Origin of the sequence: Rhodococcus sp. SG20037 (genome assembly GCF_031763325.1) — a bacterium.
Taxonomy (GTDB): Bacteria; Actinomycetota; Actinomycetes; order Mycobacteriales; family Mycobacteriaceae; genus Rhodococcus_F; species Rhodococcus_F qingshengii.
Genome location: NZ_CP134497.1, coordinates 1,598,772 through 1,714,114 on the forward strand (window position 1 = coordinate 1,598,772; position 115,343 = coordinate 1,714,114).

General features: G+C 63.0%; 111 protein-coding genes and 1 riboswitch (2 of these 112 cut by a window edge). Of the genes, 59 read left to right on the forward strand and 52 right to left on the reverse strand.

The genetic code is table 11. The features are described from left to right. The 5 genes in view from RHP72_RS07480 to RHP72_RS07500 are tightly spaced (at most 28 nt apart) and all read left to right on the forward strand, a layout consistent with a single transcriptional unit that may run on beyond the window. Positions 1-858: the 3' portion of an LLM class flavin-dependent oxidoreductase gene (locus RHP72_RS07480; RefSeq protein ID WP_054186920.1), read on the forward strand. The gene continues 261 nt to the left of window position 1, outside the view; the window shows 858 of its 1,119 coding nt (coding positions 262-1,119); its start codon lies off the left edge, out of view; the stop codon is at positions 856-858. Positions 859-882: 24 nt separating this feature from the next. After that, the gene (locus RHP72_RS07485; protein ID WP_058228022.1) at positions 883-2,253 is read left to right on the forward strand and encodes an NtaA/DmoA family FMN-dependent monooxygenase; all 1,371 of its coding nucleotides are present in this window, start codon (positions 883-885) and stop codon (positions 2,251-2,253) included. Beyond that, on the forward strand, positions 2,250-3,074 hold the full coding sequence (locus tag RHP72_RS07490) for a DUF1684 domain-containing protein (RefSeq protein WP_042925888.1): 825 nt from the start codon (positions 2,250-2,252) through the stop codon (positions 3,072-3,074). The genes RHP72_RS07485 and RHP72_RS07490 overlap by 4 nt, the downstream gene beginning before the upstream one ends. Then, entirely contained in the window at positions 3,071-4,213 is a 1,143-nt protein-coding gene (locus RHP72_RS07495; protein ID WP_042452126.1) for an LLM class flavin-dependent oxidoreductase, read from the forward strand. The genes RHP72_RS07490 and RHP72_RS07495 overlap by 4 nt, the downstream gene beginning before the upstream one ends. A gap of 28 nt (positions 4,214-4,241) precedes the next feature. Further along, on the forward strand, positions 4,242-4,607 hold the full coding sequence (locus RHP72_RS07500) for a nucleoside deaminase (protein WP_256933184.1): 366 nt from the start codon (positions 4,242-4,244) through the stop codon (positions 4,605-4,607). 30 nt (positions 4,608-4,637) lie between these two features. Here RHP72_RS07500 and RHP72_RS07505 read toward each other — a convergent pair whose 3' ends face one another. Continuing rightward, on the reverse strand, positions 4,638-5,579 hold the full coding sequence (locus RHP72_RS07505; RefSeq protein WP_311094530.1) for an alpha/beta hydrolase family protein: 942 nt from the start codon (positions 5,577-5,579) through the stop codon (positions 4,638-4,640). Between the two features lie 115 nt (positions 5,580-5,694). Between RHP72_RS07505 and RHP72_RS07510 the strand changes: the two genes are divergently transcribed. The 6 genes from RHP72_RS07510 to RHP72_RS07535 all read left to right on the forward strand — a co-directional run bounded on the left by RHP72_RS07510 (position 5,695) and on the right by RHP72_RS07535 (position 11,797). Next, positions 5,695-6,444, forward strand: coding sequence for a hypothetical protein (locus tag RHP72_RS07510; protein ID WP_042452124.1), 750 nt, complete (start codon positions 5,695-5,697; stop codon positions 6,442-6,444). Next, positions 6,444-6,917 carry an RDD family protein gene (locus RHP72_RS07515; protein ID WP_003944375.1) on the forward strand — a complete coding sequence of 158 codons (474 nt, stop codon included), beginning with the start codon at positions 6,444-6,446 and terminating at the stop codon, positions 6,915-6,917. The genes RHP72_RS07510 and RHP72_RS07515 overlap by 1 nt, the downstream gene beginning before the upstream one ends. Next, positions 6,914-7,261, forward strand: coding sequence for a YidH family protein (locus tag RHP72_RS07520; RefSeq protein ID WP_003944317.1), 348 nt, complete (start codon positions 6,914-6,916; stop codon positions 7,259-7,261). The genes RHP72_RS07515 and RHP72_RS07520 overlap by 4 nt, the downstream gene beginning before the upstream one ends. 95 nt (positions 7,262-7,356) lie before the next feature. Then, entirely contained in the window at positions 7,357-8,370 is a 1,014-nt protein-coding gene (fgd, locus tag RHP72_RS07525; protein ID WP_003944371.1) for a glucose-6-phosphate dehydrogenase (coenzyme-F420), read from the forward strand. Positions 8,371-8,516: 146 nt separating this feature from the next. Beyond that, positions 8,517-10,601: a phosphate acetyltransferase gene (gene pta / locus RHP72_RS07530; protein ID WP_042452123.1), complete on the forward strand. Its 2,085-nt coding sequence runs from the start codon at positions 8,517-8,519 to the stop codon at positions 10,599-10,601. Further along, positions 10,598-11,797, forward strand: coding sequence for an acetate kinase (locus tag RHP72_RS07535; RefSeq protein ID WP_007726849.1), 1,200 nt, complete (start codon positions 10,598-10,600; stop codon positions 11,795-11,797). The genes pta and RHP72_RS07535 overlap by 4 nt, the downstream gene beginning before the upstream one ends. A 33-nt stretch (positions 11,798-11,830) precedes the next feature. On the opposite strand, the gene RHP72_RS07540 is transcribed toward RHP72_RS07535, so the two are convergent. The 3 genes from RHP72_RS07540 to RHP72_RS07550 are packed head-to-tail and all read right to left on the reverse strand — an operon-like array spanning position 11,831 to position 16,528. Then, positions 11,831-14,158, reverse strand: a complete 2,328-nt coding sequence (locus tag RHP72_RS07540) for a serine/threonine-protein kinase (protein ID WP_058228018.1) — start codon at positions 14,156-14,158, stop codon at positions 11,831-11,833. 7 nt (positions 14,159-14,165) lie between these two features. Continuing rightward, entirely contained in the window at positions 14,166-15,152 is a 987-nt protein-coding gene (locus RHP72_RS07545; protein ID WP_063315129.1) for a glutamate ABC transporter substrate-binding protein, read from the reverse strand. 14 nt (positions 15,153-15,166) lie between these two features. Beyond that, positions 15,167-16,528, reverse strand: coding sequence for a hypothetical protein (locus RHP72_RS07550; RefSeq protein WP_042452116.1), 1,362 nt, complete (start codon positions 16,526-16,528; stop codon positions 15,167-15,169). Positions 16,529-16,686: 158 nt separating this feature from the next. Between RHP72_RS07550 and RHP72_RS07555 the strand changes: the two genes are divergently transcribed. Then, positions 16,687-17,301: an NUDIX hydrolase gene (locus tag RHP72_RS07555; protein WP_063314811.1), complete on the forward strand. Its 615-nt coding sequence runs from the start codon at positions 16,687-16,689 to the stop codon at positions 17,299-17,301. Between the two features lie 92 nt (positions 17,302-17,393). Here the strand turns inward: RHP72_RS07555 and RHP72_RS07560 are convergent, their stop codons facing one another. Continuing rightward, complete coding sequence (locus RHP72_RS07560; protein ID WP_003944354.1) at positions 17,394-17,525, reverse strand: hypothetical protein; 132 nt, start codon at positions 17,523-17,525, stop codon at positions 17,394-17,396. Positions 17,526-17,773: 248 nt separating this feature from the next. Next, positions 17,774-18,469, reverse strand: coding sequence for a thiamine phosphate synthase (gene thiE, locus RHP72_RS07565; protein ID WP_007726855.1), 696 nt, complete (start codon positions 18,467-18,469; stop codon positions 17,774-17,776). A 26-nt stretch (positions 18,470-18,495) separates the two neighbouring features. Beyond that, a riboswitch (TPP riboswitch) is annotated at positions 18,496-18,641 on the forward strand. On the opposite strand from thiE, the gene thiO reads away from it, so the two are divergent. The 7 genes from thiO to RHP72_RS07600 all read left to right on the forward strand — a co-directional run bounded on the left by thiO (position 18,641) and on the right by RHP72_RS07600 (position 25,115). Further along, on the forward strand, positions 18,641-19,720 hold the full coding sequence (gene thiO / locus RHP72_RS07570; protein WP_003944311.1) for a glycine oxidase ThiO: 1,080 nt from the start codon (positions 18,641-18,643) through the stop codon (positions 19,718-19,720). It overlaps the preceding riboswitch by 1 nt. Further along, entirely contained in the window at positions 19,717-19,932 is a 216-nt protein-coding gene (thiS, locus tag RHP72_RS07575; protein WP_003944402.1) for a sulfur carrier protein ThiS, read from the forward strand. Before thiO ends, thiS begins: the two co-directional genes overlap by 4 nt. Further along, positions 19,925-20,677 carry a thiazole synthase gene (locus RHP72_RS07580; protein WP_007726857.1) on the forward strand — a complete coding sequence of 251 codons (753 nt, stop codon included), beginning with the start codon at positions 19,925-19,927 and terminating at the stop codon, positions 20,675-20,677. Before thiS ends, RHP72_RS07580 begins: the two co-directional genes overlap by 8 nt. Positions 20,678-20,806: 129 nt before the next feature. After that, positions 20,807-21,796, forward strand: coding sequence for an ABC transporter ATP-binding protein (locus RHP72_RS07585; RefSeq protein WP_058038516.1), 990 nt, complete (start codon positions 20,807-20,809; stop codon positions 21,794-21,796). Continuing rightward, positions 21,796-22,566 (forward strand): ABC transporter permease, encoded by a 771-nt coding sequence (locus tag RHP72_RS07590; protein ID WP_047268852.1) that lies wholly within the window; start codon positions 21,796-21,798, stop codon positions 22,564-22,566. The genes RHP72_RS07585 and RHP72_RS07590 overlap by 1 nt, the downstream gene beginning before the upstream one ends. 132 nt (positions 22,567-22,698) lie before the next feature. Then, entirely contained in the window at positions 22,699-24,150 is a 1,452-nt protein-coding gene (locus RHP72_RS07595; protein WP_172827075.1) for a M20/M25/M40 family metallo-hydrolase, read from the forward strand. A gap of 113 nt (positions 24,151-24,263) precedes the next feature. Further along, positions 24,264-25,115, forward strand: coding sequence for an adenylate/guanylate cyclase domain-containing protein (locus tag RHP72_RS07600; protein WP_007730127.1), 852 nt, complete (start codon positions 24,264-24,266; stop codon positions 25,113-25,115). Between the two features lie 4 nt (positions 25,116-25,119). On the opposite strand, the gene thiD is transcribed toward RHP72_RS07600, so the two are convergent. Then, positions 25,120-25,962, reverse strand: a complete 843-nt coding sequence (gene thiD / locus RHP72_RS07605) for a bifunctional hydroxymethylpyrimidine kinase/phosphomethylpyrimidine kinase (protein WP_003945044.1) — start codon at positions 25,960-25,962, stop codon at positions 25,120-25,122. Positions 25,963-26,199: 237 nt separating this feature from the next. Here thiD and RHP72_RS07610 point away from each other — a divergent pair, with 237 nt between their 5' ends. Then, complete coding sequence (locus RHP72_RS07610) at positions 26,200-26,550, forward strand: GNAT family N-acetyltransferase (RefSeq protein WP_003945052.1); 351 nt, start codon at positions 26,200-26,202, stop codon at positions 26,548-26,550. A 44-nt stretch (positions 26,551-26,594) separates the two neighbouring features. Here RHP72_RS07610 and RHP72_RS07615 read toward each other — a convergent pair whose 3' ends face one another. From RHP72_RS07615 to RHP72_RS07625, 3 genes are read right to left on the reverse strand one after another with little or no spacing between them, the layout of a single operon-like run. After that, complete coding sequence (locus RHP72_RS07615; RefSeq protein ID WP_003945060.1) at positions 26,595-27,395, reverse strand: exodeoxyribonuclease III; 801 nt, start codon at positions 27,393-27,395, stop codon at positions 26,595-26,597. A 16-nt stretch (positions 27,396-27,411) separates the two neighbouring features. Beyond that, positions 27,412-28,323 (reverse strand): N-acetyltransferase, encoded by a 912-nt coding sequence (locus RHP72_RS07620; RefSeq protein WP_082661430.1) that lies wholly within the window; start codon positions 28,321-28,323, stop codon positions 27,412-27,414. A 40-nt stretch (positions 28,324-28,363) separates the two neighbouring features. Further along, on the reverse strand, positions 28,364-28,963 hold the full coding sequence (locus RHP72_RS07625; RefSeq protein ID WP_003945053.1) for a peptide deformylase: 600 nt from the start codon (positions 28,961-28,963) through the stop codon (positions 28,364-28,366). A 244-nt stretch (positions 28,964-29,207) separates the two neighbouring features. Here RHP72_RS07625 and RHP72_RS07630 point away from each other — a divergent pair, with 244 nt between their 5' ends. The 5 genes from RHP72_RS07630 to RHP72_RS07650 all read left to right on the forward strand — a co-directional run bounded on the left by RHP72_RS07630 (position 29,208) and on the right by RHP72_RS07650 (position 33,689). Then, complete coding sequence (locus RHP72_RS07630) at positions 29,208-29,558, forward strand: DUF3263 domain-containing protein (RefSeq protein WP_311094532.1); 351 nt, start codon at positions 29,208-29,210, stop codon at positions 29,556-29,558. Between the two features lie 53 nt (positions 29,559-29,611). Continuing rightward, positions 29,612-30,202 carry a LytR C-terminal domain-containing protein gene (locus RHP72_RS07635; protein ID WP_042926201.1) on the forward strand — a complete coding sequence of 197 codons (591 nt, stop codon included), beginning with the start codon at positions 29,612-29,614 and terminating at the stop codon, positions 30,200-30,202. A gap of 95 nt (positions 30,203-30,297) precedes the next feature. Continuing rightward, entirely contained in the window at positions 30,298-30,999 is a 702-nt protein-coding gene (sodC, locus tag RHP72_RS07640; protein WP_007730117.1) for a superoxide dismutase[Cu-Zn], read from the forward strand. A gap of 90 nt (positions 31,000-31,089) precedes the next feature. Beyond that, positions 31,090-32,214, forward strand: coding sequence for a glutamate--cysteine ligase (locus RHP72_RS07645; RefSeq protein ID WP_003945034.1), 1,125 nt, complete (start codon positions 31,090-31,092; stop codon positions 32,212-32,214). Between the two features lie 107 nt (positions 32,215-32,321). Further along, entirely contained in the window at positions 32,322-33,689 is a 1,368-nt protein-coding gene (locus RHP72_RS07650) for a DUF5933 domain-containing protein (protein WP_311094533.1), read from the forward strand. Here RHP72_RS07650 and mnhG read toward each other — a convergent pair. Genes mnhG through RHP72_RS07680 form a run of 6 tightly spaced genes read right to left on the reverse strand, consistent with a single transcriptional unit; the run spans position 33,655 to position 39,994 of the window. Next, on the reverse strand, positions 33,655-33,999 hold the full coding sequence (gene mnhG / locus RHP72_RS07655) for a monovalent cation/H(+) antiporter subunit G (RefSeq protein WP_003945045.1): 345 nt from the start codon (positions 33,997-33,999) through the stop codon (positions 33,655-33,657). The genes RHP72_RS07650 and mnhG overlap by 35 nt on opposite strands. Continuing rightward, entirely contained in the window at positions 33,996-34,265 is a 270-nt protein-coding gene (locus RHP72_RS07660) for a monovalent cation/H+ antiporter complex subunit F (protein WP_003945061.1), read from the reverse strand. The genes mnhG and RHP72_RS07660 overlap by 4 nt, the downstream gene beginning before the upstream one ends. Next, entirely contained in the window at positions 34,262-34,834 is a 573-nt protein-coding gene (locus RHP72_RS07665; protein WP_003945063.1) for a Na+/H+ antiporter subunit E, read from the reverse strand. The genes RHP72_RS07660 and RHP72_RS07665 overlap by 4 nt, the downstream gene beginning before the upstream one ends. Beyond that, the gene (locus tag RHP72_RS07670; protein ID WP_003945059.1) at positions 34,831-36,531 is read right to left on the reverse strand and encodes a Na+/H+ antiporter subunit D; all 1,701 of its coding nucleotides are present in this window, start codon (positions 36,529-36,531) and stop codon (positions 34,831-34,833) included. The genes RHP72_RS07665 and RHP72_RS07670 overlap by 4 nt, the downstream gene beginning before the upstream one ends. After that, complete coding sequence (locus RHP72_RS07675; RefSeq protein WP_003945054.1) at positions 36,528-37,160, reverse strand: Na(+)/H(+) antiporter subunit C; 633 nt, start codon at positions 37,158-37,160, stop codon at positions 36,528-36,530. Before RHP72_RS07675 ends, RHP72_RS07670 begins: the two co-directional genes overlap by 4 nt. Next, the gene (locus RHP72_RS07680) at positions 37,157-39,994 is read right to left on the reverse strand and encodes a Na+/H+ antiporter subunit A (protein ID WP_007730104.1); all 2,838 of its coding nucleotides are present in this window, start codon (positions 39,992-39,994) and stop codon (positions 37,157-37,159) included. Before RHP72_RS07680 ends, RHP72_RS07675 begins: the two co-directional genes overlap by 4 nt. Before the next feature lie 190 nt (positions 39,995-40,184). On the opposite strand from RHP72_RS07680, the gene RHP72_RS07685 reads away from it, so the two are divergent. Continuing rightward, positions 40,185-40,610, forward strand: a complete 426-nt coding sequence (locus RHP72_RS07685) for an NUDIX domain-containing protein (protein WP_031331804.1) — start codon at positions 40,185-40,187, stop codon at positions 40,608-40,610. Here RHP72_RS07685 and RHP72_RS07690 read toward each other — a convergent pair. From RHP72_RS07690 to RHP72_RS07700, 3 genes are all read right to left on the reverse strand, one after another. Continuing rightward, on the reverse strand, positions 40,567-41,946 hold the full coding sequence (locus RHP72_RS07690) for a hypothetical protein (protein ID WP_253741402.1): 1,380 nt from the start codon (positions 41,944-41,946) through the stop codon (positions 40,567-40,569). The genes RHP72_RS07685 and RHP72_RS07690 overlap by 44 nt on opposite strands. A 67-nt stretch (positions 41,947-42,013) precedes the next feature. After that, positions 42,014-43,441, reverse strand: a complete 1,428-nt coding sequence (locus RHP72_RS07695) for a hypothetical protein (RefSeq protein ID WP_311094534.1) — start codon at positions 43,439-43,441, stop codon at positions 42,014-42,016. 9 nt (positions 43,442-43,450) lie between these two features. Continuing rightward, entirely contained in the window at positions 43,451-44,086 is a 636-nt protein-coding gene (locus tag RHP72_RS07700) for a TetR/AcrR family transcriptional regulator (RefSeq protein WP_042926208.1), read from the reverse strand. Between the two features lie 128 nt (positions 44,087-44,214). Between RHP72_RS07700 and RHP72_RS07705 the strand changes: the two genes are divergently transcribed. Genes RHP72_RS07705 through RHP72_RS07715 form a run of 3 tightly spaced genes read left to right on the forward strand, consistent with a single transcriptional unit; the run spans position 44,215 to position 47,304 of the window. After that, positions 44,215-45,483, forward strand: a complete 1,269-nt coding sequence (locus tag RHP72_RS07705; RefSeq protein ID WP_003945041.1) for a cytochrome P450 — start codon at positions 44,215-44,217, stop codon at positions 45,481-45,483. A gap of 46 nt (positions 45,484-45,529) precedes the next feature. After that, positions 45,530-46,282: an isocitrate lyase/phosphoenolpyruvate mutase family protein gene (locus RHP72_RS07710; RefSeq protein ID WP_007730096.1), complete on the forward strand. Its 753-nt coding sequence runs from the start codon at positions 45,530-45,532 to the stop codon at positions 46,280-46,282. Positions 46,283-46,284: 2 nt separating this feature from the next. Beyond that, a complete protein-coding gene (locus tag RHP72_RS07715; RefSeq protein WP_042926211.1) occupies positions 46,285-47,304 on the forward strand; it encodes a DUF2804 domain-containing protein in 1,020 nt (339 codons plus the stop codon). 88 nt (positions 47,305-47,392) lie between these two features. Here RHP72_RS07715 and RHP72_RS07720 read toward each other — a convergent pair whose 3' ends face one another. Continuing rightward, the gene (locus RHP72_RS07720) at positions 47,393-48,631 is read right to left on the reverse strand and encodes a DUF222 domain-containing protein (protein ID WP_311094535.1); all 1,239 of its coding nucleotides are present in this window, start codon (positions 48,629-48,631) and stop codon (positions 47,393-47,395) included. A 198-nt stretch (positions 48,632-48,829) separates the two neighbouring features. Here RHP72_RS07720 and RHP72_RS07725 point away from each other — a divergent pair, with 198 nt between their 5' ends. Beyond that, positions 48,830-48,982 carry a hypothetical protein gene (locus RHP72_RS07725; RefSeq protein ID WP_047268844.1) on the forward strand — a complete coding sequence of 51 codons (153 nt, stop codon included), beginning with the start codon at positions 48,830-48,832 and terminating at the stop codon, positions 48,980-48,982. A gap of 90 nt (positions 48,983-49,072) precedes the next feature. Here RHP72_RS07725 and RHP72_RS07730 read toward each other — a convergent pair whose 3' ends face one another. The 7 genes from RHP72_RS07730 to RHP72_RS07760 all read right to left on the reverse strand — a co-directional run bounded on the left by RHP72_RS07730 (position 49,073) and on the right by RHP72_RS07760 (position 56,546). Further along, on the reverse strand, positions 49,073-50,695 hold the full coding sequence (locus tag RHP72_RS07730; protein WP_311094536.1) for an amidohydrolase: 1,623 nt from the start codon (positions 50,693-50,695) through the stop codon (positions 49,073-49,075). 9 nt (positions 50,696-50,704) lie between these two features. Further along, on the reverse strand, positions 50,705-52,882 hold the full coding sequence (locus RHP72_RS07735; protein WP_311094537.1) for an AAA family ATPase: 2,178 nt from the start codon (positions 52,880-52,882) through the stop codon (positions 50,705-50,707). A gap of 21 nt (positions 52,883-52,903) precedes the next feature. Beyond that, on the reverse strand, positions 52,904-53,734 hold the full coding sequence (locus tag RHP72_RS07740) for a phosphatidylcholine/phosphatidylserine synthase (protein ID WP_029254795.1): 831 nt from the start codon (positions 53,732-53,734) through the stop codon (positions 52,904-52,906). A gap of 59 nt (positions 53,735-53,793) precedes the next feature. Continuing rightward, entirely contained in the window at positions 53,794-54,507 is a 714-nt protein-coding gene (locus RHP72_RS07745; protein ID WP_003941540.1) for a phosphatidylserine decarboxylase, read from the reverse strand. A 72-nt stretch (positions 54,508-54,579) separates the two neighbouring features. Beyond that, positions 54,580-55,599: a MerR family DNA-binding transcriptional regulator gene (locus RHP72_RS07750; RefSeq protein ID WP_042450437.1), complete on the reverse strand. Its 1,020-nt coding sequence runs from the start codon at positions 55,597-55,599 to the stop codon at positions 54,580-54,582. Further along, a complete protein-coding gene (locus RHP72_RS07755) occupies positions 55,589-56,041 on the reverse strand; it encodes a hypothetical protein (protein ID WP_007733713.1) in 453 nt (150 codons plus the stop codon). The genes RHP72_RS07750 and RHP72_RS07755 overlap by 11 nt, the downstream gene beginning before the upstream one ends. Before the next feature lie 34 nt (positions 56,042-56,075). Then, positions 56,076-56,546, reverse strand: coding sequence for an SRPBCC family protein (locus RHP72_RS07760; protein WP_003941500.1), 471 nt, complete (start codon positions 56,544-56,546; stop codon positions 56,076-56,078). A 189-nt stretch (positions 56,547-56,735) separates the two neighbouring features. Between RHP72_RS07760 and RHP72_RS07765 the strand changes: the two genes are divergently transcribed. Further along, a complete protein-coding gene (locus RHP72_RS07765; protein WP_165639224.1) occupies positions 56,736-58,127 on the forward strand; it encodes an amino acid permease in 1,392 nt (463 codons plus the stop codon). Here RHP72_RS07765 and RHP72_RS07770 read toward each other — a convergent pair. Then, positions 58,099-59,352: an FAD-dependent oxidoreductase gene (locus RHP72_RS07770; protein WP_311094538.1), complete on the reverse strand. Its 1,254-nt coding sequence runs from the start codon at positions 59,350-59,352 to the stop codon at positions 58,099-58,101. The two genes, RHP72_RS07765 and RHP72_RS07770, sit on opposite strands and share 29 nt — an antisense overlap. 156 nt (positions 59,353-59,508) lie before the next feature. Next, positions 59,509-60,654: a CdaR family transcriptional regulator gene (locus tag RHP72_RS07775; protein ID WP_003941492.1), complete on the reverse strand. Its 1,146-nt coding sequence runs from the start codon at positions 60,652-60,654 to the stop codon at positions 59,509-59,511. An 82-nt stretch (positions 60,655-60,736) separates the two neighbouring features. Here RHP72_RS07775 and RHP72_RS07780 point away from each other — a divergent pair, with 82 nt between their 5' ends. From RHP72_RS07780 to groL, 3 genes are all read left to right on the forward strand, one after another. Next, a complete protein-coding gene (locus RHP72_RS07780) occupies positions 60,737-61,522 on the forward strand; it encodes an HAD-IIA family hydrolase (RefSeq protein WP_020906711.1) in 786 nt (261 codons plus the stop codon). Between the two features lie 81 nt (positions 61,523-61,603). Further along, entirely contained in the window at positions 61,604-62,161 is a 558-nt protein-coding gene (locus RHP72_RS07785) for a DUF6764 family protein (RefSeq protein ID WP_019744475.1), read from the forward strand. A 273-nt stretch (positions 62,162-62,434) separates the two neighbouring features. Further along, complete coding sequence (groL, locus tag RHP72_RS07790; RefSeq protein WP_003941476.1) at positions 62,435-64,060, forward strand: chaperonin GroEL; 1,626 nt, start codon at positions 62,435-62,437, stop codon at positions 64,058-64,060. A 154-nt stretch (positions 64,061-64,214) separates the two neighbouring features. Here the strand turns inward: groL and RHP72_RS07795 are convergent, their stop codons facing one another. Beyond that, on the reverse strand, positions 64,215-65,051 hold the full coding sequence (locus RHP72_RS07795; RefSeq protein ID WP_054781533.1) for a DUF559 domain-containing protein: 837 nt from the start codon (positions 65,049-65,051) through the stop codon (positions 64,215-64,217). 565 nt (positions 65,052-65,616) lie between these two features. On the opposite strand from RHP72_RS07795, the gene RHP72_RS07800 reads away from it, so the two are divergent. The 5 genes from RHP72_RS07800 (at position 65,617) to RHP72_RS07820 (ending at position 69,701) form a co-directional block, all read left to right on the forward strand. After that, complete coding sequence (locus RHP72_RS07800; RefSeq protein WP_153212751.1) at positions 65,617-65,760, forward strand: hypothetical protein; 144 nt, start codon at positions 65,617-65,619, stop codon at positions 65,758-65,760. A 46-nt stretch (positions 65,761-65,806) separates the two neighbouring features. Continuing rightward, on the forward strand, positions 65,807-65,941 hold the full coding sequence (locus RHP72_RS07805) for a hypothetical protein (RefSeq protein ID WP_257232983.1): 135 nt from the start codon (positions 65,807-65,809) through the stop codon (positions 65,939-65,941). Positions 65,942-65,996: 55 nt separating this feature from the next. Further along, positions 65,997-66,191 (forward strand): hypothetical protein, encoded by a 195-nt coding sequence (locus RHP72_RS07810; protein ID WP_031331808.1) that lies wholly within the window; start codon positions 65,997-65,999, stop codon positions 66,189-66,191. A 467-nt stretch (positions 66,192-66,658) separates the two neighbouring features. Further along, complete coding sequence (locus RHP72_RS07815; protein ID WP_311094539.1) at positions 66,659-68,119, forward strand: wax ester/triacylglycerol synthase domain-containing protein; 1,461 nt, start codon at positions 66,659-66,661, stop codon at positions 68,117-68,119. Positions 68,120-68,255: 136 nt separating this feature from the next. Continuing rightward, positions 68,256-69,701 (forward strand): wax ester/triacylglycerol synthase domain-containing protein, encoded by a 1,446-nt coding sequence (locus RHP72_RS07820; protein ID WP_311094540.1) that lies wholly within the window; start codon positions 68,256-68,258, stop codon positions 69,699-69,701. 271 nt (positions 69,702-69,972) lie between these two features. Here RHP72_RS07820 and RHP72_RS07825 read toward each other — a convergent pair whose 3' ends face one another. Next, positions 69,973-70,176 (reverse strand): PspC domain-containing protein, encoded by a 204-nt coding sequence (locus RHP72_RS07825; protein WP_003941534.1) that lies wholly within the window; start codon positions 70,174-70,176, stop codon positions 69,973-69,975. A gap of 145 nt (positions 70,177-70,321) precedes the next feature. On the opposite strand from RHP72_RS07825, the gene ppk2 reads away from it, so the two are divergent. Together ppk2 and RHP72_RS07835 are read left to right on the forward strand one after the other, a co-directional pair. Further along, entirely contained in the window at positions 70,322-71,236 is a 915-nt protein-coding gene (gene ppk2, locus RHP72_RS07830) for a polyphosphate kinase 2 (RefSeq protein ID WP_037129644.1), read from the forward strand. Positions 71,237-71,287: 51 nt separating this feature from the next. Then, positions 71,288-72,121 carry an alpha/beta fold hydrolase gene (locus RHP72_RS07835; RefSeq protein ID WP_020906717.1) on the forward strand — a complete coding sequence of 278 codons (834 nt, stop codon included), beginning with the start codon at positions 71,288-71,290 and terminating at the stop codon, positions 72,119-72,121. A gap of 4 nt (positions 72,122-72,125) precedes the next feature. Here RHP72_RS07835 and RHP72_RS07840 read toward each other — a convergent pair whose 3' ends face one another. The 3 genes from RHP72_RS07840 to RHP72_RS07850 form a co-directional block, all read right to left on the reverse strand. Further along, positions 72,126-74,177: a prolyl oligopeptidase family protein gene (locus tag RHP72_RS07840; protein ID WP_075832594.1), complete on the reverse strand. Its 2,052-nt coding sequence runs from the start codon at positions 74,175-74,177 to the stop codon at positions 72,126-72,128. Between the two features lie 84 nt (positions 74,178-74,261). Continuing rightward, positions 74,262-75,278: an alpha/beta hydrolase family protein gene (locus RHP72_RS07845; RefSeq protein ID WP_003941485.1), complete on the reverse strand. Its 1,017-nt coding sequence runs from the start codon at positions 75,276-75,278 to the stop codon at positions 74,262-74,264. 255 nt (positions 75,279-75,533) lie between these two features. Continuing rightward, positions 75,534-76,583, reverse strand: coding sequence for an alpha/beta hydrolase family protein (locus RHP72_RS07850; RefSeq protein ID WP_021343370.1), 1,050 nt, complete (start codon positions 76,581-76,583; stop codon positions 75,534-75,536). Positions 76,584-76,816: 233 nt separating this feature from the next. Between RHP72_RS07850 and RHP72_RS07855 the strand changes: the two genes are divergently transcribed. From RHP72_RS07855 to RHP72_RS07865, 3 genes are all read left to right on the forward strand, one after another. After that, positions 76,817-77,803 carry a dipeptidase gene (locus RHP72_RS07855; RefSeq protein ID WP_058038501.1) on the forward strand — a complete coding sequence of 329 codons (987 nt, stop codon included), beginning with the start codon at positions 76,817-76,819 and terminating at the stop codon, positions 77,801-77,803. A gap of 49 nt (positions 77,804-77,852) precedes the next feature. After that, a complete protein-coding gene (lpdA, locus tag RHP72_RS07860) occupies positions 77,853-79,256 on the forward strand; it encodes a dihydrolipoyl dehydrogenase (RefSeq protein WP_003941477.1) in 1,404 nt (467 codons plus the stop codon). Positions 79,257-79,439: 183 nt separating this feature from the next. Beyond that, positions 79,440-80,432, forward strand: coding sequence for an iron-siderophore ABC transporter substrate-binding protein (locus tag RHP72_RS07865; protein WP_063314797.1), 993 nt, complete (start codon positions 79,440-79,442; stop codon positions 80,430-80,432). On the opposite strand, the gene RHP72_RS07870 is transcribed toward RHP72_RS07865, so the two are convergent. Next, entirely contained in the window at positions 80,408-80,857 is a 450-nt protein-coding gene (locus RHP72_RS07870) for a helix-turn-helix domain-containing protein (protein WP_007735410.1), read from the reverse strand. The two genes, RHP72_RS07865 and RHP72_RS07870, sit on opposite strands and share 25 nt — an antisense overlap. Positions 80,858-80,975: 118 nt before the next feature. On the opposite strand from RHP72_RS07870, the gene RHP72_RS07875 reads away from it, so the two are divergent. Continuing rightward, complete coding sequence (locus tag RHP72_RS07875) at positions 80,976-81,827, forward strand: SDR family oxidoreductase (RefSeq protein WP_193595509.1); 852 nt, start codon at positions 80,976-80,978, stop codon at positions 81,825-81,827. Between the two features lie 52 nt (positions 81,828-81,879). Here the strand turns inward: RHP72_RS07875 and RHP72_RS07880 are convergent, their stop codons facing one another. Further along, positions 81,880-83,481, reverse strand: a complete 1,602-nt coding sequence (locus RHP72_RS07880; protein ID WP_064074219.1) for an MFS transporter — start codon at positions 83,479-83,481, stop codon at positions 81,880-81,882. Positions 83,482-83,549: 68 nt separating this feature from the next. On the opposite strand from RHP72_RS07880, the gene RHP72_RS07885 reads away from it, so the two are divergent. Continuing rightward, positions 83,550-84,125, forward strand: a complete 576-nt coding sequence (locus RHP72_RS07885) for a TetR family transcriptional regulator (RefSeq protein WP_063314795.1) — start codon at positions 83,550-83,552, stop codon at positions 84,123-84,125. A 3-nt stretch (positions 84,126-84,128) separates the two neighbouring features. On the opposite strand, the gene atzF is transcribed toward RHP72_RS07885, so the two are convergent. From atzF to urtA, 12 genes are all read right to left on the reverse strand, one after another. Next, a complete protein-coding gene (gene atzF / locus RHP72_RS07890) occupies positions 84,129-85,838 on the reverse strand; it encodes an allophanate hydrolase (protein ID WP_311094541.1) in 1,710 nt (569 codons plus the stop codon). A 17-nt stretch (positions 85,839-85,855) separates the two neighbouring features. Next, the gene (locus RHP72_RS07895) at positions 85,856-86,557 is read right to left on the reverse strand and encodes a GntR family transcriptional regulator (protein ID WP_019744458.1); all 702 of its coding nucleotides are present in this window, start codon (positions 86,555-86,557) and stop codon (positions 85,856-85,858) included. A 76-nt stretch (positions 86,558-86,633) separates the two neighbouring features. Further along, on the reverse strand, positions 86,634-87,167 hold the full coding sequence (locus RHP72_RS07900) for a carboxymuconolactone decarboxylase family protein (RefSeq protein ID WP_003941526.1): 534 nt from the start codon (positions 87,165-87,167) through the stop codon (positions 86,634-86,636). After that, a complete protein-coding gene (locus tag RHP72_RS07905; protein ID WP_042923321.1) occupies positions 87,164-87,970 on the reverse strand; it encodes an SDR family NAD(P)-dependent oxidoreductase in 807 nt (268 codons plus the stop codon). The genes RHP72_RS07900 and RHP72_RS07905 overlap by 4 nt, the downstream gene beginning before the upstream one ends. Before the next feature lie 96 nt (positions 87,971-88,066). Continuing rightward, positions 88,067-89,287, reverse strand: coding sequence for an MFS transporter (locus RHP72_RS07910; protein WP_311094542.1), 1,221 nt, complete (start codon positions 89,285-89,287; stop codon positions 88,067-88,069). Between the two features lie 9 nt (positions 89,288-89,296). After that, a complete protein-coding gene (locus RHP72_RS07915) occupies positions 89,297-90,286 on the reverse strand; it encodes an LLM class flavin-dependent oxidoreductase (protein WP_039973481.1) in 990 nt (329 codons plus the stop codon). A 136-nt stretch (positions 90,287-90,422) separates the two neighbouring features. Next, positions 90,423-91,112 (reverse strand): GntR family transcriptional regulator, encoded by a 690-nt coding sequence (locus RHP72_RS07920; RefSeq protein WP_042923309.1) that lies wholly within the window; start codon positions 91,110-91,112, stop codon positions 90,423-90,425. A gap of 1 nt (position 91,113) precedes the next feature. Then, positions 91,114-91,806, reverse strand: coding sequence for an urea ABC transporter ATP-binding subunit UrtE (gene urtE / locus RHP72_RS07925; protein WP_003941544.1), 693 nt, complete (start codon positions 91,804-91,806; stop codon positions 91,114-91,116). A gap of 3 nt (positions 91,807-91,809) precedes the next feature. After that, positions 91,810-92,646, reverse strand: a complete 837-nt coding sequence (urtD, locus tag RHP72_RS07930) for an urea ABC transporter ATP-binding protein UrtD (RefSeq protein ID WP_007735393.1) — start codon at positions 92,644-92,646, stop codon at positions 91,810-91,812. After that, positions 92,643-93,749 carry an urea ABC transporter permease subunit UrtC gene (gene urtC / locus RHP72_RS07935; protein ID WP_007735392.1) on the reverse strand — a complete coding sequence of 369 codons (1,107 nt, stop codon included), beginning with the start codon at positions 93,747-93,749 and terminating at the stop codon, positions 92,643-92,645. Before urtC ends, urtD begins: the two co-directional genes overlap by 4 nt. Continuing rightward, positions 93,746-94,630, reverse strand: a complete 885-nt coding sequence (gene urtB / locus RHP72_RS07940) for an urea ABC transporter permease subunit UrtB (RefSeq protein ID WP_003941514.1) — start codon at positions 94,628-94,630, stop codon at positions 93,746-93,748. Before urtB ends, urtC begins: the two co-directional genes overlap by 4 nt. 54 nt (positions 94,631-94,684) lie before the next feature. Next, positions 94,685-95,941 carry an urea ABC transporter substrate-binding protein gene (urtA, locus tag RHP72_RS07945; RefSeq protein WP_007735391.1) on the reverse strand — a complete coding sequence of 419 codons (1,257 nt, stop codon included), beginning with the start codon at positions 95,939-95,941 and terminating at the stop codon, positions 94,685-94,687. A gap of 267 nt (positions 95,942-96,208) precedes the next feature. On the opposite strand from urtA, the gene RHP72_RS07950 reads away from it, so the two are divergent. The 9 genes from RHP72_RS07950 to RHP72_RS07990 all read left to right on the forward strand — a co-directional run bounded on the left by RHP72_RS07950 (position 96,209) and on the right by RHP72_RS07990 (position 105,547). Further along, positions 96,209-96,949: a TetR/AcrR family transcriptional regulator gene (locus tag RHP72_RS07950; protein ID WP_003941474.1), complete on the forward strand. Its 741-nt coding sequence runs from the start codon at positions 96,209-96,211 to the stop codon at positions 96,947-96,949. 126 nt (positions 96,950-97,075) lie between these two features. Beyond that, positions 97,076-98,260: an ABC transporter substrate-binding protein gene (locus tag RHP72_RS07955; RefSeq protein WP_070162648.1), complete on the forward strand. Its 1,185-nt coding sequence runs from the start codon at positions 97,076-97,078 to the stop codon at positions 98,258-98,260. A 15-nt stretch (positions 98,261-98,275) separates the two neighbouring features. After that, positions 98,276-99,151 carry a branched-chain amino acid ABC transporter permease gene (locus RHP72_RS07960; RefSeq protein ID WP_311094545.1) on the forward strand — a complete coding sequence of 292 codons (876 nt, stop codon included), beginning with the start codon at positions 98,276-98,278 and terminating at the stop codon, positions 99,149-99,151. Next, complete coding sequence (locus tag RHP72_RS07965; RefSeq protein ID WP_047268869.1) at positions 99,151-100,179, forward strand: branched-chain amino acid ABC transporter permease; 1,029 nt, start codon at positions 99,151-99,153, stop codon at positions 100,177-100,179. The genes RHP72_RS07960 and RHP72_RS07965 overlap by 1 nt, the downstream gene beginning before the upstream one ends. Then, positions 100,176-100,949, forward strand: coding sequence for an ABC transporter ATP-binding protein (locus tag RHP72_RS07970; RefSeq protein ID WP_064443299.1), 774 nt, complete (start codon positions 100,176-100,178; stop codon positions 100,947-100,949). Before RHP72_RS07965 ends, RHP72_RS07970 begins: the two co-directional genes overlap by 4 nt. 1 nt (position 100,950) lies before the next feature. Continuing rightward, a complete protein-coding gene (locus tag RHP72_RS07975) occupies positions 100,951-101,655 on the forward strand; it encodes an ABC transporter ATP-binding protein (RefSeq protein ID WP_020906733.1) in 705 nt (234 codons plus the stop codon). Positions 101,656-101,664: 9 nt separating this feature from the next. Then, positions 101,665-103,305: a class I adenylate-forming enzyme family protein gene (locus RHP72_RS07980; RefSeq protein ID WP_311094546.1), complete on the forward strand. Its 1,641-nt coding sequence runs from the start codon at positions 101,665-101,667 to the stop codon at positions 103,303-103,305. Positions 103,306-103,373: 68 nt separating this feature from the next. Continuing rightward, positions 103,374-104,393 (forward strand): alpha/beta hydrolase, encoded by a 1,020-nt coding sequence (locus RHP72_RS07985; protein ID WP_311094547.1) that lies wholly within the window; start codon positions 103,374-103,376, stop codon positions 104,391-104,393. A gap of 131 nt (positions 104,394-104,524) precedes the next feature. Next, the gene (locus tag RHP72_RS07990; RefSeq protein ID WP_311094548.1) at positions 104,525-105,547 is read left to right on the forward strand and encodes an alpha/beta hydrolase; all 1,023 of its coding nucleotides are present in this window, start codon (positions 104,525-104,527) and stop codon (positions 105,545-105,547) included. A gap of 5 nt (positions 105,548-105,552) precedes the next feature. On the opposite strand, the gene ramB is transcribed toward RHP72_RS07990, so the two are convergent. The 4 genes from ramB to RHP72_RS08010 form a co-directional block, all read right to left on the reverse strand. Next, a complete protein-coding gene (ramB, locus tag RHP72_RS07995) occupies positions 105,553-106,965 on the reverse strand; it encodes an acetate metabolism transcriptional regulator RamB (RefSeq protein WP_003941547.1) in 1,413 nt (470 codons plus the stop codon). Positions 106,966-107,090: 125 nt separating this feature from the next. Continuing rightward, entirely contained in the window at positions 107,091-108,350 is a 1,260-nt protein-coding gene (gene fmdA / locus RHP72_RS08000) for a formamidase (RefSeq protein WP_042923284.1), read from the reverse strand. 94 nt (positions 108,351-108,444) lie between these two features. Then, positions 108,445-108,732 carry an FmdB family zinc ribbon protein gene (locus tag RHP72_RS08005; protein ID WP_037129638.1) on the reverse strand — a complete coding sequence of 96 codons (288 nt, stop codon included), beginning with the start codon at positions 108,730-108,732 and terminating at the stop codon, positions 108,445-108,447. Between the two features lie 79 nt (positions 108,733-108,811). Further along, on the reverse strand, positions 108,812-109,435 hold the full coding sequence (locus tag RHP72_RS08010; RefSeq protein ID WP_311094549.1) for a serine/threonine protein kinase: 624 nt from the start codon (positions 109,433-109,435) through the stop codon (positions 108,812-108,814). Between the two features lie 503 nt (positions 109,436-109,938). Between RHP72_RS08010 and aceA the strand changes: the two genes are divergently transcribed. The 4 genes from aceA to RHP72_RS08030 form a co-directional block, all read left to right on the forward strand. Next, entirely contained in the window at positions 109,939-111,228 is a 1,290-nt protein-coding gene (gene aceA / locus RHP72_RS08015) for an isocitrate lyase (RefSeq protein ID WP_003941533.1), read from the forward strand. 184 nt (positions 111,229-111,412) lie between these two features. After that, the gene (locus tag RHP72_RS08020) at positions 111,413-112,309 is read left to right on the forward strand and encodes a 3-hydroxybutyryl-CoA dehydrogenase (RefSeq protein WP_003941541.1); all 897 of its coding nucleotides are present in this window, start codon (positions 111,413-111,415) and stop codon (positions 112,307-112,309) included. A 91-nt stretch (positions 112,310-112,400) separates the two neighbouring features. Continuing rightward, complete coding sequence (metE, locus tag RHP72_RS08025; RefSeq protein WP_003941510.1) at positions 112,401-114,707, forward strand: 5-methyltetrahydropteroyltriglutamate--homocysteine S-methyltransferase; 2,307 nt, start codon at positions 112,401-112,403, stop codon at positions 114,705-114,707. A 72-nt stretch (positions 114,708-114,779) separates the two neighbouring features. Then, positions 114,780-115,343: the 5' portion of an NAD(P)-dependent alcohol dehydrogenase gene (locus tag RHP72_RS08030; RefSeq protein ID WP_311094550.1), read on the forward strand. The gene runs 477 nt beyond the window's last position; the window shows 564 of its 1,041 coding nt (coding positions 1-564); its start codon is at positions 114,780-114,782; its stop codon lies off the right edge, out of view.

Consider the following 115,343-nt stretch of genomic DNA (forward strand, 5'->3'; position numbering starts at 1 on the left):
GTGACCTCGCGTATCGGCCTGATCCCCACTGCGACAGTCACGCACACCGAGCCGTTCCACATCTCCAAGGCCGTCGCGAGTATCGACTACTCGTCAGCGGGGCGGGCCGGCTGGCAGGTCGCGGTGTCCGACACCGCTGAGCAGGCGTCGTTGTTCGGCCGAAAGGCAGTGCAGGGCCCTGAGTCCGCGTGGGAGGAAGCGTCCGAGGCTGTCGAGGTGGTCAGTCGGCTGTGGGACAGCTGGGAGGACGACGCCGAGATACGGGACGCTGCGAGCGGACGATTCATCGATCGAGACAAGCTGCACTACATCGACTTCGAGGGAAAGAACTTTTCCGTCAAAGGGCCGTCCATCACGCCGCGCTCCCCGCAGGGGCAGCCGCTGATCGCCGTCGACGCGAGCAGGCCGGAGGCACGCGAACTCGCGGTTGCGCGCGGAGATCTGATTCGGATCTCGGCAACCGATCTCGCCGAGGCCAAAACTACGGCCAAGCTGGTCCACGCGAGTGCCGCCGCCCTCGGGCGCAGCGTCAGGGTTCTCCTCGACGTCGACGTGCTTCTCGGCGCTGATCGCGGAGCCGCCGACGACGCTCTGGCCGAACTCGAGGAATGGGCGGGAGCGCCGTACGCCCCGCACTCGCTGTTCTATCGCGGTGACAGTGCCGGCCTGACTGTCCTCCTTCGCGAGATCGGTGGGCTGGCCGGGGTCGACGGTGTTGTCCTGCGTCCCTTGGCTTTGGCTGCCGCAGTGGAGAAGATCGCGGCGGACGTGGTGCCGAATCTCAATCCGCGACCGACTACCGGCCCGACGCTGCGCGAGCGGTTGGGTTTCGAGTTGCCCGTCAATCAGTTCGCGTAGCGCGAGCAGAGAACAGGAACACCGATGACACAGAACAGGATTCGCAAGCAAGTTCATCTGGGCGCTCACTTCCCCGGCGTGAACAACACCACGGTGTGGACCGATCCGGCGTCCAAGAGCCAGATCGAGTTCAGCTCGTTCGAGCATCTCGCCCGCAGTGCCGAACGCGGATTGTTCGACTTCTTCTTCCTCGCAGAGGGTTTGCGCCTACGCGAGCATCAGGGCAAAATTCACGACCTCGACGTAGTCGGTCGCCCGGACACCTTCAGCATTCTCAATGCGGTTGCCGGTGTGACAACGCATCTCGGCCTGGCCGGGACGATCAACACCACGTTCAACGAACCGTACGAGTTGGCCAAGCAGTTCTCGACGCTCGATCATCTCTCCGACGGCCGCGCCGCCTGGAACCTGGTCACCTCCTCGGACGCCTTCACCGGCGAAAACTTCCGCCGCGGTGGCTATCTGGAGCATTCCGAGCGGTATGCACGCGCCAACGAGTTGGTCGACGCAGTACGGACGCTGTGGGACAGCTGGAGCATCGATCGTCCGATCGTCGACCGTGAGCGCGGTGTTTTCGCCACCGACCAGCAGGTCGGCCAGTTCCAGCACTCCGGTAAGCAGTTCGACATCGCCGGACGCTTCGAAGTTCCACGGAGTCCGCAGGGGCACCCAGTTCTGTTGCAGGCCGGTGACTCCGACGAAGGACGCGAGTTCGGCGCGGCCAAGGCCGATGCCATCTTCACCGGGCACGGAACGCTCGAAGCAGGCAAGGCGTTCTACGCCGACGTGAAGGGACGCTTGGCCAAGTACGGACGCACGCACGCAGACCTCAAGATTCTCCCCGCCGCCACCTTCGTCCTCGGTGACAACGCCGCGGACGCACAGGAGAAGGCATATCACATCCGGCGGCAGCAGGTCGGACCCCAGACTGCCATCGCTTTTCTCGAACAGGTTTGGGGCAGAGACCTTTCCCAGTACGACGCCGACGGCCCGTTGCCGAAGGAAGATCCGTCGGACGACGTCAACATCACCCGTGGACGCGTCCGCCACGTCAAGGATCCACGAGCGGTCGCAGATCAGTGGCGTGCCAAGGCCGAGGCCGAAAACCTCAGCATCCGTGAACTCATCATCGAAGTGACTGCCCGCCAACAGTTCGTGGGTAGCGCCGCCGAGGTCGCTGCCGAGATCGACAGCTACGTCCAGGGCGACGCAAGCGACGGATTCATCCTCGTTCCCCACATCACCCCCGCGGGCCTCGACGAGTTCATCGACACCGTCGTACCGGAACTTCAGGACCGCGGCAGTTTCCGGACCGAGTACTCAGGAACCACCCTGCGCAGCCATCTCGGGCTGCGCCACCCGCACGAGCAGGCTGAAGGAGTCCGCGCATCATGACCGTTACCGACACTTCCACCAGTACCTTCACCGGCGATTGGAATGCCTGGCACGCCTCGCGCGACGCCACCTTCGGCGAACCCCTCGGCTGGCTGAGCCTGACTGCGTTGCATTGGCTGGTGGACACCGATTCCACCTTCGCGGACCTGCCCGGTGCATGGCGCGCCGACGCGAATGCCGTTGTCGTCACCGCGACGCCCGCAGACGACTTGTCGATCGACGGCGTCGCCGTGGACGGTTCGGCCACTCTGAATCCGATCGAGGGGGCGCCGGGACTGATCGTCAAGCAGGGCGCACGGTTGGTCGAGGTCATCCGCCGCACCGGCGAGGTGGCTCTGCGGATCCACGATTCGTCGGCCCCGGCATTGGCGCAGTTCAGTGGTATCCCGACCTTCGAGCCGAACCCGCAGTGGCGCATCGAGGGTGTCTTCACAGCTTTCGAGGAGGCTCGCACGGTGACGACGGGCGCGGTCGTCGAGCGCCTCGAGCATCATCACGACGCCCTAGGAACCATCAGCTTCGAACACGACGGTGCAACGTATACGCTGATTGCGTTCGCGGGCAAGGACAACGGCTTTCACATCCTGTTCACCGACGCGACCAGTGGTGTGTCCACCTACCCGGCCGCACGCTCGCTGCACGTGAGCGCACCTGAACCCGGTGGCGCGGTAGTCCTCGATTTCAATCGGGCGTCGAACCTGCCCTGCGCGTTCACCGATTACGCGACGTGCCCGGTGGCCCCCGCCGAGAACCGCCTGGCGTTCGCGGTGGAAGCCGGCGAGAAGACACCGGACACCCGCTCCGAAAGCGGACCGAGGTGAGCGCGCCGCTGTCCGTACTCGACCTCTCGCCGATCAGTGAGGGCGGAACGGCCCGCCAGGCTTTGCGGAACTCGCTGGACCTCGCTCGTTCTGCCGAAGCGTGGGGATACAAGCGTTACTGGGTCGCCGAACACCACTTCGTCGGTGTTGCCTCTTCGTCGCCAGCAGTGCTTGTCGGGCTGATCGCGGCCGCCACCAACACCATTCGCGTCGGCTCGGCCGCCGTGCTGCTGGGCAACAACACGGCGGCTCAGGTGGTCGAGGCCTTCGGTACCGTCGAAGCGTTGTATCCGGGTCGTATCGATCTCGGCATCGGGCGCAGCGGACAGCGTCGGGTGGAGGCACTTCGCGCGGTCGCTGCCGGAACGCCTGCGCCGGCAGAATCGAAGCGAGAGAACGTCGTACGCGACGGCGTCGTGATCCCGGCGCCCTTCGATCCAACCGGTCTTCTCACGTCACCGCGATTGCAGGCGTCGTTCGAGGCATTGGCGTTTCCGGGCGCGCAGGCGCCCGATTTCGAGCAGCAGGTCGACGACATACGCTCGCTCCTGAACGGTACCTACAGAACCCGCGACGGCATCGAATTGCACGCCAGTCCCGGCGAGAATGCCGACGTCGAACTGTGGGTGTTCGGAAGCAGTGCGGGCCCCAGTGCCGAGCTCGCCGGACGACTCGGATTGCCGTTCGGTGCGAATTACCATGTGGCGCCGTCGAGTACGCTCGATGCCGTCGAGGCATACCGCACAGCATTCCGTCCGTCGGACGTCCTGTCGGAGCCGTATGTCGTCGTGTCCGCGGATGTTGTTGCTGCGGAAGACGATGCGACGGCGAGAGAGTTGGCGTCTACGTTCGGGCACTGGACGCACAGCATTCGCAGCGGGCACGGCGCCATCCCGTACCCCGATCCCGCGACAGCGCTCCCACTTTCCGACGCCGACGAAGCAGTGGTGGAGGATCGGCTGATCACGCAGTTCGTCGGTTCACCGTCTACCGTCGCCGACAGGCTCGACAGTTTGCAGAAGCTCACCGGAGCGGACGAATTGGTAATCACCGGGGTGACCCATCGGCACGAGGATCGTCTGCGCTCGTACGAGCTGCTTGCCAAGGAATGGGGACTACCCGCACTACTGGCAGCGTGAGTTTGCCTTGGTCCATTAGTGTCGAGTGATGTTTTCACCTCGAGATGCCCTTGCGGTTGCTCTTGACGTAGCGCGTGAGGGCATGGAGCTCGGGGAGATGCCGATCGGCGCAGTCGTGTTCGACGACGACCGTGTGCTCGGGCGGGCGTATACGCAAGAACGGGCACTCGGCCGACGGGTAGTCCATGCGGACCTTCAAGCGCTCTTGCAGGCCGACGAGGCTCTCGGAATTACTCGAGCGTCCGGTGAATTGACATTGGCGGTCAATCTCGAACCATGTCTCATGTGTATGGGTGCCGCGATCACGCTCGGTGTGACCCGGGTGTGGTTCGCTGAATACGCCACCGGCACTGGCCCCGCCGGGATGCGGGACTGGGCGCGCAGTCTCACCTGACGCCATGGCTTGTAAGGAGGGCCGTGAGGCTCACGCCCCGATAGCGCCCGCGATCATCGGCCACGACGCGCGCATGTCGGCTTCGAAGAGCCCCCAGGTGTGGGTGCCTTCGGGTCGGAAGCTGAACGTCGCGGGAATGCCGAGCTGACCGAATCGCCCCTGCAGGGCAGCGGTGCACATGTTGGTGATGCCTTCGAGGACCGCGCCGGGAACGACGCCGGCGGCCATCGCCAGCGAGTTGATTCCGTCCACCGGGCCGGGGAGGCCGTTGCCGGTCGAGATGAACAGCGCTGTGCCACGCAGTTTCTCGGCGTTGATCAACGGGTCGTGCGCCGCCCACTGCGGGCTACCCCATGGCCCCCACATGTTGGCCGCGTTGCCGCCGCCGAGTATCTCGACCATCGAGCGCACCGCTGCCTGGCCGAGCGGGTCGCCGGCGCGCGGACAGCCGCTGTACGAGCCGACTGCGCGGTAGGCGCCCGGCGACTGGATCGCGAGGTCCAGAACCGGTCCGCCGGCCATCGACACACCACCGAGTGCGTTGACACCGGTCGTGTTGTACCGAGCGTTGACCGCCGCCGGTAGTTCCTTGGTGAGGTACGTCTGCCACTTGTTACGGCCCAGCACCGGATCGTCGGCGTTCCAGTCGGTGTACATGCTGAACTTGCCGCCGACCGGCATGACCACGTTGACGTGTTTGTCGTCGAAGAAGTCACGAACTCCGGTGTTGTTGAACCACGAGATCCCGTCCTCGCCGCCGCCGACACCGGTCAACAGATAGAAGGTCGGGGCCGGGCCTCCTCCGGCCGGCGAAATCACGTCGTTGGCGATCCAGCGGTCCATCGAGGGGGAGTAGACGTCGATGCGACTGACCACGGAATCCGCGCTCGCGGTCGGCGCGCTGAGGCCGAGAAAGCCGGCGGCCATGGCCACCGCCATCGTCAGCCGAACCGTGAAACGACGTGTCTTCATATTTCCCCCCAGGCGCAAGCCGGACAGCGTATTTGTGCCTTCCAACAGTGGCACAATGCGAAGAGGAGTGACGAATGTCCGGGTAACAGTCGTATAAGAAGATGGAGACAATTGCGTGGGATCGCAGTCGCACCACCCCGAATCCGACGTGATTCGGCTGGCCTTCGGGCTGGCCGCGATCACGGCTGGTGCGGCGCGCAGAACCGCTGGTCTCGCACTTGATTCCGTGCAGCGGATCCCTGTCGTCGGTGACGCACTCGACGGCGCGATCACCCAGGTCACCACTCGCGGCACGGAAGCGATGCACTCGACCGTGGAGTTCGCCGACTCGACCTTGCGGACGGTGATCAAAGCTGTCGTCGACGCTGCTCTGTCCGAAGTCGACATCACCAAGATCGTCGTCGACCACGTGGACATCGACAAGATCGCCGAGAACATCGACGTGGACAAGATTGCCGAACGGGTCTCGCTCGAACCGATCATCGACCGGGTCGACGTGGATGAGATCGCAAGCCGCCTCGACGTCAAAGCGGTGATCGATCGCCTCGATCTCGACGGGATAGTCGACACGGTCGACCTCGAACGCCAGGTCAACCGCATCGACCTCGTCAAGATCGCCGACCAGGTCATCGAGGGCGTCGACCTGCCCCAGATGATTCGTGAATCGACCGGTTCACTCTCCACGGAAGCCGTGCACGGAGCTCGAGTGCAGGGCATGCAGGCGGACGACGCTGTCGCCGGCTTCGTCGGGCGACTCTTCGGCCGCGACAACGCACCGTCATCAGATAAACCTTCATCAGATAAACCGTCACCAGAAAAACCGTCGACAGAGACCGATCCGAAGACGAACGCAGGCGAACGCTAGTGGCCCAGGAGAGTTCCGGCCCAGCCGGCATCGTCACCCGTGGACTCGCCGGACTGATCGACCTGGGCGTCGTCCTGCTCCTGATGGGTTCCGTGTACGTGGGCTTCGCCTTCGTCCGACTGCTCTTCTCGCCACAGAGTTTCACTTTCTCGGAACCGGGAATCTTCCTGTCCACGACGGCATTTCTCGGTGTCTCGGTGGCGTATCTGACCGCCTGCTGGGCGACCACCGGTCGGACCGTCGGGTCCCTCGTGATGGGGCTGCGGGTGATCACGTCCGGGCATCGCCTCGTGCGCTGGCCGTTGGCCTTCATCCGTGCGGTGCTCTGCGTGCTCTTCGCCTTCGGATTGCTGTGGTCGGCGGTCGATCGACGACGACGTTCGTTGCAGGACATCGTTCTGCGCACCGAGGTCGTCTACGACTGGCGTCAGGACCCGGATCTGGTGGCACCGCACGGAGGTGAGCACGCATGAGTGAACCGAACCGCCCGGACGAGCGCTTCACCCTTGCCAGCGAGCGCACCTTCCTCGCCTGGATGCGTAGCTCACTCGCCCTGCTGGCCGGAGGCATCGCCGTCGTCCAGTTGGTACCGGAATGGAGTACCGGGTGGGTTCGCACGACTCTCGGTCTGACCCTTATCGCACTCGCGGCGGCAGCCGCACTGGTAGGTATGCGACGCTGGCTACAGGTGAAGAAGGCGCTCGAGGACGGAGCGGCGATGCCGGAACCGCACGCATTGTGGCTGTTTGCACTGGCACTGGCCGGGGTTGCCGTCGCAGCCGGCGTGGCAACGGTGGTCACCAGCCTCGCTCGCTGAGATACGCAGAGAAGTCCGAGCGGTGTCTGGATAGTCTGCACAGAACGTGAAGCATGTCAGAGAAGTAAACGAAACAGACGACAAGGGAGTGCACGGTGGCGCAGGAACTCAAGCTCGGATACAAGGCATCGGCTGAGCAATTCGGCCCTCGCGAACTGGTAGAGCTGGCAGTTCTGGCAGAGCAGCACGGCATGGATTCCGTTGCGGTGAGCGATCATTTCCAGCCGTGGCGCCACAACGGTGGCCACGCACCGTTCTCGCTCGCCTGGATGACCGCCGTCGGTGAGCGCACCGAGCGCGTGCAGATCGGCACGTCCGTGATGACGCCGACGTTCCGCTACAACCCGGCAGTCATCGCTCAGGCGTTCGCGACGATGGGATGTCTCTACCCGGGACGCATCATGCTCGGCGTCGGCAGTGGTGAGGCTCTCAACGAGATCGCCACCGGCTTCCAGGGCGAGTGGCCCGAGTTCAAAGAACGCTTCGCGCGGCTGCGTGAGTCCGTGCGGTTGATGCGTGAGCTGTGGCTGGGGGATCGTGTCGACTTCGAAGGCGAGTACTTCACCACTCGTGGCGCGTCGATCTACGACGTTCCCGAGGGTGGCATTCCCGTGTACATCGCGGCCGGCGGACCCGTTGTCGCCCGATACGCGGGACGTGCCGGTGACGGCTTCATCTGCACCTCCGGAAAGGGCATGGAGCTCTACACCGAGAAGCTGCTTCCAGCCGTTGCCGAGGGCGCAGCCAAGGCCGAGCGCGACGTCGCCGACATCGACAAGATGATCGAGATCAAGATCAGCTACGACACCGATCCGGAGGCTGCACTCGAGAACACCCGCTTCTGGGCTCCGCTGTCCCTGACGCCGGAGCAGAAGCACAGCATCGAAGATCCGATCGAAATGGAAGCCGCTGCCGACGCTCTGCCCATCGAGCAGGTGGCCAAGCGTTGGATCGTCGCTTCCGATCCGGACGACGCCGTCGAGCAGGTCAAGGCCTACGTCGATGCCGGTCTCAATCACCTGGTGTTCCACGCACCGGGCCATGATCAGCGCCGGTTCCTCGAACTGTTCGAGCGTGACCTCGCGCCTCGCTTGCGTGCTCTGGGCTGATCCTCGAGATCAACTGAACGGTGTCTGCCACTCGACGTGTGGCAGGCACCGTTCGTCTTTCTCGTAGCCGCCGGTTGTCGGCACGAGCGTGAGCGTGACCACGATCAGTGGCAAGGTGGGCGGCGGCCCACACTAGGCTGTTGGGCATGCCAGAAGCGCCCGCTGCCGTGTCGAGTGTCTACGTTGCCTCTCCTGAAGGTGACACCGGAAAATCCACCATCGCGCTTGGCGTGCTGCAGATGCTGTGCGCGACCGTCGCCCGGGTCGGTGTCTTCCGCCCGATCGCCCGCTCTACCGAGGAAACCGACTACATCCTCGAACTGCTGCTCGAGCACACCACCGCCGATCTCTCCTACGCCGACGCACTCGGCGTCACCTACGAGCAGGTTCACGCCGATCCTGAAGCCGCGCTGGCCGACATCGTCGCGAAGTACCACACCGTGGCCGAGCAGTGCGACGCCGTCGTCATCATCGGAAGTGACTACACCGACGTAGCAAGCCCGAGCGAGCTGAGCTTCAACGCCCGCATCGCCGTGAACCTCGGCGCGCCGGTTCTGCTGGCGGTTCGAGGCGCTCGGCGCAGTGTCGAGGAGGTCGCCCAGCTCGCGCATCTATGCGCCGCCGAGTTGGCCGCCAACCACGCTCATCTGCTCGCGGTCGTCGCCAATCGTTGCGATCCCGACAAGCTCGACGAGGTCACCGCAGCGCTGTCCGACATCGGAGTTCCGACGTGGAGCCTGCCGGAGATTCCGTTGCTCGTCTCGCCCACGATGGCCGAGTTGATGGAGGCCACCGGCGGCGAGTTGTATTCGGGTGACCCGGAACTGCTGCACCGCGAAGCGCTCAAGGTGATGGTGGGCGGCATGACCGCGGAGCACATCCTCGAGCGTCTGGTCGAGGGCATGGTCGTCATCGCACCGGGCGATCGCTCGGACGTACTGCTCGCATTGCTCAATGCACATGAGGCGGAAGGATTTCCGTCGCTCGCGGGCATCATCATGAACGGCGGAATCACACCGCACCCAGCCATCGCAGCGTTGATGGCCGGCCTCAAACAGCGTCTTCCGATCCTGACGACAACCCTCGGTACCTTCGACACCGCAAGCGCCGCAGCCCAAACCCGCGGACGCGTGGCAGTCGGTTCGCAGCGCAAGGTGGACACCGCGTTGAGCTTGATGGAACAGCGCGTCGACGCCGACGTCCTGATGGACCGACTGGCACTGCCGATCCCGTCCGTCGTGACCCCACAGATGTTCGAGTACAAGCTGATCGACCGCGCTCGACGCGATCGCAAGCACATCGTCCTGCCTGAGGGTGACGACGACCGGATCCTGCGCGCGGCCGGCCGGTTGCTGCAGCGCCAGGTTGCCGACCTGACGATCCTCGGTGACGAACCCAGTGTGCGTCGACGCGCAGCGGAACTCGGCGTCGACATCAGTGGCGCGCAGGTACTCGCACCCGCGCAGTCCGAGTACACCGAGCGCTTCGCACAGGAATACACCGCGCTGCGTGCTCACAAGGGCATGACCATCGAGCGGGCCCGCGAGGTGATCGCCGACATCTCGTACTTCGGAACGATGATGGTGCACTTGGGAATTGCCGACGGCATGGTGTCCGGCGCTGCACACACCACCGCTCACACGATTCGACCCTCGTTCGAGATCATCAAGACTGCCCCCGGTGTCTCGACGGTCTCGAGCATCTTCCTGATGTGCCTGGCCGACCGCGTTCTCTCCTACGGTGACTGCGCCGTGGTTCCGGACCCGACGTCGGAGCAGTTGGCGGACATCGCGATCTCGTCCGCACAGACGGCGTCGCAGTTCGGGATCGATCCGCGCATCGCGATGCTCTCTTACTCCACCGGGGATTCGGGCAGCGGAGCCGACGTCGACAAGGTTCGCACCGCGACCGCTTTGGTGCGCGAGCGTCGACCGGATCTGTTGGTGGAAGGGCCCATTCAGTACGACGCCGCCGTCGAGCAGAGTGTCGCCGACAAGAAGATGCCGGATTCGCTGGTGGCGGGCAAAGCAACGGTGTTCGTGTTCCCGGACCTGAACACCGGCAACAACACGTACAAGGCAGTGCAGCGTAGCGCCGGTGCTATCGCCGTCGGGCCGGTTCTGCAGGGACTGAACAAGCCGGTCAACGACCTCTCGCGTGGAGCGTTGGTCCAGGACATCGTCAACACCGTGGCTATCACGGCAATACAGGCACAGGGAGCGCAAGCGTGAGCGACGGCACCGTACTGGTCATCAATTCCGGCTCGTCATCCATCAAATTTCAACTCGTGCATCCGGATACGGCGGAATCGGTGGCGCACGGTCTCATCGAGCGCATCGGTGAGCCCGACGGCCACATCGTCTACAACCACCGCACCGGAGTCGAAGACCGGAGCCTTCCGATCGCCGATCACCGCGCAGGTCTGAAGATGGTGCTCGACATCGTCGCCGAGGTCGGGCGGCCGCTGAGTGAGGCCGGAATCATCGCAGTCGGTCACCGAGTCGTGCACGGTGGTGACATCTTCTATTCGCCGACTCTCATCGACGACGGCGTCGTGAAAGCCATCGCGGATTTGTCGAACCTTGCGCCGCTGCACAATCCGGCCAACGTGATCGGTATCGAGGTGGCGCGCGAGGAACTGCCCGACGTTCCGCACGTCGCAGTGTTCGACACTGCCTTCTTTCACACACTGCCCGCGGCGGCGTCCACCTATGCGATCGATCGGGATGTGGCCAAGGCCAACCAGATTCGCCGGTACGGCTTCCACGGGACCTCACACGAATACGTGTCTGGACGGGTCGCGGAGTTCCTCGGCAAGGATCCCGCCGAGCTGAATCAGATAGTCCTGCACCTCGGAAACGGCGCTTCGGCCTCGGCAATCAAGGGCGGCAAGGCCATCGACACCACGATGGGCCTCACCCCGCTCGAGGGTCTTGTCATGGGCACCCGCAGCGGCGACATCGACCCAGGCATCATCTTGCACCTCAATCGCAACTCGGGAATGAAGGTCGACGAGATCGACGACCTCCTCAACCGGCGCTCCGGTTTGAAGGGACTGTCGGGAGTCAACGATTTCCGTGCCCTGCTCGCACTGATCGAGGGCGGCGACCAAGACGCACAACTTGCGTACGACGTTTACGTACACATGCTCCGTAAGTACATCGGCGCCTTCATCGTTCAACTCGGTGGCGTCGACGTCATCACCTTCACCGGCGGTGTTGGCGAGAACAACATCGACGTACGACGCGACAGCCTGGCCGGGCTTTCCCGTCTCGGTATCGAGGTCGATCCGGCTCTCAACGAGGCGAAGAGTCGCGACGAGCGTCGTATCTCCGCATCCTCGTCGGCCGTCGAGGTGCTGGTGGTCCCCACCAACGAGGAGTTGGCGATCGCCCGCGCGGCGAAGGCTTTGGTGGCCGCACTGTAGGTTTCTGCAGCACTGTAAACCTCGGGGCGTCCGTCAGAAATTGCTGCGCGGACGCACCGCATTCGCCCGGTCCACGAGGGCGTAGCGGTGCGTGCGGGAGGTCGTGGCGCGAGCGAGGGCGCGAAGGCAGGCTTCGGCTCCGGTGCGCAGACCTTGCTCGGTGAAGGGCAGGTCGAGGATGGGTTCGAGTTCGGTGTGCGAGCGATTGCCGTAGCGAATCCAATCGAGTGCCGTGCCCAACACCAGGGTTCGCATCTGCAGGCTTCGGCTCTCTTCAGCAGGCAGCGCCCGAACACGACGGGCGGCTTCCCGCAGAGTCGATTCGTCGAGTTCGGCGATCGGAACGCCGGACAGCATCGTCAGAGCGCTGGACATCCGTGCGACGTTGTAGTGCCGGGAAGACGTGGGTACTTCGTCGAGGGCGGCGATGGCTGCCTTCTTGTTGCCGTGATCGGCGAGTTGTCGGGCGAGCCCGAATGCTGCGCTGACGTAGTTCCGTTCGGTCCGCCAGACGGTGCGGTAGTACTTCTCGGAGAAGCGGCACCATTGGTCCGGGTCGTCGCTCTCCCAGTGCTGGAGGATCAGTTCTGCCGTCGCTGCCAACGCCAGCTTGGGGGCAGCCTCGCCGGGCAGTGCGGTGAGAACTGTCTCGAAGTGACTGAAAGCGGGCTCGAATCGGTCCAGTTGTAACGCCGCAAGTCCTCGATACCACTCGATCTTCCAGTGGTCCCCGATGTTCTGCTGGAGTTCGCCCAGAACTGTCAGTGCGGTTTCCGGATCACCGAGATCGAGATGAGCTTTGGCCTCGGCCAGTCGAACTTCGCCCGAGACGGCGGCCGCCGGTGTGCCTGACGTTCGGTCGATTCCGTTCTCGCGGGCATGCTTGAGAGCATCGAGAGTCTGAGACGGTTCGCTGTGCACCGCCGCTGCCAGCAACGGCGCGCTGGGATCGGTGGGGTCGACCAACGGAATGGGAAGTGCGTGCGCAACTTCGCGCGGATCGAGAGCGGCGTCGTGGCTGACACCGTCCACGTACACATCGGTTTGCCCGACCAATTCATCGGTGCCGAAAGACGTTCGCTGCCTGCTGAACACGAGCGAGAGTCCGGGATTCTCCTGCCCGGTCTGCTCGGCGAGGATTTCTCGCAGAACGCCGGTGAGTTGTCCCGCGATTTCCTCGGCGGACTGGAATCGCTTCTTCGGATCCGGGTCGGTGGCGCGTAACAGTAGACGGTGAAAGAACTCGTGGTCGCGCAGTAGTGGCTCGTCCTCCGGTTCGGGAAGGCCGTCGAGGTACCGTCCGTGCTTCGAGGGCATGTCGAGGGTGAGAACCGCGAGTGTTCTTCCGACGGTGAAGATGTCGGAGGCGATGGTCGGACCGGTCTCGATGATCTCGGGTGCTTGATAGCCGGCGGTACCGTACAGGTACCCGTAGTCTTCGATTCCGGACACGGCGCCGAGATCGATCAGCTTCAACTGATCCTCGGTGACCATCACGTTCTCGGGTTTGAGGTCGTTGTAGGCCAGGCCGGTGGAATGCAGATAGCTCAGCGCCGGAAGGATTTCCAGTACGTAGCCGATTGCCTGCTCGATCGGCATGTGCTTGCCGTCCGGGAATTCGGCCAGCACCTCGCGCAATGATCGCCCACCCACGTACTCCATGACGATGTACCCCATGGGTGTGCCGTCCGGGCGTGGATGCTCGACGAAGTTGAAGATCTTGACGATGCTGGGGTTGGCGACCTCGGCGAGGAACTGACGCTCGGCCACCGCAACGGCTTGCGCTTCGGAATCACCGAAATGCAAGAGCCCCTTGAGAACTACCCACCTGTCGCTGACATTGCGATCGATCGCGAGGTAGATCCATCCCAGGCCGCCGTGCGCGATGGGCCCTTGAACCTCGTATTGACCGGACACCAATTCGCCCTCTTCGAGGAGTGGACGGAAGTCGAAAGTGGAACCGCACTTGGGGCAGGTGCCGTGCTGAGTTGCCTTGGTGCTTGCGCTCTTACGACCGACTGGTTCGTTGCATTTCCAACAGAACCGTTTCCGCTCGGGGACGGTCGGGTCACTCATCACCGCAGATGCGGGGTCGATCTGCGGGACGGGGGGAACCTCGACCAGGCCGCCGCCGAGACGCAGCTTTCGCCCCGACCGGCTGCGGCGGGATCGAGTGGAGCGGCCGGTCGGGGAGGAGGATGCGGAGGGCGTGGTACCCCGTATCTGCGCTGAAGTCGGCTCGAGACGCTCGTAGGCGCCGGTGGCTTCGGGCTCGGGCCGCTCGTAGGCGCCGGTGGCTTCGGGTTCGGGACGCATGGAAGCCTGCGTGGCGTCGGGCTCGGGGCCGGTTTCTTCGGTCATGTCAGCCTCAATCCCGGTAGACGGCCGGCGGGGGACCGGGCGAAGGACCGAGGACGCTGAGCCAGCGGTCGTAGATACGGTTCCAGGTCCCGTCCCCGCGGATCCGATCCAGGGTTCCGTTGACGAATCGGACCAAGTCGGGGTTGTCCTTGTTCACTCCGATTCCGTATGGTTCGACGCCCAGTGAGCCACCGACCATCATGAGATACGGGTCTTGCGAGGCGAGGCCCGCGAGGATCGTGTCGTCGGTGCTGATCGCGTCCACCTGCCCCTGCTGGAGGACGACGAGGCAGTCGGACCACATCGGGACGGTGACGACGGTGGCTTCGGGTTGGAGTTGCTGGATTCGAGTGGCCGAGGTCGTTCCCCGGGCAGCGCAGACCCGCTTGCCTGCGAGGTCGTCGATGCCGCGGACGGATGACCCCTGCAAGACCTGAATTCGTTGTTCAGCGGAGAAGTACTGCGTCGAGAAGTCGACCTTCTCGCGCCGCTCGCACGTGATGGTCATGGTCTTGACGACCACGTCGACCATCGATTCCTGGAGTGCGGCGATCCGATCGTCCGACGTCAGGATTCGGTACTCGATCTTCTCCGGGTCACCGAGCAGATCTCGGGCGATTTCGCGGGCGATGTCCACGTCGAAACCCTCGAGGCGCCCGGTGGCCGGATCGCGAAAGCTCATGAGGTTGGAACCGGTGTCCAGGCCCACGATCAGCCGCCCGCGGGCGCGGATGGCGTCGAGGCTCGGCGTGGGTGGCTGCGGAGATGCGTCTGCGGGGGTGGGCCGCAGGCTCGCGGTGAGGTTGGTGCACGACGCGGTAGTCGTCGGTGTCGGGCTGGGAGCGATGGTGGCCTCGGCCGGCAGCGGCGGTTCCGTGTACGACGTGGCGCCTGCGTTGTCCAAGTCTTCGGCTCGATCCGCACCGCAACCGGCGAGCACCAGCATGGCCGCTGCCAGAACCGCGACACATACGGCCGGGCTCTTCCTCCGCATCACCGGTACTCCCGTCACTGATACTCCCGCAGTCGAGGCCAGAATCCGATGAAGATTCCGGCAACTCCGAGAACTGCCAATACAGACATGCCCGGTGCAGAGGCAGCCAACACCCGGGAGGCGTACGAGACGTCGGACCGAAGATTCGTGCGCGAATCCACGATTCCCTGCCAGAGTTCGTGATCGAGCTTTCCGTACTCCGCGGCCGAATCCTGTTCTCCGGCGCCGATGGTGATGGCTGCGGCGGACGTGAAGTCGCCGTTTCCGAGACGGTCGTACATGCGCGTGTGCGCAGCCACCCACTGCTGGCGCGAGTCGAGTGCGGCGGTCAGCACTTCGCTGTTCACTCGGGCGCGTTCGTCGCTTTGCAGGCCCTCGAGGATGTCCCGCAGAGCATCGACCTTGCGGGTGAACGTCACGTTGTCCTCGGCGGTCGAATCCCGCCTCGCCAGCGTGAGGGTTTCCACGGTGCGTGCTTGCTGCGCCATGATTCGTGCCTCGGTCAGTTCGTGCAGTGGCTCGGCCCCGGCGTCGAGCGCGCGCCCGGTGGCCAGCGCGGAGACCAGTCCGACCGTGAGCAGCCACAGCAGAGCTGCAGCGACCGCGAGCGAGGCAAGGATCAACCCGAGATTGAAGCGTCGGCGACTCTTGCGGGAGAAGTACATCTGTGTCGCCACCAGCGCGCACAGCACGAAGACGAACGCCACGATCGGCCACCACGGTGGAGTCTCGAAATCGCGCTGTACTTGGGAGACCAGCGTCTCCTGCGAGGCGTGCAGTTGCTGGGCCATCGGCAGCAGCGAGGTCTGCATCAACTGCGAGGCCTCGCTCAAATATGCTGCCCCGACCGGGTTTCCGACGCGATTGTTCGCCCGTGCAGTTTCGACCAGCCCGGTGTAGACCGAGAGGTCGGTCGAGATGGTGGTCAACGCGCTGTGACCGGCAAGATCGGTCGAGTCGAGACCGGCCGACGCCTGGACGATCTCCGCAGAGGCCTCACCGATCGACTGCGTGTATCGGTCGCGGACTTCGGCGGGTTCGAGGCCGCCGGAGATGAAGGCGGTGGCCGCGGCGGCGTCTGCCAAGGACAACGCACTGTAGAGATTCTGGGCCGAGTTGGCGAGAGGCTCGGTTTCGACGAGGAGGAGGTCGAGGTTCGCCTGGCGGTTCTCGATCGCTGCGGTGGCGAGGAGTCCGGCGATCAAAGTGATCGCGATCAGGATCAGTCCGACGACGGTCAACCGGCCAGGCGTCGAGGACATGAAGGCCTGCAGTTCGCGCCGCAGAAGTGCCTGCTCGTCCTCCGCCGACACTGATGTGGCCTCGGAGGGCGGCAGCGACCGGGGTTCGATGGACGGGACGACACGGTCGACCATCGAGCACCTCACTTCGCTGTAGGCGGGCTACCGAGAAATGATGCCGCCGAGAAATGATTCAGGGCATCTTCGCGAGCATATAAGCATCACCTACACCTGGAGCAGTTTGAAACGGTTAGTGTGGGACAACGGCGAGAGCAGGCGGAGCGAGGTAGTCGATGCGTGGTGACGGTGACGGTTGGTCCATCGGATCGGACGGTACTCGGCATTGGGGTAAACACGGAGCTGCAGGACTGCTTCTGCGTGCCCCCGATTCGGACGGATCACCCATGGTCTTGCTGCAGCATCGTGCGGCGTGGAGCCATCAGGGCGGAACGTGGGCACTGCCCGGCGGTGCGCGGGACTCACACGAGAGCACGACGCACGCTGCCGTCCGGGAAGCACACGAAGAAGCAGGTATCGCCGAGGACGCCGTCCGTGTCCGCGGGGAAGTAGTGACGATGCGCGCCGAGAGCGGGTGGACTTACACCACCGTCGTGGCTGACGCGGCGCATCCACTGTCGACGGTTGCCAATGGTGAGAGCACCGAGTTGCGGTGGGTACGCGAAGCCGACGTCGACTCACTGCCGCTGCATCCGGGCTTCGGTTCCTCATGGCCCGACCTCCGGACCGAGCCTGTTGTGGCCGTGGACGGCGATCCGCACACCGTCGTGCTCGAGGACGGCGGATTCGGATGGTTGTCGGGTAGTTCCCACCAAGGCAGTTCCCACCAAGGCAGTGAGCAGTCAGGCAGTGACCAGAACCTGTCCGAGGCGTCGAGTACGCAGTCGTAGCACTCGAGTCTTCACAGTTCATACACAGCAGAAGGGCCGGACTCCTCGGGAGTCCGGCCCTTCGGTGTTTCGGTCGTCGACCGAAACGAGGCTCAGCTGAGCGAGTTCAGCGCCGTGATGAAGCTGACCGCGGTGATACCGAGCTTGAGCAGCTCGCTGATCTTGCCGAGGTTCAGGTCTTCGAGCGATTCGGTGCTGAGCGAGCCGGTGTCGAGGGATCCCATTTAGTGCTCCTAGGTTCAGTTAGTAACTGGAGGTAAACTACAACAAACCGAATGGGATGTGACACGCAATCGAAGCAACTGTGAGCAAGATCACTTAATCCGACTTTTCGGACATCCAATCGCACCTAGGAACTGGGAGTTTGTTGTCTGATCGGACAACTTCCGTTCACAATTCGAGTCAGGCGTGCTGACCCGTAACTGTGCGGAAATCGCCCGGCAAACACTTGACGAACGCCAGTTACCGGCTTTCAGCGCCCAGCGACGGCTGCGGCGAGGCGTTGCGCGGCCGCCTGGGGATCCGATGCTTGCGTGATTGCACGCACGACGACGATGCGCGTGGCGCCGGCATCGAGCAGCTCCGGCAGACGTTCCTCGTCGATGCCGCCGATCGCGAACCAGGGCCGCGGCGGTGCGGCGTCGGCGGTCGATCGAACCAGTTCCAAACCGGACGCACTTCGATTCGGTTTGGTCGGTGTCGCCCAGACCGGGCCGGTACAGAAGTAGTCGACGCCCTCCTCGATGGCGGCCAGACTCGCCTGCGCGCGACTGCTCGTCGAACGGCCGATGACGACGTCTTCACCGACAACGGTCCGCGCGTAGGGGACGGGAATGTCGTTCTGGCCGAGGTGGAGGATGTCGGCGCCGGAAGCCATCGCGAGATCCGCGCGATCGTTGACGGCCAACAATGCGCCGTGGCGTCGCGCTGCGGCCGCGAGAATGCCCAGCGCCACCAGTTCGTCCTTGGCCTCGAGCGGGCCGAACTCGCGCTCACCGGCAGAGCCTTTGTCACGCAATTGGATGATGTCGACTCCGCCGGACAATGCTGCCTCGGCGAACTGCGCGAGGTCGCCTTTCTCGCGGCGCGCGTCGGTGCACAGGTACAGCCGTGCTGCTGCCAGGCGCTCGCGCCGGTCGATGTCGTTACTGGGATGTGTGGGGTGCACGGAGCAAACGGTAGCCTCTAGGGAGCAAGGTTCGACACGGGAGTCCTGAAACGTCGTCGTCACTTTTGTCGTGACTGCGAGGTTCGTAGGGCTGAGAGGGGATCGCGACCAGATCCCGACCGTCAGACCTGACCCGGATCATGCCGGCGCAGGAAGTGGAGGTGGAGTTTCGTGAGTACACACGCTCGTACGGTGTCGGTTGTCGGCGGCGGTGTCATCGGTCTCGCTATCGCGTGGCGAGCAGCCCGCGACGGGTGGGCCGTTCGGTTGTACGACCCGTCCATTGGATCAGGTGCTTCGTGGGTGGCGGGCGGAATGCTTGCCCCGCTTTCCGAAGGCTGGCCGGGTGAAGAAACCGCGTTGACAATCGGTGCAGCGTCCCTGGAACGGTGGCCGACGTTCGGCGAGGAGCTCGGAAAATTCGGGCAATCGGTCTTCACCGCGGACAGCTCGCTGACGGTTGCACTCGACGCTGCCGACGCGCAGGACCTGCAGACCATCGCCGAGTGGGTGAGCTCGCAGGGGCACGAACTCGAAGTTCTCGGTCGCGCGCGCATCCGTGAACTCGAACCGATGCTGGGCCGGGGCATCCGGTCGGGGTTGATGGCTGTCGGTGAGTCCGCCGTCGACAACAGACTTCTGCTGGCGGCGTTGCAGAAGGCCTGTGCGGAATCCGGCGTCGAATTGATCGCGCGGGCCGTCGACGACCTCGCCGAACTCGATACCGATCAGATAGTGCTCACCGCCGGTATCGCGTCACCCAAGCTGTGGCCCGGGCTACCGGTACGCCCGGTCAAGGGCGAAATCCTTCGCTTGCGCAGTAGGCCTGGAGTCACCCCGGCGCCCAGCCGCACCATCCGCGGAAGCGTCCACGGGCGGCCCGCCTACCTCGTCCCGCGCGGTGACGGAATCGTCGTCGGCGCAACACAATACGAGTCTGGTGAGGACACACAGGTCACGATGGCCGGAGTACGGGACCTGATCAACGACGCCGAGGCACTGATGCCGGCGATCGGCGAATACGAACTGTACGAGTGCGCGGCAGGTCTGCGTCCGATGACGCCGGACAACCTGCCGTTGATCGGGCGCGTGTCCGATCGTGTTGTCGTCTCCACCGGGCACGGCCGCAACGGAGTCCTGCTGACGCCCGTCACCGCCGATGCGACGGTCGCGTTGCTGAACGGCACATCTTTGGTCGAGGTAAAAGGAACCGAACCCGAGCGGTTCGCGGTAGCTAAGGAAAATTCATGAGTGAGCAGGTCCCGATCGGGATCACCGTCAACGGCGAAGATCTCGAGTTCGATCGAGCAGTCACGGTGACCGAACTTCTGACGCACCTCGAGTTGCCGAGCAAAGGCATCGCCGTCGCCGTCGACGGTGCGCTCTTTCCTCGCGGGCGTTGGGACGAATCCGTCGGACGTGGTTGGGAAATCGAGATCCTCACGGCGGTGCAGGGTGGCTGAGCAGGACCTTCTCACTATCGCGGGCCGCAGTTTCGGTTCCCGGCTCATCACGGGGACAGGCGGCGCCGCCAACCTTGCGGTGCTCGAGGAAGCGCTTGTCGCCTCCGGTACCGAACTGACCACCGTCGCGATGCGGCGAGTCGACGCGGCCGGCGGCACCGGCGTTCTGGACCTGCTTCGTCGCCTCGGAATCGAACCGTTGCCGAACACCGCCGGGTGTCGGGGCGCCGCCGAAGCAGTGCTGACAGCGCAGTTGGCACGCGAAGCGCTCGAGACGAACTGGGTCAAACTCGAAGTCATCGCCGACGAGCGGACTCTGCTGCCCGACGCAATCGAACTCGTCTCCGCCGCAGAACAATTGGTGGACGACGGATTCACCGTCCTGCCGTACACGACGGACGATCCGGTGCTGGCGCTTCGCCTCGAAGAGGTCGGCTGCGCGGCAGTCATGCCGCTCGGTTCACCCATCGGGACAGGACTGGGTATCGCGAATCCGCACAACATCGAGATGATCGTCGAGCGCGCCGGTGTGCCCGTCATCCTCGACGCCGGAATCGGAACGGCCAGCGACGCCACCCTTGCCATGGAGTTGGGCTGCGACGCCGTCCTGCTTGCGACAGCGGTGACGCGGGCCAAGAATCCCGCGTTGATGGCGTCGGCGATGCGGCACGCAGTGGTAGCAGGTTTCGAAGCGCGTCACGCCGGCCGGATTCCCAAGCGGTTCTGGGCCCAAGCATCGTCCTGACGGACCATTTCCGGGTGTTTTCTCAGGGTTATGCCCGGATTGTCCGGCTTCGTGTCCTACCTGAGTACCACTCGGAACTAGACCTGTGGCCGATGTGCTGGTCATTGCCGGTAGGGCAAAGTTCTCCTCATGATTGAACTGAGGGGATTGACCAAGGTTTACGGACCGACGAAAGCGGTGGACGATTTGTCGTTCACGGTCAAGCCGGGCATCGTGACGGGCTTTCTGGGCCCGAACGGTGCAGGTAAGTCGACGACGATGCGGATGATCCTGGGTTTGGATCAGCCGACGTCGGGTGCGGCGTTGATCGAGGGCAAGCCGTACCGCGAGCTCAAGACGCCGTTGCGGACTGTCGGCGCGTTGCTGGATGCGAAGTGGGTGCACCCCAATCGCAGTGCGCGTGCACATCTGCAGTGGATGGCTGCTTCGAACGGGATCCCGAAGTCCCGCGTCGACGAGGTGCTCGGGTTGGTCGGATTGTCCGAGGTGGCGGGCAAGAAGGCCGGCGGGTTCTCGCTCGGTATGTCGCAGCGTCTGGGGTTGGCGGGTGCGTTGTTGGGGGATCCGAAGGTGTTGTTGTTCGACGAGCCGGTCAACGGTCTCGATCCGGAGGGCATCGTCTGGATTCGTAAGTTCATGCAGCGGTTGGCGGCCGAGGGCCGCACGGTGCTGGTGTCGAGTCACCTCCTGTCGGAGATGGCGCTCACGGCGGAGCAGTTGGTGGTGATCGGTCGGGGTCGGTTGATTTCGGATTCGACGGTCGCGGAGTTCGTGGATCGTTCGTCGGAGTCGACGGTGCGCGTGCGCAGCCCACAGCTCGATGCGTTGCGCAGTGTGTTGCTCTCGCAGGGGCTGACGGTGCGTGAAGACGGTTCCGGCGTTGCCCCGGCATTGGTGGTCGTGGATTCGACCACCGATGTGATCGGTGGTTTAGCTGGTTCGCAGGGAATCGTGTTGTACGAGTTGGCTTCTCAGCAGGGGTCGCTCGAGGATGCGTTCATGAAGTTGACCGGGGACGATGTCCAGTACCACGCATCCGGTATCGATCCGGGTGTCGGTGCACACCACGCAAATACACAGCAGGCAAACACGCAGCAGGCTATGGGAGGTGCACTGTAATGGCTGTTCTCAGTGCTGAACGTATCAAGATCACCACGACCAAGTCGCCGCTGTGGTGCTCGGTCATCATCGTCGTGCTCGCGCTCGGCTTCGCGGCCATCATGGGCGCGGTTGCCAAGTCGGCTCTGACGTCCTCCGACGTCCAGGGAGCACCGGACCTCGACACCGCCGTTGCCACGGCCGGCATCTCGGGTTTCGGAATCATGGTTCTCATGATCATGGCGGCCCTCGCGGTCACCAGTGAGTACCGCTTCGGGACCATCCGCACCACCTTCCAGGCCGTTCCGAACCGTGCCTCGGTTCTGATCGCCAAAGCCGGCCTCATCGGTGCTTTCGGTGCTGTACTGACATTTGTTCTCGCCTTCGGCGCGTACGCCATGGCCAAGGCCATCGCCGGTACCGAGGCGAGTGCCGGATTGACCCTGTCGAGCGGCAGTGACTGGCGCGCGATCTACGGCATCCCGATCTACGCCTTCCTGTGCGTGATTCTCGCTGTCGGCGTCGGATCGATCATTCGCCAGTCGGCCGGCGCAATTGCGTTGCTCCTGCTCTGGCCGCTGCTCATCGAGAGCCTGTTCGGACTGTTCGGCAGCTTCGGCGAGAAGATCACCCCGTTCCTGCCGTTCGCGAATGCAAACCACTTCCTCAGTGCGAGCAGCGGTGGCGTCGACTTCCACTGGGGACCCTGGGGCAGCTTGATCTACTTCGCGGCCTTCGTTCTGGTGATTTTCGGAGCAAGTATCGTCATCGTGAATCGTCGCGACGCCTGATCTTGTCGCTCCCTCGGTAGGTGTTGTCGGGAGACCTACCGAGAACCAGGAGTGACAGCAGAGTAGGGACCCAGTACGAAAAACCATTCGTACTGGGTCCCTTTCCTGTGCTTCGGCCGATATCCTCCGAAGATGAGACTCTTCGGTGTGGTTGTGGTCGCAATGGCTGGAGCACTCGTGGTGAGTGGATGCTCGTCGGGAAGTGAAGCGGCCGTCCCGACAGACCCGGTTGCATTCTCCGAGACCGTCACGGTCGACGCCGTGACCGGGCATCTGGAGCAACTCGAGAAGATCGCCGCCAACAACGAGGGCAATCGATCGGCCGGTACCCCCGGCTACGACGCCAGTGTCGACTACGTGGCAAACCTGCTCGAAGACAAGGGTTTCGAGGTCAGCACCCCGGAATTCGACTTCAGCTCCTTCGATCCCGGCACCGAATCCCTGAAAGCCGCTGACGGCTCCGATGTTCCGGTGCGGGCGCTGACATATTCCACCTCCACGGGACCGACCGGAATCACGGCGCGTCTGGTGGCGATTCCCGCCGACGAGACCCCCGGTTGCGAGGCCACCGACTACGACGGCCGCGACGTGAACGGTGCCATCGTGCTGGTCACCCGTGGAGTGTGCCCGTTCGGCGACAAGCAGAAGATCGCCGCTGATCGCGGCGCGGCGGCGTTGCTGGTTGCCAACAACGAGGACGCAATGCTGGGCGGGGCTACCTTGGGTGAACCCGAAGACGCCCGCATTCCGACCGGCGGGGTGAGCAAGGCGTCGGGCGAGGCTCTTGCCGCAGCGCCCGGAGACCTCACGCTGATTCTCGACACGTCGACGGAAACGACGAAGTCGCGCAACGTGATTGCACAGACCAAGACCGGCGCGACCGACAACGTGGTTGTCGTGGGCGCCCACCTGGACAGTGTGCCGGAAGGTCCCGGAATCAACGACAACGGAAGCGGCACCGCAGCCGTGCTGGAAACCGCGCTGCAGATGGGAAGCGCACCAAGCATCGAGAATGCCGTGCGTTTCGCTTTCTGGGGAGCGGAAGAAGTGGGATTGGTCGGCTCCACCCGCTACGTCGAGGGTCTGAGCGATCAGGAACGGGCCGACATCGCCCTGTACCTGAATTTCGACATGCTCGGTTCGCCCAACGCCGGATACCTGGCTTACGACGGCGACAACTCGGATGCCGTCGGGGAGGGGCCCGGGCCCGAGGGGTCGGCGGGCATCGAGCGCACCTTCGTCGATTTTCTCGCCGGGCGAGGGATTGCGGCGGACGGAACGGACTTCGACGGGCGCTCCGACTACGGCCCGTTCATCGAGATCGGGATCCCGGCGGGTGGCGTGTTCAGCGGCGCGGACGAGCGCAAGACGCCGGCACAGGCCGAGAAGTGGGGCGGAGAGGCGGAGGAGACTTTCGACCCGAACTACCACAGTGCCCAGGACAACCTCGCGAACATCGATCGCGAAGCGCTCGCTGCCAACGCTTCTGCAGTAGCCTTCGGAGTTGCGACGTATGCCCAGGATTTGAGCGGGCCGAACGGAGTTCCCGTCGGCGATGCCCGGACACAGGCCAGAACCGAATGATCGACTGACCGAATGATCGACTGACCGAATGATCGACTGTGCGAGCGACCAGGAGGCCACTGTGCGAGAACGGCGGCAGCACACTGTCTGTAACTCTGAGTTACGCTTGAGTTATGGCTGATCTGTCCCCGGAGAACACCGACACGGCAGGTGCTTCTTCCTCGTCGGTTCGAGGCGTCGTCGACGTCGTCTTGAACTCTGCGGCAGAACTTAACCGTCGGCAGCAGCTCATCGACGCGCTACGACGCCTCAGGCGGGCACTACCCGGTGATCCAGGGTTTGGGGATCCGCTCTCGCTCGCCGGCCCCGGCGGTGCCCGCGCCGTGGCGCGCGTCGCTGACAGATTGCTCGATCAGAAGCCGGCAGCCACTCGCGAAGTGAGCCTCGGAGCACTGCAGGTGTGGCAGGCAGCGCTGGAAAAGATGGGCCGCGGACGTGGCGATCAAGAACTGACCATCGTCTTCACCGATCTGGTGGGCTTCTCCACCTGGTCGCTCGCAGCCGGTGACGGCGCGACGCTGACCCTTCTGCGTGCGGTGGCGCAGGCCGTGGAAACTCCGATCACCGACAACGGCGGACACGTCGTCAAACGGATGGGCGACGGTCTGATGGCAGTGTTCATTCGCCCGGATGCGGCTTTGAAGGCGGTGTTCACCGCGCAGGACGCGCTCGCGGAAGTCGATCTCGACGGATACACCCCACGCATGCGCGTCGGCCTACACACGGGTACCCCGCGTCAGATCGGTGACGACTGGCTCGGCGTCGACGTGACCATCGCCGCCCGCATGATGGGCCTGGGCGGCGACGGCAACGTCATGATGTCGGCGACAACTCTCGAGGAACTCGAAGCCGGCACCCTGGAGGATCTCGATCTCACGATCCGGCCATGGCGGCGAGGGTTTTTCGCCACAACGCCCAACGGAGTTCCCGTCGACCTGGGAATCTGGCGCGTGCGCCGGAACTAGCGCACTAAACCTGGAGCCGCCAGAGCGGGGACACCGGACCATGTCCCGCGCCGAGGTCGTACGACGCCTCGAGACACTTGGTCACCCACTCTTTGCCGAACGCCACCGCGTCCGGAACGGAATAGCCGTGTGCGAGAGCGCAAGTGATCGCAGCAGCCAGCGTGTCTCCGCCACCGTGATCGTTGCCGGTGTCGATCCGGGCACTGCTGAATTCGAGGAAACGGTCGCCGTCGAACAACAGGTCGGTGGACAACTCCGAAGTACGAAGGTGGCCACCCTTGACGATGGACCATTGAGCGCCGAGCGCATGCAGCGCTTCTGCCGCTTGGCGGGCGCTCTTGTCGTCGACGACCTCGATACCGGTGATCAACCGAACCTCGTCGAGGTTCGGAGTGACCACCGTGGCAGCCGGAATCAAGGTGTTGCGGACCGCGTCGAGAGCTTCTTCGTGCAGCAGCGGATCGCCGTGCATCGACGCGCACACCGGGTCGACCACGAGCGGAATCGGACGGTCGCGGCCGATCCCAACCTCGGCGGCAACCGCGGCCACCGCTTCGATGATCGTCGTCGACGCGAGCATTCCCGTCTTCGCCGCACCGACGCCGATGTCCGAGACCACGACGCGCACCTGGTCGGCGACGATCTCCGGCGGAATCTCGTGGAATCCGCTGACTCCCACCGAATTCTGGACCGTCACCGCGGCGACGGCCACGCAGGCGTGCACTCCGCACATCGCCATCGTGCGGGAATCGGCTTGAATGCCGGCTCCGCCACCGGAGTCGGTTCCGGCGATGGTCAATGCCCGAATCGGGGTCTGTCCGGCGGGGGTCAGGGGCAGCAGCTTCACGACGACGAGCCTACCGATCGGACCTGGGGAAACGGCAGCTCGGTCCCACCTCTCGCGGGAACGACGGCGCGAACTGCGATTGCGATCCGGTCGTTCCCGGTGCAAAAATTGGTCGAACCCGGGACAGCGTCGTCGGTAGCTGATTCTATGAGTGGCATGGATCACAGTTATGGAGAGCGTGCGAACGCAGCTGTCGCCGATCGCGCAGGTGCACATCGTGCCGTGGAGGTCGCCGCAATGAACGACATCGAAAATTCGAAAACCGGAACCTCACCGGAAGTCACGCTCGTGGACAATCCGTCGCACGAACGATTCGAACTGCTCTCCGACGACGAGTTGGTCGGCATCCTCGGATACCGCGACGAAGACGAGATTTCGGGGAGCGGAGCCGAAGCGGGCGACGTGGTTGCGTACATGCATACCGTTGTCAAAGAGGAGTACGGCGGGCAGGGACTGGCAGCCGTACTCGTGCAGTTCGCAATGGACTGCGCCCGTGAACGTGAATGGTCGGTACGGCCCGTGTGTACCTATGTTCAGCGGTACCTCGGCGAGCATCCCGAGTATCTGGAACTGCTCGTCGAGGACTAGAAGCCCGAGGGTGCAAACAGACGATCAGGCTCCGAGATTCACGATCACCCGAGATTCACGATCACCGGAGCGTGATCGCTGGCGCCCTTGCCTTTTCGCTCGTTTCGATCGATCTCGGCCGCCTCGACGCGTGCTGCGAATGCCGGTGAGCCGAGGATGAAGTCGATTCGCATGCCCTGCTTCTTCGGGAAGCGAAGCTGCGTGTAATCCCAGTACGTGTACACGCCGGGACCGGGTGTGTACGGGCGAACTACGTCCGCGAACCCGGACTCGGTGAAGGCGGTGAACGCAGCTCGTTCCGGCTCCGACGTGTGGGTCTTGCCCTCGAAGAAAGCGGGATCCCACACGTCGTCGTCCGTGGGAGCGACGTTCCAGTCGCCGACCAGGGCGATCTGCGCGTCGGGATCCTGCTTGAGCCAGCCCTCCGCGTCGTCGCGCAGCTTGGCCAGCCAATCCAGCTTGTAGGCGTAATGCGGGTCTTCCAGCTCACGGCCGTTGGGGACGTACAGGCTCCACACCCGCACACCGCCGCAGGTGGCACCGATCGCACGTGCCTCGCGGACCGGGTCTGCCTCGGGATCCTTGTCGAATCCGGGCTGATCCTCGAATCCGATCTGCACGTCGTCCAAGCCGACGCGGGAAGCGATGGCGACACCGTTCCACTGGCTCAACCCGACGTGGGCGACCTCGTAGCCGATTTCCTTGAAGCGTTCGTACGGAAACTGCTCGTCCTTGCACTTGGTTTCCTGCATTGCCAGGACGTCGACGTCGGATCGACCGAGCCAGTCGATGATCCTGTCGGTACGGGCACGGACGGAGTTGACGTTCCAGGTAGCGATGCGCACGAGGGCAAGCCTAGCGTCAGCCGCCGACAGGATCGGTGGCGTATCGGTAGCGGTGGTGTTCGACGAATCCGAGCTGCTCGTAGAGCGCGATCGCCGCGAAGTTGTCCGCCGAAACCTGGAGGTACGCGTGCGTCGCACCGTTCTCACGACCCCAGGAGAGTAGATCTCCGCAGATCAGCGACCCGATTCCGTGACGACGGTGTTCAGGGGCGACGTGAATGCCGGTCAGTCCTACCCAGCGTTTGTGGTCGGGTGCCTCGGTGAGCGCAGCGCGCCCGATGGCAAGCGTCGTGTCGGTGTTTCCGATCGCGCCGAAAGTTGCAGTGCCCACGACAGCCGTGAGGACCGCCTCGACGTACGCCGGATCGCCGTGGGCGTCGTACATCGACAGCCAGTTGTGGTTGGGGTGGTCGGCGAACGAGGTGACCGGAGGACCGAGCGGCAGCGTGACATTGCCCAGATCGGCGGCCATCACGATGGTTTCCTTCTCGCTGCTCCACCCGTCCGGAGCGGTGCCGAGTCGATCGGGGAGGAGCAGCAGGGTCGGCAGTCCGCGGTCACCGAACCACTGGCGTATCCGCTCGATGGTGCTCGCGTCGAAGCCGGCAACCGCCCCCGCACCGCCGAGCGGCAAAGCGGAATTGGCGCGACCGGTGACACCGTGACCGGCGCGCAGCAACCAACCGTCGATCCACGCCTGCTCGACCCCCGGCCACGCCGCCGCAGCAGCCGTTTCGAGGTTTCGAATCTCGCCGATGCGAATCGGGCGGGCCGAGAGACTCTTGAGCGCGATCACCTGATCGGCGGAGACCTGGACCAGCCGACCGTCGCCGGCGCGAACGGCGATGGGATCGGCGCCCTCGAGGATGCCGATGACGTCGGTCATGGGATGCGAATAGCCGGGTGGGAGCTTGTATCGCAAAACCACCCGGCTACCGATCGAAATGTTGCCGTTCAGAGCAGAATTCTCAGTCTTCGTAATCGTCGTCGTCGTGACCGAACGGATCGTCGACGGTCCCCGGCGTCCAGGTCAGACCGGGCTTGCCCCAACCGGAACGCTTGATGATCTTCTTGGCAGCGCGCGCGTTGCGGCCGATGAGTACGTCCGTGTAGAGGAAACCGTCGAGATGCCCGGTCTCGTGCTGGAGCATCCGTGCGAAGAATCCGGTGCCCTCGACCTCGATCGGGTTGCCGTCGGCGTCGGTGCCGGTGACCTTCGCCCAATCGGCGCGACCCGTCGGGAACTGCTCGCCGGGAACGGACAGGCAACCCTCGAAGTCTTCGTCCGGGTCGGGCATCGTCTGGGGGATTTCGGACGTCTCGAGTACCGGGTTCACGACGACGCCGCGTCGACGCTCGCTGCTGCGGTCGTCGCCGGGGCAGTCGTAGACGAAGACTCGCAGTGGAACACCGACCTGATTGGCCGCCAGACCGACGCCGTTGGCAGCGTCCATCGTCTCGTACATGTCTGCGATCAGTTCGGCGATCTCGGCCGGGGACTGAGTGACCGGCTCTGTCGCCTTGTGCAGTACCGGGTCGCCGACGATTCGGATGGGGAGGATAGCCATGCGGACAAGGATAGTGCGGCGCGCCCGCGTAGTTATCACGGCCCGCACACTCGATCATGGTTCAATGGTTGCTGAAGAACAGCGATGTAATTCGTTGCTCGGTCGGAACGTGGGCCGCGGGGGAAATTGTGAGTTACCTTCGGGCCAGGGGACCGGGAAACTCACGGCCGCGAGAATTCGGTCGGAAAAAGAACACCGGGCATACGAGTCTCGCTGACGCCGAGCACAGCAGTCGAGGAGTGACATGGACGGCGCAACCGCGCGTAGTCGGAACCAGTCCGAAGGCACTGGCGCCGACGATTCGGTAGTAGATACAGCAGGCATGCACGAGGTCGGCGAAGACGGCCTCACCCGCCGGGAGCACGACATCCTCTCTTTCGAGCGTCAGTGGTGGAAGTACGCCGGTGCGAAGGAAGAAGCCATCAAGGAGTTGTTCGACATGTCGGCAACCCGCTACTACCAGGTTCTCAACGCCTTGGTCGATCGCCCCGAATCCTTGGCGGCTGATCCCATGCTGGTCAAGCGCCTGCGTCGTCTGCGTGCCAGCCGTCAGAAGGCCAGGGTCGCGCGTCGCCTCGGCTTCGAGGTCACCTGAATCACGCGTACATATGATCGGGCTGTCCACGCACTGGCGATAAGGTCGACATCGTGAGTACCCCGAAAGAGCAGCCGTCCGGACCTCCGCTTCGCGCAATCGCCATGGTGTTGATCGCGTTGGCGATCGTGTTCATCGGTCTCGGAGCAGCCTCACTGGGTGGATCGAGCGACGGTGGATCGGGCGACGAGAACACCGCAGCAGAGCAGACCGAATCCTCGGCGTCTGCCACGACGAGCGCCCCCGCGCCGGCCACCACCAAGCCGGCAGCGACGACACAACCCGCTTCGGGCGATACCACCACCACGTCGCGACCCTCGGGAACTGCGACGACCACGACTTCCAGCTCCGCGAGCGGCACCGACACGTCGAATGTCAGCGTTCGAGTTCTCAACAACAGCACCGTCTCCGGTCTGGCAGCAGGCACCGCCGAGGAATTGACGGCAGCAGGTTGGAACGTCGAGGAGACGGGTAACTACAGCGAGGGCACCGTCAGTACGACGACGGTGTATTACGGATCGTCCGCGGCGGAGAAGGCAGCGGCGCAGAAGATCGCGGCTGAACTCGGAGTCTCCGCAGAGCCTCGATTCGCCGGCATCGCGAACGCGTCACCTGGTGTGATCGTGATCGTGACCTCCAACTGACCGGTCGTGAAGGTGGAACTGACCCGTCGGTTCCAGCTACTACACGCGCCGTTATGATCAGAAGCACTTTCTCGCCACCTCAAAGGAGCGGTTCGATGGCCCCCAGCAGCACCCGGCGTATGTCCTGGCGCGTCGTTGCCCCTGTAGTCGCGATTGCCGCTTTCGGCTTGACCGCTTGCAGTAACAGCGAAGAGCCCAGCAGCGTCCCCGGCACGACTCCTCCGGTGTGGACCGGTGCAGCCGATCCCAGCGCGCACGAAAGCGCGGGCGGCCACGGTTCCGAGACGGCTCACGCCGGCGCTTCTGCCGAAACGGTCACCGCAACGCTGAACGGCACCGACGGCGCCAAGGTCGGAACGGTCACGTTCGCGCAGGAAGGTAGCGACGTCAAGGTCACCCTCGACGCCAAGGGCCTCACCCCCGGCTTCCACGGATTCCACGTCCACCAGGTCGCCAAGTGCGAGACCAATTCCGTTGCCCCCAGCGGCGGAGAGCCGGGTAACTTCCTCTCGGCAGGCGGACACTTCCAGGCCGAGGGTCACACGGGCCACCCGGCGAGCGGCGACCTCACTTCGGTTCAGGTCCTCGAAGACGGCACCGCCACACTGGTCACCACGACCGATGCATTCACCGTCGACGAACTGGTCGCAAACGGTGGAACATCCGTCATGATCCACGCCGGAGCGGACAACTTCGGCAACATCCCGACGCGTTACGCGCCGGCACCGGATCAGCAGACCCTCGACACCGGTGACGCCGGCGGACGCGTTGCTTGCGGTGTCATCACCAAGAGCTGACAAACTCACCTGAGTTTTGCATCACTTCCGGCGACTACCACGCAGTAGCCAGCACGGTGTTTTTACCGACACTGTGATTGGATTCTCTGCGTGGTAGTTCCATTTCCAGGTTCGCCGCGCCCGACGCTGGGCGTGGAGTGGGAGATCGCGCTGGTCGATCGCAAGACCAGAGATCTCTCCAACACAGCAGCCGAGGTGTTTTCGGCGGTCGAAGAGCTTGCCGGCTCCGAAACCCCGCACATCACCAAGGAACTACTGCGAAATACCGTCGAACTCGTCACGGGTATTCATTCGACGGTCGGCGAGGCGATGAGTGATCTCGACAGGTCACTGGATCTGCTTCGCCGCGCTGCGAATCCGCTCGGCGTCGACCTCATCAGCGCGGGCACGCACCCGTTCGCGCAATGGTCGACGCAGCTGGTCACCCGGACACCCGACTACGACGAACTCATCGAACGCACGCAGTGGTGGGGTCGGCAGATGCTGATCTGGGGCGTGCACGTCCACGTGGGTGTCTCGTCCGCGGACCGCGTTTTCCCCATCATCAACGCACTGCTGCAGCGCTATCCGCACCTGTTGGCGCTGTCGGCATCCTCGCCGATGTGGGCCGGTGTCGACACCGGCTATGCGTCCAATCGCGCGTTGATGTTCCAGCAGCTCCCCACCGCGGGCCTTCCGTACCAGTTCGAGAACTGGGCCGAATACGAGTCGTTCATCGACGACCAGATGAAGACCGGTGTGATCACCAAGATCGGTGGCATGCACTGGGACATCCGTCCCGCGCCGAAGTGGGGAACCATCGAGGTCCGGGTGTTCGACGGCGTCTCGACACGCGCTGAACTGGGTGCTCTCGTTGCTCTGGTCCACTGCCTCATCGTCGATCTGGACCGCAGACTGAGTGCCGGTGAGACTCTGCCGAACATGCAGCCGTGGCACGTCAAGGAAAACAAGTGGCGCGCAGCGAGATACGGACTGGACGCCGAGATCATCCTCGACTCCGACGCAAACGAGTGCCTCGTCACTGACGATCTGGATCGCCTGCTCGACGACTTGGCGCCGATTGCGGTCTCACTCGGCTGCGCGGACGAGTTGGCGTCGGTGGCGGACATTCCCCGTCGCGGCGCGTCCTACCAGCGGCAACGTCGTGTCGCGGAAGCGACGGGCGGCGATCTGGTTGCGGTCGTCGACGCCTTGGTCGCAGAGTTGGGCACCTAGCAGGTTCACAGTGCGAAGGACTGTTTCGCGGACTGGAAATCCGGGCATACCAACCGTTTGTCCAGTGGGTGTCCATATTCAGTTCACACGCCGTTTACTATTGTCCGGTGTTGATAGACAGTTGGTCCCAACGAGGGGGCGCACCCGGACAGTCGGACCGTTCGTGGTCGAGTTCTCACCGACTCCTTCTGATCGGCACAGCAGCATTGACCGTGCTGGTCCTGGGCGTGCAGGCGTTCGCGTCGTACAAGGGCTATCTCGGTCCGGTGGAAAGCCTGTTCGGTGACTACTTCCTCGTTCCCCGCTCCGCGACCATGCCTTGGGTGGGCCTCGCTCTCGCGCTCGTCGGACTGAACAACAAAGAACGCATCTACGCGATCTCCGCGGCCGTCGTGATCGACGTGGTCGTCGGCGCGATCCGCTGGTTCTCGGGTGGACCGCTGACGATGGGCACCGGCGGCACCTGGGTGCTGACGGCCATCGCGGTGTACGCGGTGTGGAAGTTGTCCGGTGAGCGTCGACTCAGCGTTCTGCACGGCGTCGCTCTCGGCGCGTTGCTCATCATCGCGGCCAAGGTTGCCGAGACGTGGCTGGAGATCACCATTCTCGTCGGCACCGACGTGTGGGACGAGTACGTGTTCCTCGCCGACCAGGCTCTCGGGAATCCGTCGTGGGTGATGGGCCAGATCGTCGACGCCATGGGCCCCGTCGGTGCAGCAACCCTCGACTGGATCTACGTCGAACTGCCGGTCGCGGTGATCGTGGTTGCTCTCTATCAAGTACGTAAGGGATGGCCGTCGCATCACCTGCTGCGCACGTTCCTGCTCATCGGGCTGATCGGCCCGATCTTCTACGTCCTGTTCCCGGTGGTCGGCCCGGTGTTCGCCTTCGGTCCGCGTGGGTTCGGATTCCAGATCGGTGACTACTGGCCGAACATCGTGCCCAACTTCGACTTCGCATCACCGTCGTCGCTGCCGTTCGACGACGCCGCACCGCGAAACTGCATGCCGAGCCTGCACACCGCGTGGGCAGTCGCGCTGTTCATCCACTCGCGCAGCGGACCGTGGTGGATTCGCAGCCTGGGATCGTTCTGGCTCGTTGCGACCCTGACCGCGACGCTCGGCTTCGGATTCCACTACGGCGTCGACCTCATTGCCGGTGCCGTCCTGTGCTTGACCCTCGATGCGGCGCTACGGGATCCGGAGCGCGGCTGGGGGTGGTTCCGAGTGCGTCTGTTGATCGGTGGCTCGGCACTCCTGGCGGGATTGTTGCTCTCGTACCGGTTCGCTGCGGTGCAGATGGCCGAGTACCCGGCGATCTTCGGGCCGCTGCTGATGGCTGTCCTGGTTCTCATGTCGGTGGCGTACTTCGCCACCTTCTTCGCCCGCCCCGGCACTGCTCTTGCGGTGTGGGGCGAGCGCGACGGCGAGTGGGATGCCGCTACAGCAGAGAGTCCGGGTCTTCCAGCTCGTTGATCTTCATGAGGTCGTCCTCTTCGCGCTGTTCGCGGTAGGCGACTCGGCCGACGCTGTGCGCGATCACGGGCGCCGTCAGCAGCGTGAAGATGCCCACCAGGACCAACATCCAGATGTCGACGCTCCCACGAAGCAGGAACACGGCGCCCATCAGGACCAAGATCAGTCCGACCACCTGAGGTTTCGTGGCCGCGTGCATACGACGCAGAGTGTCGGGGAAGCGAACGATTCCCACCGCGGCGGTCAGCGCGAGCAGCGCGCCGAGGAAGATGGAGATGGCCCCGATCGTGTCGAGGATGTTGCCGATCACTGGTCACTCACCCGGAAGCGCGCGACGGACACGGAACCGATGAAGCCGACCAGCGCCAGCGCGACGATCGCGGGAACGATGGTCGTGTCTTTGCTGTACGCGGCCCAGACCGCGAGTCCACACATCGAGACCGCGATGATCGTGTCCAGGGCGACGAGGCGGTCGAGTGAGCTCGGACCGTCGAGCAATCGGAACGTGGTCAGTACGGCGGCGATCAGCAGAATCACTCCGGAAATGATCAAGATCGTGGTGATGAACCCGTTCATGGTTGGTCCTCCTGCCGGGGTGCATCGAATTCGTAGTCGCGCTGGTGCCATGGGCTGGGTTGCCAGTCCGAATCACGTTCGAACGACGCGATGAACAACCGCTCGAGGTCCTCCACCGAGCGGTAGAACGCGCTGACGGCTTTCTGCGAGCCGACGTCGAGCACGTGGACGTAGACGATGCGTCGGTTCTGGTCGATCTCGAGAACCATCGTGCCGGGGATCAGGTTGAGAACGTCGATGCACAGCGTGAGAACCAGGTCGGACTTGATCCCGAGTTGGTACCGCAGAACTCCGGTGACCGGCGGCGGCGACGGACGGATCGCCAGCCACGCGACCTGGATACTCGACTGGATCGCGTAGTACACGATCATCCACAACAGACGCAGAATCGACAGCAGATGTACCCGACCCTCGACCGGTACGCGGGGGAGGGGAAGCAGGACCATGATGATCAGGCCGACGGCGAGTCCGCCGAAGATGTTGCCGAAACTGATGTTGCCCCACAACAGGATCCATACGACCATCAGCCACAGCAGGATCCCGACGCGGAGTACCTGTTCGCGTTTCATCGCGGAGCCTCCTCGGTATTCGGGACGTCGGTGTTCGGGGCCTCGGTATTCGGAACGGCTGCGGGGTCGTCTGCAGCGACGGGAGCTTCGTCGACCGGCACGGGCCGGTGGTTGCCGAGAACCGCGTCGATGTAGATGGACCGGTCCTGCAGATCCTTCGCCGCTCTGTCGCTGATGTCGATGATCCGGCCCGCGAACACCGTCAGTGCCAGACCGACGATGACAAGTCCGACCGTCGGAATCAGCATGAAGAGCGGAATCTTGCCGACATCCTCGCGGTCGACGAACGCGATGTCCTCTTCGGACTCGTCGATCAACGCTGACGGGCTGACGTCGGCGAGGTCACCTTCGGGCGCGTCGGCCCGGGCTCGCCAGAAAGCCTTGGTCCACACGCGGGCGACGGCGTAGAGCGTCAGCAAGCTGGTGATCGTGCCGCCGGCAACGAGGATCCAAGCCAACGCGCTGGCGTCGGCCGCACCGGCCTGAAGGAGCGCGACCTTGCCGATGAAGCCCGAGAACGGCGGGATACCGCCGAGATTCAGCGCCGGGATCAGGAAGACGATCGCGAGGATCGGGCTGGCCGCCGCCAGACCGCCGAGACGGCGCAGCGACGACGACCCGGCTTGTCGTTCGATCAGACCCACGACGAGGAAGAGCGTCGTCTGCACGATGATGTGGTGGGCGACGTAGTAGATCGCGCCGGACAGCCCGGACGTCGTGGACAGTGCGATACCGAAGATCATGTAACCGATATGGCTGACCAGTGTGAACGAGAGCAGACGTTTGATGTCGCTCTGCGCGATGGCACCCATGATGCCGACCACCATCGTGAGCAGGCCGCACACCATCAGTACGTTGTCGAGTTCCCCTTGTGGGAACAGCAGTGAATGCGCGCGGATGATCGCGTACACACCGACCTTGGTGAGCAACCCGGCGAAGACGGCGGTGATCGGTGCGGGCGCGGTCGGATACGAGTCCGGTAGCCACGCAGACAGCGGGAAGACCGCGGCCTTGATGCCGAACGCCACGAGAAGGACAGCGAAGATGGCGGTTCGTGTGCCCGGCGGAATGTTGTCGAAGCGCAGGGCCATGTCGGCCATGTTGAGGGTGCCGGTCGCCGCGTAGGCGAAGGCGATGCCCGCCAGGAAGATCAGCGAGGACACCATCGAGACCATCACGTACGAGACACCGGCCCGGACGCGGTCGGCGCTGGCACCGAGCGTCAGGAGCACGAAACTCGCAGCGAGCAGAACCTCGAATCCGACGTACAGGTTGAAGAGGTCACCGGCGAGGAACGCGTTGGAGATACCGGCGGTCAATGCGAGATAGGTCGGCAGGAAGATCGAGACCGGCTGGGCCTCGCTGCCGTCGCGAATACCCTGACCGATCGCGTAGATCATGACGGCGAGCAACACCACCGACGAGACCACGAGCATCATCGCCGAGAGACGGTCGACCACGAGTGTGATGCCGATGGGGGAGTCCCAGCCGCCGACCTGAACGGCCGTCGTACCGTCGCGGTCGGCGAGGTAGAGCAGCAAGCCCGACACCGCGACGACGCCGACGAGCGCGATCAGTGTGATCACGCGCTGGAAACGAGGACGTCGGCCGACGACCAGCGTCGCAGCAGCGGCCAGCATCGGGATCAAGACGGGCAGGGGCGCAAGGGCTCCCATCAGGTTGTCCGAGATGGTCATGCGCCTCCACCTCCCTCGATCTTGGTCTGGCGAGCGTCTTTGCGCCGCTTCTCGGATTCCTTCTTACGAGCAAGGTCGGTGGCCCAGTCGGGTACCGGTTCGTCCTCGAAGTCGCCGTCGTGGAGGTCGTCGTAGCATTCGATGTCCTCGAGGTTGACCAGTTGTTCGAGGGGAATAGGGTTGCCGTCCTTGTCGAATGCGTCGCCGCCGATGCTCGGGGCACCGGTGACCGGGTCGTCGGAGCGGTCGTGGTCGGGAGCGTCGGCAGGCAGGCGACGCTTGAGAACCTTGGTGTCCTCGGGATCGTCCTCGACGGCGTCGGCGGTGTTGATCTTGTAAGACCGGTACGCCAGTGCCAGAACGAAGCCGGCGATACCCATCGTGATCACGATCGCCGTCAGGATCATGCCCTGGGCGAGCGGATCCGCTATTTCCTCGTGGACCGAATCTCGGCCGACGATGGGCGGATTCCCGTCCGATCCACCGACGGTCAGGATCAAGAGGTTGATGGCGTTGCCGAATAGAAGTAGACCGAGCAGCATCCGAGTGATGCTTCGTTCGATCAGCAGGTAGACACCGGCCGACGTGAGGACGCCGATCAGGATCAGCATTCCGATGTTTGCGCTCATGGTGCTTTCACCTCGATTTCTGCGTCGAGGCGGGCGCCGAGACTTCGGAGTACGTCCAGGACCAGGCCGACCACGATGAGGTAGACGCCCAGGTCGAAGAACAGTGCGGTGACCAGTTTGACGTGGCCGATGAGCGGGAGTGTGAACTCGAAGACGGCGGACGAGAGCGCCGGGGCGCCGAGGAACAGCGACACCAGGGCGGTGCCCGCGGCCAGCGCCAAACCGAGGCCGAGAATCTTGCCCGCGTCGATGGGTACGGCTTCACCGAGTTCGTAGCGGCCACCGGCGAGGTAACGAAGTACCAGCGCCAGGCCTGCCGTCAGGCCTCCGGCGAAACCGCCGCCGGGGGCATTGTGACCGGAGAAGAAGAAGTAGATCGACAACACCATGATGGTCGGGAAGATCAACCTCGTGGTGACCTCGAGAACCAACGAACGGTGTCGAGGATCGATCAGGTCTCCGCCGCGCAACCACGTCGTGTCCGAGTTGGCCGCTGCCTTGTCGACGATGACGGAGGGGGCGTCCGCGACTCGCGGTGCGATACCGAACCGGCGGTTGCGGAAGACGAGGCTGGCGACGCCCGTCGCAGCTACCAGCAGCACCGAGATCTCACCGAGGGTGTCCCATGCGCGGATGTCGACGAGCAGGACGTTGACGACGTTCTTGCCGTTGCCCAGGTCGTAGGCCGCGTCGGGAAGCAGCTCGTAGATCGGACGAGTGTTTCGGGCATTGGTCGCGAAGGCCGCGATGGTGGTGACGGTGATACCGACGGCGACAGCGAGTGCGGCACGCGGCCACTTGAAGCCGATCGCCTTGCTCTCGTCGACTTCGGCGGGGAACTTCCGGAGCACGAGCACGAAGATCACCAGTGTCAGTGTCTCGACGAGGAACTGGGTCAGCGCGAGGTCGGGTGCGCCGTGCAGCGCGAACAACACGCCGCAGCCGTAGCCGGTGAGTCCGACGAGGATGACGCTGGCGAGTCGGTTGCGCATCAGCGTCGCGGCGATGGCGGCCGAGATCATCATCAGCGCGATCGTGAACTGGATGGGTGAATCCCACATCCGAAGGTCGACTCCGCCGCCATCGGTGTCGATGATCAGCAGGAACAGCGGCACAACGACCAGCGTCGCGAGAATCGTCGACTGTGTGCGGGGGAGCGAACCACGCTGAGTGGCACCGGTCAGGCGCATCGAGATGGTGTCCATGCCGCGCAGGGTCGCGTCGTAGATACGGTCGGCGTTGCCGAGCGGCGGGTGCTCGAAATGCAGGCGGCTGATCTGACGCTGCGCGATGTAGAGCGCGATGCCGCCGGCGATGACGATGCAGGTGAGCAGCAGCGGAGTGTTGAATCCGTGCCACAGCGCGAGGTGGTAGTCGGCGTGAGGTCCGGGGGCCAGTGTGGTCGAGTACGGCGTCAGCAGCTTCTCGAGTTGGGGCGAGAGAATGCCGGCGGCCAGACCGAGAACCGCGAGTAGGCCTGGCGCGAACAGGAACAGCCAACCCGGCTTGTGCATCTTGCTCACGGCTGGGCTGGGCTTGCTCAGGGTCTTACGTCCGAAGGCGCCCCAGATGAAGCGGACGCTGTAGCCGACGGTGAGGATCGAGCCCAACACGATCACCGTGACGACGGCGATGGACGACCAGTGGCCGAGCGCGTTCGTTTCGAGCACCGATTCGAGTGCGGCTTCCTTGCCGACGAATCCGAGTAGCGGTGGCAGGCCGGCCATGCTGGCGGCAGCGAGGCTCGCGATGATCGCGAGAGCGGGTGCCGCTTTACCCAGGTGAGCAAGTTTGCGCAGGTCACGGGTACCGGTCGTGTGATCGATGATGCCAACGACCATGAAGAGTGCGGCCTTGAACATCGCGTGCGCCACGACCATCGTCATACCGGCCAGGGCGGCGTCACGCGTGCCGATGCCGACCAGGACCATCATGAAGCCGAGTTGGCTGACGGTTCCGAAGGCGAGGACGAGTTTGAGGTCGTACGCGCGCATGGCTCGCCAACCGGCGAGGATCATCGACAGCAGACCCAAACTGATGATGGTGATGCGCCACGGCGGCGAATCGGCGTACCCGGGAGCCAGGCGCGCGACGAGGTAGATACCGGCCTTGACCATTGCAGCAGCGTGAAGATAACCGCTGACAGGGGTTGGCGCGGCCATTGCACCGGGAAGCCAGAAGTGCAGGGGCACGATTGCCGATTTGGAGAGCGCACCGATCAGGATCAGGACGATCGCGACGGACGGGAGCCACCCCGTCGGCGGGTTCGCGACCAGTTCGGACAGGTTGTAGCTGCCGCCGACCTGGCCGAGGATGATCATGCCGACCAACATCGCCAGACCACCCGCGGTGGTGACCAGCAGTGCCTGGGTCGCGGCGCGGCGGCTGGTGGCGCGTTCGGCGTAGTGACCCACGAGCAGGAACGACAGGACCGTTGTCAGTTCCCAGAACACGTAGAGAAGCAGCATGTTGTCGCTGGTCACTAGCCCGAACATGGCACCCGCGAAGGCGACCATCTCGGCGGCGAAGATACCGAGTCGAGGTTCGTCGTCGGTGAAGTAGCGGGCGCAGTAGACCAGGATGAGCGTGCCGACACCCAGGACGAGCACGGCCATGATGGCCGAAAGCGCGTCGAACCTGAAGTCGATGTCCATCGACAGCCCTGGAACCCAGGTGATGTGCAGCGTCTCGACGGTGCCCCATTTGTCGATGACCCAGCCGAGGCCGGCGAGGGGGACTATCGCGAGGGGGAAGAAGCCGTTTCGCCCTAACCTGCGCACCACAAGCGGAGCCAAGAGGGCGGCAACGGCATGGGCAAGCAAGATAGCGAGCAAAAGGCACTCCGTCGTGTTGTCAGCGGGCGGCGGGGTGTCCGAACAAAATCGAACCTATCGGATTAACGAGACAATTCACCTTGTCGGAGAGGTTGTCTTTGCGTACATATTACCGGGCGTGGCAGTTTCGATGTGCAGCGAGTCGATTCGGACATCATCGGCACTCGCTGATACACGTAGGTTGGACGACGTGAATTCGTCGACACCCACCACGATCATCCGTACCGCCGCCCTTGCACACATTCGTGACCGCAAGCTGATCCAGACCCGCTCCGTGGGCAAGACCGCGTTCTACATGGCCGGCGGAAAGATCGACCCGGGTGAGACGCCCGAGCAGGCGTTGCACCGCGAAATTCGGGAGGAACTCGACGTCGATCTGGTCGACGGGACGGTCACGTTCCTCGACGTCTTCGAGGCTCACGCTTTCGGACATTCCGCGGACACGGGCCTGCACATGAGTTGCTATCTGGCGGAGATGGCCGGAGACCCGCGCCCGACCAGCGAGATCGCCGAGTTCCGCTACTTCACGCTCGCCGAGTACGCAGCGATGGACGAGGTGGCGCCCGGATCGCTCAAAGTGTTCCATCGCCTGGCGTCGATGGATCTGATCGACTGATCGGCGGAGGAACGGATCGATTGATCCGCCCCAATCGGAGACTCACGTAGGCGCAGACGGCCACGATGATCAACGCCACGGCGTCGAGTATCAGAATGTCGGTCGAGATTTCGAACGGGCCGACCGTCGTGATGCCGTTGAAGGGCTTGTTCTCGTCGAGCGGCGTGTACGCCGTCCATCCGTAGTCGAACTGCGGATAGACGAGCAGGGCCAGCGCCGTCGGGCCGAAGATGACACCGAGTCCGACGAGTGCTCGCGACGCTCCGGTCCGCGGTGGCTCTCGGTACATCGCGCTGGCGATCGCGTACGTGACGACCGCAGCGGTCAAGGCGACAAGAAGATCGCTGATCGTGAGAACGTCACCGATCTTCGGCGACGGCGACGTGGCGTAGCTGACGATCCCGGCGACCGTGACCGTCAGGAGCAATCCGTAGCCGACGACCCGCGAGGGAGCGATCGCGCCGATCGCTGCCGCGGCGACGATGACGAGTCCGATCACGACGGCGGTCGAGGCGGGGGTTTTCGACCATTCCATAGCTTCGGTTGCGGGACGGTTCGCCGAGACCGCCGCCAGAGTTGCGACGGCAGCGGTACACATCAGCAGGATACGACTGCCGTCGCCCAGCACCCGCGCGCAGATCACCGTGATCACCAGCGCGACGAGTAGTAGAGGCACCGCCGCCGTGACGGTGGTGATCTCGAACCACCAATTCGCAGCGACCCCGAAGAGAGTGAGCACCGCCGCGATAGTCACCGGTCGAACGGCCATCCGTTCCTTGGGGTGGTCCTTGTCGAAGTCGTGGAACCAGAACGCGGCGACGCAGGCGGCGGCCAAAGCGAGCGCGAGCAGTGTTGCCCCCAACACTGGTGGTTGAAACTGGTTGGTGTTGTCGGCGATGTAGTCCGCGTACCGCCGAGGAATAGCGTCTTCGTCGAGGAGTGAATCCGAGACATGCACGGCAACAATCGTTCCCGCGACGGAAGCGGCTCGGACCCGGGGAGCGGCAGCAACCGTGACCGCGCCGACAGCGACTCCCGCACCCACGGGTGAGAGTGCCTCGAAGTTGTGATCGTAGAGCCCGGGCAGTTCGAGTAGGAGTCCACCGAAGACCGTCATGGCCGCGGTCCGCAACCGGCAGCGGGCCATCATCGCGGCTGTCCCGACCGCGACGACAGCCAGAACGCCGGCGCCGATCGTCGAGATCGACCAGAACCTGTCGCCCGTCGAAATCGACGTCGACTGGCTGTTCACGAACGGTGCCAAGGCGACGACGGTGACGACGAATGCCGTCACACCACTCAGCGCGACGAGCAGCGTCCTGCGGGCGATGGGCACTGCTCCAAAATAGTCAATCCGGTACCAGTTGCACCGCAATAGCAGGTCTCAGTCCGGTGACGGTGTGTCAGTCGACTGGCTCCGGTTCGATCCGAGATTCCGTGGTGTCGAAGGGTGGATGGGACCGTCGGAGGATCGCTGCACCGCAGAAGCCGATGATCAAGGCGAAGAGGATTGCAGCGCCGACGGTCTGAGGGGTGACGTAGTCGATGGTGATGCCTATTCCGCGTCCGAATAGTCCTCCGTTGGCGCTGACGTGCGCCGGGATGGGAAGTTCCATCAATCGCTGAATGTCTGCCGCTGTCAACTCTGGCGGCGCGGTGAGCTGATCGGTGAGAATGGCGATCGACGAGAAGGTCATTGCGGCAAAGGGAATGGCGAGTCCGAGTGTGGCGTCGACCAGGCTGCCGGGAGCCAGGGCACCGAACAGCAATCCGGCGGCGAGACCCAGCGAGGCGATCTTCAGTGCGATTGACCAGACACCGTGCGCGGAGTCGAAGGGCAGTAGTTCTGACAGCGGTACCGCAACGAGAACGGCGATGGGAACGAGGTTTGGCACCTGCTTGTGCAGTCGCAATCCGACGGCGACCGGCAGGGCTGCGAAAAGCGCCAGTACCCAGGGGGACTTCAGGTCTCCCCAGTGGCCGGAACCCTTCGCGATGTCGACGAACAGCGGAGCCGACGCAGCGGCCAGAGCGGTTGCGGCCCAGAGGAACTTGCCACCAGCACCGGAGGTGTCGCCGAGACGGTAGGCGGCGATCCATGTCAACGCGAGCGCAGCGCCCGCTGCCAAGACCATGACGATCCAGGCAGTTGCCTCGGACGCGTACTGCTGGCGATCGATCACGGCGCCGAGCACTCGATGCCCGATCGCCAGCGCGGCGATCACCACGAGCGCGATGCGGATTTCGCCCGCGTCGGGCTTGCGGATCCGGAAGCCGGATTGCGCGGTCACTGCACAGGCGATTGCTGCTGCGGCCGTGGCGCCGATCAGCCACCACGACGGCTCACCTACCGAAGACGTACTCATTCGGCCCGTCCCGCCGGCGAACGTGCGAACCGCGAGGAAGGCGGCAAGCACGCCGAGGAGGGTGGCGTTCTTCGTGGCGGTGCGATCCCAACTGACGGCAACCACACAACCCAGAATCGCACCGGCTGCAACACTTTTGACGATGATCACGGCGATCAGCAGGTCCAGTGACGCAACCTCGGGCACGACTGCCCGAATGATCGCGATGACGGCGACCCCGACGGTGATCGCGATCCAGGCTGCCCGACGGGAGCCGCGACGCTGTGAGAGTGCGCAGGCAAGCACGGCAACCACGGCGCCGAGCCCGACAGCGGTGGGTCCACTGCTGATCCAGCGATCTACTTCCGACGGAGAGGCCACGATGGCCCAGTCGCGAAGAACGGGATTGGTCAGGGCCAGCGCCGCGAGTATCCCGGACAGGAGCGCAGCGACGGTGGTGAGGATCGCTCGAAGATCGAGTGGCATCGGGCCAACCTATCGCGGCGCCGCGACATCGGTCGTGGGCGGCGTGAGTGCCGGAAACCAGATGTCGGTGAGAACGTCTGCTGCGACGTCCGCACCCGCGGTGATCGCGCCCTGTTCCGCCCAGCGAATGAAGAAGCGCTCGACCTGTGTCAGCAGGAGTTCGACCCGGAGTTTCGCCTCGTCGTGTCGGCTCTGCGGCCAACGGGCGAGGTACGACGGCATCGCGTTGGGCAGTGCAGAGATGCCTTCGCGGGCCAGTGTGCGGAACTCGGGTTCGAGGACCATGGCCTCGTCCCACGCCCGCATCATGTGGTGGTGATCGCGGCACCAGTCGAGAGCGCGGTTGATCCAGCCGGCGAATTCTTCGCGCGAACCGGAATCGAGTACGTGGTCGAGATCCTGGAATATGGCGAGGGTGCTGGATACGACGGTGTTCGAGCCGAGCGCCTTGAGGATGTCGATCTTTCCGGGAAAGTGCAGGTAGAAGGTGGCTCGGCTGCAACCGACCCGGCCGGCGATGTCCTCGACGGTGACAGCCGCGTATCCGCGTTCGGTGAAGAGCGCGCCGGCGGCATCCACGAGGTCTGCGCGGGTTCGCTGCTTCTGCTTCTCTCGCAGCGTCAGTCTGCCGGAGGTATCTGTCATTACCAGGATCCTAGTGCCGCGGGGGCTCTCACGGGTCAGTTGCACGAGACTCTCCGTCTTTCACTTGACAGTCCGTTAGTGAAAGCTACTCTGTGGTGTAGCGCACATTCGACCGATCAGAGGACGCCATGACCATCTCGGACACAACACGCACGCCTGACCTGCCGGCCGGATTCGACGTCACCGATCCTGCTGTCCTCGGGGAGCGGATCCCTTTCGAGGAATTCGCCGAACTGCGTCGCAACGCACCCGTGTGGTGGTGTGAGCAGCCGCCGACGGTCGGTGGATTCCAGGACGAGGGCTACTGGGTGGTCTCGCGTCACGCTGACGTCAAAGAGGTCAGCCAGCGCAGCGATGTGTTCTCGAGCTGGGAGAACACCGCGATCGCGCGTTTCGCCGACGACATGCCACGTGAGGCCGTCGAGATGCTCCGGCATCTTCTGCTCAACAAGGATGCACCGGAGCACACCAAGCTCCGCAAGCTGATTTCGAAGCTGTTCACGCCTCGCGCGATCAACGGCATGCGCGACGAATTGGATCGTCGTGCACGGAGCATCGTCGACACCGCTGTGAGCGAAGGCCCGGGCGACTTCGTGAAGCAGGTTGCCAGCGAGCTGCCGCTCCAAGCGATCGCGGATCTGATCGGTGTACCGCAGGACGATCGGGACAAGCTGTTCAAGTGGTCCAACGAGATGATGGGCTACGACGACCCGGAATACCAGGGTGATCCGGCAGTCGCGTCCACCGAGGTCCTCGGATACGCGTACCAAATGGCAGACGCACGTCGTACCTGCCCGGCAGACGACATCGTCACCACTCTGGTCCAGGCCGACATCGACGGCGACTCCTTGAGCCCGGAGGAGTTCGGGTTCTTCGTGCTCATCCTGGCGGTCGCAGGGAACGAGACCACTCGCAACGCCATCACGCACGGAATGATCGCGTTCCTGGACAACCCCGAGCAGTGGGAGCTGTACAAGAAGGAACGTCCCAAGACGACGGCCGACGAGATCGTCCGTTGGGCGACACCCGTCACCGCCTTCCAGCGCACCGCGCTCGAGGACACGGAATTGGCAGGAGTGTCGATCAAGAAGGGGCAGCGCGTGGTGATGCTGTACAGCTCCGCGAACTTCGACGAGGACGTCTTCGAGAACCCGATGACGTTCGACATCACTCGTAACCCCAATCCGCACTTGGGCTTCGGCGGAACGGGCGCGCACTTCTGCATCGGTGCCAACCTCGCTCGTATGGAGATCGACTTGATGTTCAACGCGATCGCCGACAACGTCCCGGACATCACCAAGATCGGTGATCCGCGCCGTCTGCGCTCGGGTTGGATCAACGGCATCAAGGAGTTCCAGGTCGATTACAAGAGCACAGGCTGCCCGGTCGCTCACTAGAGTCGGTAGGTGAGAGGTACACCCCACGATCTCGAGGAGCCACCGCATGACTTCGATCAACGACAAGGCAACTGCTCTATTGGCGTTGCACCAGCCAGGTAATCCGGTCATTCTCCCGACGGTATGGGACGCGTGGTCGGCGAATCTTGCGGTGGCTGCCGGTTTTGCAGCCCTGACGGTAGGCAGTCATCCGGTTTCCGATTCCATCGGCAAGCCGGACAACGAGGGCATCACCTTCGACGAACTTCTGCACCGGATCAAGCAGATCACCGGTGCGGTCGACGCCCCGATCTCGGTGGACATCGAGGGTGGTTACGGGCTCGAGCCGGCAGTTCTCATCGACGGGTTGATCGATGCCGGCGCTGTCGGACTCAACATCGAGGACACCGTTCACAGTGAAGGCGGACGCTTGCGCGAGGCGCAGGAGCACGCCGACTTCGTGGGTGGGCTTCGTCAGGCCGCCGACGCAGCCGGAGTTCACGTTGTCGTCAACGCGCGCACCGACCTGTTCGTGAAGCAGGTCGGTGACGAGTCCGATCGCGTCGATCGCGCCATCGCACGCCTCAAGCTGGCGGCCGACGCCGGCGCCGACGTTCTCTACCCCGTCGGGCGCCATGACGACGCGACCCAGCGCCGCCTGACGTCCGAGCTCCCACTTCCGATCAATGCGATCGGAATCCCGGACCAGGACGACCCGGCAAGTTTCGGTCCGCTCGGAGTGGCACGTGTGAGCTTCGGTCCGTTCTTCCAGATGGCATTGGCCAACCGTGCGAACGAGATCTTGGGACGCTGGAAGTAAGAATGCAGACACTGATGTCGCCCGGCCCGCTTCTCGACGATCGCGGACATTTGGTCGAGACGGGTTGGGCCCCATCGGAGATTCGCAAGTATCGACGCTCTGCGATCACCGCTCCCAAGTTCCGGATCAAGGAGTGGGACTACTACTGCGTTCTCACTGCGGATTACGGCATCGCGTTGACCGTCGCCGACAACGGGTACATGGGCTTGCTCGGGGTCTCCTGGCTCGATTTCCGAACACCACACGAGATCACCGAAAACGTGATGCTGCCGTTCCCGATGGGAAGGCTCGGTCTGCCCGAAAGCGCCGACGACGGTGATGTGGTGGTGTCGAAAGGTAAAGCTCGCTTCGAGTTTCGCCATGTGGACGGTGGGCGCCACCTGATCGTCGACTACCCGGCTTTCGACGGTGGACGAGGTCTTCATGCCGACTTGTTCCTGGCGAGTCCTGCCGATGACCGGATGGTGATCGCCACACCGTTTCCGAAGGCGTCCCGTTCGTTTTACTACAACCAGAAGATCAACTGCCTGCCCGCTGCCGGGACCGTGCGAATCGGGATCGACGACTTCACATTTCGCTCGGAAGACTCGTTCGGCGTTCTCGATTGGGGCAGGGGAGTCTGGACTTACGACAACACCTGGTACTGGGGTTCTGCATCCGGACTGGTGAACGGCGAGCGGTTCGGATTCAACATCGGTTACGGCTTCGGCGACACTACGGCGGCCAGCGAGAACATCGTGTTTGTCGGAGGGCGGGCCCACAAACTGGACAGGATCGACTTCGGCATCCCGCAGGGAACGTACGACGGCGCTCCGTGGAACTTCTCGAGCAACGATGGTCGCTTCGAGATGACTTTCGAGCCGATCATCGACCGTGCCGCGACTTTCGACGTCGGGGTGCTGCGTTCGATTCAGCATCAGGTGTTCGGAAAGTTCTCCGGCACAGTGATCCTCGACGACGGCACCTCCGTGGTGGTTCGAGATCTCCTCGGATTTGCCGAGGAGGTTCGGAACCGCTGGTAGGCCGTACGTCTCCGCGAAGATGACGGAACGCAGCACGAGCACCGGGGCATGATCGTGCCCCGGTGCTCGCGTCTCGAGTTGTTTCACTTCAGGCTGCTGTCGGTGGGCCGTTCCCGCCGATCGGCTGCTGATACGGATCAACAGACATCGGCGGGTAGAACACCGTTTTGCGATCCGGGCCGATCTCCACCCGCCACTCCGTGTGATGCAGCGTCCGATGATGATGACCGCACAACAGAATCAGATTGTCGAGATCCGTTGGGCCACCATCGTTCCAGTGAACAATATGGTGAGCATCGCACCACCCCGACGGTGTCCCGCACCCCGGAAACGCACACCCACCATCACGAACCGCCAACGCCCGCCGCTGGGGTACCGTCGCGGTCCTTGCTTCTTTGCCGCAGTCGAGCGGAACACCATTCTCGTCCAGGAGGATCCGGGTGACGGTGCAGTCGCACGCCAACATCCGGGCCGTGTCGATACTGATCGGGCCCACCCAATCCGTCCACGCGAACCCCAACTCCTCCGTGGACGGCAAGAGGTCCTTCAACGCCTTGAGGTCCGTCATGTCTTTCGCAGACGCAGTCACCGTGATGTGCGGTTTCACCCCGCCCTCGATCGGACCCAACCCCGCCCGCTCATACCGTCGCAACAACTCACAAAACCCGTCCGCCCGCCGCAGTGCCGGCGTGCGGGTGTCCTTGACCCCGTCCTTCTCCGGCGTCGGCGCAGACAGGCTCGACAACAACGTGATCAGACGGGCCCCGTTCACAGCATCCAAGTCACCCTTCACAGTGACCCGCCCGTACAAGCCTTTCGACGCGTAGAACTCGTTACGTTCGGAATCCTCACCGACCGGAACGCCGTCCTCACGCTTGCCGTACTGCTTCTCGATCCGCCGAATCGCCGCCCGCACCGCATCACAATCGGCAATGTTCTGCGACGCCAACCCCAACAGGATCCCGCGAGCCTTGTCCACATCCGCCAGGGTCATGTTCTTCGGTGGATGCTGACAAAACGACGCCACCTGACGGGCTTTCAACGCATCAACGTCACCGCGGTGAAACGCATCCGCCACCACGGGTTCGAGCATCAACAACCGCGCCAACCCGACCAGCAGACTGCACTCACCGATCTCCAGATTCGTCGACCCGTGCAGCCATTGCGCGATCGCCCGAAAACCCTTCCCGCCGAGAACCTCCCGGGAAAACATCTCCACGATCAGCAGCACCATCCGCGACTGCAACTCGTGTCGGGCGCGCACCAGATCGAGAACCTCGCTCTTGAGGTCCTCGCTATCCAGTTGCCACGCTTCCCGACTGTCCATGCTAAAAGTCTAATCGAACAAAGTTTCGAACACAAGACTTGTATCTCGAAAACTGTTCCTATGCAATAATTTTCGACAATTCCGATTTTTGGGACTTTTCGGATCTTCATTCGATTTGCGGCAGGCAATCTCGACTACCTCATTGCATGGACTCTGCTGACGCCGAGCACTCGGCATACATTCCGGCTTCATGTTGACGTGGACGAGGGCACTTGGACGCGTGGCCGCGCATGGGCTCTGTCGATTGCATTGGTTGCCTTGCCGTACTACCGCGACACGAACGAGCAGATCACGGCCTGGGCGAAACATGCGATTGCTCAGGTCGTTGACGACATCCGCACTGAACCCTGAGACCACCTGCGCCGTCTCCGTTTTCGCAACAATCCTTGGAACTCGAGCAGAGAAGGTTATCGGCCTTTGTCCACGGCGTTCGGCGACCGATCAGCCGATCGCGCTCAGGTCTCCGTACACCGTCCGACCCTCCAGGACGGTGGCGAGCACCGTGATGTCGGCCAGCCTGGTCGGCTCGACGTCGAGGGGATTTGCCGACAGCACAACAAGATCCGCGTAGGCGCCGGGAAAGATGGACCCGATGTGATCTTCGCTGAACAGCTGCCAAGCGGCGTTGACCGTATGGGCGCGCACAGCTGCGTCCACGGGGATCCGTTCCTGGGGTGCCACGACGCGGCCGCTGGGCGAAAGTCTGGTGACGGCGTCCTGCATATTCCGTAGCGGATTGGCGGGGGTGACGGGACCGTCGTTGTGGAAGGTGAACCGTTGCCCGGCCGCGAGTGCAGATCCTGCTGCGGCCCAGACGGATCCGTATTCGGGGCCGAACAGGTCATCCACCAGAACGTCACCCCAGTAGTGCAGGTGGTCGATGAAGATGCTGACCGTGACGCCCAGTTCCGCCGCGCGGACGAACTGATCCGGACGCATCGCGCCGACGTGTTCGAGACGCAACCGGTGATCGGGCCGGGGGTGCTCCTTCAGAAGTTGCTCCCACGCATCGAGAACCATGGTGATCGCGTCGTCACCGTGGGCGTGGCACGCCATCTGCCACCCTTTGGCGAAGTAGGCGGAACTGATGTCGTGGATCTGTTCGCCGGTGTAGTTGGCGTGCCCGTGCGTGCAGGCGATCCCGAGCGCGCGGGTGGCTTCGGTATCGAGATACGGGAAGCTGGTGGCGATGTTACCGACCCACGGTGAACCGTCGGACCAGACCTTGATGCCGATCTGGCGCACCAGGTCGTTTCCGTCGCCCGGTGACGCCTCGGTAGTGCGCGCGTCGTTGGACATCTCGTAGAGCCGCAGGCGGGTGGTGAGGAGTCCGGCGTCGGCTATCGCTGCCAGGGCGGGCCGCATCTTGGGGTCGTACGACAATTCGGCGATGGTGGTGATTCCCGCGGCGTTCAGCCGGGCGCATTCGGCCGCCACCAGTGCGGGGAAGTCGTCACCGATGGTGACTGCGTGGCCCGCGACTGCGAACACCGCAGGCATTTCGTACGCGGCTCCGTCGAGTGCGCCCGTCGCGTCGTGGCCGTACGATCCGCCGATCGGATCGGGGGTATCGCGGGTGATGCCGGCCTGCACTGCTGCCGCCGTGTTGAAATACGCGACGTGTCCCGAGTTGTGCATGATCACGAGGGGGTACTCCGGCGCTATGGAGTCCAGCCAGTCGATGGTCGGATCGGGTAGGCCCTTCTGCAGCAACGGGTCCCAACCGTTCAGAGAAGCGCCGGCAGCACCTCGCGAACGAACAGTGTCGACGACGGCAGCAACTACGGCATCCGCCTCGGCGATCGTGACAGGCCGGATGTCGACGACGTCAGGCCCGAGAACGATGGCTTCTTCCAGGGGGTGACCGTGCGGTTCGATGAACCCCGGCAGAACAGCGGCACCTCCGACGTCGACGACGCGGGTATCCGGCCCCACCAGTTTCTCGACGTCCGTGCGCGCGCCGACGGCTGTGATCCGGCCGCCCGTCACGGCGAGCGCCTGGGCGCGTGGTGATTCCTCGTGCATGGTCACGATGTCGCCGTACAGAACCAGATCAGCAGCCATGGTCAGTCCTTATCGGTTGTCCGCGTACGCCTGTAGGTGTGCCACCTGCTCGGGATCGAGTGAGGGACGTACCTTCTCACGGGCGGTTGCCACGTCCGCGGCCGTCACGTCGGCCGCGTCCATGCTCCGACGCATGGCGGCGAGTGCAGCCTCACGCAGGAGAGCCGAGCAGTCTGCTGCCGAGTATCCCTCGAGATCGACGGCCAGAATGTCCAAATCGACATCTTCGGCGAGCGGTACCGACTTGCCGGAAGCACGCAGAATCGCTTTGCGGGCCTCCGCATCCGGCGGCGGTACGAATACGAGACGTTCGAGTCTGCCGGGGCGCAAGAGAGCCGGGTCGATCAGATCCGGTCGATTGGTGGCGCCCAACACCACGACGTCGCGTAGCGGTTCGACGCCGTCGAGTTCGGTCAGCAACGCGGCTACGACGCGATCCGACACCCCGGAGTCGGAACTTTGACCACGACGCGGGGCAAGGGCGTCGATTTCGTCGAGGAAGATCAACGAGGGCGCCGAATCGCGTGCGCGCTGGAACAACTCTCTTACGGCCTTTTCGGAGGCGCCGACCCACTTGTCCATCAGCTCCGCACCTTTGACGGCGTGGACGCTGAGGTGCCCCGAGCTGGCAAGGGCGCGAACGAGATACGTCTTACCGCAGCCGGGAGGGCCGTAGAGGAGCACGCCGCGGGGTGGGTCGACACCGAGGCGCGCGAAGGAGTCGGGGTGCTGCAGCGGCCACAACACCGCTTCGGTGAGGGCCTGTTTGGTTTCGACCATGTCGCCGACGTCGTCGAGGGTGACGCTGCCGATCGAGAGTTCTTCGGTACTCGAACGAGACAGTGGCCGAATCACTTCGAGGGCACCGACAAGATCTTCCTGCGTGATCTCCGGAGAATCACCGGATTTGGACGCCCGCGTCGCCGCTCGCAAGGCAGCTTCACGGCAGAGCGCCGCGAGGTCGGCGACCACGAATCCCGGTGCGCGCGAGGCGATGGCGTCGAGTTCGAGGGTTCCGGTGGGCACGCGGCGGAGCAGGAGTTCGAGCAACGCCTTGCGGGTTGCGCCGTCCGGCAGGGTAAGTGCGAGTTCTCGATCGCAGAGATCCTGGCCGCGAAGGCGCGCGTCGACGGTCTCCGGATGGGCGGAGGTCGCGACGAATGCCACGCCCGGGGTTGCGACGGCGCTGCGCAGTTGTTCGAGGATCAGTGCGGATACCGGTTCCGCGGTGGCCGGAAGCAGAGCGTCGATGTCACTGATCAGCAGTACACCACCGCCGCGCACGGCAGCAACGGCGTCGACGATTCGCTGCAGGCGGGTATTCGCCTCGGTGGCACCGACTCCCGGGCCGTCGAGTTCGACAAGTTTGCGCGAGGACAGGACCGAGCGGGCCAACGTGGCTTTGCCCACGCCGGCGGGGCCCGTGATGAGGACGCCGAGGTGCGGTGAGGCGCCGAGCGTACGGAGCAGTTCTGGTTCGTCGAGTGCCAGGCCGAGCCACTCGGTCAGCTTGGCTGCCTGCGCCTGCGCGCCGACGAGGTGATCCAGCGGAACCGACGGTGCAGGCTCGATCGCGACGGCGGCCGGACTGGAAACAAGCGCACTCGGTGTCAGTGTGCCCGCCGAGCCGGAACTCCAGTTGACCGCCGAATTCGGCTGGACGCTGACCGGACCACCGGCAGGTTCGACGGCCGTGACGGTGAGCAGTTCGGATGTCCACGCGACGCCGAAGGTACGGGAAAGCGCTTGGGTGGCTTCGGAAGTGCTCGTACCCGGACCGAGATCGCGGGGGAGGAGCGAGACCGTGTCGCCGACGCTGACGACCTTGCCCAGAAGGGCTTGTCGCAGAACCGTCGAGCTGATCGAATTTGTCGCCATGGACGAGCCGGTGACGGAGACGGATCGCGCTCCGTACACCGTCACCGGACCGACCACGACGGATGAGTTCTCGGTCAGGCCGACGTTCGACATGGTGACGTCGTCGAGAAGGATCGTGCCTGCCGGGGTTCCGGTGGGCGCACGGCCCGCGACGGTCGCGGTGCCGCGGGCTCCCATGAGTGCGATGGCATCCCATTCGCGGATGCCCAACGCCGCCAACGCTTCGGGGTGCAAGCGCACTACCCCGCGGCGTAGGTCGGCGGCAGAGGTGTTGAGTCGAACGGTGAGGGCGAGTTCCGGCGAAGTCACCTCTCGAGAGTACGTCGTGGACTAGCGGGGTCGCCGCAATCCGAGACGAGCGGCCGAGCGGCGGCCACCGACGTTGGGTTGGCGTCGGATCGCGCGGCGTTCGGAAGGCTTGATGTCCCAGGTTTCGGGACGTGCTGCCACCCACCGCTTCGAGTGCACGGCAAACGGGATGTGCACCAGGTAGATCGCGATGAGAACGATCAGCAGGATGTACGGGTAGGTGATGAGTGCGGCTGCAGCCAACGTCACCAGGACGAGCAGGCCGGCCGCCATGTGCGGCGGCACGGATACCGACTTCATCGCCAGCGTCGGGATGCGGCTGACGATCAGTGCAGCCGAGAAGAGCGTCCACACGATGACGACGAAGTGCGAAGACCACCAGCCGTCACCCCACTGAGCCGTCGCGGCCAGGGGAGTGAGGGCGATGAGTGCGCCGGCCGGAGCCGGAACGCCGACGAAGTACTCACGTGCATACGCGGGGACGTCGTCGTCGTCGAGCAGGGTGTTGAAACGTGCGAGTCGCAACACGATGCTGACCGCGTAGATCAACGCGATGATCCAGCCGATGCTGGTGCCGTCCAGCAAGGTCACGTACAGGACCAGGGCCGGGGCGACGCCGAAGGAGATGGAGTCGGCCAGTGAGTCGAGTTCGGCGCCGATCTTGCTGGTGGCGTCGAGCAGTCGCGCGATGCGGCCGTCGAGTGAATCGAGGACGGCAGCTGCGCCGATCATCGCGAGCGAGGTACCGGGTTGTCCGTCGAGAGCGAATTTGACGGCGGACAGCCCGGCGCACAGCGCCAGGATGGTGATGACGGACGGCAGCAACCGCACCGCCTGGGTGCGTTTGGGCATCTTCGCGCCGGGTTGGGCTGCTCCCGGCTTCTTCACGGCTGACTTCATCTTCGGCGTCTTCACGGCAGTTGCGCGATAACTGTTTCAGCACCGATCGTGCGTTGTCCCGGCTCGACCAGGAGTGTGGTTCCGGCGGGGAAATAGGTGTCGACGCGTGAGCCGAAACGGATCAGTCCGTACGTGTCGCCGATCGGCAGGACGTCACCGACACCGGCGTAGCAGACGATGCGGCGTGCAAGCAGTCCCGCGATCTGGACAACCGCAACGTCGTGACCATCGGCGGTTTCGATCAGCATGCTGTTGCGCTCGTTGACCTCGCTGGCGTCGGCGAGATCTGCGGAGAGGAACTTGCCTGCCTGGTGAACGACCTCTTTGACCGTTCCACCGACAGGGCTGCGCTGGACATGCACGTCGAGAACCGACAGGAAGATGCTGACGCGCGGGCGCGGCTCGCTTCCGAGATTGAGCTCGGCGGGCGGAACGGCGTTGTCGACCAACGCCACCTCGCCGTCGGCGGGTGCGACGACGACGCCGATGCGGTTGGGCGGCACCCGGTGCGGGTGACGGAAGAACGTGGCGCATGCGGCGGCGGTGGTCAGACCGGCTCGGCGCACCCACTTACGGTTGCGGCCCAGAGCTGCAACTCCCAGCGGGGCCAGCACGAACGGCAGGCCGGCGGGATGAAGTGGCGGAATCGCATGGCGAACCAGATCGACGATATGTCCGATCCCGGTGGGTTGCGGGGTTCCGGGGGGTGTGGGTCGGCGTGCCACAGGCTCCTCTAACTACTCGGTAGGTCTTCTGCTGGTCGCACTGACAGTACGGGGTGGTAGAGCATCCATAGATTACGTGAACGCCTTCTCTCCTACAGGCTGTAGTGGCATCAAGTACGAGTAGTACCCGACACAGTCGCCGGTGCGTATCGCCAGCGGGAGCGTCGCACCGCTTACTCGGATCACCAGTTGCCGCCCCGGTTGGGCTGCGGCGGCGTCGCGCAGTCGCTGCCGGTCGACCAGTACTCGGAACTTCTCACGGGGATCCGTTCCGCCCGGATCCACCCGGGCACCACCGTCTTCGCCGACGCTGACGACGGCACTGTCCTCGGTGCCGTTGAGCAGGGCGGCAAGGTGGTCGCCGCTCAGTTCGACGGCGTTGTGGTGCTCGCGCAGGATTCGGTGATCGGGGAACTCTCCGTCCTCGATCAGGGGGCTGGACACCTCACCTCCCGGATACGACGCAGTCACCGTGCGCGCGGAGAAAGTCAGCGTCACGACGCCGGCGACGTCGCGCAACAATCGCGCGAAGGTGACGGGAACGACAGCGGACACCGTCAGAGCGGAGTGAACTGTCACCTCGGCGACCGCGAGCCGGAACTGATCAGTGGTGACAAACGCAGCGACGCCGTCGTGAATGTCGAGGTGGACGCCGCGAAGTATCGGGAACTCCGATTCCTCGTTCACGGCGAACAGCACGGCGTCGAGTGCGCGTCGTAGATCCCACGAGTCGATGTCCACGCCGCCGGAGATAGGTAGCGCGTCGATCAGGCGGTGGATTCGTCCCAGTTCGGCCCGGGCGTCGGCGAGACCGTCCTCGAGGTTGCGCAGATGGGCGTCGAGGCACGAATGGGGTTCCGGTCCGGTCAGGACGGCCATCATGTCGCGGATCGGAACACCGACGCGCCGCATACCGGCGATCACGCGTGCGTCGCGGAGTTGGTCGTCGGTGTACCAGCGGTAACCGGTGTGCGGATCGACGGAATGCGGGACGAGCACGCCTTCCTTGTCGTAGAACCGCAGCGCGCTGATCGGGAGCGCCGACGCCCTGGACATCTCGCCGATCGTCAAGAGGGCGGAACTAGTGGTCACGGATCAATTCTGCCCGCAGTCGCTCGATAGCGCCCCTGATCATCCGGCCGTAACCGTCGTCGGCGAGTGTGCCGACCGACGCCTCGGCCTTCGTCAGATGCTCGACGGCCTCGGCGTCGCGTCCGAGTTTGCGGTAGTCGGCAGCCAGGTTGAGGTGCAGCGATGGATAGAAACCGGCGACCTGCAGCGATGCGTGGTGTTCCTGGGCTCGCGCGTCGGTCAACGAATCTGCAGCGTCGAGGGCGCGCAGGTCCCAGCAGAGCTCTTGAGCCGGATCGTCTTGAACGTCGGCCATGTAGTGCGCGAGGGAGACGATGTGGAGCGCATCGGGGGCGGCGCTGATCTCTTCCCACACCTTCTCGAACGCAGAGCGAGCCCCGGCTCGATCGCCGGAGCTCGCCAATTCTTGTGCCTGCGCTATCTGTGTCATCACGGGATCCATGGAACGGATCCTGATGCCTCGACCAGGTCGAGGGTCAAGCAGAGGTGCGTGCAGCCGCCTCGGCCTCGCTCTTCACACGCTTCAAGGTGGCATTCATGCCTTCAACGAGCTCGACCTCGAAGTCGGCGTTTCCGCCCAGGACGGTCTTGACGAGGAACTGCGAGACCTTCGACGTTCCGGTGGGAGCCTCGCGACGCTCGGTCACTTTGGTGCCGGTAGCGGTCGGCTCGAGTTCGTAGGACCAGATCGTGCGGTTCTCCGCGATGCGGAACGCCACCGACTTGTTGGGCTCGAAGCGAACGACCTTCGACGACGTCGGCCAGACCAGCAGGCCCTTGCGGTTGACGTTGATCGTCTTGGCACCCTCACGGACGGTCCCGCCGATTACCTTCATCACCTTGCACTGGGGGCTCCATTCGCCCATGCGCTGCAGGTCGGCGACGATTGCCCACACGTCCTGCGGTGATGCGTCGATGTCGATGCTTGCTTCGAGGGTGTTGGACACAGTCTCTCCAGTCGAGTTGATGCTACGTAAAGTTACAAACACTTTTGTCGATCGTAAGCGATCCGTCAATGGACCATGTGTGTCAGGTCACTGTACGGCCGTCCAACAGGGTCGTGCGGGAACACGCGCGGTGGTAGCGGACAATGGTTCGCGCACGTATGACGATCCATCCGACTGGAGTACCGAGAAGTGAACAGCGACGCAGCGACGCAGGATGGCCTCAAGCGAGGGCTGACAGCGCGCCATATCCGCTTCATCGCCCTCGGATCAGCCATCGGAACCGGACTGTTCTACGGCAGCGCCGAGGCCATCAAACGAGCCGGCCCGTCGGTGCTCCTGGCCTACCTGATCGGCGGTATCGCGGTCTACCTGGTGTTGCGAGCGCTCGGCGAGATGGCGGTCCGTAACCCGGTTTCCGGTTCGTTCAGCGAGTACGCGAACAAGCACCTCGGACCACTCGCCGGTTTCATGACCGGGTGGACGTACACGTTCGAGATGGTGATCGTGTGCCTCGCCGACGTCACCGCCTTCGGCCTTTACATGCAGTTCTGGTTCCCGGACGTACCGAGATGGATCTGGGTTCTGGCTGTCGTCTTCTTCATCGGCGCGATAAACCTGTTGAGCGTCAAGGTCTTCGGCGAACTGGAATTCTGGTTCACGCTCGTGAAGATCACCGCCATCATCGCGATGATCGCCGGGGGCATCGCGATCATCGTGTTCGGATTCGGCGTTCACGACACCGATGCCGGAATCAGCCACCTCTGGTCGGACGGCGGGTTCTTCGCGACGGGCTTCGGCGGATTCGTCGCGTGCTTTGCGATCGTGATGTTCGCGTTCGGCGGCACCGAGATCATCGGTATCACCGCGGGCGAAGCCGAGGATCCGGCGCAGACCATCAGGAAAGCCGTCAACACGGTCCCGGTGCGCATCATTCTCTTCTACATCTGCACCCTGGCTGTCATCATGGCGATCATTCCGTGGCAGACCATCAACTCCGACAACAGCCCGTTCGTCCAGATCTTCGAGAATCTCGGATTGGGAACGGCCGCTTCGATCCTCAACATCGTCGTCATCACCGCAGCCCTGTCGGCCATCAACAGCGACGTTTTCGGTGCGGGTCGCATGATGTTCGGAATGTCGCATGCCGGCCAGGCCCCGCAGGTGATGAAGAGAGTCTCCGCCAACGGTGTTCCGTGGATGACCGTTGTCATCATGACCGTTGCCCTGTTGGTGGGAGTACTGCTCAACTACCTGATCCCGGACCAGGTGTTCCTCGTCATCGCCTCGCTGGCGACCTTCGCCACCATTTTCGTCTGGATCATGATCCTGCTCTCGCAGTTCCGTTCCCGCGCTCAGATGAGTGCAGACGAAACAGCGGCACTGAAGTTTCCAGTGCCGCTGTGGCCGTACGGTCAGATCTTCGCGATCGTGTTCCTGGCTTTTGTCATCGTGTTGCTCGGCGTCATCGTCGATACCCGAGTTGCCTTGCTCGTCGGTGCCGGATGGCTGGTTCTGCTGACGGGCGCGTACTACAAGTGGGTGAAACCGGCTGTCAGCGCAGCGGATCGAAGCGGCGCATGACGGTCGGCGTCTGAGCGCCGGTCATCGAGTCGGCCACCATCTTTCCGGTCAACGGACCCAGGGCGATTCCCCACATTCCGTGACCACCGGCGACGTGCACGCGCGGCGAGCGCGTGGCGCCGATCAACGGCAAACCGTCGGTAGTGCACGGCCGTGAGCCCACCCACTCCTCTTCCCGTGTAGTCCAGTCGATGCCGCTGAGCATCGGCTTGGCTGCATCGATGATCGCCTGCACCCGGCGCGGATCCAGCGGCGCGTCGGGGCTGCGGAATTCCATCATTCCGGCCACGCGGAAGCGATCGTGCAACGGCGTGCACGCAACGCGCTGGGTGGGGAAATACACAGGGTTCTTGGGGAGGTGCTCAGGCTTGACACTGAAGCTGTATCCGCGTCCGGCCTGCACCAGTTTGCGCACACCGAACGGTGCGGCGAGCTTGTTCAAGCGGGCACCACTCGAGATGACTACGGAGTCACCGTCGCGTGAATCACCCTGTGCACTGCGAACACTGACTCCGCCGACCCGATCGTCGATCTGCGTGACCTCGAAACCGCTGACGATTTCTCCACCGCGTTCACGAACCGCGTCCGCCAACGAGTTCACGAACAACGGGGGATCGATGAAACGCTGATTACGCAGACGCAAACCGGCTTTCACACCCTGGCCGAGTGAAGGCTCGAGCGAATGAATCGCGTCGTAGTCGAGGAGGTCGAAGTCGACCTCGCCGCCTGCAGCTTCGACGTGATGGAACTCGTCCACCAAGGTCTGTCGGTCCTTCTCGGACGCAAACGCGGCGAGGAAAGGATCGGCAAGGCGCGTCAGCTCTTTGACGCCACCGTCGGCGAGTTCGTCGTACGCGCCCAAGGCTGTTCGGTTGACCTCGGTGTAGACCGACATCGCTTCCTGCCACTTCGACTGCGTGCAGTGGCGCGCGAACCCGACCAGGAACCGAATCAGCTTCAGATCGGTGGTCAGTGGCACGTACACCGGGGACGACGGGCTGAGCATCGCGCGCAAGCCGTATTGGAGCACTGCGGGTTCGGGCAGCGGAAGCGTCAATGCGGGGGCAAGCCAACCGGCGTTGCCCCAGCTCGCGTCGGCTGCGACCCCGTCGCGATCGACGACGGTGACCTCGACTCCACGTTCCTGCAAGAACCAGGCCGTCGACAATCCGACAACGCCCGCACCGACCACGACCACACGATCGGGGCTCTGACGAGTTCCCATGACGCACTCCTTCTACAGACTCTGCTCGAACCGAGACGCCGGTCACATCCGGCTCTTCTCTCAAGCATGAATCGCGGGGGCGGCAAAAGGACTGGCCGTTCGGCCATCGTCGGAGCTACCTCGTTGTGGATTCGCACAACGCACCGCCGCGCCTGCTCAGCGAGCGAGTTTGAACTGCAGCATCAGAATCAAGCGGGTGTCGGCGTCGGTCAGGTCGACGCCGCACATCTCCTTGCCTCGACGCAGGCGGTTGCGGAGCGTGTTGGGGTGAACATGCAGTGCGGCAGAAGAATTCGCCACGTCACCGCCGTGCTCGAGAAAGGCCTTTGCCGTCGCGACCAGATCGCTGCCGTGCTGAGAGTCGTGACGTTCGAGGCTTCCGAGTGGTGTGGAGTCGCCGAGTCCGTCGATGATGTCGGCGACGTGCAGGGCGAGAACGGAGGCCAACGTGTCCCTCATTCCCGCGACGGTTCCGCCGGACCGGCCATGACGAAGCGCTCCGAGAACATGGTCGGTGTCCGAGCGCGAAAGATGTGATTCGCTTGCAGACTTCACTGTCCGACCGACGGCCACTGCCAGGAATTCGCGGCCACGGGCGCGGGTGAGGAAGTCGGCGGACAATCGGCGAGCGTTGGTCTCGTCGGTCGCGATGACAAGGTAGATGGTCTCGGACAGTTGAGCGGCAACGGCGTCGACGGCCAGAGTGTCGAGGTACAAGCTCAAGGACGCGACCAACCCCGCCGGCAGTGGTCCCGCAACGGTTCCGACGGCGACGACGGTGAGCGGGCCTGCCAACCGCAAGTCGTCTGCGGCGCGGAATGCGGGTTCGCCACCGCCGATCAGAGCTTGGACGCGCTGGGATTGGCGACGGCGTGTGCTGTCGACCCGGTCACGCTCCGAGGCGATTCTCTCGGCCACGACAGATACCGCGGATCGAAGTATCGATTCCTGTGTGGGCGTCGGTGTTCCGGCGAGTGCGACCCAGATCGAGCCGACGGGGTGATCGTTCTCGCGAACTGCGATGACCAGGCGCGGCGTGATCGCAGGGTCTTCGAGATCAACGTAGATTGGGTCGCTCTCTCGGTGGAGACGATCGAATACTCCTGCATCGGAGAGTAATTGGCGGAATCGGCTGGGTACCTGCCGGCCGAGGATCGTGCCGATGCGGGCTTCGTCCACGGCCTGCTCGCCGCCGGAGTACGCGAGGACAGTCGAGTTCTCGTCCTCGATCGTGACGGGAGCGCCGAGCAATTCGGCCAGAGAACCGGCAACGGAGAATAGGTCGTCGTCGCGCAGGTCCATGGGTGGGAGCCTACTGAGCGATCGACGGATTTCGGGTTCCGACGCCTCGGCAGGACCTCGATGGCGAATATAGGCTGGTGCAATGGCCGACATCGAAGGTGTTCTGTTCGATATCGACGGAGTCCTGCTCACGTCCTGGCAGCCGATCGAGGGAGCAGGGGAAGCCGTACGCGAAGTTCGGCGGCGGGGATTGGCCTGTGGGTTTCTGACCAACACCACTTCGCGCAGTTCGTCGCTCATCGCGCAGGGGTTGTGCGACGCCGGTATCGAGGTCGAGGCGAGCCAGATAGTTACTGCCGCCAGGCTCACAGGGGAGTACGTGCGGGCGACGTATCCGGACGCGCGGGCGTGGGTCCTCAATCACGGTGACGTGTCTGCCGATCTCGAGGGAATCGAATTCGACGACGCCGATCCTGAGGTCGTGATTCTCGGCGGTGCCGGCCCGGAGTTCACTCACGAGGCGCTGAGCCGAGTGCTCGAACTTCTGCTCGCCGGTGTGCCCGTCGTCGCGATGCACCGCGGGATGATGTGGGAGACCGTAGACGGCCTTCGGATCGACACCGGAACGTACTTGCCGGGCTTCGAGGAAGTGGCAGGTGTAAATATCGCCGCAGTGGGTAAACCGTCTCTCACGGGGTTCCTGACAGCCACGGAGCTGATGCATGTCGAACCTGAGGCGACGGTGATGGTCGGCGACGACCTGATCGGGGACGTCCTCTCCTCACAACGAGTCGGCTTGACCGGAGTTCTGGTGCGCACAGGCAAGTTTCGGCAAACAGTGCTCGATCTGTCGGTTCAGAAGCCTGATCATGTCATCGATTCGGTCGCGGATCTTCCGGCCCTTCTCGGGGTCGTCCTCGAGGCTTGACCAGGCGGGGGTGACGGACTTCACTCGAGCGGGTACTCTCGCGCCCGAATCCAATGAACTTGTTCCACGAAGGAGTTTTCTATGCCCTTGATCTCGTCAGTCTGGTTCCGTCGCTCATCCTCTCGAGTCAGCGGAATTTCCAGTAGTCGGTTGGGGGGCCGCCTGGCGAGAACAGGGGCTGTGATGACTGTAGGTATGGGGCTCGCCGCCGGGCTGGCGCTGACCGGTGCGGGAGCTGCTTCGGCAGCCCCCGTCACGTGTGTCTCGCCGCCGTCGGCCAATGACATCCAGGTCTCCGAGACCGCGAGCTGCGGCGCGCAGTCCGTCGGAGCCGGCCGTTCGCAGGCCGGTGCTGCCGAGAGCGGTACCGCTGTGAGCGTCGCCGCCGACAACGGCTACTCCAATTCATATGCAAACGGCTTCGGAACCGCGCTGGGGGCTTCTCGCGGTAATGGTCAGGCGCAGGCATTTGCGCTCGGCGGCGGTATCGCGCGGGCCGGGGCGGCTGACGGCAACGTCACCTTCGCCATCGCTGGTTACGGAGCGGGCGCTACGGCCGATGCCAACGGCGTCGACTGCGTCGGAGTGCTCTCGTTTGCGGTCAATTTGAGTAACGGACAGTTCTGCATCGCGGGCTGAGGCTCAACCTTGCACTCGGCACGCTCGAGTGCTAAAAATGCAGTTGGCACTCGCGAACCGTGAGTGCCAGGTCGAGGCAGTGAGACCGGGAACCATAGACACCCCCGGTCGTCCGTCGCGGGCACTGACTAGACCACAGGCGTAGATGGGTGACCAGGCAAATCGGTCGCCCGTGTAATGAGGTGACTGGTCAAACGGTCGCCTTGTGCCGATGAGGTGACCCGACGAGCGGTCACCTTGTGTGTCACCCCCTATCCGGAGGATCACTTCGCAATGGCAAAGATCATCGCGTTCGACGAAGAGGCACGTCGTGGCCTCGAGCGAGGCCTCAACGCCCTCGCCGACGCTGTCAAGGTGACGTTGGGCCCCAAGGGTCGCAACGTCGTTCTCGAAAAGAAGTGGGGCGCCCCCACGATCACCAACGATGGTGTTTCCATCGCCAAGGAGATCGAACTCGACGACCCGTACGAGAAGATCGGCGCCGAGCTCGTCAAGGAGGTCGCCAAGAAGACTGACGACGTCGCTGGCGACGGCACCACCACCGCTACCGTTCTCGCACAGGCTCTGGTCCGTGAAGGCCTGCGCAACGTCGCAGCCGGCGCGAACCCGCTCGGCCTCAAGCGCGGCATCGAGAAGGCTGTCGAGGCTGTCACAGCTCGCCTGCTCGAGACCGCCAAGGAGATCGACACCAAGGAGCAGATCGCTGCTACCGCCGGTATTTCCGCCGGCGACCCGTCCATCGGTGAGCTCATCGCCGAGGCTATGGACAAGGTCGGCAAGGAAGGCGTCATCACGGTCGAGGAGTCCAACACCTTCGGCCTGCAGCTCGAGCTCACCGAGGGCATGCGCTTCGACAAGGGCTACATCTCGGCGTACTTCGCCACCGATGCAGAGCGTCAGGAAGCCGTCCTCGAAGACGCGTACATCCTGCTCGTCAGCTCCAAGATCTCCACGGTCAAGGACCTGCTGCCCCTGCTGGAGAAGGTCATCCAGTCCGGCAAGCCGCTCCTGATCATCGCCGAGGACGTCGAGGGCGAAGCTCTCTCCACCCTCGTGGTCAACAAGATCCGTGGCACCTTCAAGTCTGTTGCCGTCAAGGCTCCCGGCTTCGGTGACCGTCGTAAGGCTCAGCTCGCCGACATCGCCATCCTCACCGGTGGCGAGGTCATCAGCGAAGAGGTCGGACTCTCCTTGGAGACCGCAGGCCTCGAGCTCCTCGGCCAGGCACGCAAGGTCGTCATCACCAAGGACGAGACCACCATCGTCGAGGGTGCCGGCGACGCCGACGCAATCGCCGGTCGTGTCAGCCAGATCCGCGCCGAGATCGAGAACAGCGACTCGGATTACGACCGTGAGAAGCTGCAGGAACGTCTGGCCAAGCTGGCCGGCGGCGTTGCAGTCATCAAGGCCGGCGCTGCTACCGAGGTCGAGCTCAAGGAGCGCAAGCACCGCATCGAAGATGCAGTGCGTAACGCAAAGGCAGCCGTCGAAGAGGGCATCGTCGCCGGTGGTGGCGTTGCACTTCTCCAGGCAGCTCCCGCACTGGACGACCTCAAGCTCGAAGGTGACGAGGCAACCGGCGCGAACATCGTTCGCGTTGCACTGTCCGCTCCGCTCAAGCAGATCGCATTCAACGCAGGCCTCGAGCCCGGCGTTGTTGCGGACAAGGTCTCCAACCTGCCCGCAGGTCACGGCCTCAACGCTGCGACCAACGAGTACGGCGACCTGCTCGCTGCAGGCATCAACGACCCGGTCAAGGTCACCCGCTCGGCACTGCAGAACGCAGCGTCCATCGCGGCTTTGTTCCTGACGACCGAAGCCGTTGTCGCTGACAAGCCCGAGAAGGCCGGAGCGCCTGCAGGCGATCCGACCGGCGGCATGGGCGGCATGGACTTCTGAGTCCATCTCCACCTAGCTCCTAGAGCCCGGCCCACCATTCGGTGGGCCGGGCTTTTGCTTGTGCGGAGGTATTTGCGGGCATTTTTGTCCACTACTGCGACGCGATCGCGGTTTCCCGTTGCGCGCTCGATGCTGTGTGCGTTTACGCCCGCGCTTACGCCCGGTTGTGTCGGCGTCTTCGGACCACTGTGATGATTTCGTCCGCCACAGCGTCGAGATGGGCCATCGCGGTGGCGGCGGAGTAACGCAACACCATCCATCCGTCGAGAACGAGTGCGTTCTGACGCCGTCGATCGTTGTTGAAAGTTGCGGGGTCGGTATGGAATTCGCGCCCGTCGATCTCCACGATCACCCGGGCTCGCGTGTCGACCAGATCGCCGAAGTAGGGTCCGACCCGAGCGTTGATCTCCAGGTGAACGTTGCGCGCAGTCAGTGCACGGGCGACTGCTCGCTCCGGTTCCGAACGAGTGAGCGGGCAACAGGTGCGGAGTTGTTCGCGTACGGCGGGGATCCCGTGCCTGCCGCGGCTCGCATCACACAGTTGGGCTATCGACTTCCACGGCACTCGGGTCGATACCGCCGCGTCGAAGAAGGCCTCGAGTGCGGGCCGTGGCAACGTGGTCGCGACGTCGATGAAGCACTGCTCGATCGGCACGATCGGTAAACCCATCCACTCATCCGACGAGACTCCTGTTCGTCGGTGAAGCCGTACCCACTGCGGACTGGCTGCTCGGACGCTGGGAGCCACGGTGGCCTCGACGAAGAGTGGTTCCTCCGGCAGGAGATCCCACAGCCAGGCTGCGCTGGTATGGCTGAGGACGGCCTCAGGCTTCCACAGTGTGACCGCGACGCAACGCTCGAAGTATCCAGGTTCTTCGGTGGAGTACACCGACGGCAGGATTCGATGGAGTCGCCCTGACCGCGTGGATCGGGAGATCGAACTGCGCGAAGTGCCCTGCTCGAGCAACTGGTTTCTTGTGACAACTTCCACGTATGCACTGTGGCGGCAAGAGCCTGACGACGCGGATTCAGAAGCCACTTTGTGGATGGCCGCGTGTGTGTGGACAACCTCATGGCGTAACAGGTGTATCGAGAAGGTGGGGAACGAGAAGCTTCATCTATCCGAATGTTGAAGGATGTTTGATATTTTCCGTCCCGATTGTTCGCCTCCGCTAACCTGTGAAGTGCGGATACGTCTAGTTCTTTTGGTGGATAATTCTGTCCTGAATACCCTCAAGTACTAAGCCTTTCGGACGACGTAAATTCCGGTTGCTATTCCATTTTGCTCGATTTTCAGGCGTCTTGGACGCTAGACCTGCGAATATGGAACAGGTTTCAGATCCATCTGAAATTCTTGGGCAAAAAGCACCCAAACCGGATCCTATTGCACTACCTTGATGTCAGTCACAGCCGCGGAAAGTGGGCACCAGCCCCGGAGGATCTCGGCTTCATCGTTCGACTGGGATTCTCTAATTGCTGCTCGGACCGGTTCTTTGTGGGCTGCATCAAGCATTCCAATGTAAATGTTCCGTGAGTATTCGCGGCCAATCGAAAGCGTGGGATTCAATATGATCGTCATGTTCCTGCAGACAACGGCGGCATTGTTCACCGACCTGCTGGGTAACGTCTGGTCCGGTTCGCTCATGCCGGGAATCGACGGGGTCACCGGATCGTTGGTTTCGGCAATCGACCTCAGTTGACGGCACCTGCAAGTTCTTCTTCCAATGTTTTTGATGACAGGAGCGAATGATGGATCTGGGATCGATTGCGGACGTTCTCGAGGGCGAGGCCGGGGGGTTGATCAAAAACATTCTCGGGATGGCTTTGTTTACCCCGTTTATCGCCTCGGTTGACTTCGGCTGGTTCCCGAACGTCGACTGAGAAGTGAATTGCTTTAGCCAGTGAACGAAATCAATCTCAAGGAGTGTGAAATACGGTGGACACAGCTAGTTTGATAGGTGCGCTCGCAAGCGTTGACGTCGGATCCCTCGTGGATCCACTGTTCTACTTGGTCAAGGTCGTTGACGGAATCTTCGTGTCGATCACCGGAAGCCTCAACATGGGCGGTGCGCTCGGTGAGGCTGCGGCGGGCAGCGTCCAATCGGTCCTCGGCTCCGTAGCCGGCCTGTAAAAGGAGAAGGAGAAAAGATGTTCGATCTCTTCCTGGACTACCTGTCCAAGATCGTCGATTTCGGATCGGTCGATCTCGTGGGCACGTTTGTGAAGTATTTGAACGCGCTGTCGTCTTCCCCCACGCCATAGAAAGAACGGAATCGGTCATGCTGCAAACTTATTTAACCGGAATGATCACGTGGGTATCGAACATGCTTGGTCTCACTTCCACTGGAAGCAAGATCATCAAGGATCCTCCACAAAAGCCGTGATCACTCCAGCGACTGCATCATATTGTTCGGTTGTCGAGGACAGCATCGTAGCGGAGCAGTCAGGCGAACCTGCACAACCTGCACTTGCTTGAAACTTTGGTCCCCGTAGCCCTCTGGCTTCGGGGACCATCGGTTTTGCAATCACTGGCCTCATAGTCACAAGCTTTGCACTCAGGCGAATGTGCGGGCAACCAGCCGCGATACAAGGAGTTCAATGGGCGCGTCCAACACGTCAGGCGCAAGGATGGCGCAGCTGAACCCACGCGATGCCGAATTCATCTATCACGAGGGCGCTGGTCACCTGAACCATCTGATCGCTGTGTACTTCTTCGAGACATCGTTGCACCCAAGCGCGGAATTCACGGCAGAACAGGCAGTGGACTGGGTTACCGCACGCCTCGGATGTGATCGCATGTTCACTCAACGAGTCCAACGGACTCCGTTGGGACTGGACCATCCCTACTGGGTGACAGACCCTGACTTCGACGTCCGAAAGCACGTGTACGTCAACAAGATCAACGACACAGGATGGGCAGCGCTGCAAAAGCCGTTGAGCGCGTTGTTGACCACGAAGATGGACCTGCGCCGTCCGCCGTGGGAACTGCACTTCTTCGTAGGTTTGGAGGGACTTGAAGAATTGCCGGGCCGACTGACGGCGGTGGTGCTCAAGTCTCACCACAGTGCAGCTGACGGTATCGCCATCAGGACGTTGGGCGAGGCTATCTTTTCGGGCAAGGTGCAGCAGGCTGGGTCCGAACCGTCTGTGCCGTTTGTGCGAGCGAGGATATTCACCAAGTCGCTACTGGGGTTTCCCGGCCGAATATATCGCTTCGCAAGGCAGGTACCAGGCAACCGACGCGCTCAGAGAGATGCTGACGCTGCGAAGAAGGCAGGAGAATGGGTGGAGAGCCTCAACGAGAGGCCTGCAATTCGATTCAACGGCAAGGTGGGTGGAGCTGCCTCACTCGAACCGATGACAATGTCCGGGGAGCAGGTCCGTGAGATCAAGGATTCGGTGCCCGGTGCCACTGTCAACGACGTTCTACTCGCCGTTGTCGGAGGCGCTCTGACGCGCTACCTCACGGAAAAGGATGAAAGGCCAAGCGATTCCTTGATCGCGATGGTTCCTCGCTCGGTGCGTAAGGTCGAAGCGTGGGAGTCGGCGAATCAGTTGGTGGCTCTGCTGGTGGATATGCACACCCAGGTCGAGTCCCCATTGGAGAGGTTGGCGCTCATTTCGAGTTCGGCACGGTCGGAGAAGGCGCGCACGTCCCATCCCGCGGTCAGGCGTGCCGGGGCCGCAGTCGAGACCACGCCCGCGCCTTTGATGAGATTGATGGCGTATGCGCGCAAGCAGAACGATCACAGCCTCGATCGACCGCGTTACCAGCACACGATGGTGAGTAACATTCCACTCTCGGTCGAAGGGTTGACGCTTGCCGGCGCCCCGGGCGCGGCTGTGCTTGCAGTGCAAGCGCCCATCGACGGGGATGGGCTACGGCATTTCATGGTCGCCGCAGCAGGTGGGGGACTGACCCTCAACGTCATCGCGGATACCGCGACCATGCCCGATCTCCACCATTACATCGAACTACTGCGAGCAAGTTTCGATGACTTGGCAGCGGCAGCCTCAATGCAGACTGAGGATTCACCTGACCAAGAGGTTGCCTCCTGATCGATCGGAATCACAGGCACCTTTTCCGATTGCTGGATCCGGTGATACCCAACGATTCCGAGCAGAACCCAGAGGATCGGCATGTCAGCTCGCTACAATTCGGACATTCGTTCAGCGTCGGAATTGAGGGGCATGCATGATCTTTCGGAACTCGTTGCCAGCCGCGGTATCTCAGATGGGGCCGCGAGACGCGGAGTTCGTCTACAACGAGTCCGGCGGACATCTGAGCCACATGGTCTGCGCCTACTTCTTCGACACGACGGGCCATCCGCTCGCAGAGATGACGCACGACGACGCGGTTCGGTGGATCACCGAAAGATTCGGATACTGGCCACTGTTCACGAGTCGACTCCAGCGAGTTCCGCTGGATCTGGACTATCCCTATTGGGTCCCGGCCGATTTCGACGTCGGTGATCACGTGCACGTCCATCGTGCCCCGGTTGCCGGGTGGGCGCCGGTTCGTGAATTGCTCGGGCGCTCGCTCGGTGAGCCGATGGACTTGTCCCGGCCGCCCTGGGAGTTGCACGTCATGACCGGAGTGCACGGGATCGACGAGCTACCGGGCAATCTGACGCTGATCATGCTCAAGACCCACCACGGGGCCGGTGACGGTCTGGCGATCCGCGATCTGACCAACCTTCTGTTCTCCGGTCCGCCGAAGCCGGAGACGAAGCGTGCCGGTTCGGGGCTTTCGTCGCTGAATTTGATCGGGCGCACGGTCGTGGGTTTGCCCGGCCAGGCGATCCGTTTCGGCCGGGGTCTGTCCGTGACAAAGGTTGCGGGCGAGACGGTTCGGGAGGCGGAAGAGGCCGGAGAGCTGCCTACGTACTCGGCCGACCGCCCGCCGACCCGATTCAACGGCATGCTGGGCGGAGACATCACGATCGATTTCCTGACGCTGGACGGCGCAGACATCAAAGCGATCCGAGCGGCCGTTCCGGACGTGACGGTCAACGACATCTTCCTGACCGTCGTCGCCGGCGCTCTCGACGCATACCTGTCGGAGAAGGGCGAGAAATCAGGCAGTGGGTTGGCGGCGATGGTTCCCCGATCGATGCGGCAGATCGCCGAATGGGAATCGGCCAACCAACTGGCGCTGTTGACGGTCGATCTGCACACGGACGTCGAAGATCCGGTCGAGCGGCTGACACGAATCAGGGATTCGGCGCTGATGGCAAAGGGGCGGAGTTTGGACCCAGCCGTCCGTCGATACGGCACACGCATCGAAACGTCGCCCGCGGCTCTGCTCAGACTCACCGGTCTCTCGCGTCGGATCAACAAGCTTGACCCTTCGCACAAGGTCATTCAGAACACGACGATCAGCAATGTCCCGGTATCGGTCGACGGCAATGTCTTCGAAGGTGCGCCGGCGGTGGCAGTTCTCGGCGGGCAGGCGCCGGTCGACGGAGACATTCTGCGCCACTTCCTCATTGCTGCGCGTGGAGGTTCTCTGACGCTCAATGTCATCGTCTCGCGAGAGACGATGCCAGATATCGAGCACTACATCGAATTATTGCGGGTGGGGTTCACGGCGCTTCTGCAGGCAGTTTCCGACCAAAATCGTGAGTTGGTCGAACGATAATCTCTCGACACCTCAGCTTTACGCCGCCTGTCGTTCCCTGAGTTTTCTGATCGGCGTCATTTGCTCGTCCCAAGTGAACCACTGAACATCTTGGTTGGGCAGCGTCAGTGGCCTGGCCGTCAAGGGTCTCGAGGCCCTCGCTGCGCTCAGCGGTGGAGAGTTGAAGGCCGTCAAGTAGATTGTCGATTTCGGGGCCTGCTCGTGTTGGCGCGTAGGCCCCGAAATACTTTTTGTCGGCGCGTAATTCTCGCCATGTCAATTGCCGGAATTCTCACCCTAATGGCATGAGCATCCAGGCGGCGAGATATACCAATGCCGCGGTTCCACCCGTGCAAATAGCGGCGATAACGGCGAGTAGACGGACAAGATTGACGTCGGCGCCGAAGTAATCTGCAATTCCGCCGCACACTCCGGCGAACATTTTCTTGTCGTTGGAACGGGTGAAGGGGCGAGGTGTGTTGCTTTCGAATGTCATGCTTCAATTCTGAAGCGAGATCGCATCAGGCACCATCGGGGACGACCCCCATCTGCACCCTGATCTTTTGAGCCCGTCGTGTCATACCCCGGTAGTTCATCCCAGCTTCACCGAACGGTTGCTGCGGGAGACTACCTTGTCGGCGGTGACCGATTTAGCAGAACGCCGACCGTTCCTCAGCGCCTTCGCGGATCTCTCGACCGCCGTCGATCTGGCCGACACCGCCGCCTTCACCGTCGACGACAATGACGACGACGATCCGGTGCTGCTGACGTCGCCGGACGGTTTCGAGGTCGACACTTGGCGGGAGGGCTACCCGTACGAGGCACGGATGCCTCGGGACGAGTACGAAATGTCCAAGCGTCTGCTGCAGATCGAACTCCTCAAGCTGCAGAACTGGTCGAAGGAAACCGGCGCACGGCACGCCATCGTGTTCGAAGGACGCGACGCTGCCGGCAAGGGCGGAACGATCAAACGATTCATGGAGCACCTCAATCCTCGCGGCGCTCGCGTCGTGGCGCTGGAGAAGCCGTCGGCCCGCGAGTCGACGCAGTGGTACTTCCAGCGCTACGTGCAGCACCTTCCGGCTGCCGGGGAACTGGTGATGTTCGATCGGTCTTGGTACAACCGGGCCGGGGTCGAGCGGGTCATGGGCTTCTGCACCGACGAGGAGCACGAGCGTTTTCTGCGCCAGGTGCCGTTGTTCGAGCAGATGCTCGTCGACGACGGCATCAGCTTGATCAAGTTCTGGTTCTCGGTTTCCCCGCTGGAGCAGCGCACGCGGTTCGCGATCAGACAGGTCGATCCCGTGCGGCAGTGGAAGCTTTCGCCGATGGACATCGCTTCTCTGGACAAGTGGGATGCGTACACGGCGGCGAAGGAAGAGATGATCCGGTTCACCGATACCGACACCGCTCCGTGGACCGTCATCAAGAGCAATGACAAGAAACGCGCACGGATAAACGCGATGCGTCACGTGCTCAGTCAGTTCGATTACGACAACAAGGATTACGAGATCGTGGGTACTCCGGATCCGCTGATCGTGGGAAGCCTCGAATAGTCGGCGCGTGGGCTCTGCCCATCCGCGGCGTGGGTGGTTAGTGTGAGTTGAATGGAGACCGTACCGATCCAACTCCCCGACGGCACCGTGACCCCGATCCGTCTGTTTCCCGGACCGAACGACGACGCACCCGTGGTGGTGATGTTGCCCGGGCTCGGAGTTCCCGCCGGGTTCTACGATCCGGTGGCGCAGGCCCTGGTCGAAGCCGGCTTCAATGCGGCCATCGGTGAACTGCGTGGCCAAGGTGACAGCAAACCGCGCCCGAGCGCGTCGAGTGTTTTCGGATATCAGGAACTGGTCTCGATCGATTGTCCGGCGACGTTCGAGGTGGTGCGTGAGCGGTTTCCGGCCAGCACACCATTTCTGATGGGGCACAGCATGGGCGGCCAGATCGGGGTCATGTACGCGTCGAGGATTCGGGGCCGGCTCGGCGGACTGATCCTGGTTGCCTCCGGATCGCCGTATCACCGCGGATTCCCCGGAATCCGTGCGCCCGGACTCTATCTGGGTTCGTCCGCGATGTCGGTGACAGCCAACATCGCCGGCTTCTGGCCTGGAGACCGGGTCAACGTCGGCGGCTTCGGTCGACAGTCGAAAGTACTGATCACCGATTGGGCCCGGTTCGCCAGGACCGGTCGCATGGAACCCGTCGGTGCGGATATCGACTACGAGGAGCGGATCGCTCGCCTGACCTTGCCGGTTCTGTCGATCACGATCGAAGGGGACGATCTCGCTCCACGCCGGTCGGCAAAGAACCTGGTGGACAAGCTCTCCGGGGCCCAAGTGACGATGACGCACATCGACGAACCACTCGGTCACAACGGTTGGATACGCAATCCCACCGCTGTGAGCGAGCGCGTCGTCGCGTGGTTGCGCGACCGCTGAAAGATCAGGCGAGTTTCTGCCAGAGGAACTCGTAGGTCAGCGCAGTCTTGAAGGCCAGCTGAGCATTGTCCGCGGCGCCGCCGTGGCCACCCTCGATGTTCTCGAAATACAGCACCGGCTTGCCCAGCTCTTCCAGCCGTGCGGCCATCTTGCGGGCATGCGCGGGGTGGACGCGGTCGTCGCGGGTGGACGTCGCGATCAGGATCGGTGGGTACGACGCGGCGGCGTCGATGTTCTGATACGGCGAGTACTCCGAGATGAATGCCCACTCCTCCGGGACATCGGGGTCACCGTATTCGGCCATCCACGAAGCGCCGGCCAGCAGGAGATGGAATCGGCGCATGTCCAGCAGCGGGACCTGACAGACGATGGCGCCGAAGAGCTCGGGGTACTTGGTCAGCATGATGCCCATCAGCAGGCCGCCGTTGCTACCGCCCTGAGCTGCCAGAAGATCCGGGGTCGTGATTCCGCGATCGACGAGGTCTCTCGCGACGGCAGCGAAGTCTTCGTGCACCTTGTGGCGCCCGGCCTTGAGAACCTGTGTGTGCCAACCGGGTCCGTACTCGCCGCCACCACGAATGTTCGCAACCACATAGGTTCCGCCCTGCGTCAGCCAGGCACGGCCCAGAGAACCGCTGTACGACGGTGTCAGCGAGATCTCGAATCCGCCGTACCCGTAGAGCAGGGTAGGGCCGGGCTCGCTACGCGGACTGCGCACCACGAAGTACGGAACTTGGGTGCCGTCGGCAGAGGTGGCGAAGAACTGCTCCGTGGTGATGCCCTCGGCGTCGAAGAACGCGGGAGCCTGCTTGAGGGCAGTGGGTTCGGTTTCGCCGATCACGCCGTGCAAAAGAGTTGCAGGGGAGGTGTATCCACTCGAATTGACGAAGTACTCGTTGCTGACATCAGGGTCGGTGTCGAGAATTTCGATACTGGTCAGTTCTGGAAGCCCTTCGAAAGGTCGATCCTCCCAGCCGTTTTCGCCCGGCGTCAGGATTCGCAGCGTCGTGCGCACGTCGGTCAGGACCACCAGAATCAGATGATCGCGTGTCCAGGTGTAGTGCTCGAGCGAGGAATGTGCGTCGGGTTCGAAGATCGATGTCAGTGCTCGTGAGCCGGCAAGGAAATCGTCGTAACGGATGGCAAGCAGTGCGCCGGTCGGATATTCGGTGTCCTCGACGGCCCACACGGACTTGGTGCGGATCAACAACCACTCGTGGTGAATCGAGATCCCGGCGTCCTCGGGGACGTCCACGAGCACCAGTTCACCGTCGGGGCGAACTTCGAAATGCTGAGAGTTGTAGAAATCGACCGAGCGAGTGACGAAGTCCCGTTCGAACCCGGGCGTCGGATCGTGCGAAGCCGAGATGGCCACGTCCGTGGCCTGGCCCTCGTAGACGGTCTCGGCGCTGGAGAGGGGAGTGCCGCGCTTCCACCGCTGGGCCAGACGGGGATATCCGGAATCGGTGAGCGACCCCGGTCCGATATCCGTTCCGACGTAGACGGTATCGATGTCGATCCAGTCGATGTCGGTCTTGGCCTCGGGAAGGTAGAAGCCGGGATTCTCGCCCTCGGGAGCGAGGAACTCGCGCTTGTCGATGTCGAACTCGCGAACGACCGCCGCGTCTGCCCCGCCGCGGGAGAGGCTGATCAATGCACGGTTGCGGTGTGGCCGTAGAAGTTGCGTGCCCTTCCAGACCCAGTTCTCGCCCTCGGCCTCGGCCAGGGCGTCGAGGTCGACCAGGACGTCCCATTCCGGGTCGTCGGTGACGTACTGATCGAACGTCGTGCGTCGCCACAATCCGCGAACGTGGGTGCTGTCGCGCCAGAAGTTGTAGAGGAACTCACCTCGACGGCGGACGTAGGGGATTCGCGCGTCGGTATCGAGGATCTCGCGCACGTCGCTCTGTAGTCGATCGAAGCGCTCGTTGTCGGTGAGCTGCTCCTCGGTCACGGCATTGTGCTGACGGACCCAATCGAGTGCAGACTCACCGGTCACGTCTTCGAGCCAGAGGTAGGGGTCGTCGCCGGTGGTGGGCTGCTGATCGGAAGTCATACGTCCATTCTTACTGCTCGCTCCCGACAGCACTCGACCCCGCTCCCGAAACACTGGAGCGGGGTCGAGTGAGAACGAATCGGGTCAGACGCCCAGGGAGTGAGCGAGCATCGGCCAGGAGTTGTGGAGATCGTCCTGCCAGTAGCCCCACGAGTGGGTGCCGGTCGGCTTGAAGTCGAAGGTGGCCGGGATCTTCAGATCGCTCAGGCGGTAGGCGAGGTTGTGGGTGCAGTAGTTGACCGCTGCCTCGATGACGCCGCCGACGATCGCCTGGTTGGCGAGCGCACCGACCTGACCGTTGATCGCGGGATTGGCGAGAGTGTCGTGTGGGCCGGGGAGTCCGGAGCCGGTGGAGACGTAGAGTTCGGTGCCGCGGAGCTTCTCGGCGTTGAGGACCGGATCGTTGTCCTTCCAGCCCTGACCGTCGAGCGGGCCCCACATGTTGGTGATGTCAGCTCCGCCGCGGGTACCTGTGACAAGTTCGATCGCACTCTGACCGACGGGGGTGCTGGTCTCAGCGCATCCGCTGTACGCCCCGACGCCCTTGTAGAGGCCGGGAGCCGCGATGGCGAGGTTGAGGACCGAGGTCGCGGTCATGGAGATCGCGGAGATCGACTGGACCTTGTTGGTGTTGAACTCGGCGTCGATGACGGGCGGGAGTTCCTTGGTGAGGAACGTCTGCCACTTCTGGCGACCGAGAACCGGATCGTCGTTCACCCAGTCGGTGTAATAGCTGAACGCGCCTTCGAGTGGAGTGACGACGTTGACGTTCTTGTCCTGGAAGAAGTTCATGACGTCGGTCTTGCGTTGCCAGGTCGCCGAGTCTTCGCCGCCGCCTGCACCGTTGAGCAGGTAGAGCGTCGGGCGGGGTTCGCTGCCATCTGCGGGGAGGATGACCTCGAGCGGGATGTTGCGATCCATCGCCGGGGAGAAGACCGAGATGGTGACCTTGCGGTCGCCGGTCTTGGTGTTGCTCACGACGTGCGATCCGGACGTGTCACCGCCCGCAGAAGCTGTCGCCGGACTGATCAGCATCGGCAGCACCGTGGCCACTGCGAGAGCTGCGATCACACTGCCACGCTTGAAAATTCGAGCACGCATACGTTCGGATCCTCCACCTGAATGTCTTCGGATCCGGAACGGATCGAAGTGCCTGTGAGCCCTTACTGGAACAGGTTCACTTTTTGTTATGTGTCAGTAAAGCAGAGCGGGCGCAGAAAGTGACGCGATTCGATTGCCTGACAATTGAATTGGCCCCGGAATTAACCCCCGAATCAACCCCCGAATCGGCCCAGACAAGCACTCGACCCCGCTCCCGGAAGTGCAGGGAGCGGGGTCGAGTCGGAACGATTTCGGTCAGATGCCCATCGAACGAGCGAGCATCGGCCAGGAGTTGTGGAGATCGTCTTCCCAGTAGCCCCACGAGTGGGTGCCGGTCGGCTTGAAGTCGAAGGTGGCCGGGATCTTGAGATCGTTGAGGCGGTAGGCGAGGTTGTGGGTGCAGTAGTTGACTGCTGCCTCGATGACGCCGCCGACGATCACCTGGTTGGCGAGTGTGCCGACCTGTCCGTTGATCGCCTCGTTGTTCAGGGTGTCGTGCGGGCCGGGGAGTCCGGAGCCGGTGGAGATGAAGAGCTCGGTGCCGCGGAGCTTCTCGGCGTTGACGACGGGGTCGTTGTCGATCCAGCCCTGGCCGTCGAGGGGGCCCCACATGTTGGTCACGTCAGCGTCGCCGCGCATGCCCACAACCAGTTCGATGGAGGACTGGCCGACCGGTGTGCTGGTCTCGGCGCATCCGCTGTATGCACCGACGCCCTTGTAGAGGCCCGGAGCTGCGATGGCGAGGTTGAGGACCGAGGTCGCGGTCATCGAGATCGCGGAGATCGACTGGACGCCGTTGGTGTTGAACTCGGCGTCGATGACGGGCGGGAGTTCCTGGGTCAGGAACGTCTGCCACTTCTGACGGCCGAGGGACGGGTCGTCGTTCACCCAGTCGGTGTAGTAGCTGAATGCACCTTCGAGCGGGGTGACGACGTTGACGTTCTTGTCAGCGAAGAACTCGTTGACGTCGGTCTGACGCTGCCACGTCGCCCGGTCTTCGCCGCCGCCTGCACCGTTGAGCAGGTAGAGGGTCGGGCGGGGTTCGCTGCCGTCTGCCGGGAGGATGACCTCGAGCGGAATGTCGCGTCCCATGGAAGGTGAGTACACCTTGATGGTGGCGATGCGCCCGTTGTCCGTGCGGCTCGAGAGCTTGGAACCCGTTGTGTTTGCCTTGGCAACAGTTGCCGTGGTGGTCGACGGATCTCCGCCTGCGGACGACACTGCAGGGCTGATCAGCATCGGCAGCACGGATACTGCGGCTACAGCGGCGACCAGACGGCCACGCTTGAAAGTGCGAGCACGCATACGTTCAGAAACCTCCACCTAAAATTCCTTCGAATCCGCCCAGGAGTGAACGGTCCTTTGTTGCTGTTCCCGTACGGGAATTCATGCTGGGTACATGCTCTGTCGATAGGTACAGGGCGTGTGAGTCTTGTAAGTTCTACCGCATCGGTGCGTTATCCGCCAGTGAACCAGAGATTTGCTGAACGTACGACCAGTTTCAGGTGAATTTCCCTGATCATCGACGGGATTAGTGAGTGAACCGGACATATCCACTATGGGAACAACATTGTTGCCTACCTCTGCAGTCGAACGCGTCTGTCGAAGATCTTCTCCGATATCAGCGCCCAGCGGGGAGTTACGTTTCGGTGAACGTCGGTTACTCGCCGCAGACTCGCGCGGACTCGACGGCAATCGCCAAGAGTTTCGCGTGGCAGGCGCGGGTCGAGTTCCCGGAGATCACCCCTGTCTTCACCGTCGACGGCGTCGTCGAGATTCAGGAGTCCGGCGGAATCGCCCTGGCCTTCGACCTGGAGGACTCGAATCCGCTGGAGGGAGACCTGGCCAACGTCTCGTACTTCTACGACCTCGGAGTCCGCTCGATGTTGCCGACGTATAACTACATGAACGCTGCCGGCTGCGGCTGCTTGGACCTGGCGGACACGGGGTTGAGTGGATACGGCCGTGACCTGGTTGCCGAGATGAATCGCGTCGGAATGACGGTCGACGGCTCACATTGTTCTGTACAGACGGGGTTGGACATCTCAGCTATCACCCAGCGAGCAATGATCTACAGCCACTCGAACCTCCGAAGGTTGTGGGAGCATCCGCGCAACATCACCGACGATCAGGCCAGAGCGTGTGCGGAGACCGGCGGCGTCGTCGGGATCAACGGCGTGGGCATATTCCTCGGCGTCAACGGACCGGATGACGACCAGGCTCGGCTGTCCGCGATGGCCGACCACATCGAAGAGGCTGTGGGACTCGTCGGCATCGATCATGTCGGGATCGGCTCCGACTTCTCATTCGACGCCGACGACTTCCGCGAAGAGATCGAGCAGAACCCGTCGTCGTTCTCCGAGGCGTACACCGCGTGGGGGCCACTGCAGTGGACTCCTCCGGAGGAGGTGCTGACACTTGATCAGGTATTGCGTGAGCGGGGCTTCGACGAGCCGTCGATCGAGGCCGTGTACGGCGGAAATTTCGCCCGAGTTGCCCGAGAAGTGTGGGCTACCGACGGGTAATACGACCATCTGGGGACAGCGAAACGATGCAGGACTACCCTGGTGAATCGTGACCTCACACTATGACGTCGTTGTCCTCGGAGCCGGCCCCGGTGGGTACGTCGCTGCTATCCGCGCGGCACAACTGGGCCTGAGCACCGCCATCATCGAGCAGAAGTACTGGGGCGGTGTATGCCTGAATGTCGGCTGCATTCCGTCCAAGGCGCTTCTCCGTAACGCCGAACTCGCGCACATCTTCACGAAAGAAGCGAAGACGTTCGGCATGTCCGGAGACGTGTCCTTCGATTTCGGCTCCGCTTTCGATCGCAGCCGCAAGGTCGCGGACGGGCGAGTCAAGGGCATTCACTTCTTGATGAAGAAGAACAAGATCCCGGAGTACGACGGCAAGGGCACGTTCGTCGACGCCAACACCATCAGCGTGGAGCTGAGCAAGGGTGGCACCGAGACGATCACGTTCGACAACGCCATCATCGCGACCGGTTCGTACACCAAGCTGCTGCCCGGCACCTCGCTGAGCGAGAACGTCGTGACCTACGAAGAGCAGATCCTCACCCGTGACCTTCCGGGTTCGATCCTCATCGTCGGTGCCGGCGCGATCGGCATGGAGTTCGGTTACGTCCTCAAGAACTACGGCGTCGACGTTACGATCGTCGAGTTCCTCGATCGGGCACTGCCCAACGAGGACGCCGACGTCTCGAAGGAAATCGCCAAGCAGTACAAGAAGCTCGGCGTCACCATCAAGACCGGTGCCGCTGTGCAGTCCATCAGCGACGACGGCAGCAAGGTCACCGTCTCGATCAAGGACAACAAGTCCGGCGAGATCGAGACCGTGGTCGTCGACAAGGTTCTGCAGTCCGTCGGCTTCGCACCGCGCGTGGAGGGCTTCGGTCTCGAGAACACCGGTGTCGCGTTGACCGATCGCGGCGCCATCGCGATCGACGACTACATGCGCACCAACGTCCCGCACATCTTCGCCATCGGTGACGTCACCGCCAAGCTGCAGCTCGCGCACGTCGCAGAAGCTCAGGCTGTCGTCGCTGCCGAGACCATCGGCGGCGCGGAGACGCAGACACTCGGTGACTACCGGATGATGCCGCGTGCGACGTTCTGCCAGCCGCAGGTCGCCTCGTTCGGTTTGACCGAGGAGCAGGCCAAGGCCGAGGGCTACGACGTCAAGGTCGCGAACTTCCCGTTCGCTGCCAACGGCAAGGCACACGGTCTCGGTGACCCGACCGGTTTCGTCAAGCTGATCGCCGACAAGAAGTACGGCGAACTGCTCGGCGGGCACCTCATCGGACCGGACGTTTCGGAACTGCTGCCCGAGCTGACCTTGGCCCAGAAGTGGGACCTCACGGTCAACGAGTTGGCACGCAACGTCCACACCCACCCCACGCTCAGTGAGGCACTGCAGGAAGCGATCCACGGCCTCGCCGGCCACATGATCAACTTCTGACGGCAGGGCCTTCGGCCCCGTGCGCCTTTTCGGTAGTTCGCACTACCGGAAAGGCACACGGGGTTTTTCGTCTTTTGTGTCGAGTTGTGTTGCGAACGGGCCATCTGAGGCCTTCGCATCGGGGTGTAGGCGCGCAACGCATTAGCGTCCCGAGTCGACCATCCGGCTTTCGAAGGACCACTCATGAAAACTCGTTCCGTACTGCTCGCGGCTTGCGTCGCGCTGACGCTCTCTGCCTGTGGAACCTCAGGTGACTCCGGATCGGACGCCGAAGCTTCGGGTGCCGCCGAGGCGGGGGCGTTCCCCGTGACCGTCGACCACGCCTACGGTTCGACGACGATCGACGCGGAGCCTATGCGCATCGTGACCATCGGATGGAGTGGCCAGGATGCGGTGATCGCACTGAACAAGGTTCCGGTCGCCATGGAGAGCTTCTCCGGCGCCGGCATCGAGAACAACATCCTGCCCTGGGACGCTTCGCGTCTGAACGGTGCCAAGCCTGTTCTCATGACGACCAATCCCGATATCCCGTTCGAGCAGATCCTCGGGCTCGATCCCGACGTGATCCTCGCCGTCTACTCCGGCATCGACGAGGGCGAGTACAAGCGTCTCAGTGACATCGCGCCGACCGTCGCGTTCCCCGACCAGCCGTGGGATACGGCGTGGGACAAGCAGATGAGCATGATCGGTGCAGCGCTCGGACAGCCGGAGCAGGCCCAGACGCTGATCGACGAGACCGGGGCGTACTTCGAGAAGCAGGCCGCTGATCACCCACAGTTCCAGGGCAAAACCGCAACGTATGCAATGCGCACCGACGAGGGCCTGATCGTCTTCTGCGGCACCGACCCGCGGATCCGTCTTCTCGGCCAGCTCGGGGTGAAGACCTCGCCCGGTGTCGACGCAGTGTGCACTTCCGGCGACAGTTCGGTGTCCGTGGGCATGGAATCCATCGACACACTCGACGCCGACGTCTTCATTCTCGTCGACGCCGACGGCACCAACCTGGACAAGCTCATGTCCTTCGGTCCGTTCGCGAACATGACCTCGGTGTCGAACGGCCGTCTGGTTCGTCTGGTCGGAATGGACTACGCGATGGCTACGTCCGCTCCGACGGTGCTGAGCGTTCCCTACGCATTCGACGAGTTCATCGCTCAGCTTTCGGACAAGTTGAGCTGATTCCGAGCGTCGTACGACGCTTGTGACGCAACGATTTTCGGCACCTGCGATTCGAGTAGTTCGATCAGGGCCGTGATCTTTGCGGCGACGTCGGCGCCGAGTTCGGTCAAGCTGTATTCCACTTTGGGCGGGATGGTTTCGAGTACCTCACGGTGCACGAGGCCATCCCGCTCGAGTGTTTGCAGGGTCTGCGAGAGCATGCGCTCGCTGACTCCGTCGACGCGTCGGCGCAGGGCACTGAACCGGTACGGACCCTCGTTCAGTGCTGCCAGTGCGAGTGCGCCCCAGCGCCCGGTTGCATTCTGCAATGCCGCCCGAGAGTTGCACCCGCGAGCGAAGACGTCAGCCTCGAGGGTTGGGTCCACGACGTCGGCATTCGGATCAGGAGTCTGGGCAGCACGTGAAGGTGAGTCGGTGCTGGTCATGAACCCAGGCTACTACTGCACGATCCCATAGCGCTAACTCGACGTGTTGCACTTACGAAAAATAAGTGCATGATGGTTGCAGAACGCATTTACGCTTCAACCTGGATCGGGAGTTCGCATGAGCATTGCAGTCACCGGCGCAACCGGAAACCTCGGACAACTGGTAGTCGAGTCGTTGATCGAGCGGGGAACCGCCGCGTCCGACATCGTCGCAGTGGTCCGCAATCCACAGAAGGCGGAAAGCCTCGCCGCCCGCGGAGTAGTTGTACGCCAAGCGGACTACGCCGATGCCTCGGCGTTGGAAACCGCATTGGCGGGCGTCGACAAGCTGGTGCTGATCTCGGGAAGTGAAGTGGGGTCACGGCTCGCGCAACACACCAACATCATCGACGCGGCGAAGGCTGCCGGCGTCGGATTCATCGCCTACACGAGCATATTGAATGCTCAGGACACGCCGATGAAGCTTGCTGCCGAGCACAAGGCGACCGAGGACGTGCTCACTCGGAGCGGTATTCCGTTCGCGCTGTTGCGCAACGGTTGGTACTGGGAGAACTTCACCAACGACCTGGCCGGTGTGATCGAACGCGGCGCACTGGTCGGTGCGGGAGCGGAAGGCAAGATCGCGGCTGCGGCGCGTGCGGATTACGCCGACGCCGCAGCAGTAGTCGCGACCACCGATGGCCACGAAGGCGCAGTGTACGAGTTGGGCGGTGACGAGAGGCTCACCTACGCCGAATTGGCCGCAAAGATCAGCGAATTCGCCGGCAAGCCCGTCGCGTACCAGTTCGTGGACGAGCAGGCATACGAAGGCATTCTCGAGAGCGTCGGACTGCCTGCACCGGTTGCGCAGATCCTCGCCGATTCCGATGCTGCAATTGCCAAGGGGGCGTTGGACACCGAGTCGGGTGACCTGCAGAAGTTGATCGGCCGCAGCAGCACTCCGGTGACTGAGGTGTTGAGGAAGGCCTGACCTGCTGTGCGCCTTTATTAACCGCGGGCGGTTAATAAAGGCGCACAGGGGGCTACCCCATGTGGACTGCACCCTCGGCGGGCAGATCACCCTTCTTGGCGCGGACCAGAACCAGCACTACCGGTGCGATGATCGCCAACAGGACTGCCGCCCAACCGAATGCGGCCGAGTATCCGGATACCTCGGCGCCGAAGAAGTAGTCCGTCATCGAGGCGACGAAGTCCTGCACCGGCTGGGGGAGTAGCGCCAATTGGTCACCAGTCGGGATGGTCGCGTTCGACATGTCGACAGGAATGCCTTCCGGCGGGATCGGCGCCGCGTTGTCGGCGGTGAAGGCCGACTTGGCCGAAGCGTAGATCGTGGTGAACAGTGCGGTTCCGAGTGCGCCGCCGATCTGCAGGGTGGCGTTGACCAGGGCACTGGCAGCGCCGGCGTCGTGGTCGGGGACACCGATCAGTGCGAGGTTCTGCATCGGCACCATCAGCAGACCCAGTCCGAAGCCGAAGATCGCGAGGCCGGGGAACACGTGCGTCCAGTAGGAGCTGTGTACCTCGATCTGGGTCAGCATGAGCAGTCCTACTGCTGCCACCAGCGGGCCGGCGACCATGAGCGGCTTGGGGCCGATCTTGGTGGACAACTGCGCTGCGATGGTCGACGCCAAGACGATGAAGAACGCCATCGGCAGCGATCCGACGCCGGCCATGACCGGGCTGAATCCGAGCACGATCTGCAGGTAGAACGTCAGGTACAACGTGCCGCCGAGCAGGGCGGCGCCCACCAGCATGGAGCCGATCAGAGCAGCGCCGCGATCACGATGCCACGGAACGCTCAGCGGTAGAAGCGGATTCTTGCTGCGGCTCTCGACGACCACGAAGATGGCGAGGAAGACCAGGCCCAGTGCGATGAACAGCAAAGTGTCCGCCTGACCCCAGCCGTGCTCGGCGCGTGTGAATCCGTAGACCAGTGAGCCGAGCCCCAGGGCGATGAGGACAGCGCCGGGAAGGTCGTAGCTCGTGTCGCCGTGCGCTTTGGTTTCCTTGACGATCGGGACGGCTGCAGCGATGGCTATCAGCGCGATCGGGATGTTGACGAGCAGGCACCAACGCCAGTCGACGTACTGCGTCAGCACTCCACCGAGGAGCAGGCCGATGGCAGCGCCACCGCCGGAGATCGCGCCGTAGACGGCAAAAGCCTTGGCGCGCTCCTTCTCTCCGATGAAGGTGGTGGTGAGCATCGACAGCGCAGCGGGCGCGAGCAATGCTGCGAAGACGCCCTGGCCGGCGCGAGCGATGAACAGTTCGATACCGCTCTGCGCGATGCCGCCGATGCCGGAGGCAACCGCGAAGCCCGCCATGCCGACGATGAAGGATCGCTTTCGGCCCCAGTAGTCCGCGATACGTCCGCCGAGGAGCAGCAGCGCACCGAACGCCAAGGCGTACGACGTGACCACCCACGCGCGGTCAAGGTCGCTGATGCCCAGTTCCTCCTGGGCTGCCGGTAGGGCGATGGAGACGATGGTGCCGTCGAGCACCACCATGAGTTGAGCGAACGCGACGATGCAGAGCACCAGCCAGCGACGTTGATGATTCGGATTCTCGGAGACAGCCGGGATCGGTGGCAGAGTGCCGCCGTCGACGTGGGACGTGGTGGTCATTGGAAAAAGGTATTCCAGCCTTCTCGGGTGAGTCAAACGAAATAGTTCGTTCGGTTACCATCATCACTATGGCTCCCACTGACGTGACCGCGACGAAACAGCGAATCCTCGACGCTGCGCAAGAAGAATTCGGCACCTACGGGCTTGCCGGTGCGCGCATCGATCGGATTGCGAAGAACGGAAACGCCAGTAAGGAGCGCCTCTACGCCTATTTCGGTGACAAGGTCGCGTTGTTCCACGCGGTGCTCGACGTCGACTTCGAGCAGGCGATGGAGTCCGTCGAGTTCACCGGTGAAGACATGCCCGCGCATGCCGTCGAACTGTTCGACGCAATGCTCGGCAAACCACAGATTCAACGGATGATGATCTGGGGTCAATTGCAGGGTGAGGCACCACGGATGAAGAAGCTGGCCGAGGAACATTCCAGCTGGGTTCCGCGAATGGCCACGATCCGCAAGGCTCAAGAAGACGGCCTCATCTCGAAGCACTGGGACCCCCAGGACCTGATCACGATGCTGTTCGGCCTCGTGTTCGGCTGGGTGGTGGCCCCCGGTGTGGCCGACAACCAGAACGTCGACGCCGACGAGATCGCGCGCCGCCGTGAAGTGGTGCGCGAGGCCGTCACTCGACTCTGCAAGCCGTGACTGTCAGCGAGAGAGGTACGCGGCCCAACCGCCGTAGTCGGTGATGTCAGCTGCGCCGTTTACGGCGTCATGAGTGCAGCTGAAACCGACTGTCGTTCTGCCGTCGGATAACTCGACGCTCGTGAGCGCCATCGGTGCAGGCAAGGCGGCGAGGAACGTTCCCAGCCCGGCCGGTGAGATTCGGAAGATCTCGCCGACGACCGGTGCGCCGAGTCCAGGGCCACGGCGTACCAGGCCGGGCTTCGGTGGCGTCGTGTCGAGAGCGAAGAGCCGGTAGGCATCCGAGGTCGTGACGGTTTCGACGTACCGCGCGCCGAGGTCGACCAACTGTGTGTTGAGGGGTTGCCCGCGCAGGTGAGCGCCGAATACTGCGAGGTCGATTCCGGTATCGACGAGGGTGGGTGAAGGCACACCGCCGAGTCGCGCAGCGAGGTCGATGGCGATCTGGTCGTCGAAAGCGGGTACGACGAACATGACGCCGAACGGGTGATCTTCGGCAGTGCGGTGTCCGGGCGCCGCGACGGCCGCCATGTCGAGCAGGTTGCAGAAGTTGGTGAAAGTTCCCATCCGGCGGTTGATTCCGAACGGATCCTCGGTCACGGCGGCAATCGTCGGGTGTTCGGTGGTGGTGGGAAGCAGTAGGGCGTCGAACCCGGCGAGGAGTTCCCGGGCGGCAGCCTTGGCGCGGGTGAGAGCATCGAGATCGTCGACTAGCTGGTATCCGGTGGGGTGCTTCGCACCGAGCACGATGTCGGACACCGCGGGATCTGCTCCGGCAGGACGAGTTTCGAGGAACTCGCCGGCAGCGGCGTACCGCTGCGCCACCACGGCGCCGTCGTAGAGCAATCGGGCCGCGTCGAGCAGTCCGGATATGTCGACGGTCTCGGTCTCGGCGCCGCCGGCTACCAGAGCTGTCACAGTGTCCTGAAATGCTGCTGTATACGACGGGCTCAGTTGAGCGAGATCCTCGATTCGGGGGACGGCGACGCGGGGATTCGGCGCCGCCGCGAGACGAACGTCGGAAGGCCAGACGCGGCTGCGGGGATCCCGAGGTTCGTGGCCGATCATGATTGCCGCTGCCGCGGTTGCCGATTCGAGGTCGTCGGCAAATACCGTCAGAGCGTCGTAGTCGACGCAGGCGGGCACTACTCCGTGGGCGGGGATGACGCCGAGCGAGAGCTTGAGTCCGTAGATCCCGTGGAACGCTGCCGGCACCCGGCCCGAACCGGCAGTGTCGGTGCCGATTCCGATGTCTGCAATTCCCAGCGCGACAGCGACGGCGGATCCGGAGCTACTACCGCCCGAGATCAACTCTTCGTCCCAGGCGCAGCGAACGGCTCCGTACGGACTGCGCGTTCCGACCAGTCCGGTGGCGAACTGGTCCAGATTGGTCTTCCCCAGAACAACAGCCCCGTGCTCGATCAACCGCGCAACGGCACTGGCGGTTTCGTCCGGCGAATACGCGAATTCGGGGCACGCCGCTGTGGTCGGCAGACCGGCGACGTCGACGTTGTCCTTGACGGCGACCAGACGCCCAGCCAGAGGAAGATGCTCGCCCGCGGCGATTCTGGCTTCGACCGAAGCGGCATCGGCAAGCACATCTTCCTTGCGGCGCAACGTGATCCAGACTTCGGGGCGATCTACTTCCTCGATCCGCTGGAATGCCTGCTCGACCCGGGCTGTCGGGGTGAAAACTTCTGCTGCGATGGTCATGGTGTGTACTGCTCCGATCAGTCCGTGATGTTGGCGAGTGAGAGCGCGGTGATCGCGCGGGTCACCCGGTCGAGGACGACGTCGAGAGACTCGCCGATGTGCTGGTGCAAAAGCGTGCGGGCCTCGGGCAGATTGCCGGCACGTAGTTCTTCGAGGATTCGAATGTGCTCCGCGATCGAGGTGTCGATGCGGCCGTTGACCATGAAGTCGTACATCCGAACGTGCCGGATACGGGAATTCACCGACAGCAGCGACGCGACCAGTTCATTGTTTCCCGACGCCCTCAGTACGGCGACGTGGAATTCCTCGTCCAGTTCGACGAACCCCGGTTCCTGAGCGGGCGGATCGAGAGCCAGGGCACGCCACCGCACCAATTCGTCGTCGAGGATTGTTCGGTCGTGCCGGATCGTCGGATCTGCGATCGCCCGGGTAATTCCTTGTAGTTCCAGCGTGATTCGGAGTTCATACAGATCTCGGATCCGCGGGATACTCGGGCGCACGGCGGAGAACCCGTACTCTTCCCGGCGCAGGAGTCCATCGGCGCACAGCATCGTCAACGCTTCCCGTACTGGTGTGCGAGAAATGCCGAAACGCGTGGAGAGTTTCGGTTCCGTCAGGCGCTGATCGAACCCGATAGTCCCGTTGACCAGTTCGGTGCGTAGTTCCCGGTAGACCACCTCACGCAGTGGCTCCGGCGCCGTATTCATCCCTGTCGACATACCTGTATACGCTATTGATCAGGTGTTTCGTCCAGATGTCTTCGGGTTAGAGCTGAGTTACGGCCGCCGCGGAACTTCAGGAGAAGTCGCGCTGAACCCGCAAGGTTCCGATCGTGGTGGCCAGGCCGTCGTACTGAGTGACCAACAAGGTGAATTCGATCAACCGACGATCGTCGAGATGCTGCGAGAGCGTTCCCCACGTGTCGTCGGTGACGTCCTTGGTGGTGACCAACTCGTCGACCGCAGTCAAGATCGCACGGTGACGCGGACTCAACTCGGAAGCGCCAGGGCCCTCGATGATTCGGGCCAGTTCTTCTGCGTCGATTCCGGCTTTGCGGCCGAGCCTGATGTGGTGATCCATCTCGTAACCGCAGTCCCGCAGGTGCGCGACCCGCAGGATGATCAGTTCGGTGTCGTGGCGAGAGATCTTGCCGCCGGGCATGAGTGAGCCGGAGTAGTGCAGCCAACCGCGGAAGAGTCCGCCCGTGCGCCCCAAGGTGCTGAACAGATGCGCATCGGGTGCTCCGGCAGCCTTCGACAGGACACGCCAGATTCCCCAGTTGATCGGACCGAGGTCCTTGAATCGGCCGGGCGGGATGCGGGGGTTCATGCGACTCCACGGATGTGAGAGGGACGGAGGTCGATAGCTCGTTGCGCGATGTGGCGAACCGCGGCGCTGCGGCGGGGCGCGTGTACGCGTGACTTCCGGCCGACGATACCGCGCTCGAACGCGTCGACGGCGTCAGCGACGGTCGTGGTGCCGGCGCTGGCGAGGGTTCCGCGAGCGCCGTCGAAAGAGAGTGCGGTGGTATCGGTGTCGATGTCGCCGATGTACGCGACGCCCACCTTGGTGCCGAGGTGTTTCATTTCCAAGCGCAACGCGTCACCCAAGGCTTCGACGCCGGCGCGCGAAGCACCGAACGGTCCGCGAAACGGATGCTTGGCGGCGCCGTGAGCCGAGGCGACCACCAGGGCGTAACCGTTTTCGTGACTGATGTGCGGACCGGCTGCGCGCAGGGTGTAGTACGTGCCCATGAGATTGACTTCGACGGCGCGGCGCATGTCCGCAGGGTCGCCGCCGAGGATCGACGAGTTCGCCTCGACACCGGCATTGGCGACGACGACGTCGATGCCTCCCAGCTTCTCAGCGATGTAGTCGACGCCGCGAGATACCTGCTCGAGGTCGGCGACGTCGCACAACTGCCACGGCGCGCGGCCGCAGGAAGTGGCGACTTGTTCGAGAAGTTCAGGCTCGAGGCCGAGCAGTCCCACGGACGCACCACGGTCGTACAGGCGTCTGGCCAGCGAAGAACCGATATTGCGGGCAGCGCCGGTGATCAGGATGCGCCGACCCGTCAGGTCGTCCGCACTACTCTTGGCCGATTCGGCCTTGCCCGCCTCGCTCTTGCCCATTGCTGTGTCCCTACGCAGTGACCTTCTGGTCCTCCGACGCTAACACCGCCGGGTAGCTGCGACTGCAAGTACCGCCAACTCCGTCCGAATGGACGCTCAGACCGATGCGACCTCGAGACGCGGATGTGACGCGGAAGCCTGGGTCGACCGCAATCGACGGAATCGGACCACGGCAACGACGGCGGCAACAGCGGCGAGGATCACCAACGGCAGCGACGGACCCATCGTGGGTTCGATGACAACCAGTAGCACCGGCAGTCCGAATCCGAGATAGGTGCCGACGTAGAAGATCCCGGTCAGGGCGCCCCGCGAGGCCGGGGGAGCCAGCGACTCGAGGTCGAGCAGTCCCTCACGCAGACACAGTCCGTAGGCCGTACCGAGGACGAGCGCGCAGACGATGAACAACCCGAGCGCGGGGTGCGCGCCGCCGACTGCGACCAGGCAGTATCCGAGTGCCGCCAGTGCGGCGCCTGTCGTGCCGGCCTGAGGACCCCAATTGCGATGGCGCGCAGCGGTTTGAACCAGGATTCCAGCACCCAGAGTCAGCGCCGCCGCGAAACCCGGAAGGAGAGGACCTGAGTAGCGGTCCCCGAGCCTGGCCGTCATGGTCACGAAAGACACTGTTGCGCTGGCGAACACCCACGGCGCCAACGGAAGTGCCCAGAGCAGCGCATTTGCGACGGAGCGCTCCGCGCCGTCTGGCGCATTTGCGACGGAGCGCTCCGCGCCGTCTGGGACGGGTGTGATGGTCGCGGCTTCTACGGGAACAGGTGTACGACTCCACACAGCTGCCGCGGTAACCGAACCCACCGACAAGAAGGCCGAGACGACAAAGGGCGTAGCGAGTGGGAAGGCGGCAAATTGTGCCAACAGACCCGAAAACAGTGGTCCCAGTGCAAAACCCGAGGTGAGTACTACGCCCGCCATCACGGTTCCGGACTTGCCGCGAAGGTCAGCCGCCCACGCGGTGCCGGCGCCGATTGCCAGACCGGCACCGATACCGACAACGAGGCGCCCGACCATGAGCCCGGGCGCGTCGTGCCAGAGAAGAAGAATCAAGGTTCCGAGCGAGGCTATGAGCGCTCCGGGCAGGACGACTACAGCTCGGCCGACGCGATCCGACAGTGCTCCACCGGTCAACAGGCCGGGTAGGAGTCCGAGCGCGTAGATACCGAAAACACCGTCGAGCACGGTATGCGAAAGGCCCTCGTCCACCCGGAGAACCGGGATGAGCGAAGCAAAGTGGTTGGCGGCCCAACCCGTCGAAAGTAGAACTGCCAGTACCGAGATGAACCCGCGACGGGATGGATCGCCCATACCGGCAGCTTAGGCGGGTACCAGATCGCTCACGTCGGCGAGGAGTTCGAACGTGCGCAACCAAGCCTCGCGGTTGGTGCCGGTCGACACCGTGATCAGCTCGTCGGCCTGTGCATGCTCGGTGAACTCGTCGAGGTAGGCGCGGACCTCCGTGGGCGTGCCGATGGCGCTGTACTTGGTCATCTGCAGAACCTGCTGACCCGCGGGGGAGTCGAGCAGCATGTCCGCTTCGTCGTCCGTGAACTTGCGTCCGCGTCCGAGAAGAAGGCTGACGCGCGAACGCTTGGCCGCGAGGAAGTCCTGCTGAGCCTGCTCATGGGTGTCGGCGGCGATGACGTTGACGCCCGCGATGACGTACGGCTCCGCCAACTGCTCCGACGGCTTGAACTCGCGTCGATAGATCGCGACGGCGTCGCGCAGGGCGTTGGGGGCGAAGTGCGAGGCAAATGCATACGGCAGGCCGAGCATCGCGGCGAGCTTGGCTCCGAACAGTGACGATCCGAGAATGTAGAGCGGAACGTGAGTGCCCTTACCGGGAACGGCATTGATTCCGGGGACGCGCGAAGTGTCGCCGAGGTAGCCCTGAAGCTCGAGTACGTCCTGCGGGAAGCTGTCCGAAGAACTCGGGTCGCGTCGCAAAGCCTGCATGGTCTTCTGATCACTACCGGGCGCGCGACCGAGACCGAGATCGATGCGACCCGGGTGCAGAGTCTCGAGGGTGCCGAACTGCTCGGCGATCGTCAGCGGCGCGTGGTTGGGCAGCATGATTCCACCGGCGCCGAGGCGGATTTTGCTGGTGTGCGCGGCGACGTGGCTGATCAGAACGCTGGTGGCCGAAGACGCGATGGAACCCATGTTGTGGTGCTCGGCATACCAGATTCGCTTGTAACCCCACTCCTCGGCGCGCTGCGCCAAGGTCACGCTGGCGTCGAAGCTGTCTTTGGCGGTTTCGTTGTCGCCGATGTGGGCGAGATCGAGGATGGAAAGTGGGACGGCCATGAATGTGGTGCCTTTCTCAGCGAATAGAACGCAAGCGTCGTTGTGAGGTGCAACCGCTGTGAGTCCATTCCTATTTCCGAGAGCCTTCCCACGCTGAGCAAGTGCGATTTTCGGAGGGGCGGTGACTCCCGCTCGATCAGTTCCGCACAGCGTTGGCCATGGCGGCCAACGAGAGGGCCTGACGAGCACGGTCGAGGACAACCGCACGAGAGATGTCGATGTGCGACACCAGTGCCTCGTGTGCTTGCGGAATCTTGCCGTCCAGAACCAGCTCGACGACGGCGATATGTTCCTCCACGGTGGCCTTCATACGGTCGGGAGTCAGGTAGTCGAACATCCGCACGGGGCGCAGCTTCGAGTTGACGGCCTGAAGAGCGTCGACCAACGCGTGGTTTCCGGACGAGGCGAGGAGCGCGATGTGGAACTCCTCGTCGAGCGTCACGAAACCGGCGTCCGGTACCGGCATCTGTTTGAGAAATGCGTACCACTTGTCGAGTTCGGAACCGAGCGCGTCTCGATCATGAGCGGGGGCCTCACCGTCGAGTACCCGCCGAAGTCCGTGTACCTCGAGGAGTATGCGCAGCTCGTAGAGGCCACCCAACTCGTCGAGGTGCGGTCGGTACGGAAAGAGGCCGTGTTCGTCGCGCTCGACCAGCCCGTCGGATTCCAACTTCGCGAGCGCTTCGCGCACCGGTGTTCGCGAGACACCGTAGAGATGGGCCAGGCGTTCCTCGCCCAGTCGTTCCGAGGGCGCGATCTGACCGGACATCAGATCGTTTCGGATCGACCGGTAAACCTGTTCGCGCAGCGGCGGCCGCACACTCATGTCAGATTGCCATCGCTCGACGAACCGCCTCGGTGGACGTGGTGCCGCCCTCACCGGTCGAGGTCACGTGTCCGGCCGCGAGAATGCTGTAATGCTGAGCAGATTGGAGCGCGAAACCGATGTGCTGCTCTACGAGGAGGACACCGAGATCGCCGCGCTCGGTGAGTTCCATGACGGTTCTTTCGATTTCGGCGACCACGTTGGGCTGAATGCCCTCGGTTGGTTCGTCCAGAATGAGGATCTTGGGCTCGGTGATCAGGGCGCGAGCGATGGCAAGCTGTTGTCGCTGCCCACCGGAGAGAAGTCCCGCGCGACGGTCGAGGAGCGTGGTGAGTGCGGGAAACAGATCCAATGCCTCTGCGATGAGTGCCTTTCCGCGTTTGCGCCCGTCGGCGACCACCCGAAGATTCTCGGCAGTTGTCAGTTGTCCGAACGACTGCTGACCCTGGGGTACGTAGGCAAGTCCGCGAGCGACGCGGGCGCTCGGCCGTAGACCGGTGATGTCTTCACCGTTCAGAAGTACCTTTCCCCGTGTAGGTTTGATCAGACCGACGGCGGCGCGCAGCAAGGTGGTTTTACCCGCACCGTTGTGACCCATGACTGCCGCAACTCCGTCGCTGGGAACCAGCAGGGATACGCCGTGGATCACTTCGGTGCGTCCGTAGCCGGCGCGGATGTCGACGAGCTCGAGCATGATTCAGTCCTCCGGGGTCGGTTCGGTGTCGGCGCCGAGATCGGTTCCGGCAGCGGCTGTGCCGAGGTAGACCTCTTGCACCTTGGGGTCGGCTTGGACCTCCGCCACAGTTCCTTCGGCAAGCACTTTCCCAGCGGCGAGCACTGTGACGGACGTGGCGAAGGATCGCATGAAGTCCATGTCGTGCTCGACTACGACGACGGTTCGCGCACCGCCGATGCGCCGCAGAAGGTTCCCGGTCTCCTCGCGCTCCTCGAGGCTCATGCCTGCGACGGGCTCGTCGAGCAGGAGCACGGAACAGTTCTGTACCAACAACATTCCGATTTCGAGCCACTGCTTCTGTCCGTGCGCCAGAATGCCTGCGGCGGTGTCCCTGAGGTGCTCCAACCCGGTTGTCTCCAGCGCCTCTTCGATCTCGGGAAGCACACCTTTGCGCCTTCGGAGCAGGTTCCACGCCGAGCGACCGGCTCCCGCCGCGATGTCGAGATTCTGCAGCACCGAGAGTTCTTCGAAGACGCTTGCCGTCTGGAAGGTTCGCCCGACGCCGAGGCGGGCGATCTTGTGAACCTTCTTGCCGAGCAGTTGCTCGCCGGACTTAGTGATGGAACCCGTCGCGGGAACGAGTCCGGTGATGGCGTCGACCAACGTTGTCTTTCCAGCCCCGTTCGGGCCGATGAGAAACCTCAGGTCGCCCTGCATGAGGGTCAAGTCGACGCCGTCGACGGCCTTGAAGCCGTCGAAGCTGACCGAAAGATTCCGTACTTCGAGGTACTCGGACGACATTCCGGCGTTGCCGCCCAGTGCCGGTGTGGGTTCGCTGGTGGCGGTTGTGTTGGTCATGACGACACCTCCACTGGTTCGGGTTGGGAGACCTTGACCGGTGGGTCGGCCGGGGTCTCACGCTTCTTGCGGTGGCGCATCAGGGCGAACAATCCGGCCACACCTGCCGGGAAGAATCCGACCACGACGATGAACATCAGCCCTTGCGCGTAGATCCATCCCGAAGGGAGTTTCTCCGAGAATGTCGACTGTGCCCATGCGACGCCGATCGCACCGAGTACCGGACCGAGAAGCGTTGCGCGGCCGCCGATCGCGACCCCGATGAGGAAAGCGATGGACGGGACGATCCCGACGTCGGCGGGGGAAATGATGCCCACGATCGGAACGAACAGCGCGCCGGCGATACCGGCGAGGAACGCCGCGGTCACGTAGGCGACCAGTTTGATGTTCGCCGGATCGTATCCGAGGAAACGTACGCGCTCCTCTTGATCGCGGACGGCGACGAGGAGTTCGCCGTATCGGGAGTTCATCAGCTGGCGAATCAGAGCGACCGATGCGAGAAGAACTCCGGCGGCGATGAAGAACAACATCTGCTTGTTCGCCGGATCGTTGAGGTTGAAACCGAAGAACGTGCGAAAGCGGTTGAGGCCGTTGCTGCCACCGATCGACTGCTGGCCGATCAAGAGGATCGCGAAAGCCGCGGCGAGTGCTTGCGAGAGGATCGCGAAGTACGCGCCCTTGACTCTCCGCTTGAACACACCGAGTCCGAGGAGAAAGGCAACAGCGGCCGGCAGGAAAAGTATGGCGAAGATCGCCACGAATGGCGAGGCGAACGGTTGCCAGTATCCCGGCAGTTCGGTCTTGCCGGCGATGGACATGAAGTCCGGGACCGCGTCGCCCTTGAGTTCTGCATCGGCGATCTTGAGGTGCATCGCCATCACGTATGCGCCGATTCCGAAGAAGACGCCCTGGCCGAGCGTGAGCATTCCGCCTCTGCCCCAAGCCAAACCGATACCGACAGCGACTATGGCGAAGCACAGGAATTTGGCCAACAGTGACAGCCTGAAGTCCGAGAGCACAGCCGGAGCGACGGCGAACAGCACGATGGCGGCAAGTGCAAAACCGCCCCACACCCGAATTCGGGAATTGTTCAGGATGCTCATACGAGGCTCCTCGTCTTGACTGCGAACAGGCCCTGCGGCCGAACTTGAAGGAAGACGACGATGATGACGAACACGATCACCTTCGCGATCGACGCCGTCGTCGAGTACTCGATGAACGAGTTCAAGATGCCGAGGGCGAAGGCTGCGATCACGGCTCCCTTCATCTGACCGAGACCGCCGACGACAACAACCAGGAAGGCGTCGATCAGATAGGACTGGCCGATGGTCGGGCTGGTGGAACCGATGAGCGTCAACGCGACACCCGCGACGCCGGCGAGCCCGGAACCGAGGAAGAAGGTCGTGATGTCCGTACGACGAGAGGAGATTCCGCTCGTCTCGGCCAGATCGCGATTCTGGACGACGGCCCGGATGCGTCTACCCATCGACGACTGCTTCAGTGCGACCGAAAGTGCGATCACCGCTGCGATCGCCAACACCAGAATGAAGATGCGGGTTTTCGGCACCACGGCGCCGAAAATATCGACCCCGCCCGAAAGCCAGCTCGGCGCCGAAACATTGACTGCCGGCGCGCCGAAGATGTCGCGCGCCAACTGCTGAAGGATCAATCCGACGCCGAATGTCACCAACAGGGTGTCGAGGGGTCGGTGGTACATCCGCGATACCAGGACCACTTCGAGCACAACACCCATCAGTCCGCCGACGACGAAACCGACGAGCAGAGAAATGATCAACGATCCCGTTGCATTCGAGATCACCTGCTGCACTACGTATGCGGTGTACGAGCCGGCCATGATGAACTCGCCGTGTGCCATGTTGATGACACCCATCTGCCCGAACGTGAGAGACAACCCCAACGCTGCCAACAGGAGAATCGATCCGATACTCAAACCCGTGAACAACTGCCCGATCACAACATCCATGACAGACGCTCCACCTCTCTACTCGTCGATTCCGTCAATTCCGCCTTTTGTCGATCAGCTACCGAGCCCCTCAGCCCAGGGGTAGTTCTTCAGGTACGGATCCGGCTCGATCGGCTGTCCCGAATCCCAGACCGTGTAGATCAGTCCGTCGGAACGGATTTCGCCGATCCGGGCAGTCTTGGTGATGTGGTGGTTGTCGCCGTCGATGGTGACGAGTCCTTCGGGCGCCTGGAAGGTCACACCGTCGGCGTTGTCCTGAATATCCTTGACCGCAAACGAGTTGGCCTTCTCGACGGTGTTCTTCCAGAGGTAGACGGAGGTGTATGCCGCTTCCATCGGATCGGACGTGGGCTTGTCCTGGCCGAACTTTGCCTTGTACGCCGCGACGAACTTCTTGTTCTCGGGGGAGTCGATGGTCTGGTAGTAGTTCCACGCCGTCAGCTGGCCTTCCACGTTCTGGACTCCGATACCACCGACCTCTTCCTCCGCAATGGAGACGGAGACGACGGGCATGTCGGCGGGCTTCAGGCCGACATTTGAGTATTCACGGAAGAACGCAACGTTGGAATCGCCGTTGAGTGTGTTGAACACGGCATCGGCGTCGGCTGTGCGGACCTTGTTCACGATGGTGGAGAAGTCGGTCGAACCCAGAGGCGTGTAATCCTCGCCCTTGATCTCGATGCCGTTCGCTGCCGCGTACGCCTTGATGATGCGGTTGGCGGTCTGCGGGAACACGTAGTCGCTGCCGACCAGATACAGCGACTTGACGCCCTTCTCCTTCAGGTAATCCAGAGCCGGGATGATCTGCTGGTTGGTCGTTGCGCCCGTGTAGAAGATGTTCTTCGAATCTTCCAGTCCCTCGTACTGGACCGGGTAGTAGAGCAAAGAGTTGTTGTCCTCGAACACGGGCAGCATGGCCTTGCGGCTCGAGGAGGTCCAGCCACCGAAAACTGCTGCGACGCAATCGCTGCTGATCAGTTTCTCGGCCTTCTCGGCGAACACTGTCGGCTCCGACGCACCGTCCTCTGCGACGATCTGGATCTTCTTACCCAGTACACCGCCGGAATCGTTGATCTCCTGCACCGCCAACGAGATGGAGTCGCGGACCGTCACTTCACTGATGGCCATGGTGCCCGAGAGTGAATTCAGGGAACCGACCTTGATCGTGTCCCCCGAGGTGTCGACGCACGACGTAGCCGTCGAATCTCCCGATGCGGTGTCTGTTGCCTTGCTTCCGCAGCCGGTGAGAACCAAGCCCAGCGCGGCGAGAGCGGCCGGCGCGGCAAGGGTGCGCTTCGAGAAGGTTCGCATGTATGGGCCTTTCGTGTCGATGGCTCTGGCAGACAATGGCTCTGACAGATCTGTATCCGGAGTGCGTATACAACGCTGTATTCGTCGAGTGCACAGAGTAGGTGGAAGTTGTTGCGGTGGAATGACTGTCGGTGACAAGTGTGTGTCCGGTGTTTCGATTGGGTGTCCAGGACCTCACACCGCAGGTCAGCGAGGGTGCGGTGTTAGCATCGACGAGAAATTGATCAAGCACTCGCTTGACGATCGGAACGTCGGAAGGATCTTCTCGTGCGCTCGACCCGACGGGACGAAATACTCGCTCATGCGGCCAAGCTGTTCAGTGAGCGGGGAATCGCCGCGACGACGGTGCGAGACATCGCCGACGAAGTCGGGATCCTCTCCGGCAGCCTCTATCACTACTTCGACTCCAAGGATGCGATAGCCAACGAGATCGTCGTCCGGTTCCTCGAAGATCTCAACGTCCGGTACGAGGACTCGATCGAACCGGAAGGTTCGGCTCGAAATCGCCTGGCCACGATGGTGTCGGTCTCTTTTGCCTCGGCGGTGGATCACCCGTATGCCACGGAGGTCTATCAGGGAGAAGCCATACTTTCGTCGCAACCGGCGGACGCGCCCATCACCATCCTGGTTCAGAAGGCACACAGCTACTGGCGATCGGCTATCGCTCGCGGAATTGCCGACGCGGAGTTTCGGGAAGACATCGATCCCGAACAGTTTCACCGTCTCCTGCGTGAATCCGTCTGGTCCACCGTCGCGCAGTATCGCCCGCAGCTTTCCGAATTGGCCGAAGATCTGCAGCGCAATCTGATTTCGGTTTTCCTGGACGGCTTTGCCGCACGTTCCGTCGACGGCGAGCCGGTGGCACGCATTGCGCGGCGCACGGCGAAGAAGGAAGCGCAGACCGAATCTCCCGACTCGGACCTTGCCGAACTCCGCTCTGATGTCGACGAATTGAAGTCCGTCATTCGCGAACTCAGCTCGTCGATCCGGCAGCTGCAGAAGCCGTAACACCGCAGTTCCTGCGCGTGTAGTTCGGATTTTGACTATCAGTGTGACCCAGTGCATACTTCTGTCCACACTCGCAAATCAAGCGCTTGTTTGATTTGCCAAGCAAAGTTTGGACGGGAGTTCGATGTGAGACTCGGAAAGGCGATCGCCGTCTGCGCGGCAGTGGTCCTCGGGGCGAGCGCGTGCGCATCTGCCGGTGTCATTCCCGAAGACACCATCGTCATCGGTTTGGACGAGGACTCCACCGGGCCCGGTGCGTCGTACAGCACGATCGCCGGCAAGACGGTGCGGATGACCGTCGACCTGATCAACCAGGCGGGCGGAATCAACGGCAAGCAGGTGGAATTGGTTGTCGAGAACGACGAGAGCAGTCCCACCAAGACCCCGTCGATCATTCGGAAGTTGGTCGATCACGGGTCCAGTGCGGTCATCCTCGCCACGGGCAGTGGGTCGGTGCTGCAGGCCAAGTCGATTCTCCAGCAGTCGAAGATTCCTGCGATAGCTCCGGTCGTTCTCAGCGACGCCTTTGCCTCGGCGCCCGACAACGACTTCTCGTTCATGATTCCGAACTCGTTGAAGCAGTACGCCCAGGTGTACTGCGGGGCTTTCGAGAAGATGGGGTACAAGTCCCTGGGAATTCTCGGTGACGCGAGTGCATCCATCGACGGAATCATCAAGACTCTGCGGCCGGCGCTCGAGAAGTGCGCGAGAGTGACGGGCGTCGAAAAGGCGCCGGTCGATGCCGCGGACATCACCGCACAGGTCTCACGTCTCGCGGAAACCGAACCGGACGCGATTCTGGTCGCCAGTATCGGCGGGCACTTCGAAATCCTCGCGCACAACACCTTGTCGAAAATCACCCCGCAGACGCAACGCTTCTCACTCGCTTCCATCGGAAACCAGCCCGCATCTTGGGCTTTGGCGGACTCGAAGGCGTTGAGCGGCATGGTGTACATGGGCTCGCTCAGTGAGAACAACCCGAGAACCGCCGAACTGCGTCGCAAGGTGCAGGCGGTGAAGGGGCCTGATTATCAACTGACCGCCTACGACGCACAGGCGTACGACGCCGTCATGATGTTGGCCGAGGCAATCGAAATTGCCGGCGACCACCGAGATCGGACGGCCGTTCGTGATGCTCTTCAACAGGTTTCGGCACTTCCCGCCAGCTTCGGCCAGGACGGATTGACACTGTCGTTCTCCTCGCAGGATCACCTGGCTCCGGACAGCCTCTGCGGACTGGTGCTCGTCGAATTCGGTGAGGACAACAAGCCTGCCCGTCCGTGGGATTCCTACCAGCCCCCGTGCGGATAACCGAGGAGCATTGACATGACAGACGCACAACTGTGGCTCGCAGCCATCGAGATCGGTGCCTTCTTCTCGCTGATAGCCCTCGGAATGTATCTCGTGGTGGTCGGCGCCGATTTCTTCAACTTTGCGATGGGCCCGTACGCGATGGCTGCGGCCATGGCGTCGAGTTGGGTCGCGATCAATTACGGGCTCGCTCTCTGGATTGCCATGCCGCTGGGGATCGCGGTAGCGGTGGCGCTGTCGATCCTGACGGAAAAGCTTGTGGTCAAACAGGTTCAGAAGCGTTCGGGTCGTGGGGAACTACCGGCGTTGGTGGCGGTGACCGCAGTACTGTTCGGGATCCAGCAGTTCGCCGGCACGGTCTTCGGCCGAACACCACTTCCCGGACAGAAGATCTTCGACTTCGATCCGATATCGGTGCTCGGTGCCACCGTCGACAGTTCGACCGTTGTACTCGTCGTCGGAACTGCCGTGATCTTCGTCGGTATCGGACTGTGGCTGAACCGGTCCACCTCGGGCCGTCTGCTACGCGCCGTCGGCGACAGTCCGGATGCCGCCCGCGTCCTGGGCTTGCCGGTGGATCGGGTACGCCTCATCGCGTTCACCCTCGCGGGTGTGATCGTCGCCGTCGCCGGACTTCTGTTCGCTCCCAAGGCCGGTGTTCAGTTCACGAGCGGTCTGTCATGGACGCTGACGGCATTCATCGCACTCGTCATCGGTGGTACCGGCCGAAGTTGGGCTCCGCTGATCGGCGGAATGGTGTTGGGCGTCGTCCAGGTATTCGCCCCGTACTACTTCGGTGCGAGTGCTGCTCAAACCGCGATTCTGTTGATTGCCCTGGTGTTCTTCGCTTTCCGTCCGGAAGGCTTGCTCTCGAGGAAGGTTCGCGTCTGATGGCCTCGCTTTCTACCAGTCCGCTGACGTCAAATCCGCCCACTACATCCGGCCGTTCCCGGACGAGGATGCTCGCCCTGTCACGAGAAGCGCTGATCACCGTGGTCGTGGTTGCTGCCGTGCTGCTGTGGATGGGGCCGAGTCTGTACCGGCAGGATCTGGTGTTCCTCGCTGCGACGTATTCGCTGATCGCACTCGGCATGTACGTGCCATTCGTGCTCGCGGGATCACTGTCGATGGCGTACAGCGCTTATGCGGCGATCGGCGCGTATGCCGTTGCGCTGATCTCGGTTCGGACCGGGTTGTCGATGTGGTGGGGATGGATTCTCGGCGCCCTCGCCGCTGCAGCGGTTGCAGTACTCCTCAGCTTGGCAACGCAGAAACTCTCCGGCTTCTACCTTGCCGCGGTGACCTTGTTGTTCGGTATCGCTTTCGAGCACTGGTTGATCGACGGGCCGAGTTTCACCGGCGGGTCGGCCGGGATCTCGGGCGTCGAGACTGTGACGATGTTCGGCTGGGAGCCACCGCGCTACGCATTGGTCGTGTTCGCGATCTTGTTCGTGTGTCTGATCGCGGTCACTGTCGATCGACTTCGGAAATCGGTGTGGGGGCTGATGTTGCAAGCTGCCCGCGACAATCGTAATGTCGCACGGTCTTCCGGCGTCAATCCTGCGCACCTGACCGTTGTGGCGCTGGCGATCGGTGCCGCGATCGCGTCGACCGGCGGATCGCTTTTCACCGTGTCGGTGCAGGCTGTCACTCCTGAAACCTTCACTCTCAGTATTGTTTTCCTTGCGATCTTCATGCCGATCATCGGCGGTCGCGGTTCGGCGTGGGGTGCTCCGCTCGGTGCATTGATCGTGGTGATCGTGACGCTGAACATGCCTGGGTACCAGGGAAGCGGCGAACTCCTGCTTGCCGGAGCCGTCCTGGTGATCCTCATCGTCGCGCCTGGTGGGGTGATCGGGTGGAGTCAGAATGTTCTGGGTCGAATGAACCGTCTGTACAAGGAGCGTGGCAATCGATGACTCGGCTACTCGAAGTGAGCGGGCTCCACAAGTCCTACGGCGGCGTCCGCGCTGTCGACGATGTCTCGTTCAGCGTCGGACCGGGAGAGGTGATCGGACTGGTCGGCCCGAACGGGGCAGGCAAGACCACCCTGGTGGACTGCATCTTCGGCACACAGCAAGCAGATTCCGGAACCGTCGCGCTCGCGGGTGCTGCCTTGACGGGGCCGTCGGAGCGCCGTGCACGGCAAGGGCTCTCGCGCACGTTTCAACATCCGCAGCTCGCGGCGGAACTCGATGCCGTCGACAACATCATCCCGGGACTGTACGGGCACAAGATCACCTCACCGCTGCACTCGCTGTGGTGGGCGATCAAAGGACCTTTCGAGAACTGGGACCGGACAGCACAGCGGGCCCGGGAGATTGCTGCGCGATACTCGGTCACCGACGTCGAGAGTGCTTGCGGGGATCTCAGTTTGGGCGCGCAGCGTCTGGTCGAGGTGGCGCGGGCGATGGCGACCGAACCCGAAGTCCTCCTGTTGGACGAACCGTTTGCCGGTGCGGATCACGACGGCATCGCTGCCATCTCCGGTGCCGTGCGATCGATTGCCGCGCAGGGCAAGGGAGTAGTCCTGGTCGATCACAACGTCGATCTCATCGCGGCGCTCGCCACCAAGATCGTGCTGCTCAATTTCGGATCAGTGGCGTTCTACGGACCACCGCAGGAGTGCTTGGCCAGCGACGCGATGCGAGAAGTCTATTTCGGTTCCGAATACGAGGAAGGCGCCTGACATGCTCGAACTCGACAGAGTCACAGTTCGATACGGATCCGCTGTCGCCGTCCGGGAAGTCTCCCTTGTCGCCCCCGCCGGTGAAGTGACAGCGATCGTCGGGCCGAACGGTGCGGGCAAGACCAGCTTGGCGGGATCCATCTACGGCTCGGTTCCCGCCACCGGGACAATCAAATTCGATGGTCGAGAGATCCAGAAATTATCGGCACTGGATCGTGTCCGCAGCGGATTTGCCTACGTTCCCCAAGGCAGGCAACTGTTCATGCGAATGTCCGTTCGCGAGAACCTACGCGTCGGCGCAGACCTGCTGGGATTGAAAGCCGAAGCCGTGGAAACAGCTTTCGAGAGGTTCCCGATCCTGCGTGAACGCTCGGAGAGTTATGCCGGGGTCCTCAGCGGTGGTGAGCAGCAGATGTTGGTTCTGGGGCGGGCCCTTCTGGAAACCCCGAAGGTGTTGCTCCTCGACGAGATGATGACAGGACTGGCACCGAAAATCGTCGCGGAGCTGCGAGCATTGGTCGGGGGTCTGGCCGCCGAGGGTGTGACCGTCATCGTGACGGAACCGGCACTTACTGCACTGAAATCGGTTGTCGACCGCGGATATGTCATGCAGCGCGGCGAACTCGTCCGCGAATGCGATTCCGCAGCGACACTGGACAACGCGTACAAACAATCGATGGGCGTCCTCAGCGCCGACGGGAGATGATCGACGATCATGCTTGAAACGAAGACACTCGACTTCACCGTCGGTGAATTCGCCACGAATCCGGACCGCTTCGCCGGCGTCAGCATCAGCGAAATGGTCAGGCATTGGTCTGAGACCATCCCGGACGAAACCGCCTTTGTCACTCCGGAATCGAGGGTGTCGTGGAAGCAGTACGACGCGGCTGCCGATGCGATCGCGTCGGCGCTGGATCTAGCTGGTGAGGGATACGGACATGTAGCCGTGTTGCTCCCCGACACCGCTGTATTCCATGCGGCTCTCTGCGCAGCATTTCGTACCGGCCGCGTCGCCGTCGGAATCGGTTCGCGCTCGGGCATTCGCGAGATCTCTCATCTGATCGCCCGCTCGGAAGCCTCCGTACTCGTCACCACTCGCACGCTGCGCGGCGTCGATACCGCCGAACTCGTGGCGAGTCTGCGGGCAGAGCATCCCGGACTGGACGTCGTCTTCGCCGACGAACGCGCCGACGTGAGTTTCGAACGCGTGAGCGCAAACGGCGAACTCACCTCGTTGCCGGTCGAGCTAAAGCAGTTCCCCGCAACCAGTCCGTGTTTTGTCACGTCAGCCGTTTCGATGCTGAACTCGACCTCCGGCACAACGGGCCTACCCAAACTGGTCACACAAAGCGAGGATCGTTGGGTTGGTTTCTCCGAGATTGCCGCCGAGGCGGCGGCGATCGGTTCGGATGAGGTGTTCCTCGGCGCGGTTCCAGCACCTTTCGGATTCGGCCTCTGGACTTCGCATTTCCTGCCGGCACTACTCGGTGCTCGCAATGTCGTCATGGAACGCTTCGACGTTTCGGTGATGATCGAGTTGATCGAGCGCGAACGGGTGACTGCTTTGAATTGTGTGAGTACACAATTCAAGATGCTGTTGCGTTCGGAGGCCGCGGAATCGGCCGATCTCTCGTCACTTCGTTTCATGTTCACCGGTGGTGAAGCCGTGCCCTATTCGGAGGCGCTGGCATTCGAACAACGTACCGGAGCGGCTGTCCTGCAGTTCTACGGATCGAACGAAACCGGCGCCGTCTCGGTGACGACGGTTTCGGACGATTCCGACACCCGACTGAAGACGTGCGGCCACGTCATCGATCGCATGCGAGTTCGTGTATTCGACGATGCGGCAAAGGAAATGACCGGCTCCGTCCGCCGCGGTCAGCCTGGGGTGAACGGACCGCTGATGTGTCAGGGCTATTGGGGGGACACCGATGCGAACGACGAGTTGTACACCGATGACGGTTGGATGCTTCTCGGCGACATCGTCGAGATCGACGAGACAGGACGGGTGCGTGTGGTCGGGCGCAAAGCCGACATCATCATTCGTGGCGGCAAGAACATCTCCGCGGTCGAAGTCGAGGAGTACGTGCGCGCGCACCCTTCGGTGGAGTTGGTCGCCGTGGTCGGGGTCGACGATCCGCTGTTCGGTGAGAAGGTCTGTGCGGTCGTCGTGTCCGCCGATGACGATCTGAGTTCGGAGGATCTGACCGCCTGGCTGCAGAGCCGAGGAGTGACCCGCGAGTACATACCCGAGTACGTGATGACGGTCGCCGAATTGCCGATGGCGGCAGGCGGCAAAGTAGCCAAGGGTGAAGTCAAGGCACTCGCGCAGAGGCGGATCGCTGAACTCGGCTGATCGCACTTGGCGGTACCGGCTTCGCGTTACGCTGATCCGGACATTGTGCCGAGAGTGAAGGAAACCCGATGACGAACCCTTCACCGCATCGGTGGCGCAGGCGCTTGCTGTGGGCTCTGGCAATTGTGTTCGTTCTGGTCGGAGCCGTGGTTCTGGCCTTCGTTCTGAGCCCGAGACCTGGCGCACTCACCGTGCGATGGGTCTTCGATCGTGATGCCGTGAAAGTCACCGAGGCGCTCGAGAAGCACGCGCCCGAAGGCGTCGACTCGATCAAGGACCAGCAGTACCGCGCCGATGACGACGACGCATACCTGGATGTCTACTTTCCCGCAGCGACGACGACCGCATTGCCTACGGTGATCTGGACTCATGGCGGTGCCTGGATCTCGGGAAGCAAGTCCAACTACGCGCCGTACTACGAGTTGCTGGCCTCGCGTGGCTACACCGTTGTGTCCCTGGACTACTCACTCGGACCTGAGCACCACTATCCGACTGCGGTGCGGCAGCTCAACGACGCTCACGCGTACGTCGTCGCGAATGCGGAACGGCTGCATGTTGATCCGACGAAGATCGTTCTCGCCGGTGATTCTGCGGGAGCGCAACTCTCGAGTCAGCTCGCCACTCTCATCACTGATCCCGCGTATGCGAACCGTGTGGGCGTGGTCCCGTCGCTGCGGCAGGATCAGTTACGTGGAGTAATCCTGAACTGTGGAATCTACGACGTCGGGAACATGGTCGGCGGACCCGGCATCATCGGTTGGGGAGTTGATCGGTCCCTCTGGGCGTATACCGGCGTGCGTGACTTCATGAGTACCGACGCAGCGGATCAGATGTCGACCTTGAACTACGTCACCGATCGATTTCCGCCTGCCTACATCAGCGGCGGCAACGCCGATCCGTTGACGGATTCTCAGTCGAAACCGATGGCTGACAAATTGACCGGGTTGGGAGTTGCGGTCGACACACTGTTCTATCCGGCCGATCACGTTCCGGCGCTCGGGCACGAGTATCAGTTCGATCTGGACAATGCCGACGGTCTCAGTGCGCTCGATCGCACGGTTCAGTTTCTCGAGGCTCATACCGGCTAAATGTCGGATTGTGGTGAACCACTGAGAAAATGGTCATTTTGGACAAAGCTCCGCGGGTGCGTTGCCAGGGAATTCTCAACTAGTCCTTTTGGTCTAGCCTGGGTGAATCCGATCCGACCCCAGGAGTTGTTGTGCGCGCGTCTTCCCCCGACAGACGGCGAAGGCGCATTGTCGGAATCGCGGCGGTATTCGTCGTCATTCTGCTGTCCGGGGTAACCGCGGCACTCGTCAGTCCGTGGCCAGGAGTTCTCCTCGTACGGTGGATGTCAGCGGGTGGCTCCGAAGCGACTCACGCACAACTCGACAGGCATGCACCGTCAGGAATCGTCTCGATTCTCGATCAGTCGTACCGCGACGGCGACGACGATGCACAACTGGACGCGTACTACCCGTCGGAGTCCACTTCGGCGCTACCCACGGTGGTCTGGGTGCACGGCGGTGGCTGGATATCAGGATCGAGAACTGATGCCGACGGTTACTACAAACTGTTGGCAAATCAAGGGTTCACTGTGATTTCGGTGGACTACTCACTGGGACCAGATGCGTATTACCCCACCGCAGTGAATCAGCTGAACGACGCGTATCGATTTATCGTGAGCAATGCGGACAGGTTGCATGTCGATTCGACCAATCTCTTTCTTGCGGGAGATTCGGCAGGCGCGCAGTTGTCCAGTCAGTTGGCGACCGTCATGACCAGCCCTGACTACGCGTCGGAAATGGGTGTGGAGCCGGCATTACGTCCCGAGCAGATACGCGGAGTTGTCCTCGACTGTGGGGTCTTCGATCTGAAACCGCTGCTGTCACAGGGGAAGTACTTCGGTTGGGGCGTCGACAAGCAATCGCTGTGGGGGTACCTCGGAACGAGGGACTTCGACGGGTCGACTGCAGTGGGTCAGATGTCGACACTGGGTCATGTGACCTCGGACTTTCCAGCGACGTTCATCACCGGCGGAAATGTCGACCCACTGACCGCCAGCCAGTCGAAACCCATGGCAGAACGGCTCGCCGATCTGGGCGTCGAGGTCGATGCACTGTTCTACCCGGACGATCACGAGCCTGCACTCGACCACGAATATCAGTTCGACCTCGACACCGTGGACGGGGTGATCGCGTTCGATCGCACAGTCGCGTTCCTACGCGACCACGTGCGTTAGCGCGGTCAGCGAATCACGTACGGCGAAATCGAACTCCGGTGCTCGCTGATGTCGAGGTCTTTACCCAACGGAGGGAAGGCACGCTGCGGACAATTGAGGCGTTCGCAGACACGGCAGCCCGAGCCGATCGGCGTTCCCGGATTCGACTCGTCCAGATCCAGACCGTCGCTGTAGACGAGTCGGTGGGCGTGTCGAATCTCGCATCCCAATCCGATGGCGAAGATCTTTGCGGGCTGTCCGTATCGAGCCGCTCGACGTTCGACCGTGCGCGCAACCCAGAGGTATCGACGACCGTCGGGCATCTGCGCGATCTGAGGCATGATCTTGCCCGGATACGAGAACGTCTCGTAGACGTTCCACAGCGGGCACGTACCGCCGCTGGTAGAGAAGTGGAATCCGGTGGCGGACTGACGCTTCGACATGTTTCCGGCACGATCGACACGCACGAACATGAACGGAACCCCGCGAAGTTTGGGGCGCTGCAGGGTCGAGAGGCGGTGGCAGATCGTCTCGTAGCTCGCGGAATAGAAGGCAGACATGCGCTCGATGTCGTACCGGAAGTCCTCGGCAACCTCGTGAAACTGGCTGTAGGGCAGCACGGTGGCCGCGGCGAAATAGTTGGCCAAACCAAGCTTCGCCAGGGAGACCGACGCTTCGCTGGTGAAGTTGCCCTCGGCCACCAACGAGTCGAGCAGGTCGCCATGCTCGAGGTATGCGAGTTCTGTCGCGAACTTGAAGACCTGTTGCCCGCCGGAGAGCCTTGCGGAAATTTCCAGGACCCTGGTGTCCGGGTCGTAACGGTGAAGTATGTTCTCGCCCAAGTCGACTCGTCGAACGATCTGCACGTCATGGACGGACTCGAGGCGTCTGGCGATCTCGCCGGCGACGTCGCCACGGTGAAAGCGCATCCGGGCCGTGAGTTCTTCGGCTGCGGTGTCGAGATCGTGGATGTAGTTCTGTCGCTGATAGAAGTAGTCGCGCACTTCCTCGTGCGGCATGGTGATCGAACCGCTGCCGCTGCCGTCCGAGAAACGGTCCTCCGTGGCTGCGGCGAGCTGGGCCGTCGTGTTGCGGAAGCGGCGATGCATGTTCACCATCGCCTTGGCCAGGCCCGGGTGGGTGGAGACCATCTCCGCGATTTCGTGGGCGTCGGCGTCGATACCCATCTCCTGATCGAGGGCAACTTCACGCATTTCCGCGATCAGGCGTGTGTCGTCCTGCGGGGAGAAGAAGGTGGTGTCGACACCGAAGACTTCACTGATTCGCAGGAGCACCGGCACGGTGAGTGGCCGGACGTCGTGCTCGATCTGATTGAGATAGCTTGCCGAGATCTCGAGCGTCTTGGCCAGCGAAGCCTGACTCAACCCGCGCTCGGTCCGCAGTTGGCGGAGCCGGACACCGACAAAGGTTTTCGACATTTTCCCAGGATACGAGTGACAGTCCGGCTTCGCAAAGGTGGGTTCGCAGTCTTCGCACAGGGGCTCCGCCCCCGTGAGTGGTTGAGGAGCCTCGGCACTCCCTAACCACTCACGGGGCCGGAGGCCTAGACCCTGTTCTCCGAACGCGGGGCGCCGATTCCGGGATCGATCTGGAACGGCCCGCTCGACGAGGGTGCAAGGGGGAAGTCGAAGATCGCAGTCGGGAGATAGACCGTCGAACACGAGTTGGGGATATCCACGACACCCGACAGGCGGCCCTCGATCGGCGCCGCGCCGAGTAGCAGGTACGCCTGCTCTGGCGCGTACCCGAACTTGGTCAGATACTCGATCGCATGCAGGCACGCACGCTGGTAGGACAGATGTGAATCCAGGTACTTCTGTTCGCCGTCCAACGTGACGGAAGTGCCCGAGAACGCAAGCCACTCGGAATACTGCGGATCCGTGTTGCCCGGCATGAAGATGGCGTTCTCGGAAACACCGTAGGTATCCATTCCGCCCTTGATGATGTCCACACGAAGATCGATGAAGCCGCCCATCTCGATGGCACCGCAGAAAGTGATCTCACCGTCGCCCTGGGAGAAGTGAAGATCGCCGACCGACAGATTCGCACCGTCCACGAACACCGGATAGAAGATTCGGCTGCCCTTGGTGAGGTTCTTGATGTCCTGGTTTCCGCCGTTCTCACGCGGGGGAGCGGTACGAGCCGCCTCGCCGGCCACGCGTGTGTACTCGTCACCGGTCAAGGTTCCCAGTACTGCATCGCGGGGCTCGGGCGGAAGTGCAAGCGGGGGAACCCGATTGGGATCGGTGGCAATGAGTGCGCCCTCGCGGGCATTCCACTTGGCGAGCAAGGCTGCCGACGGAGCCGTGCCCATGAGTCCCGGGTGGACGATGCCCGTGAACGAGACGTGCGGAATGTGACGCGACGTCGCCGTTTGGCCGGAGAAATCCCAGACGGCCTTGTACGCGTCGGGGAACTGTTCGGTGAGGAAGCCACCGCCGTTGTTCCGAGGGAAGATGCCGGTGTACCCCCAGCCTTGGCCGGCCAACGGACCCGAATCTTCTTGGGGGATAGGCCCGATATCCAAGATGTCGACGATCAAGAGGTCGCCGGGCTTCGCGCCTTCGACGGCAAAGGGGCCGGACAGCGTGTGGACCGTGGTCAGTGGTGCATTGAGAATGTCGTCGGCCGAGTCGTCGTTGTGTATTGCGCCGTCGAACCATTCGCGGCAATGGACACGAAACGCATCACCGGGTTTCACCGTCACCGCCGCTGGGATGTCCGGGTGCCACCGATTGTGGCCGACGATTGCCTGGTCGGTGAATTTCTTGGCGGAATCGAGTGGAAACAGCAGTTCAGGCATATGCACTCCTCATTCTCGAAGAAACGGAAAACTCGTGGCGGCAGGACTTTCGTGTCGGATCGGGACTCACGGCGAGGGCGCGCGGTGAGGACGCTCAGGGGCGAGGCAGCTTGCGGTGCAACGGATTGGATGTCGTCGGCGCAGATTGCCGGCCGCGGCCCGGTAGCGACCCACTGACCACGGCAGGCTCGTGAGCCGATCGAGCAGTGCTGTCCAGTAGACCCATCGCGGCCGACGACGCGTGACTCAACCGGGGAGACGAGACCACCCGCTTGGACTCGAGACTGCACTGGGGGCAAGTAATCGACTGGGGCACTTCGGCCATCGCGAACGACCGCTCGAGCGGGCCGCAGCCGGTACAGCGAAACTCGTACAGAGGCATGCGGTCACGCTATCGGAGGATCCGTAAGTGCGACACTGGAACGACACGCACCGGGTTGCCGATGCCGCAATTGCGCCCGTCAGCGCAAGTACACAACCGCGTTGTCTCCGCCGGTACAGGTGACGATGCCGGAGGTCACCTTGCATGCCATCGTGTACTCCTTGCCGGTCACCGGACTACGTGCGGACACGGTGCTGGATGCACCGGTTGCACCGGAGTTCCCGTAGGCGATCCGAACCGCCTCGGCAAACTCACATGAAGTTTTGCCCCCACTTGTCGCGGACTCCTTGTAACTTCCGGCCGGCTGCCCGCCGGGGCAGGCGGACGCACCGGCCGGGAAGTTCGCGGCGCGTGTGGTCGTCGGGGGTGTCGTGCTGGGAGCGGTTGTCGTGGTGCCGGGTGTGTTCGCGGCGCTGATGGTGGTGTGGGCGGCGCCACCGGCGGCCGAGTTGGGGACGTCCTTCGGCCAGAGGACCCAGGCAAGCCCGCCGAAGAGAGCCAACACAGTGATGACTCCGATTACGGATACCGGAATCACCCAGCCGGGCCGACGCGGCGGCGGATTTCCACGTGGCGGTGCAGGCGGGAATCCCTGGGGCGGGGGATACGACTGCGGCGCGGCTCGGTAGCCCAACTGCGGCGGCTGTGGACCGGATTGCGACCATGCCTGGTTGTTCGGTGGCCGCTGATAGTTGTCGGGCACCGCTTTATCGCCCGGTCGGGGGCGTCGAACGACAAGTCATGGTTCGACAGCATATGGTCGGCGAACGGGTTGTCTCCGGCTTTCCCAGGGGTAGATCCCGGAATTGTCCTAGCGAAGGCTGTTGCCGAGGAGTGATTGCGGTCACTCGCGGGTAGTGAAGTTGGCTCCGAAGTAGCGGACGGGCCTGTTCCGAGTGGCGTGCGAACTGCCGGAATTCGCAAGCGGCGGAGTTGAGTGCATTTCGTTCACAGCCTGCGGTTTCTTTCCTACTCGCCAGTACGGAACCTGTCCGATTGGGTAGTACCAGCCGCGTAGGAATCTTCACAGACTTAGCAAAGTGTGTTGAAAAGGTAGCGAAGATTGGCATTAGCAACAGGTAGACGGCACTTTTTCGATGTGCCATTCTCGGTAAGTACACAAGAAGGGCCTGGCAAGTATGTGAAGTAGTACGCACGTACTGCTCACAACAGGCCGGACCAGCAGATCAAAGAGATGGAGTCTTGATGTCGACCACCGGCACCCCGAAGACCGCAGCTGAGCTCCAGCAGGATTGGGACACCAACCCTCGCTGGAAGGGCGTTACTCGTAACTACACGGCCGATCAGGTCGTCAAGCTCCAGGGCACCGTCGTCGAGGAGCAGACCCTCGCTCGTCGCGGATCCGAGATCCTGTGGGATCTCGTGAACAACGAGGACTACATCAACTCCCTCGGTGCACTTACCGGCAACATGGCTGTGCAGCAGGTTCGCGCCGGCCTGAAGGCCATCTACCTCTCCGGTTGGCAGGTTGCCGGCGATGCGAACCTCTCGGGCCACACGTACCCGGACCAGAGCCTCTACCCGGCCAACTCGGTTCCGACCGTCGTCCGTCGCATCAACAACGCACTGCTGCGCGCCGACGAGATCGCCAAGACCGAGGGTGACACCTCCGTCAGCAACTGGCTCGCTCCGATCGTTGCCGACGCCGAAGCCGGCTTCGGTGGCGCTCTCAACGCTTACGAGCTGCAGAAGGCCATGATCGGCGCCGGCGCTGCCGGTGTCCACTGGGAGGATCAGCTCGCTTCGGAGAAGAAGTGCGGCCACCTCGGCGGCAAGGTGCTCATCCCCACGCAGCAGCACATCCGCACCCTGACCTCGGCTCGCCTGGCTTCCGACGTCGCGGACGTTCCGTCCGTCATCATCGCCCGCACCGACGCTGAGGCCGCAACCCTCATCACCTCCGACGTGGACGAGCGTGACCGCCCGTTCCTCGACGGAACCCGCACGGCTGAAGGCTTCTACGGCGTCAAGAACGGCATCGAGCCCTGCATCGCTCGCGCCAAGGCTTACGCACCGTACGCAGACCTCATCTGGATGGAGACCGGCGTGCCGGATCTCGAGGTTGCAAAGAAGTTCGCCGAGTCCGTTCGCAGCGAATTCCCGGACCAGCTCCTGGCCTACAACTGCTCCCCTTCCTTCAACTGGAAGGCGCACCTGGACGACGCGACCATCGCGAAGTTCCAGAAGGAGCTCGGCGCAATGGGCTTCAAGTTCCAGTTCATCACGCTGGCCGGCTTCCACTCGCTCAACTACGGCATGTTCGACCTTGCCTACGGCTACGCCCGCGAAGGCATGACGGCATTCGTCGACCTGCAGGAGCGCGAGTTCAAGGCTGCCGAAGAGCGTGGCTTCACCGCCATCAAGCACCAGCGTGAGGTTGGCGCCGGCTACTTCGACACCATCGCCACCACCGTTGACCCCAACACCTCGACGGCAGCTCTCAAGGGCTCCACCGAAGAGGGACAGTTCCACTAAGAACTGACTTCGGGTGGGGGAGAGGCTCGGCTTCGGGTCTCTCCCCTGCTTGTATCACCGCACTACTTTCTCTCGTCTTCAAGGCAGTTCCGATTGCGTCGGCCACCAGCGTCGACGCAGTTCGAAGTGCTTGTTTTGCAACACCTTCACCAGACAAACTCCACGAGACAAACAAGGAGCTGACGTGACCAGCGAAAAAATTCAGCGCGTCGGCGTTATCGGCGCCGGAATCATGGGTGCCGGAATCGCCGAGGTGTGCGCCCGCGCACATGTCGATGTTCTGGTCTTCGAGCAGACTCGCGAGCTTGCAGCAGCCGGGCGTTCACGCATCCTGCGTTCGCTCGACCGCGGCGTGAGCAGCGGAAAGATCACAGAACGTGAGCGTGAGCAGGCCGCATGGCGTCTGCGTTTCACCTCCGATCTGGGAGATTTCGCGGACCGCCAGCTCGTCGTGGAGGCCGTCGTCGAAGACGAGAAGATCAAGAGCGAAATCTTCGCCGAGCTCGACGCGGTCGTGACGGACCCGGATGCGGTTCTCGCGTCCAACACGTCGTCGATCCCGATCATGAAGCTCGGCATCTCGACCAAGCGTCCCGAGCGAGTCATCGGCATGCACTTCTTCAACCCGGTTCCGGTTCTGCCGCTCGTCGAATTGGTGACGACGCTCAAGACCAGTGCCTCCGTCTCGCAGCGCGCCGAGGCTTTTGCCAGCGACATCCTCGGCAAGCAGGTCGTCCGCAGTGCCGACCGCTCCGGCTTCGTCGTCAACGCACTCCTGGTGCCGTACCTGCTCTCGGCGATCCGCATGGTCGAGTCGGGCTTCGCGACCAAGGAAGACATCGACAAGGCAACGGTTCTCGGCCTCGCGCACCCAATGGGTCCGCTGGCTCTGACGGACCTGGTCGGACTCGACACCGTCAAGTCCATCGCCGACTCCATGTACGAAGAGTTCAAGGAGCCGCTGTACTCCGCTCCGCCGTTGCTCCTGCGTATGGTCGAAGCCGGCTTGACCGGCAAGAAGTCCGGCGCGGGCTTCTACGAGTACGCCGACAACGGTCGCTCCACCAAGCAGGCAAGCTAAGGCCCAACGCCCCTGTGCGCCTTTCTGGTAGTTCCGGCTACCACAAAGGCGCACAGGGCGCTCGCGCCCCTCGGTTAGAAAGGTCGACCGCATGTCCAGCAGCACTGCAGCATTCGGCTCCAGCGTCCTGGGGTATCCGCGCATCGGGCCGCGCCGTGAGCTCAAGCGCGCCCTCGAGTCCTACTGGCACGGCACTTCGGACAAGGACGCACTTCTCGCGGTCGCCAAGGAACTCCAGGAATCGACCTGGAGCGAATTGGCTGCGACGGGATTGAGCCAGGTTCCCGGCAACACCTTCTCCTTCTACGATCACGTGCTCGACAATGCGCTGCTCTTCGGCGCAGTGCCGGAGCGGTTCAAGCCGCTCGAGGGCGCCCTCGAGCCGCTCGATTTCTACTTCACGATGGCCCGCGGCCGCCCGGACTTCCCGCCTCTCGAGCTGGTGCGCTTCTTCGGTACGAACTACTACTACCGTCAGCCCGAGATCGACGCGAACACAGTGTTCTCGCTCAACTCGGATGCACTTCTCGACGAGTTCGAACGTGCGAAGGCGCGCGGCATCGAATTGCGCCCCGTCATCATGGGGCCCGTCTCGCTGCTTCTGCTTTCGAAGGTCGGACCTGCCACCGAGAAGTCCGATCCGAACTTCACCCCGCTCGACCTGTTGGACGCGCTCCTGCCCGAGTACGAGAAGCTCTTCGAGCAGCTCGCCAAGGCCGGTGCGACCTGTGTTCAGTTGGACGAGCCTTCGGTCACCGAGGACCGCACCCCCGAGGAGCTAGCCGCTCTGGGACGTGCGTACGAGAAGCTTTCGACGGCCCCGCTGCGCCCGCGCCTGTTGGTGACGGGTCCGTACGGCAAGTTCGGCGAAGCCCTCAACATCTTGGCGCCCACCAAGATCGAAGCCTTCGGTCTGGACCTGGTGCACGGCAAGATCACGGCCGAGGAACTGGCCGCGGTGCCGAACATCAAGCGCAAGCGCATCTACGCGGGCGTCGTCGACGGTCGCAACGTCTGGCGCGTCGACCGGTTCAACACCTTGACGTACCTGAACGAACTCAAAGACGTTGTGCCTGACCTCGTCGTCTCCACGTCGTCGTCGCTGCTGCACGTGCCGTACGACGTGCTCTCCGAGTACGACATTCCGGGAGACGTCGCAGACCGTCTGGCTTTTGCGAAGCAGAAGGTCGGCGAAGTCGTCTCACTGGCGAAGGCGCTCACCGAGGGTCCTTCGGACAAGTGGCGTAAGCGTCCGACGAAGGTGCACTTCAAGCTCAAGCACGCTGTCCGTGCTCGGGTGAACGCGATCAAGCCCGAAGATCGTGTGCGTGCACCGTACGAGGAGCGTCGTAAGGCTCAGCAGGAACGGTTGAATCTGCCCTTGGTGCCGGCCCAGACACTGGGTTCGTTCCCGCAGACCGACGCGATTCGCCAGGCTCGTTACGAACTCGGCCAGGGGCGTTTGGAGTGGGACGACTACTACAAGCGCATCCAGGAAGAGATCGAGCGCACAATCCGTCTGCAAGAGGACATCGGTCTCGATGTTTTCGTGCACGGCGAGCACGAGCGCAACGACATGGTCCAGTACTTCGCCGAACTGCTCGAGGGCTATGCCTTCACGCACAACGGTTGGGTTCAGGCCTACGGATCTCGTTGCACGCGTCCGCCGATCCTCTACGGCGACATCGCACGTCCGAAGCCGATGACGGTCGAGTGGATTGCGTACGCGCAGTCGCTGACCGACAAGCCGGTCAAGGGCATGCTGACGGGTCCGGTCACCATGATCGCCCGTTCGTTCGTTCGCCAGGATCAGCCGCTCTACGAAACGGCAGAGCAACTGGCACTTGTCATTCGAGACGAAATCGCGGATCTCGAAGCTGCCGGAATCGCCATCATCCAGGTGGACGAACCGGCAATTCGTGAACTGCTGCCACTGCGTGAGGACGGCCGGGAGGCCTACCTGGAGTGGGCCGTCGACGCGTTCCGTCTGGCAACAGGTGGAGCGAAGCCGGAAACACAGATCCACACACATTTGACGTACTCCGCTCGGTCGTCGGTGGTCGACGCCATCGAACGGTTGGACGCCGATGTGACGGCTATCGTCGCGACCCGCTCCATCACGTGGGTTCTCGAAGCACTCAAGGAAGGCGCGCTCACGCACGGCGTCGGCCCCGGTGTCTACGAATCTCGCTCGGCTCGGATTCCCGACATCGACGAACTCGACGAATTGCTCACTGAGGCAAGCGAATCGATCTCTCTCGATCGCTTGTGGGCAAACCCGGACGGCGGCCTCAAGACTCGCCATCCGTGGCAACTCGAGCCTTCGCTGCGCAATATGGTTGCGGCCGCGAGGCGCCTGCGTCGTCGGGCCGAGCAAGCCGAGCGCGACGCCGGGTAAGTCACGTAAAGAACAAGTCATGGAGGGGCCTGCGAGTTGCAGGTCCCTCCATGCACGGGTAGGCATGTGTGCATGGTTACTGCTGCTGCTTATGCCGCGACGTCCGCTGACGGTCCCCTCGAGAAGACCACTGTCGAACGCCGCGAGCTCGGTCCACTGGACATTCTCATCGACATCAAATTTGCCGGCATCTGCCATTCCGACATCCACACCGCTCGCAACGAGTGGGGCGGAGCGAAGTACCCGATCGTCCCCGGACACGAAATCGCCGGCGTCGTCGCCGCCGTGGGGTCCGATGTCACCAAGCACAAGGTCGGCGACCGAGTGGGCGTCGGCTGCTTCGTCGACTCGTGCGGGGAGTGCGACGCCTGCACCGCCGGTGAAGAGCAGTACTGCCGCAAGGGTGTGACGGGTACGTACAACGCCACCGGCCGCGACGGCGAGCGCACTCAGGGTGGCTACTCGACGCACATCGTCGTCACCGAGCACTTCGTGCTCTCGATCCCGGAGGGCATCGAACTCGACGTTGCAGCGCCGCTCCTGTGCGCGGGCATCACCTTGTACTCACCGCTGCGGCACTGGAATGCCGGCCCCGGCAAGAAGGTCGCCATCATCGGGTTCGGCGGCCTCGGTCAC

Excerpts from the sequence above, each read along its gene's own strand:
- RHP72_RS07835 (WP_020906717.1), top strand. The coding sequence starts at position 71,288 with ATGGAGACCGTACCGATCCAACTCCCCGACGGCACCGTGACCCCGATC.
- RHP72_RS07595 (WP_172827075.1), top strand. The coding sequence starts at position 22,699 with ATGAGACTCTTCGGTGTGGTTGTGGTCGCAATGGCTGGAGCACTCGTG.
- RHP72_RS07775 (WP_003941492.1), bottom strand. The coding sequence starts at position 60,654 with ATGGACCTGCGCGACGACGACCTATTCTCCGTTGCCGGTTCTCTGGCC.
- RHP72_RS07660 (WP_003945061.1), bottom strand. The coding sequence starts at position 34,265 with ATGAACGGGTTCATCACCACGATCTTGATCATTTCCGGAGTGATTCTG.
- RHP72_RS07965 (WP_047268869.1), top strand. The coding sequence starts at position 99,151 with ATGGCCTCGCTTTCTACCAGTCCGCTGACGTCAAATCCGCCCACTACA.
- atzF (WP_311094541.1), bottom strand. The coding sequence starts at position 85,838 with ATGACCATCGCAGCAGAAGTTTTCACCCCGACAGCCCGGGTCGAGCAG.
- RHP72_RS07670 (WP_003945059.1), bottom strand. The coding sequence starts at position 36,531 with ATGACCATCTCGGACAACCTGATGGGAGCCCTTGCGCCCCTGCCCGTC.
- RHP72_RS07665 (WP_003945063.1), bottom strand. The coding sequence starts at position 34,834 with ATGAAACGCGAACAGGTACTCCGCGTCGGGATCCTGCTGTGGCTGATG.
- RHP72_RS07600 (WP_007730127.1), top strand. The coding sequence starts at position 24,264 with ATGGCTGATCTGTCCCCGGAGAACACCGACACGGCAGGTGCTTCTTCC.
- fmdA (WP_042923284.1), bottom strand. The coding sequence starts at position 108,350 with ATGCCTGAACTGCTGTTTCCACTCGATTCCGCCAAGAAATTCACCGAC.
- RHP72_RS07985 (WP_311094547.1), top strand. The coding sequence starts at position 103,374 with ATGACGAACCCTTCACCGCATCGGTGGCGCAGGCGCTTGCTGTGGGCT.
- RHP72_RS08005 (WP_037129638.1), bottom strand. The coding sequence starts at position 108,732 with ATGCCTCTGTACGAGTTTCGCTGTACCGGCTGCGGCCCGCTCGAGCGG.
- thiS (WP_003944402.1), top strand. The coding sequence starts at position 19,717 with ATGAGTGAGCAGGTCCCGATCGGGATCACCGTCAACGGCGAAGATCTC.
- RHP72_RS07715 (WP_042926211.1), top strand. The coding sequence starts at position 46,285 with ATGCAGACACTGATGTCGCCCGGCCCGCTTCTCGACGATCGCGGACAT.
- RHP72_RS07695 (WP_311094534.1), bottom strand. The coding sequence starts at position 43,441 with ATGCCACTCGATCTTCGAGCGATCCTCACCACCGTCGCTGCGCTCCTG.
- RHP72_RS07785 (WP_019744475.1), top strand. The coding sequence starts at position 61,604 with ATGCCCTTGATCTCGTCAGTCTGGTTCCGTCGCTCATCCTCTCGAGTC.
- RHP72_RS07970 (WP_064443299.1), top strand. The coding sequence starts at position 100,176 with ATGACTCGGCTACTCGAAGTGAGCGGGCTCCACAAGTCCTACGGCGGC.
- RHP72_RS07540 (WP_058228018.1), bottom strand. The coding sequence starts at position 14,158 with ATGACCGAAGAAACCGGCCCCGAGCCCGACGCCACGCAGGCTTCCATG.
- urtC (WP_007735392.1), bottom strand. The coding sequence starts at position 93,749 with ATGAGCATCCTGAACAATTCCCGAATTCGGGTGTGGGGCGGTTTTGCA.
- RHP72_RS07610 (WP_003945052.1), top strand. The coding sequence starts at position 26,200 with ATGAACGACATCGAAAATTCGAAAACCGGAACCTCACCGGAAGTCACG.
- RHP72_RS07895 (WP_019744458.1), bottom strand. The coding sequence starts at position 86,557 with ATGTCGACAGGGATGAATACGGCGCCGGAGCCACTGCGTGAGGTGGTC.
- RHP72_RS07865 (WP_063314797.1), top strand. The coding sequence starts at position 79,440 with ATGAAAACTCGTTCCGTACTGCTCGCGGCTTGCGTCGCGCTGACGCTC.
- RHP72_RS07820 (WP_311094540.1), top strand. The coding sequence starts at position 68,256 with ATGATCTTTCGGAACTCGTTGCCAGCCGCGGTATCTCAGATGGGGCCG.
- pta (WP_042452123.1), top strand. The coding sequence starts at position 8,517 with ATGCCAGAAGCGCCCGCTGCCGTGTCGAGTGTCTACGTTGCCTCTCCT.
- RHP72_RS07825 (WP_003941534.1), bottom strand. The coding sequence starts at position 70,176 with ATGACATTCGAAAGCAACACACCTCGCCCCTTCACCCGTTCCAACGAC.
- RHP72_RS07845 (WP_003941485.1), bottom strand. The coding sequence starts at position 75,278 with ATGCGTGCTCGAATTTTCAAGCGTGGCAGTGTGATCGCAGCTCTCGCA.
- RHP72_RS07505 (WP_311094530.1), bottom strand. The coding sequence starts at position 5,579 with ATGAAGACACGTCGTTTCACGGTTCGGCTGACGATGGCGGTGGCCATG.
- RHP72_RS07780 (WP_020906711.1), top strand. The coding sequence starts at position 60,737 with ATGGCCGACATCGAAGGTGTTCTGTTCGATATCGACGGAGTCCTGCTC.
- RHP72_RS07770 (WP_311094538.1), bottom strand. The coding sequence starts at position 59,352 with ATGGGAACTCGTCAGAGCCCCGATCGTGTGGTCGTGGTCGGTGCGGGC.
- RHP72_RS07740 (WP_029254795.1), bottom strand. The coding sequence starts at position 53,734 with ATGCCCAAACGCACCCAGGCGGTGCGGTTGCTGCCGTCCGTCATCACC.
- RHP72_RS07500 (WP_256933184.1), top strand. The coding sequence starts at position 4,242 with ATGTTTTCACCTCGAGATGCCCTTGCGGTTGCTCTTGACGTAGCGCGT.
- sodC (WP_007730117.1), top strand. The coding sequence starts at position 30,298 with ATGGCCCCCAGCAGCACCCGGCGTATGTCCTGGCGCGTCGTTGCCCCT.
- RHP72_RS07590 (WP_047268852.1), top strand. The coding sequence starts at position 21,796 with ATGGCTGTTCTCAGTGCTGAACGTATCAAGATCACCACGACCAAGTCG.
- urtA (WP_007735391.1), bottom strand. The coding sequence starts at position 95,941 with ATGCGAACCTTCTCGAAGCGCACCCTTGCCGCGCCGGCCGCTCTCGCC.
- RHP72_RS07490 (WP_042925888.1), top strand. The coding sequence starts at position 2,250 with ATGACCGTTACCGACACTTCCACCAGTACCTTCACCGGCGATTGGAAT.
- RHP72_RS07520 (WP_003944317.1), top strand. The coding sequence starts at position 6,914 with ATGAGTGAACCGAACCGCCCGGACGAGCGCTTCACCCTTGCCAGCGAG.
- RHP72_RS07710 (WP_007730096.1), top strand. The coding sequence starts at position 45,530 with ATGACTTCGATCAACGACAAGGCAACTGCTCTATTGGCGTTGCACCAG.
- RHP72_RS07805 (WP_257232983.1), top strand. The coding sequence starts at position 65,807 with ATGATGGATCTGGGATCGATTGCGGACGTTCTCGAGGGCGAGGCCGGG.
- RHP72_RS07875 (WP_193595509.1), top strand. The coding sequence starts at position 80,976 with ATGAGCATTGCAGTCACCGGCGCAACCGGAAACCTCGGACAACTGGTA.
- RHP72_RS07560 (WP_003944354.1), bottom strand. The coding sequence starts at position 17,525 with ATGGGATCCCTCGACACCGGCTCGCTCAGCACCGAATCGCTCGAAGAC.
- ramB (WP_003941547.1), bottom strand. The coding sequence starts at position 106,965 with ATGTCGAAAACCTTTGTCGGTGTCCGGCTCCGCCAACTGCGGACCGAG.
- RHP72_RS07485 (WP_058228022.1), top strand. The coding sequence starts at position 883 with ATGACACAGAACAGGATTCGCAAGCAAGTTCATCTGGGCGCTCACTTC.
- RHP72_RS07730 (WP_311094536.1), bottom strand. The coding sequence starts at position 50,695 with ATGGCTGCTGATCTGGTTCTGTACGGCGACATCGTGACCATGCACGAG.
- RHP72_RS07880 (WP_064074219.1), bottom strand. The coding sequence starts at position 83,481 with ATGACCACCACGTCCCACGTCGACGGCGGCACTCTGCCACCGATCCCG.
- aceA (WP_003941533.1), top strand. The coding sequence starts at position 109,939 with ATGTCGACCACCGGCACCCCGAAGACCGCAGCTGAGCTCCAGCAGGAT.
- RHP72_RS07850 (WP_021343370.1), bottom strand. The coding sequence starts at position 76,583 with ATGCGTGCTCGCACTTTCAAGCGTGGCCGTCTGGTCGCCGCTGTAGCC.
- RHP72_RS07920 (WP_042923309.1), bottom strand. The coding sequence starts at position 91,112 with ATGAGTGTGCGGCCGCCGCTGCGCGAACAGGTTTACCGGTCGATCCGA.
- RHP72_RS07755 (WP_007733713.1), bottom strand. The coding sequence starts at position 56,041 with ATGGATCCCGTGATGACACAGATAGCGCAGGCACAAGAATTGGCGAGC.
- RHP72_RS07900 (WP_003941526.1), bottom strand. The coding sequence starts at position 87,167 with ATGAACCCCCGCATCCCGCCCGGCCGATTCAAGGACCTCGGTCCGATC.
- RHP72_RS07550 (WP_042452116.1), bottom strand. The coding sequence starts at position 16,528 with ATGGTCGACCGTGTCGTCCCGTCCATCGAACCCCGGTCGCTGCCGCCC.
- RHP72_RS07915 (WP_039973481.1), bottom strand. The coding sequence starts at position 90,286 with ATGGCCGTCCCACTTTCCATCCTCGATCTCGCCCACATCGGCGACAAC.
- RHP72_RS07910 (WP_311094542.1), bottom strand. The coding sequence starts at position 89,287 with ATGGGCGATCCATCCCGTCGCGGGTTCATCTCGGTACTGGCAGTTCTA.
- RHP72_RS07545 (WP_063315129.1), bottom strand. The coding sequence starts at position 15,152 with ATGCGGAGGAAGAGCCCGGCCGTATGTGTCGCGGTTCTGGCAGCGGCC.
- RHP72_RS07555 (WP_063314811.1), top strand. The coding sequence starts at position 16,687 with ATGCGTGGTGACGGTGACGGTTGGTCCATCGGATCGGACGGTACTCGG.
- metE (WP_003941510.1), top strand. The coding sequence starts at position 112,401 with ATGTCCAGCAGCACTGCAGCATTCGGCTCCAGCGTCCTGGGGTATCCG.
- RHP72_RS07960 (WP_311094545.1), top strand. The coding sequence starts at position 98,276 with ATGACAGACGCACAACTGTGGCTCGCAGCCATCGAGATCGGTGCCTTC.
- RHP72_RS07705 (WP_003945041.1), top strand. The coding sequence starts at position 44,215 with ATGACCATCTCGGACACAACACGCACGCCTGACCTGCCGGCCGGATTC.
- RHP72_RS07870 (WP_007735410.1), bottom strand. The coding sequence starts at position 80,857 with ATGACCAGCACCGACTCACCTTCACGTGCTGCCCAGACTCCTGATCCG.
- RHP72_RS07815 (WP_311094539.1), top strand. The coding sequence starts at position 66,659 with ATGGGCGCGTCCAACACGTCAGGCGCAAGGATGGCGCAGCTGAACCCA.
- RHP72_RS07840 (WP_075832594.1), bottom strand. The coding sequence starts at position 74,177 with ATGACTTCCGATCAGCAGCCCACCACCGGCGACGACCCCTACCTCTGG.
- RHP72_RS07720 (WP_311094535.1), bottom strand. The coding sequence starts at position 48,631 with ATGGACAGTCGGGAAGCGTGGCAACTGGATAGCGAGGACCTCAAGAGC.
- RHP72_RS07905 (WP_042923321.1), bottom strand. The coding sequence starts at position 87,970 with ATGGGCAAGAGCGAGGCGGGCAAGGCCGAATCGGCCAAGAGTAGTGCG.
- RHP72_RS07630 (WP_311094532.1), top strand. The coding sequence starts at position 29,208 with ATGGACGGCGCAACCGCGCGTAGTCGGAACCAGTCCGAAGGCACTGGC.
- urtD (WP_007735393.1), bottom strand. The coding sequence starts at position 92,646 with ATGACCAACACAACCGCCACCAGCGAACCCACACCGGCACTGGGCGGC.
- urtE (WP_003941544.1), bottom strand. The coding sequence starts at position 91,806 with ATGCTCGAGCTCGTCGACATCCGCGCCGGCTACGGACGCACCGAAGTG.
- urtB (WP_003941514.1), bottom strand. The coding sequence starts at position 94,630 with ATGGATGTTGTGATCGGGCAGTTGTTCACGGGTTTGAGTATCGGATCG.
- RHP72_RS07585 (WP_058038516.1), top strand. The coding sequence starts at position 20,807 with ATGATTGAACTGAGGGGATTGACCAAGGTTTACGGACCGACGAAAGCG.
- RHP72_RS07675 (WP_003945054.1), bottom strand. The coding sequence starts at position 37,160 with ATGAGCGCAAACATCGGAATGCTGATCCTGATCGGCGTCCTCACGTCG.
- RHP72_RS07700 (WP_042926208.1), bottom strand. The coding sequence starts at position 44,086 with ATGACAGATACCTCCGGCAGACTGACGCTGCGAGAGAAGCAGAAGCAG.
- RHP72_RS07975 (WP_020906733.1), top strand. The coding sequence starts at position 100,951 with ATGCTCGAACTCGACAGAGTCACAGTTCGATACGGATCCGCTGTCGCC.
- groL (WP_003941476.1), top strand. The coding sequence starts at position 62,435 with ATGGCAAAGATCATCGCGTTCGACGAAGAGGCACGTCGTGGCCTCGAG.
- RHP72_RS07625 (WP_003945053.1), bottom strand. The coding sequence starts at position 28,963 with ATGGCTATCCTCCCCATCCGAATCGTCGGCGACCCGGTACTGCACAAG.
- RHP72_RS07980 (WP_311094546.1), top strand. The coding sequence starts at position 101,665 with ATGCTTGAAACGAAGACACTCGACTTCACCGTCGGTGAATTCGCCACG.
- RHP72_RS07885 (WP_063314795.1), top strand. The coding sequence starts at position 83,550 with ATGGCTCCCACTGACGTGACCGCGACGAAACAGCGAATCCTCGACGCT.